The organism is Neomesorhizobium albiziae (assembly GCF_900114255.1).
GTDB lineage: Bacteria > Pseudomonadota > Alphaproteobacteria > Rhizobiales > Rhizobiaceae > Neomesorhizobium > Neomesorhizobium albiziae.
The window spans coordinates 1-85,695 of the sequence record NZ_FOSL01000022.1 but is presented as its reverse complement, the minus strand read 5'-3'; the positions used below and the strand labels follow the sequence as shown (position 1 = coordinate 85,695).

Genomic DNA, 85,695 nt, shown 5'->3' with positions numbered 1-85,695 from the left:
GCCAGATTTCTTTGCGACCAACGATCGCCCGGCCTATGAACGTGAGAGCCTCCTCGCCCATGGCAACGCAGTAGCGCGTTGCCCAACCATCCCCCTCCACGGCTTAGAGAAACCGATCGGCTATGTGCACGACGATCGTGCCGGGACTTTCGCCTCCATCATACTGCACACGCTGACGTTGGAAACGAGGATCGGGCTGGTCGTTCCGGCAAGACAGGCGATATGGCGCCGGTCGCCTGCAGCGTCGGCCACGGCCATGCGGGCCAAATCGATGCGACCCATCCACGTGGTCACGCTCACGGCATAGCTGGCGGCTCGAGCGGTACGCGTTCACCGCGGGCGCGCTTGCGGGTCCAGTCCGAGACCAACGCCGCTTCCTTGGGACCACCGATCGTCGCCTTCGGCTGAGGCGTGCTCGACCCGACGGCGGTCGAAAAGGCCGCGTCGTAAGTCTTTTGGTAGCTCTCGTAGGCAATCTTCAGCGAATTGGGCTGCGTCGTGAGGGGACATGCGCCAGTCGAGGTGAAGGTAACGCCGGCGCCGGCCGTCTGGTTGAAGACGTAGCGCTTCTCGCAGACATCGACCTTTGGCGGCACCTTTGTGATCTCGAAATGATCGTAGCCTTCCTTCAGCATGCTCCAGAACTCGTAGTTCGGGTCGTTGCGATAGCGCGCCATGTTGGCCGCAGTCATGCGGAAGGGAAACGCCTCGATCTGGAATTCCCTCTGGCCGCCGCGAAAGGCGTCGCGCCCGAAGGCGTAGATCTGCTCGATCTGCTTGTCGGTCATCGAATAGCAGCCTGAGGAGGAGCAGGCTCCATGAACCATGAGGTTCGACCCTGTGCGGCCTTGTGCACGGTCGTACGCGTTGGGGTAGCCGATGTTAAACGCCAGATGATAGTTCGACCATTGGTTCATTTGCGCGGGCCGGACCGTATAGAACCCTTCCGGCGCCTGGCGGTCGCCCTCGGTGAATTTCGGCCCAAGCTTGCCCGACCACTTGCAGATGTCATACTCGGTGATGAGGTCGTAGCGCCCGCTTTTCGTCTGCTTCCAGATCTCGAGCTTGCCCTCTTCCTTGAAGATGCGCGCCATGACGGGCGAGGAGCGGGTCATCCCTTTCGTCTTCATCTCGGCGAGGATCTTTTGAGGCAGCGCCTTTTCCGCGTTGGGATTCACCCTGCGCGATGTCATATCCGTGCAGCCGGCCAAGGCAATGGCTGCAACCAACAAGCTGGCACGTGCAACATTGGCTAGCATGGAAATACGCGTCATCTGTTCGTGGCTAAGCCAGTGTCCGTTGATGATGACTGCAGGCTAATTTCGTTAACCTTGAAAATCTGTTACCGCAAGCGGCCAATTCGTCACTCACGTCGTTTCCTTGAATGAAAAGGCACGGGTTCTTGCGGCGAAGCTCACATTTCCGCCGCGGTAGGACCTCGCGGAAATCAACAGCCCGACGGCCTCACTGTAGATAGCGTCGGGAATGTCTGGTGCGCACTCTATGGCGGCAGCAAAGTCGTATGCATTGATCTATTTGCCGACCACTTTCGTTTCAAGCCTCTGCTTTGGCGGACCAGAACTGAACGTTGTATGTTACGACCGGTTGGAACAGCAGCACAACGGAAGCGGCAAGGGAAAAGATCTCGGCGGTGCGGTTTTCATGCGGCCGGTCGACACTCCTGGCCTGCCGGAGCCCGTCATCACGCTTTAGGGTACGAAGTTCATCTCAACAACTCAGTCGAAGCGATGGAGCCTCAGAACAGGAAAATCGTCGTCGATGTCGAAGGGTTTGCACTCATAGACGGGGCATGACTTTCGATCAGCGGACGGAATAAACACAGTTTCCGCCCGCTCGCTCTGCCTGCAAAAGCGATCGTCAAGCACATAGCGGCCGAATAGCTGGAGGGATGGATTGCGCGTCGAACGATAACGCATGATCGCCGCGCCATCTTGACGGATAGTACCCCTGACCTCGTCGCAACTCATGCTGGTCGAATTGTAGCGCGTGATTGCGTGTGCCGGCATTGCCGAGAGAAACACCGTTGCCGCGAGCAGTAATCTCATCATCACCAACCTCCCTTTTCGGACGGCGTGATTAAAAACGAGCGGCGCTGAAAACTGTTTCATGGCCAAACAATTATTCCGCGTTCGTCTCATGTTCGCTGCCGGTCCGGCGAACAGCTTGCTTCGCCAAACAAGCCTACCTGCCTTTGGCCCTCAGATGCGGATCGGCGGGGCCTCTGCGTGGCCTCTGCGTGGCCTCTGGGCGTAGCTCAGTTCCACCCGCGTGCCGCAGACATCGCATCCAAGCCTGTGGATGAGAATGCCCGGAATCGGCTGCGGCAATTCCCGATAAATGCGCCGGCCCGGAAACCCGACGAGCCGAGTAACCGACTCGCCGGGCGTTGCCGCGCCGGCGGGGGGCCTTGGGCTAAAGGCAACGGCAACGGGGCCGAGCTTGCGTCATGCCTGGCGGGTTGCCCATCCGGCCTTTCGCGAAATCTCTTACGCCTTTCAGTCAGGGGCTCGCCAGCGCACGCCGGGCGCTTGGCCGGCATCTATCCTAAGCCGCGACGAACGCGCGCTGGTGAGCCGAGAAGCGCCGGCTATGCCGCCTCTGACGCAGGCAGCGGCACGATCTTGCTGGCGCAGGAGGTCCAGTCGGCAAAGATCAGCCGCGCCTTCTTCAGAGCCTTGCGCCGCCGATAGGCCGCCTCGGTGGCGTGCTTGGTGCCGCTATGGCCGTGAGCCTGCTCGATAATCGCGGCAGCAGGTGACACATGGCGGCCGAGGCTGTCCGCGTCACGCCTTCAGGCGCGGCGCGGACCTGGCGATTGCCACCGCCGGCCGCAATTCGGAGGAAAGAATCTAATTTCTAATGGCCCTCTTTGCTATCGCCAGCGCCGCCACCAGCGGTTCCACCATTCGTACCGCCGCCACCGTTACCGCCGCCATCGCCACCGCCACCGCCACCGCCGTTCGGTTGGCCATCACTGCCGGTTGATGTCGAGACCACCACGCCATTGCTGTGTGTAGTATGCGATGTCGTATCCTTAAGTGTTCCGCTGCCCTTGGAACTTTGGACGTTCAGAGTAGCACCGCCACCCGTCGTCGTGGTCTGCGCCAGCGTTGGGCTGGCGAGGATCATGGTGAAAAGAGCGGTCGAAAGAACGCGTTTTATGTTCGATTACTCCATCGGGTTCCGACAAACCTCGATATCACTCGTCTCTCGAACGGCTTGCTTATGACTGAAGGTGCGCCTGTTAGCGATCCCCCGATGTGAAGCGGTTCACCAATTGACCGATATTTCCTTATGCCGGCTCCTGAGGGCCGACGAGGGTCATTTGCGGCTTCACCCAATGCTTGCCGCACACGCTCCGGGAAAAGCGCCACCGCGCCTTGACCCCTTCGCGGACTTCATAGGCTTGGGGAAACCGCGCTTCTGTTTCCTGAACATTTCGGCGCCGTGACCGGGCAACCGTGCCAGCCGCGACGAATGCGCGGTGGTGGGCTTGCAGGTGGCTTGTCGCCGCCTTCGAATCGAGACATTGCTGAACCCGGTGCGGCGATCCCTTTTGCTTTTGAGGAGGTCGCCATGACGGGCGCATGAAAACTCGCCGACTATCCAGCCCGCAAAATTATCGTCGCATGCGACCGCTGCGGGTGGCGCAAGCAATACGACAAGGCCGGGATGATCATTGCGGGCTGCGCTGACCGTTCGCTGACGCTCCTCCTCGATGCAATCGCTCGAAAGCAAGGCTGCAAGCTCGTCGACGAGCCCGGCCCGCTGGCATTCGACCGTTGCAAGGCGCCCTACGGCGAACTCGCCAATCTGCTGAGGGCGAAACGCCAGTAGATCAGCAATGTGTCGCGTGCAACAATTGGGACATCTCCCGTGGGAGTGACATTTGCGTTGTAAACGCGAGGTTGGCTCAACCCGCCTCTATCCATCCGCTCGTCTATGAGGGTTTCCAGGGTCCATTTCATGATAAGGTCTTTGCTGCACTACCCGAGTGAGGAAGGCCTTTCGAATGATAGCGATACCTCCGCCAAATCCAGTCACCCGCAGGCTTTACGAAGCTATGCAGTCTGCCGAACAGAACAAGAGGCTTGATTTTTCAGGACGGATGTACGGAGCAGTTGCTGATTGGATATGGATTGCTCAAACGCACCCAAGCCCTGAGAACCTCGTACGTTTGCGTCGGGAGCATCTCCCGCCTGATGAGGGGCTAGCTGAAACGTTCGATGTCCTAATACATTCGAGTGACACATACATCTCGATTTATAGGCCGTATTTCAAGAACGGACAACTTAGGCTTGACGTAGAATCAGGCATCGCAATGGGCACCTTTACTGACGATCATTTCTTCAGCACTCTTTACTGGTCACTGGTCAACTCAGAACGTAGGCGGAAATACCCGAATCCGGCGGACGAGCCACCACCACGTCCCTGTTGAACAGCGCAAAGCGAACCGCGGCTTCATGAAGTGCGAGTGATCGAGCAGTTCCTCACCATCGTGCAAGGCGTTGTCGAGGTCCAGTTTTGCGGTGGTCGCTTAGTGCGCCATCGTTACTGGCGTTGATGGTGACCATCAGCATGAACTGACAGGCGATGAGGATTGTCGGTATCGAATACTTGGCGGCGATCGACATGATGACGTTTGTCGCGACGCGCGGCCGGGGCTTCCCAATCGCATGGCTTGGAAGCCGCCTGAAATGCCAGCGATGCGGTAGTGACCGGGTCCGCATTCTCTTGGACTTCCCGGCGCAACCGACATTGAACGCTCAAGCCGCCAGCGATGACTACCGCACCGGCACAATGGAGTAATTCAAGAATGCTGGCCGGGCTGAGGCTGAAAAGAACCTCCCCTAGAGTGTGTTGCTGATGAGCATCGGAACGCTGCACGAACAGCTCGCCTTTATGAGTTGATCTATTCGTTTTCCTGTCACCATCGGGATTGTGCGTCTTGCGGTTTTCCCGGCCCTTGGAGGTTCGCCTCAAGTCGCCAGAGAAATTCGGCGGATCGCTCGACCTCCGGCTAACAATCTGGTTTGATGACTTTAGCATCCTGTGGGGGGAGCAATGGGGACAGGTTTTTGCCTGGCAACGCTTTGCGTGTGCCATTTTTCATTTCGTGCCTTCGCTGAAATACCGCGACTGGTTCCGTCGTTTCGCACCAAGGGACCGGGGTGCGCCAGCCATGGTTGAGACACTGAGGGGCCAGGAAGGCCCGCTACGGCGATTGGATGAATTCACCACCACCGCCCGGCAGCTCATTCGCATCCGGGCAATTCTGTGGCGCGAGGCAGGTCTCGGCAACAGTTGGTGGGTGCCGAAGGAATGGCATCCCAATCCCGCCTGGGTCGCGGTTATCGACCTCTGTCGCATCCAAGGCATGGGCGAGACCAGCCGCAGGGTGGTCAAGCGCTGGCTTGAGGCCAACAAAATGCGCATGGATGGCGCCGGCCAACGATCGCAACGACCAGACATGGAGAGTCGAGATTCCTGAAGTGCGGTACGGCATCCGGACCGCGTCGGCCCCAATCCGGCCACGGTGCTGACCACATCGGCGCCTCACAGCAGCGTCGGTCGAATGCCTGGCCTAGTTTCTTACCTGCGCCTGATGCGCCAGTGCGTTCCAACTGTTGGAAGAAGCAAGATGGCAGTAGATCATCGCCAGCGCACCGGATGTCCTGAGATCCAGAAAGTTACTGTCGCCCAAGGCATTGAGCGCGGATTCGTCCACCACCTGAAAGTCCGACAGGTTGAGCACTTCGCCGCTATCGAGCGTCACCGTGCTGCGCCGTGCGGAGAAAAGACCAAGCGCGTCTATACGTTCGATCATTGCCCGCGTCGCCGCAAACCCGAGCTGGAACTGTTTGCAGAATTCGAGCGCCTTGCGTGTCGCGTCGGCGGGCTCGCTGCCCTTGAACAGCGGCACGGACACGGCCTCGCCGTCGGCCGGCGGTGTCGCCGGGGTCTCGATGAGGCGGTCGCTCCCGCGATCGACGCAGAGTGTCAGCCGACCGGTCTGCTCAGCGTCCTCGGCCATCACGAAGGGGTAGCGGCGGACATAGGCCGGAACGTAGTGCGGCGCGCTCCAGGAGCCGTCCGGCTCGACGAAGAGGTTCTCATCCTGGCGCAACCCGGTGACGACCACCGGCATCTTTTCCGGGCCAATGAAGACGATCGGATAGGAGCGCATCGCTGCCGGCATTTCCGACGCCACGATGGGGATGGCATAGGCGGAAGCGGCGAAGCGAAAGTCGGATTTGAGGACTAGGCTCAGCGTGCCGTGCCGTTTGGGGTTCAGGGCCTCCGGCGCTGTGTAGAAAATTGGCAATTGCGGCGATGGCGCGCCGGCCGTGTCGCCGTTCCTTGCCGTATTTCTGTTATTGTCGGCCATTCTGCCACTTCCATCTGGCGCTTGTTTAGTTTCCGCCGTCTTCCAGAGCACAGCCCGGATATCAGAGCCTGTTCGGTCTTTTCCCGGCCGCCGCTGGCTTAGCCGTCCCAGCACCGCTCCGGAAAGCGCCCGCCGGCGCGCCATTTGTATGGACTACTCGAAAGAATTTGCCGAGTAGTATTGATCCTGGGGGGTGTAGACGACGTTTGGCAGGCGTCGTTCGCCGGTTGTCAACCATCCTGACATCAGCGTCGAGCTTTGATCGACCGCGTAGGTGTCGTCGTACCCGAGCAGGTGACCGAATTCGTGCATCACGACGGTCAGCAGGTCGTACTGGCCGGCCGGCGCCTGCGTGCCGTCGGAGATCAGTCGTGTGTCGCCGACGCGGTTAGCAAACTCGTCGTCGGTGAGCGGCGTTGCATCGACATACCAGCCATGGCCGGCGCCGTCGTCGTTAATCCGGATATGCGAGCCGCCCTCCTGCCCGAGATAGCTGCCGCCGAGGTCGGCGATCTCGAAGGTCGCCGAATTGAGAACCGCGCGCTGCTCGTCGGTCAGGCCAGTGGCCGCCCAGCGATCAATCGCTGCGGCGACGATTGAGTCCAGCGTGTCCCCGGTCAGCACTTCACCCCACAAATCCTCACCTTGCGCTTCCACGCCACCCGGCGCCGCGAGCAGCGGCACCGGAGGTTCTGGCACGTCATTTATGTTGAGGAAGCCCGCTGAGCCGCCAGCGGAATGGTCCGCTGTAAATGTCTCGGCGCCGTTCGTGGCGGGATTTCGCCCAGCCAGATATGCGGCGACGGCGGCATCGTCGGCAGCAGCACCGCCGTAATCCGACAAAAAGTCTCTCGCTCGACGGAAAACATTTCGAGAATTGCCTGTTCGATCGTTGTCGGCGCGACTATGCGGGCGATATCCCTCCGACGCTGACGGGTTGTTCATTCGAGAACTGCGAGTTCTCCTTCTCGGGCAAAGCTGCCTATACGCTCGCCTTTCTGAGCGGCATGCACAGCGGCGGTTTTTCCGCGATCGTCGAGGAGACATTTCAAAAAGTTCGGGACGGCGCATACATTAACGTGCCAGTTCAGAACACAGGTCCACGAGCGACCCTGCCGCCGGCTGATGCACATCCGTTGTCCTTCAGGGTTCCGAGAATCGTCAAGATTCCGAAATGAAAGCCGGTCATCCGGCCGCCGAGCGCAGCCAGCCCGGAATTGTCCGGCGCGCGTGCCCGTCCGTCTTCCACGGTAACGTGTCGCACGAGGACGCGCTTCGTGCCGCCCGTGCGAAGCCGCCTTACCAGTGCCCCCGGCGAGCGGTAGCTGGCCGCAGTCCCGCGAACCGAGCACCAACCTCCCCTGCGCCGCGCCAAGGGCCGCAACTTCGAATACCTCGGAAACATCATCCAGTTGATGTGTGGTGGCGTATGAAGGCCCCGGCAGCACCTAATGCAAGTCGACCGGGTTCCAAATGGGCGTTCCACAAGGGCCAGGCGTGGATCATCCGGGGCCAGATCTCCAGCGTGACTGCCACGTCGTCCGCTCCCGCAACAGCCGCAAAGCGCGTTGCATCGGCAAGCAAGGTCTCGGCTGAGCCAACTTGGATGAGCATCGGCGGCAAACCCTTCAAATCGGCGTAGAGCGGCGAAACACGCGGGTCCTTTCTGTCGATCGTGGTAGGCAGATAGGCGTCGGCAAGTTCGGCCAGATAGGCTTTGCGAATGAGCGGATCGTCCGCCTCCTTGCTATCGAGCGTTGTGCCCGAAAGGGTCAAGTCAGTCCAGGGGGAGACCAGCCAGACACAAGCCGGCAATGCTGCCGCCATACCTCGCAATGCCGTCAGTAGCGCGACCGTGAGCCCGCCACCGGCGCTGTCGCCGCCGACTGCAACATTTGCCGCCACAAAGCCCTGTTTCAACAGGAAGCGCCAGGCGGTGACGGCATCTTCCGACGCTGCCGGAAAAGGGTTCTCAGGCGCCAAACGATAGGCGACGGCGAAAGTTCGCACACCGGCCGCCCGGCCAGCCTCGGTCACCAAACGACGGTGACTGAGTATGGACCCCGAGCAATAGCCACCGCCATGAAAGTACATGAGGACGCGAGACGGGTCGCTTCCGGGAGCGATCGACCACTCGGCTTCCAAACGCCCCTCCAGCACCACCCGCTCAAGCTTGATGTCGTCGGCGACGCGCCAGACCGACCCCACCTCATCAATGCGCTGCCGTCGTGCCTCCCATCCGATGGGACGGGGCTTGGAGCCGAGCAAGGCTCGAATGGCAACGATTTCATGATCATCCATTGCCTTCGACCTCCGCAGCGCGAAATGACAGGCTGATCTCAAGGCGTCCTACCGGAAACGCACACGTTTCTTGCTGCCAGGTCAACTGGGTGGCCGATCAAGCATCCCTCGGCGATCACCCTGCGAGCTTGCAAGCTCTCCAGCCTGACCTTCACATTGTCCGATGGCTCACGATGGAAGCTTGGCATCGGCTACGGATTGAGCTTCGCAATCAGGTTTCTTAGACCGGCGCTGGAAGCTTGAAGCGCGGTTTGGCTTTGCTGGATTTCCATAAGGAACGCCGCCTGCTGATCCGGGCTCAGTCGGCAGTACATGAGCAGGTCACCCGACCAGTACCTGTGGACCTCGTCAGCCAACAACTTGCTTACAATGCCATCGGCATGTGCCCTGACCTCGGCGGACTGCATCGACGTCCTGATGTCTCCTATCTGCGCACTTAGCTTCAGAATCAGAGGTGTAAGCTGAGAGGCCTGCCAACTTGCCAATCTCACCGCTTCGGTTTGTCCCCCGGCCGAACACGGATCGTGCTCAAGTGCATGAAGGATGTCGTGTTTGGCAACAATGACTTGCGCAAGATTCTGATCCATCGCATCGAACGTGTCGGCGAACCTTTTCTTCGTTTCTGGATCGGAAAGGGCGCCGACGATGCCCAGGATTTCATTGAACAGGGCAGTCAGGTCCTGAAAGACACTGGAGTTTTTCTCAACGGCGGTGGATGTCATTGCTTCGGGCCTAGGGGGTTCTGTCCCTTGGGATCGAGCATGCGTAGCCGCAGCAAGGTACATGGCTGCGCAGGTCCAAAGGATCAGTCCTCGCGGACGCATCGCCGCTCCCTCCAGGCCGTCGATGGTCCGCAGGTTAGCAAATCAAGCGACGACGAACTATTGGAAGTTGGTGAGAATGGACGATCGCCGATGGCGACCGCACCAAGTTCGCCCGGTCCTCGACGCTCCGGCAGTTGTTTCACCGCTTCGCAGCCCATGGCACACCTCAGCTTCGGGTTGGAGAGCATGCTGCCGACGGGGCGAATGTATTCGTTCATGTGCCTTGCCTCTGGCGCACGAGGCGATCGCGTGGATGAAAACGAGCGGCGCGTTTGATTGGTCCGGTCCACGACGTCGATGCCGTAGGGTGCGCTTAGCCACTGGCTAAGGTCACTGAAGGACGCCGCGTCCGCGAGTTATATCAAAGCCTAAAAGACGGCGCTGGACAGTTGGACATAGGTGCGTGAGGCTCGCTTCCCCTCATACCAGAAAATTCGCGAACAGGCCCACATCCAGGTCGAGACGCGTTTGTCCGGGAAGCCGCTCAACAACCACCCATCACCAACTTGCTCCCGCCGTTAGGCAATTCGCGTTGCGGTTTGGAATTGGGTGTATCCTGCGACGCTCTGACCGCATCGCTGGGCTTGGTGGCAGTTCAGGCCGCGCGCACCTTCTTGGCTGACCTTGCCCAAGCTGGAATCCACTTGTCATGCGCGGCGAGTAAGTCGTCGACAAGGTTCCAGATCTGGTCGAGGTCAAGCTCGGCAGCGGTGTGCGGATCCATCATTGCGGCGTGGTAGATATGTTCGCGGTTTTCCGTCATCAGAGCGGCGACGGTGAGTTCCTGCACGTTGATGTTGGTGCGGATGAGGGTCGTCAACTGCGGCGGCAGCGCGCCAATATAGGTCGGCTGGATTCCGGACGCATCGACCAGGCACGGCATTTCGGCGGCACAGTTTTCCGGCAGCGAGGTGATGCAGCCATTGTTGCGGACGTTGCCGTAGATGACCGAGGGCTCACCGGTCCACACCGAGTTCATGATCGACGAGGCGTATTCCTTGCTTTCCTGCACTTCGATCGTCTCAGCCTTGCGGTAGCTGTCGGCGATGCTCTTCCAGCGCGCCACCTGCTCGACGCAGCGCTGCGGATATTCGTCGAGCGGAATGCCGAATTTCTCGATCAGGTCGGGGCGGCCCTCCTTGATGAAGTAGGGCGTATATTCGGCGAAATGCTCCGAGCTTTCGGTGACGAAGTAGCCGAGCCGCTTCAGCATTTCGTAACGCACCTTGTTGGGGCAGCGCGGGTTCCAGTGGCTGGGCTTCGGAAAACGCCCTTCGCGATAGCCGCGCAAGAGATCCGGATAGAGGTCGCGGTAGCTGCCATCTGGCTGCCGGTGCTCGAACTTCAGATAGAAGGCCATGTGGTTGATGCCGGCCGCGCGGTAGCGGATCTCATCGACCGGAATGTCGAGGTCGCGCGCCAGTTCATAGGCGGTGCCCTGCACCGAATGGCAAAGGCCCACCTGCTTGATGGCCGGATACTTTTCTGAGATTGCCCAGGTGTTGATGGCCATGGGGTTGACATATTGCAGCAGGATCGCATCAGGGCAAAGCTCCAGCATGTCCTCGCACACCGACCACAGGTGCGGCACGGTGCGCAGGCCGCGCATGATGCCGCCGACGCCGAGCGTATCGGCGATGGTCTGGCGCAGGCCGTATTTTTTCGGCACCTCGAAGTCGGTGACCGTGCAGGGCTCGTATCCGCCGATCTGGAAGGCGACGACAACGAAATCGGCGCCTTCCAGCGCTTTCTTCTGATCGGAATAGGTCTCGACCTTGGCCGACGCGCCGAGCGTCCTGGCCAGCTTGCCTGCGACGATCTCGCTTTCCTCCAACCGCTCAGGGTTTATGTCCATGAGCGCAATCGTGGCGCCCGACAGCGCGGGCCGCTGCAATACATCGCCAATGATGTTCTTCATGAACACAGTCGAACCGGCGCCGACAAATGTGATCTTGGGTTGCTTAGCCATGAGAGAAGCCTTTTTTCCTAGTTATGCTGCGACCTGGAAGGCGGCCCTCACGAGCCGTTGCGTGTATTCGGTTTTGGGTTTCGAAAGGACTTCGCTGACCGGGCCCTGTTCGACGATGTTGCCGTGCTGCATGACCATGACGCGGTGGCACAGCGCTCGCACCACTTTGAGGTCGTGCGAGATGAACAGGTAGCTCAATCCCCTTTCGTCCTGGAGGCGGCGCAGAAGATCGATTATCTGCGCCTGAATGGAGAGATCGAGCGCCGATGTAGGTTCGTCGAGCAGAATGAATTCCGGCTCGAGGGCGATAGCGCGCGCAATTGCAATGCGCTGGCGCTGGCCGCCGGAGAATTCATGCGGAAAGCGCGAAAGGATGTTCTCTGGCATGCCAGCCGAAACCAGTGCCTCCTTGATCCTGTCTTGGCGTTCGCCCTTGGTTGTGCCAAGCCCGTTGACGACGAGACCCTCCCCGATGATCTGGCCAATCGACATTCGCGGATTGAGCGATGAGAAAGGATCTTGGAACACGATCTGCATGCGCGCGCGCAGCGGCCGCATCTCGCTACGGGTCTTGTTCTGGATTGGCTCGCCATCGAAGCTGACTTCGCCTTTCCTGGTGTTGATGAGTCGCAGTAGCGCCTGTCCGAATGTCGTCTTGCCGGAGCCGGATTCGCCCACAAGGCCCAACGTCTCATGCTTGCGCAGATGAATGTCGAGGTCGTTGACCGCGACCAACTCATGCATCTCTGGGTTGAAGAATCCGCCCTTCTTCAGCGTGAAGGAAACGCGCACGCCCCTACCCTCCAGAATGACGGGAGACTTGGCCGGCAGCGGATTGGCGCTGCCGCGCGGTTCGGAAGCGAGCAGCCGCTGGGTGTAGGGGTGCTTAGGCTCCTTGAAGAGCGCCTCGGTCGTGTTGTGCTCGCGCACCACGCCGTGCTGCATGACATAGACGTAGTCGGAGAACTGCCGGACCACGGTGAGGTCATGGGTAATCAAGATCACCGCCATGCCGAGCCGTTGCTGAAGCTCGCGGATGAGGTTCAGGATTTGCGCCTGGACCGTGACGTCCAGCGCAGTGGTCGGCTCGTCTGCGATCAGCACATCAGGGCTGTTGGCCAGCGCCATGGCAATCATCACGCGCTGGCGCTGGCCGCCGGACAGCTGGTGCGGATATTGCCGTAGCCGCGATTCTGGATCTGGAATGTGCACCTGTTTGAGCAGCTCGAGCGCGCGCGCCTCGGCATCGCGGCGCTTCACCCTCTTGTGTGCGCGGATCGCTTCGACAATCTGGCTGCCGACCATGTAGATGGGATTGAGGGAGCTCATTGGCTCTTGGAAGATCATCGATATCCGGTCGCCGCGCAGCGACCGCCGTTCGCGCGTCGAGAATTTCAGCACATCGCGCCCGTTGTAGGCGATGCTCGCCCGATCACTGACGGTGGCGCGTTTGGTCAGCAGCCCCATGATGGTGCGCGCCGTCACCGACTTGCCCGATCCGGACTCACCGACGATGGCGACGGTTTCGCCGCGGTGAAGTTGGAACGACACGCCTTTCACGGCCTCAACAGTGCCATCCTCCACCTTGAAGCTAACCGCCACGTTGCGCGCATCGATCACCGGCCGACCGGGTTTCTGCTTTCGGTCCAGACGTTCGGTGGGTACAATGACATGCTCTTCGGCCATCTCGCCCTCCTCAATACGGATCGATTGCATCGCGCAGGCCGTCGCCCAGCGCGTTGAAGGCGAAAACCGTGACCAAAACCGCGCCGACCGGCGCAAGGATCCACGGATAAGAACCGATGACCGAATAGGTCGCGGTGTCCTGCAGCATCAGCCCCCAGGAGATGAGCGGCGGCTTGACGGCGAAGCCGAGGAAGCCAAGAAAGGACTCCAGCAGGACAACGCTTGGGATTGCCAACGTGACGGCGACGATGACATGGCTCATGACGTTGGGCAGGATGTGCTGGAAGATGATGCGGCGGTCGGTTGCGCCGATAGCAACAGCGGCTCGCACATAATCGATGCGGGCGAGCGCCAGTGTCTTGCCGCGCACTTCGCGCGACAGCTGCGCCCAGCCCAGCGCCGACATCACAAAGATGACGAAGGCGAGAAAGACGTTGGTCGGCGCGGTGACCGGGATGAGCGAGGTTAGCGCCAGATAGAGCGGCAGTTGCGGGAAAGCCAGAATCAGGTCGACAAACCATTGCATCCAGGCGTCGAAGCGGCCGCCAAAATATCCCGACACCATGCCGACTGTCGTTCCAACGACGGTGATGATGGCGACCACGGTCAGAGCGATCATCAACGAGATGCGCGCGCCGTAAAAGATACGCGAGAGAATGTCGCGGCCGAATTTGTCTGTGCCGAGCAGGTGCACCGGGCTGCCATCGACCGCGCCGAAGAAATGTCGATCCGCCGGAATGAATCCAAGCAGGAAGTAGGGCGCGCCCTTGGCGAAGAACCCCAGCCATTGCGGGTTGTCATAATCGGGACCGACAATCGGCTGGAAGGTGATCGGATCGAGTTCCTCGCCCTCGCCCAACTTGTAGGTGCGCGGCGCAAAACTGAAATTGCCTTCCTTGTCGCGGAAGCTGATTGCCTGCGGCGGCGCAAAGGCGATGTCCGTCAACTTGGGATCGACGGGCGACAGGAAGTCGGCAAAGACCGCCATCAGAAGCAGGCCGACAACCAGCACCAGGCCGAGCATGCCCGTCCACGATTTGCGCAGCCGGCGCCACACCAGCGCCGGGTAGCTTTCGCCGTGACCCGTCCTTGGCGGCACGGTCGCGGCCGATTTTGGCTCAAGCGGCGGCGTCAGCGGTTCGTGATGCGTCGGCTCCGACGTCAAGGGGAGTTCTGCGGCAGTGAGGCGCATCTCAGTCTCCTCCCCCGATACGCACGCGCGGATCGACCAGCACAAGCAGCATGTCGGCGATAATGTTGCCGAGGATCAGGGTCGCGGCGAGCACCATCATGAAGGTTGCAGTGACATAAACGTCGCCCACCTGCATGGAGCCGACGATGGCTGGTCCGACGGTGGCGAGGCCGAATATGATGGCGACCTCGATCTCGCCCGTCAGCATGTAAGGCAGGGCGACGCCCTGATACATGATGAGTGGATGCATCGCGTTGGGAACCGCGTGACGCATGATGACTTGGCTTTCGCTGAGCCCCTTGGCGCGGGCGGTTTCGACATATTGGGCATTCAGCGTGTCGAGCAGGTTTCCCCGCATGACCCGCATGTTGTAGGCAAGCCCGCCGAATACGGCGATTGCGATGACTGGCCACACATGGCTGAGCAGGTCGACGAATTTCGCCCACGACCACTGCGCGCCGCCGTAGCGGGAGGAGAAGAAGTTGTTGATGTCGGACACGCTGAAGTGGAAGACCAGGACGTAGACCATGATCAGCGCCATCAGGAAGCGCGGCACGGTCATGCCGAGGAACGCCACGGACGACAACGTCGTGTCGATCCAGGAATACTGTCGCGTGGCCGCAAGGATGCCGAAGCCGATGCCGATGGCCGAGGCTAGGAAGTGGCACACCAGCGCCAGAATCAGTGTGCGCGGCAGGCGCTCGGCCACGACCTCCCCGACCGGCTTGTTGTAGAAAAGGCTGTGGCCGAAATCGCCGCGTGTGACGATGCCGGTTATCCAGTTTGCATATTGCAAGGGCAGCGGCTTATCGAGGCCGTTGGCGACGCGATAAGCTTGTGCTTGTGCTTCGGCCTCCTCGTAGGAAGCGCCGCCCTGGTTGATCGCCTGCGAACGGATGTAGTCGGCGTAGTCACCGGGCGGCGCCTGAATGATGGTGAAGGTGACGAGGCTGAGGACGAACAGCAGCGGGATCGCAGAGGCGACGCGCATGGCGAGGAATTTCAGCATTGCCGTGTGCTCCCAGCTGAACGTTGCTGTCGATGGAGTTTAGACCGGCTCGACCGGCGGTATCTCTCCAACGGCCGCCCTTGCGGGCAGACCGAGGGGAAGGAAACGATACGCCTCAGCTTGCGGGGCCTTCACCCACCCCGGGCTTGCCTGGCAGGGTTTCTTTGAAGAGCTCGAAGTCTGCCCGCTTGTCCTCGGGCACGAAGACGCGTTCACGAATGATGGTGTCTTCCGCCCAGTTGAACATGAAGATCGGCGCGCCCACCGGAATGTTGGCGAAGCGCTTGTTGATGATGAGGGCGCCGGGATATTCGGTCAGGCCAATCGTATCAAGGTTGGTCGTGGCGATCTTCTGATACTGCTTCATCAGCTCCGCCCGTTCGGTGTCGTCGCTGCTGGCAATGAACTTGTTGACCGTTTCGACCAGGTCCTGTTCGAACGGCATCAGGTCCAACTGGCCGCCCTCCGGGGCGCGGTGATGGTCGCTGGTGCGCGGACCGGTCGCGGCGAGCTCGGGCGTATCCTGCACCACCGAAGCACGCTCGGCTTCGTTGCGCATGACCATCCAGTCGTACCGGCCGGCGTACCGGTTGGCATCGAACTGCTTGCCGTCGAGCGCGTTCAGCACCACGCGGATGCCGAGCTTTTCCATCTGGCCTATGACCCCTTCGGCCAGACTCTTGTCGGTGGTGTAGTCCGAGTTGTCGAGCAGCACGACCTCGAGGTCTCGGCCGCCGTGCCTGTCGGCGGGGAAGTTCACGAAGCCATTGCCGTCCGTGTCCTTGAGGCCGACCTTTTCCAGCAACGCCTTGGCGCCGTCGAGGTCGAAAGGATAGTACATCGTCGATGCGCGGTCATAGAAGCTGGTCGCCGACGACAATCCACCTGGGTAAATCGCTGTGAACGGGCCCTTTACAAGCGACTCGCCCAGCGCCTTGCGATCCAGCGCCATAGTCACCGCCTTGCGGAAATCCAGATCGCGGTTCAGCTCGCGCAGCGCCTGTCCACGCTCGTCCGGCTCGCCCCAGCCATTCCCGGAGAAATTGAGGTAGAGGTTGTAGCCGATGACACGCGGGCCAAAGGCAAGGCGCGCCGGCGCGTTCGGATCGGCGGCCCGCTTGAGGGCCTCGACGAAGTTTTCCGGCTGCTCCAGGTTGGAGAAGTCGGCCGAGCCGGCGATCGTCTGCACGTCGCGGTCCGCCCATGTAGACAGCTTGTAATGCAGCTCGTCTAGGTAAGGCAGCTGGTTGCCGGCCTCGTCCACTTTCCAATAATAGGGATTGCGGCGCAGCACGATGATATCGTCGGGGCGGTAGGCGACAGGCACCCAGGCGCCCATGACCGGCATGTTCATGAAGTCGGCAGGCCAGCCGTTCTTGTACTGGTCGTAGGTCATATCCTTATTGTACTTGGGGTGCTTGGTCTTCAGGATATGCGATGGGCCAGGACAGAACGTGCCGTAGGCCATGGCGTAAAGGTGCTGGCGTGGAAAGGACTCGCTGAAGGTCCACTCGATCGTGTACGCGTCGATCGCCTTCAGCGTTGTGCCTGTGCCGAAGGTTTCCGGTGACGCGGCGTTGAGCGGGGTTACGTTCGGATCGAGGACGTTGTCCTGCCAATAGAACATGATATCCTCGGAATCGTAGGGGTCGCCGTCGGACCATTTCGCCCCCTCGATAAGCTTCATCGTCAAAACCTTGCCGTCGTCGGACCATGACCAGCTCTTGGCAAGGTTCGGCAGCGGCTCCATGTCCTGGGCCTCGATTTGGAACAGTGGCGCGGTGCGCGTTAGGCATTCCGACATGCCGATGTCGATGCCGCCCCAGCCTTGGGTTTGGCCGGCCGAATAATTCCAGCCTTCCGGCCGGCCGCCGATGACGTGGCGCATGACATCGCCATAGGTGCCTATGCCGTCGGGCGCATTGCCGGCCTTGAATACCAGCGGCTCCTTAGGCAGGCGCTCCGCCAAAGGCGGCAGCTTGCCCGTCTTAACGAACTTTTCGGTAACCCAGGTCGGCTCCTTGTATTCCGGCAGCGACTTGAACTCTTCGATCGAATCGCGCGGCACATAGGCTGCCTTGCCCTGCGCGGGGAACTCCGGCTGCTGCGGCACCTCCACCGGCTCGGAGGCGACGGCATAGGTCGCAAGGGTCGACACGCCAAGAAGCAAGAACGCAGTCCTGCGCAGGCCAAATTTGATCATCATCGACTTCTCTCCCTTTAAGCGCCAGTGGTTCCTGGCGTTCCTCGATACAGCCGTTCAGCCGGCCTTTGACTTCACGCCCCACGGGCGATCTGCAATGAGCGCCGCCTATTCGGCTGCCTGGACCTTGTCGGCGCGCAACTGTTCAATCGTGCGCACCTGTCGGCGCGCCACCCCCTGCCAGTCGCGGGTCTTCACGGTTGCCTTGGCGAGCCGCTCCCTGGCGTGAGGCACGGCATCGGCATATTGCGGCAGCCATTCGGCCTGGGCGACGACCATCTCGTCGACCATCTGCCACACTTCCTCGGGCGTGCAGATCGCACCTACCAGCGGGTCGTGCAGCACAGCCAGCTTCAGCAGGTCGATGTCTCCCGACACAGCGGCGTGCACCGACATGCGCTGCACATTGATCGATGCCATGCAGGTAGCCGCGCAGGCCTCCGGCAACGTTATCCCAGCGACCATGTTGATGCCGAAGCGGTCGACGAAGCCAGGCGACTCGATGATCGCGTCAGCGGGCAGGTTGACGATGGCACCGTCGTTCCTCACGTTGAAGTGACCACGATAGACGCGGCCGGTCTCAAGCGCCTCCAGAATGTGGCTGGCATGCTCGTTGGACCGCTTTTGCACGTCAATCGGCTTGCCTGCCTGCTCTAGCAGCGCGGGAAACTCCGTTTCGAACCAATTGCGGTTTTCAGTCGAGTAGCGGAGGTAGCCGCCGGTCTCGCCATGGATCCAGTCCGACATGTCGATCCATTTGGTGATCTCGTCGGGCCGCTTGCGATACCAAGGCAGGTATTCCGACAGATGTCCGTTGCTTTCTGTCGAATAGACGCCGAAACGCTTCAGCACATCGATGCGCAGCTTTTCTTGCTGCGAGAAGACGGGATGCGCCTCGAAGGCGGCAACCAGCTCCTGTTTGCCGATCTTGCGGCCGTTCAGCCGCACGTCGACGAACCAGGTCTGGTGGTTGATGCCCGAGCAGATGAAATCGAGCTCGCCTTCCTTTGCGCCGAGGATCTCGCCAATCTGCTCGCCGCCATGTTGCACTCCGTGACAGAGCCCGACGGTATCCACCTTGCCATATTCGATTGCGGCCCACGTGTTCATCGCCATGGGGTTGGCGTAGTTGAGGAACTTCGCGCCCGGCGCTGCGGCCTCGCGGATGTCCTTGCAGAAGTCGAGGATGACCGGAATGTTGCGCTGGCCGTAGAGGATGCCGCCGGCGCAGATTGTGTCGCCCACACATTGATCGACGCCATATTTGAGCGGAATGCGGATGTCGTCGGCATATGCCTCCAACCCACCGACGCGAACGCAGTTCATGATGTAGCGTGCCCCCTCGATCGCCCTGCGGCGGTCGGTGGTCGCAGTCACCCTTGTCGGCAGCTTGTTTGACTCGACGATTTTGTCGAGGATCGCCTTGATCATCTGCAGGTTCTGCTCGCTGATGTCGGTCAGCGCGACTTCGATGTCCTGCAATTCCGGCGCGCACAGAATGTCTGTGAACAGCTTCTTGGTGAAACCGATACTGCCCGCACCGATGATGGCGATCTTCAACTTGCTCATTTTCATCCTCCCGGCAAGCTGCCGGCTTCCAGCCACTAGGTAAAATTGACGCAGAATCGGCGCACGCATGCGCTGATGGGCTTTTTCCTCCCTTTCGAGCGTCACCAACTTTGGGCCGTGCGTATTCTTCTCTTTCATCGGATTATGCGCATAATGCTGGCGGGGGCCTAGAGGTCGATTGTGCTATCGCGGGTAAATTTGTGCTCAGCCACCTGATCGAATCCGGGCCGACGATGAAGAGTGTCTCGCTGCCACGCGGACGCCAGCGCCTGCACACGATGCCGACCAGCACCGGTTATGAGATTCGAACCGACAGCAGCTACAGTTGGGATGGCCGGAAACGTGGCCAGTCCAGCTTCACGGTGCTGCAGCATACCATCGCGGGAGCCGGCAATCTGCGCTACGAAAACCGGACCTATCGTGTGCGTCCCGGCGAGACGTTGCTGCTTGTTATCCCGCACAACCATCGCTACTGGTTGGAGGATGGCGGGCGATGGGAGTTCTTCTGGATATCGATGCATGGCGAGGAGGCGCTGCGAATCCAGCAGGACATTCTGAACGTCACCGGACCTCTCTTCAAATTGAATCCGGAAACCATCGACCGCCTCGCAGACTGCACTCTGCGTCTGATCGAGGGCGGCGCCGATCGTCCCGGCAGCGCCTCTTCGATCGCCTATGAAGCCGCGATGGTGCTCTATGACGATGTCTTCGGCTCGCACCCCGTGGCAAGCAAGGAGAGCCGGGCCATGCAGCATGTGATCGATCACATTGCTGCCAATCTCGACAAACCGCTGCCGGTTGAGGAACTGGCTCAGGTCTCCGGCATGAGCCGAGCCCATTTTTCGCGCGTGTTTGCCGCCAGCGAAGGAATGCCGCCGGCGGAGTTCGTGGTCCAGAAGCGGTTGCTGCGGGCAGTCAAGCTGTTGGCCAAGAACACCGTGCCAGTAAAGGAAATCTCGATCCTGTGCGGCTTTCCAGATCCGAATTATTTCGCCAAGGTGTTCCGCCGGGTCTATGGCGCGAGCCCGACGGAATATCGCACCAGCGGCATGTACTTGAGTGTGTGAGGATGCCGCGATTTTGGAAAGCTACTTCCCCCTGGCTGCGAACGCGGCGTTTCGGACTGGAGCGGCACGTCGAAGGAGCCCGTCGGGTCAGGTTACAAAGCCCTCGGTCCGGGCCAAGCTTGTAGCGCCAGATCGGATTTTCGCTCGTGTGGGGGAACGTCGTGGTGACGAGGTCGCCGTCGCCAATCTCATCGTCGAGCGCACCCATGGATCTCGAGGTACGGAAGGGGCCAACTCGAGACTTTCACAGGTAGGGTCAGCAATGACCGCCTTGGGTCAGATCACGTCGATGCATCCCTCCACCAAGGGCGGGTGACCATGCTGGAAGTCTTGGTTGCGCCATTTGAAGACATCTGAGGCCGGTTTTGTCGACCGTTGCGAAGTCCCAGAATAACGTTAATCAGGATGGACCACCTTTAGCCCCTTCCAACCACTCCAGATCGTTTTTTGAGAGCGAGATGTCGAGCGCCGAAAGACTGTCCCACAATTCGGCGAGCGTGCGCGGGCCAATCAACGGAACGGAGGGAAAGGGCTGCGCCAGGACGTAAGCGAGCGCAATGTGAATCGGGCTCTTGCCCAGACGGTTCGCGAGCTCGATTGCTCGGTCACGGCGTCGGAAATTTCGGTCCGAATACCAGACGCGGACGAGTTCGTCGTCGTCAAGCTTGTTACGTCCGGCGCGATCTGTGAAGAAACCGCGCCCTTGGCTCGACCAAGCGAAATTTGGCATCTGCCGAGCGACAAGCCATGGTTTCCAGTCGTCGCTCGAGGCCGTGACACAGCCGGGCCAGATCGGCGTCAGCATCTCGGCCAGCGAGAAATGGTTGGACAGCGTACCGGGCCTTTGCTTGCCGGTCCTGTCGGCATAGGCGATCGCTTCGTCCATGCGCTCGCGCGTCCAATTGGAGCCGCCGAACGGCCCGCGAATGCGCCCGGCCTTCGCCTCCCGATCCATCGCATCGACGAATTCTCCGACCGGCACGTCGAGATTGTCGCGATGCATGAAATAGACATCGACATGGTCCGTCTGCAGCCGTTCGAGCGACTGCGTCAGTTGCTTGCCGATAACGTCGGGATAGCAGAGCGGCGTGTGAGCGCCCTTGCCGATGATGACCGATTGCTCGCGCACGCCGCGGTTCGCCAGCCATTCACCGAGCAGCGTTTCGGTGTAGCCGCCACCGCCATAGATGTAGGCCGTATCGAACAGGTTGCCGCCGGCCTCGAAGAATGCATCGAGCAGGATTGACCCGGAAGAGAAGGTACGGAAATCTTCGAAGCCAAGGGCGAGCAAGGATACCTCCCGCAGCAGTCCCGGGATCTTGCGCTTGCCGATCGCCGTGCCGCCTCGCCGCAGCGGACGGCCGGAAATCGTGTTCACGCGTTTTGCGGCGTTCTCGATGCCGTATTCGAGACCAACTGCGGCGCGCCATTTGTCGAGCACGCGCAAGGTGCCGAGGCTGTCGGCCCAGTCCATGCCCGGCCACACGAGTTCTTGCCTGCCTGAGAGGATAGCTTCGCCGGCGGCATCGACCTCGAAGGAATAGAGATGGCGTGTTTCGTTCACGCTGATCGTCTCGCACTTCCCGTCGAGATGCATCACGTCGATCTTGCCTGGCCCGACGTCGCGGTTGCCGCCGGCAAACCAGAAGTCTGGCACCTCGATCTGCCCTTTCGTGCCGAGAATGCGCAGAATATTGTCCTGGTTGAGCGAAATGCTGCAAGACACCTCGGCGACAATACCGCCAGCAAACCGCAGCAACGCCGAGGCCCATTCATCGACCCCGGATTGGCCCAGATGCGCGACGCCAAATACCTTGTCTGGCTCGGCGAACGGCTTTCCCACCGCAGCGCCGGCGATCAAGCGGGCCATCGAAACCGGATAGCCGCCGACGTCAAGTATCCCACCGCCGGCCATGTCATTCGCGTAGAGCCGATGCTCCGGCATGAAGCCCGGCATGGCAAAGCCGAAGCTCGACTTGATCATGCGGACTTCGCCGATGACGCCTGATTTGATCAGGTCCGCCAGCTTCAGCGTCTGCGGGTGGAGCCGGTACATGAAGGCTTCGCCGAGGAACGTGCCGGCCTTGCGCGCCGCATGGATCATCGCGTCGGCTTCGAATGCGGTGAGCGCAAGGGGCTTCTCGCAAAGCACATGCTTGCCCGCCTCTGCCGCCTTGATCGCCCACTCGGCATGGCTCGGATGCGGCGTCGAAATGTAGATTGCGTCGATTTCCGGATCGACAAGCAGCGCGTCATATCCATCGAGGATGCGGGCGCCGGCAAAGCTTTCGGCGAGGCAGGGCTTGCCCGGATTGCGCGCGCCAATGGCGGCAAGGATGCCGGTCCGTGATTGGGCAAGCCCGCCAGCAAAGGATTTCGCGATACTGCCAGGCCCGAGGATTCCCCAGCGGATTTTTTTCGACGATGCGTTCATTTCAGGTCTCCTGGAGCCGCTCGGGCATGATGGGAAATGGAGAAATCAGCGAACCCTGGCGCCCGTTTTGTCGAAAAGGAGCGAGCGGTCGGCCCTGAGGGCAACCGTGAGGTGATCGCCGTTCGCGCGCTGCCGTGACGCCTCGCGCTCGATGATCAACTCCTCCCTGCCAGCGTTTGCATAGACATAGCTCACGGAGCCCAGATGTTCGGCAACGTCGGCCTTGATGGTGATGTCGCAGTCGCCCTCACCGGCATTGAAGAAATGCTCCGGCCTGACACCGATGACGACATCGGAACCGACCGCGGGAGCATCGACAGCCGGCTTGCGCAGACGCGCGCCGCGGTGATTGACCAACTCGACGATCGCCGCGCCATTGTTGGTCTCGACGATCCTGCCTGCCATGAAGTTCATCTTCGGCGAACCAACGAAGCCGGCGACGAACCGGTTGGCCGGATCGTCGTAGAGGTCGAGCGGTGCGCCGATCTGTTCGATGTTGCCGGCGTTGAGAACGACGATCCTGTCGGCCAGAGTCATCGCCTCCGTCTGGTCGTGAGTAACGTAGATCATGGTGACGCCGAGCTCTTTATGCAGCCGCGCGAGTTCGACCCGCATCTGCACCCTGAGTTCGGCGTCGAGGTTGCTGAGTGGCTCGTCGAACAGGAACAGTTGAGGCTCGCGCATGATGGCGCGACCAATCGCGACGCGCTGGCGCTGGCCCCCCGAGAGTTGGCGCGGCTTGCGCTTGAGCAGTTCAGAGATGCGCAGCGTGTCGGCCGAGCGTTTGACCCGTCGCGCGACATCGGCCTTGTCATGGCCGGTCATTCTCAACCCGAAGCTCAGATTCTGTTCGACCGTCATGTGCGGATAAAGCGCGTAGGACTGGAACACCATGGCGACGCCGCGATCGGCCGGCTCAATATCGTTCACGATCCTTCCGCCGATCGACACCGTTCCATCAGAGATGGTTTCGAGCCCGGCAATCATTCGCAGCAGTGTCGATTTTCCGCAGCCGGAAGGGCCGACGAACACCACAAACTCTCCGTCGGCGACTTCGAGGTCGGCGCCATGGATGATCTCGTAGACGCCGAAGCGCTTGACGACCTTTTTCAAGGAAATTCCGGCCACGGTCCCTCCCGACTACTTTACCGCGCCGGCGGATATGCCGGCTACGAAATGGCGCTGCAGCGCGACAAAGAGAATTAGCATCGGCGCGGTCAGCATTACTGCGCCCGTCATGATGCCACCCCACGAAACCTTGGTCAGGCCGATCAGGCTGCCGAGTGCCACCGGCGCGGTCATCATTGCTGGCTTGCTGTTGATCAAGAGCGGCCACAGATAGTTGTTCCAACTATGCAGAAAGAGAATGATCGAAAGGGCGGCGATCGCCGGTCGCGCAAGCGGCAGGCCAACGAAAAGGAAGATGCGCCATTCCTTGACGCCCTCCACGCGGGCAGCGTCGAACAACTCGCCCGGCATCATCTGGAACGTCTGGCGCATAAAAAGAACGCCAAGCGAATTGAACAACGGCGGCACGATCAGCGCGAACCATGTGTTGTCGAGACCGAAGTCGCGCGCCACCATGATGAATTGCGGGATGACGACGACGAAATAGGGCAGCGTCAATGTTCCGAGGATGGTCGCAAGCACGACGCCCTTGCCCACGAACCGGTAGCTGGCTAGCGCCCAGCCGGCCATCGACGTCAGTGCGACCGACAGGAGCGTGTAGGCTGCGGCGACCAGGATCGAAATGGTGGTGGCGCGAAGGAAGCCGACATCCCGCTCCAAGACAACGAAATTTTGCACGAACTGGTCGGATGGAGTGAGGACAATCCCGGGGCTGAAGATGCCGTTTTCCGACATGGTCGAAAAGACGAACATCATCCAAAGCGGGAAAAGCCAGATAAGGGCAAGCGGTACCAGCGCCGCGTGAAGCGCAATCTTGCGCCTGAATTCGGCGGAAGACTTGCTTCTCATTCGCGTTCCCTTCCCAGCCAGAGGTTGATGAGAGAAATAACGATGGCAAGCGCCGCAATGGTGTAGGCGATCGCGGAAGCGTAGCCGAAATTGAACGCTCCGAAGGCTTGCCGGTAGAGGAAGAGGCCGAGCGTCTCCGTCGCTTGGCCTGGGCCGCCCCGGTTGGTTATCAGGAACGGTTCGGAGAAAAGCTGCATCGTGCCGATGACGGAGATAACGACGCAAAGCACGATAACCGGCCTTAGCAGCGGCAAGGTGATGAAAAAGAACTGCCGTGTCTTCGATACGCCGTCCAGCGTCGCCGCCTCGTAGACGTCCTCGGGAATCGACTGCAACCCGGCAAGGATTATGATCGCGTTGTACCCCGCCCAGCGCCAGGTGACTGCGATGATGATCACGGCCATCGCGGCGTTCGGACTGGAAAGCCAGGGAATCGCCGGCACGCTGGCGACGGCGAGCATCTTGTTGATGATTCCGAACTCATGATTGAACATCAGGCGAAACACGGCAGCGTAAGCGACCTCGCCGACCACCACAGGCGCGAAGAAAGCGAAGCGAAAGAGGCCTCTTGCCTTGAGCATCGACGAATTCAGAAGCGTTGCGAGCACCGTTGCCAGCGCGATCATGATCGGCACCTGGATGACGAGGATGATAAGCGTGTTCCAGAGTGCGTTTGCGAAGGCTGGATCGACGAGCAGCCGGCCCCAGGTCACTCGGGGATTGAATGTCCAGTTGGCGCTCCGTGTGTTCAGGAACGACAGCCAGAACGAGTTGGCGATCGGCCAGATCCAGAACGCCAGGAAGACAAGCAGGTATGGCGTCAGGAAGGCGTAAGCCGTCTGTGTGCGCAGCCGCATGGTCGAGGTTCCAGGTGCAGTCTGATGATCGGGTGGGCGCTAGGCCCACCCGGTCGTTCCGGTGCAGTTACTCGGCGATCGGCAGGCTGGTCGCGCTCGCGATCTGGCTGGCCGCGTCGTCGAGCGCCGACTTGGCGTCGGGGTAGCCGCCATTGAGATATTTGAGCTGTACGGCGACCATGATCTCGTCCGCATCCGAGAAGAATGGGGTGCCGCGGCTGGGCACGACCTTGGGCAACGTCGACAGAATGTCTACCCACACCTTCTGCCCGCCCCAAAAGGGCTGTTCCTGTGAAACGTACGGATCGTCCAGCGCTGTCAGTAGCGAGGGCACGAGCCCGAACTCCTTTAGCATGGTGACCTGGCCGTCATTGGTTCCAAGCGTATAGTTGAGATAGGCCCAAGCTGCTTCCTTGTGCTGGGATGCCGAGGTGATAGCGAGCGAAGAGCCTCCCAGATTGGCGGCGCGAGGCCCATCCGCGGAAGCGCTGGGCATAAGATAGACGCCCCACTTGCCGGCGAGATCGGGGGACGTGGAGCGGATGGTGCCCTCGTACCAGCCACCATACATTTGCGTGGCCACGGTGCCGGCCGTGTTCGCCTGGATCTTCTCGTCCCAAGTACCGGGGATGAGCTGGCCCGCGTCCTTCAGCGCCTTGACCTTCTCCAGCGCGGTAACGCAACCCGGCTGGTTCACCGTTATCGCCTGAGCATCCTTGCTGTAGTAACCGCAGCCCTGCTCATTGGCGATCATTCGGAAGAATTCGGTGTCGCCGTTCATGTCCGCCTGGGTCATGGTGACGCCCGGATTGGCTTCCATCACCTTCTTGCCGGCGGCGATGAAATCGTCCCAGCTTTTGATCGTCGCTGGATCGACACCTGCCTTTTCGTAGAAATCGCGCCGGTAGAACATGGCGACCGGGCCCGAATCCCACGGCATCGCATAGGCCTTGCCGCCAACTTCAAGTTCCGTGCGCTTGAAGTCGGGGAACTTGGCGGCGATCTCATCCGTGTAACCCAGCGTCTTCAGATCGACGAAGCAATCAGGGAACTGGCTCCAGAAGATTTCGGATTCGTGATTTTCGATCGAAAGAATGTCCGGCAAACCGGCGCCGCCGGCCGCGCATCCTGCCAGCGTCTTGTCGAAGGTTTGCTGATTGCCGAGATCCTCGACCGTTACCTTGACGTCGGGGAATTGCTTGTTGAAGCCCGCAACCGTGGCCTTCAGCGACGAGGCGGCGACGTTCCAGCTCCAGATCGTGATTTCGCCCGATTGCGCAAAGGCCGGGCCGGAGCCCAAGGCAAGCGCAAACGCGGCGCAGGTCAGAATGTTGCGCATTGAAATCCTCCCATTTCATTTGCTCTCTCTGCGAGCGCAACTAAACTAGGCGTCGCGCAAGGTCTGTCCTCGACAAAGGGAATATGGATTTGGCGGAAAGTAAGATGCCCGAGAGGCCGTTTTACCAGCCCGGCGCCAGCAGCGTCGAAGGCCTGCCTCTGATGCTGCAGATGTTCCACAACCATCCGCTGATTATGCTGAAACCGCACTGGCACGCGCAGGTGGAGGTCAATTTCATCGTGCAAGGCACGGTGCACTACCTGATGAATGATCACGAGATTGCGCTTGCTGCAGGCGACATGTGCCTGTTTTGGGGCGGCTTGCCGCATCAAATGGATTATTCATCGGACGATGCCGTCTATGCCGGTGCGCACCTGCCACTGGTGCATTTTTTCCGGCTGCATCTGCCCGTTGATCTTCGGCATCGCCTGATGACAGGAGTGACCCTGGTCACCGGTGCAACCGATCCCTCCGATGTGAACAATTTCGAACGCTGGAACGGCTATGCGCGCTCAGGCGACCCTGCCAAGGCCGAGCACGCTGTCAACGAACTCCTGCTTCGCCTGGAGCGTGTGCGGTTCGAGCCCTACCGCCTCGTACCCGACGCGTCCGCCTATGCTGACGCCGCCAGTCCATTCGATCAGCAATCCTCGCGCAATGTCGGGCATATGTGCGACTTCATCGCGGAGAATTTTCTCTACGAGATTGATTGCGTGGACATCGCGGCGGCAGCCGACATCCATCCCAAATATGCGATGAGCGTCTTCAAGAAATCGACCGGAATGACGCTCAACGAGTATGTCAATCTCTTGCGACTGAGCTATGCGCAGGCGCTGCTGATGAATCACGACGCCAATGTGCTGCGCGTGGCTATGGACAGTGGCTTTGGCTCGCTCAGCGCTTTCAACAAGTCATTTCGTAAGCTGGCCGGCATGTCGCCGTCCGATTTCCGAAAGATTTCGGCAAGAGGCTCGGCCTGACCTTTGCCCTTCCATGACGTCGGCGACAACAGCTACCCTTGATGGGGCAATGTCAACATGTAATCGAACGGTGACACATATGAAAGTTATCGATTGGTGACATTCTGACTCGCATCTCGCCGGAAACAGCGCGCAATAATCTTGAGTTGCTTAAACCCTAAAGACAGTGATGGCAGTAGTCCGAAATACTCGATCTCTCCGACGGGCTTTCAGGGAACGCCGAGGAAGAGAATGCGCGACAATCCACAAGGGGCAACAGCATAGCACGTGGATTTCACTGCTTTGCCCCAACCTAGTGGTCTGATGAGATCGACGTCAGCTTCGCGACAGACATTCGCGACGAACCGACGCATTGCAGGGCAGCCCCACATGCGCGTGACTGAGCTATCTCCAGCCGCACGCGTGTTTTTTCCTCGATTGGCGCTTCTGAGTGAGCCGACGCCATTGCTTGACCAAAACGTCGCTGGTCTATGACGGACCCAAGGGAGGGCAAAGCACGAAGGTGTGAGACTGCGACGCGCACGAATGGAGCAGCAAATTGCGTCAGTCAGCGCGGCGACCAGAGTCGGCAAAGAAATGAAGTCTGCCTGGCTCAACCGCCAAGCCCACGGATGTGTCGGCTGGCGGCGCCTCACCGTCATGCGCGACCAGGAAGACTTGGCCGCTGGGCAACTGCACGTGCAGCAGTGAAGAGGCGCCTGTGTATTCGCTGATCAGTATGCGTGCATCGACAAAACCTGATCCAGGCTCGGTCAATTCGAGGTCTTCAGGCCGCACGCCGACGAGGCTGGCGGTTTTTGGTTGGCCGGGCAGTTTCCCGGCAACCGCTTCGATCGGCAGGATGTTCATCTTGGGGCTGCCGATAAATTGTGCGACGAACAAGTTACCGGGCCTTTCGTAAAGTTGGCGCGGCGTCCCGACCTGCTCGACCTGCCCGTCTCGCAGCACCACGATCTTGTCGGCAAGCGTCATTGCTTCGATCTGGTCGTGCGTGACATAGATCATCGTGTTGCCGAGCCGTTTGTGCAAAGAGGCGATCTCCGAGCGCATATGCACGCGGAGCTCGGCATCAAGGTTCGAGAGCGGTTCGTCGAACAGGAACACATCCGGTTCGCCCACAATGGCGCGCCCGATCGCAACTCGTTGGCGTTGTCCACCCGACAGCTCCCGCGGAAACCGTTGGAGAAGCGCGTCCAGTTTCAACGTGGCCGCCGCTGCTTCCACGCGCTGGCGTCGTTCGTGCGGCGGCACGCCGCGCACCTTCAGTCCGAAACCCATATTGTCTCGTACGGTGAGGTGCGGATAAAGGGCGTAGGACTGGAATACCATCGCCACGCCCCGCTTGGCCGGCTGCACCTCGTTGACAATGCGGTCGCCAATGCGCAGCTCGCCCTCACTGATATCCTCGAGGCCAGCAATCATGCGCAGCAATGTGGACTTGCCGCAGCCCGAAGGCCCGACGAAGACGACAAATTCACCGTCGGCGACCCGCAAGTCGACGCCGCGGATCACGTCGACCTTGCCAAAACGCTTGCGAATGCCGGCTAGGGTCAAACTGGTCATGTGCTTAGCCTTTGACGCCCGACAGGGCGAAGCTTTCGATGATCTGCCGCTGTGCGATCAGATAGACGATCAATATCGGCAGGACGGCCAGCGTTGTTGCGGCAAGCTGCAGGTGCCAGAGCGGCGTGCCATAAGGGTCGGTGAAGTTGGATAGCGCCAGCGGCAACGTGAATTTTTCGAGCGACGAAATGAAGATCAGCGGCTCGAGGAACAGGTTCCACGAGTTGAGGAAGGTTATGATCGCCACAGCGGCCAGGGCCGGCCGGGACATCGGCAAGGCGATGCGCCACCAGACTCCAAAGCGCGAAAGCCCATCCATCTTGCCCGCCTCTTCGAGTTCCCTCGGCAGGGCCAGGAAATACTGGCGCATGAGGAACGTGGCCATGATGCCCTGGGGTCCGAACACAGGCAGCATGATGAGCGGCCAGTGCGTGTCTATCAGCCCCGCCCATTTGATGAGGAAGAAGTTCGGGATCATCGTCACTTCCTCCGGCACCATCAGCGCCGAAACAAGAAACAGGCTGATGAGGCCGGCGCCCGCAAAGCGCAGGCGTGCCAGCGCGTAGCCTGCCAGTGACGAAATGACGAGGGTCAGCGCGGTCACCGTCAGCGCTATGTAAAGCGAGTTGAAATACTGACGGGCGAAGGGCTGGTAGGTGAAGACGTCGACGAAGTTGCGCCATTGCCACTCGCGCGGCACCAGGCTGGGTGAGCCGAAGATCTCGCTGGCGCTCTTGAAACCGGAAGAGATCATCCAGAGGAACGGGAACACAAACGGTATCGCTGCCACGGCCAACGCGAGCGTCCAGCAGACCTGGTTGACGATGCGGAGCTGCTTTTGCGTCAAGCCACCCATCAGGTATCCCTCCGGCGCAGCGCCAGCTGGACGAGGGTCAAAACCATGACAATGACAAACATGATCATGGCGAGTGCGGAGGCGTAGCCCACGTCGAAGAACTCGAAGCCCTGCTTGTAGATGTAGAAGGCGAGCACCAGCGTGCCGTTCTCCGGCCCACCTCCGGTCATCAGATAGATATGGTCGAACACTTTGAACGAGCCGATGGTCGTGATCACCATGATCACTAGTGTCGTCGGTCCGAGCAGCGGCCAGATGACAAGGCGGAAGATCTGCCAGTTCGACGCCCCTTCAAGCCGCGCTGCCGCCTCATAGTCGCGCGGGATTGCTTGAAGCGCGGCAATGTAGAGGATCATGTTGAGCCCGACCATCTTGATGACCCGGGTGACGATAACGGCCGCCATCGCCCAGTCGGGCTCGCGCAGCCAGTTGGGCCCGTTGATGCCGATGTGAGCAAGCATCTGGTTGACGAAGCCTGCTTCGCCCTGCAGCAGGAACTTCCAGACAATCGCCCAGGCGACCGCCGAGGTCACCACCGGCGCGAAGAAGACGGTTCGGAAGAAGACGACGCCTACAAAGCGACGGGAAAGCGAGATCGCGAGCGCCAGCGCCAGGGCCATGTTGAACGGTACCAATCCAAGCGCAAAGATCACCGAATTGCGCACGACCAGCCAGAAGTCCGGATTGCGAAACAGCGCGTCGTCGTAGTTGTCGAGGCCGACGAAAGTGGCCTGCTGGGCGAGCAGGTTCCACTCCGTCATCGAGTACCAGACCACAGCGATCAGTGGCCCGATAAAAAAGATGAGGAAGCCGGCGAGCGTCGGGCCAATGAACAGCCATGCCTCCATCGCCTCGCGCATCTTCAGCGTGAGCCACGGTGTGCTGGCGTCTTGCGTCACGATTCCTGTCGTCGGCTTCGCCGGCAAGGTCTGCTCCTAGAGCAACGGCTGGATTGCTTCGCAAACGGCCTTTAGCGAAGCCTCGACATTGGCATCGGGACGCCACAGCGCATCGACCCGCGGCTTCATGGCCGTCAGGATCTGCGGGCTTTTGTCATGGCTGGGCAGCACCTTCCCCTTGGCGATCGCGTCTGCGACGATCTTCATCTGCTCCGCCGGAATGAGTTTGTTGGAGGTGACGAAGGCATCGCTTTCGAGCACGCTGGTGCGCGCCGGCGGGAAGAACTGCGCCGCGATCGCGACATTTTCGGCATTGGTCATATGCGCAACGAAGTCGGCCGCGAGCTGCTTCTGCTTGCCGGCGGTGAAGACCACGATGCCGGCCTGTCCGATCACTGGAGATTCGCCCCCCGGTCCGGTGGGAAGTGGTGCGATGCCCCATTTGAAACCCGCCTTCTCCATCAACGAGGCGCGCGAGATCTGGTTAATCGTCATTGCCGCGTTGCCCGAGAAATAGTCGCCTTGCTCCCCCGGCGGCACGATCGATTGGTCCTTGAAGACCATGTCATGAAGCTGCTGTACGGCTGCGACAGCTTCAGGCTTGTCAAAGCCGCATTCCTTGTTTGCCCACACATCGCCACCATAGGCGCGGATCGGCGGCATCAGGGCATGCATGATACGCGAATCGTAGCCCTGTCCGTCCTTAAACTCGAAGCCCCACTTGCCGGTTGTCTCCTTGAGCTTCTTTGCTACTTCCTGGAACCTGGCCATGTCCCATTCGCCCTTGGCGGCGAGCGCCAGCGGGTCCTCAAGACCTGCCTTGTCGAACAGATCCTTGTTGTAGAAGATAACGAAGGGCGAGGTTGAGAAGGGTATGCCGTAAACTGTGTCGCTGGCCGTCCACAAACCAAGCGCAGGCTTGGAGAAGTCTGCGAAGTTGTATCCTTGTGCCTGGTTCAGTGTGGGTGCGACATCTTCCAGCACGCCGGCATTGGCGAATGTGGGGGCGGCGTCCTCCATCAGCCAGCCGGCATCCGGCGGGTTACCGCCAGCAAGTTGGAAGGTGAGTTTCTGCGTGTAATCGGCCGGTGGAATAGTCTCGAACTTCACCGATACGTCGGGATGCGACGCCTTGAAGCTCTCTGCAAAACCGTTGAGCATCTTCAGATGCGCTTCATTACCGGTCCAGACTGTGAAACGCAGCTCCTCAGCCGATGTGTGCGACGACATGATTGTCAGCGCGAGCGCCGAGGCTGCCAATGCGATTGTTGCGGTTTTCATTTGCGTTTCCTCCCAATTGGATCAGCTGTTTGAGATGCGCCTGCAAGGGGTCGGGCCTTGGCGGGGCTGTTGTTGACCCGGGGCTGGCGCAGGCCGCGCACGCCGGTTTCGATTGCAAGCACGGCACCGGCCATCGGCTCGACAGCGGGATCGGTCCCGGCGCTCATCGACGTCACATAAATCGTCGAGAGATCGCTGCCTCCAAAGACGGGTTTTGTCGGGCGCGATACCGGCAGCTTGACTGCCGACATCTCGGCACCGTCGGGGTCGAGGCGAACAATGCGTCCACCATCGACGGCGGCGAACCAGTAGCAGCCATCGCTATCGACCGCCGCACCGTCCGGCCGGCCGTGGGATGGCCTGTGGAACAGCCTGCGATTGGCGAGGTCGCCGCGTTCAAGGTCGAAGTCGAAGGCCCAGATCGCGCAAACGTGCGGGTGGCTGTCGGCGAGGTAGAAGGTCCGGCTGTCCGGCGAGATGGCGCAGCCATTCTGCGTCCGCAAGCCATTCACGACGCAGCGGACCTCGGCTTCGTCGAGGCACAAGAGCTCGCCCACCGGCTCGCGCGCCTCGTGCAGGGTGCCCGTCCAGAACCGCCCGCGCGCGTCCACGACGCCATCATTGAAGCGCATCGACGCAGGTTGTTGCCTCCAAATGGCATGCTGCGCGAGCGCGGCGAAGCCAGGCTCGAAGCGAAGCCAGGCGAGGCCAGCAGCCACGATAAGCGCGCCGTCGTCTGCAAGTGCCAGCGCAGCTGGCGGTTGGGGTACTGCGTATGTTTCGGTGTTGTCGTTGAGGGGGTCGGCGCGATGAATTGTCTTGCCGACAGTGTCTACCCACCACAGGCAACGGGCGTCGTCGTCCCACACCGGCCCCTCGCCGACCACGTCGCGACGGTTGCGGAAAATCGTGACGTCGGCGTGCGCCATCACACCGCCTCACCCGGCAATGCGCCGGAGGCATCGCCGATGGTCCAGCCACCATCCACCGGTAGGTTTGTGCCGGTGATGTAAGCTGAGGCATCACTGCACAGGAACAGCACGGCGCCGACCAGATCGTCAGGCCGGCCTGGACGGCCAGCGGGAATTTTCGCCACAACGGCGTTGCGGAACGCCGGCTCTGCATATCGGGCAGCGTTCTTCTCGATTTCGATGGCGCCTGGCGACACGACATTCATGGTTACGCCACGGGCGGCGACGTCGCGGGCGATGGCGCGGATGGCAGTGAACTGCGCCGCCTTCATGGCCGCATAAGCCACCGTTTCTGCACGTGGGCGCGAAGCCATGACGCTGCCGGTGGCCACCACTCTGCCCCAACCCCGCTCGGCCATAGGTGGCACCAGCCGCTGGGCCAGCGTCAGCAGCGACATGAAATTTGCTGAAAAATGCGCACCAATGTCGGCGACAGATACCTCATGCCACGCGGCGCGTCGCTCAATCGCGGCGTTGGCGACAAGAATGTCGATTGGCCCATGCTCGCCAAGCACCGCGTCGGCCAACATCTCTGCGCCGCCTGGCTGGGTAAAATCCGCTTCCAGAATGGGCGTCTGGCTGTCGATAGCGCGTGCAGTCTCGGCAGCCCCAGCCGCATCACCGAAATGATGCAGCACCAGCCGCGCGCCCTGCTCGGCCAGCCCGAGCGCTACAGCGCGGCCGATGCCCGAACTCGCGCCGGTGACCAGTGCGCTGCGGCCAACGAGGGAAAAGCGCTGGCCGCTCACCGGTCCCTGCCCTTCTCGGACTTGAGCTTGCCTGCCACCTCAAGCGAGGCGATGTCGGCTGCTGCATAGTGTTTGATGATGCATTGCTCGGCTAGCGTGCCGTCGCCGGCTTCGATGGCGTCGTAAAGGGCCTGGTGGCGGTCGATCGTGGCCTGCCAATCGGCTCTGGTTCGATTGGCGCGCCGCGAAAACAGCTCGGAAACTTCGCGCTGGACGGAGCGCATACCTTCCATCTGCACGCGGATCATCGAATTGCCAGTCGCCATGGCCAGGCCGACGTGAAACAGGATGTCGGCCTCGGTGAAGGCGGCAGGATCCCCCAGGCCAGAAGACATCTCTTCAAGCGCCCGCTGCATTGCAGCCATGCCGGCCTTGTCGCGCCGCTGGGCGGCAACGCGAGCAATGCCGGTCTCAATGACCCGGCGCATCTCGTTTGCCTCCCGAAGCCGGGTCAGGCTCGAGCGCACCGCGTATCCGTAGATCCTTTCCAGCGACTCTCCGTTCAACGCCTTGGCGCGTGCAACCTTGCCCTGCTGGGTAAGAATGAGACCAGCAGCGCCCAGCTGGCGCAACGCCTCGCGGGCGATCGGCTTCGACACCCCGAACTCTCGGGCGATTTCTCCTTCCGGCGGCAGGGGCTCTCCAGGCGCGATGCGGCCGTCGAACAACGCCGCCGCGATCGAATCCGAGACCGTGTCGGCCAGCCGTGCTGAACTCGCCGGCTTGGCGGAAAAGATCGGCTTTCGGTCAGGCTGTTCTGTCATTGTCGCCCCATGATCGCGCATCGTTAGCACGTAGCCCATCAACTTAGCAACTAAGTTAATCAGTTGCCAAGCAACCTTGTTAGGCGCTACTGATGAGAAATGCGGGGCCAGCCGTGCCAAGACTCGAGGGGAAAGCGGGTGAGCGACAAAAATTCCACCAATGCCGACATCCGTATCACGGACGTCATTGCCCATCCGCTGTCGCAGACCTTGCCGCATCCAACCGTCACGTCGTGGGGCCGCTATACGGATGTCTCAATCTGCCTGGTCGAGGTGCGCACCGATGCCGGCATAACCGGCGTTGGCGAGGCGCTCGCCCGCTTCTCGCCGAAAGCCTATGCCGAGCTGATCGAAACGTCGCTGAAGCCGCGGCTCGTCGGCCACAACCCCACCGACATCACGGCACATTGGCACAGCATGCGCCGCGCCCTTTCGGGCCGTTCGGGCGGCATGCTGTTCGAGGCGATCTCAGGCGTCGACATCGCGCTGTGGGACATTCTGGGAAAGGTCGCGAACCTGCCCATCTATCGGCTTTTGGGCGGCATGGGTCGCGCCGAGGTTCCGGTATACGCGGCTTCGGTCAACTGGGGCGATGACACATTCATGGAGCGCGAGCTCGACCGCTACCTGGAAAAGGGCTTCCCGCGCATCAAGGTGAAGGTCGCAAACCCGATAAAAGATGCATGCCGGCGCATCGCGCATTTGAGAAAGCGCGCCGGCGACGACATCGATCTGTGCGTCGACGCGAACTGGGCCTACACGCTGGAGGAGGCTGTCGAGGTCGGCAGGGCCCTTACCGACAATCGCTATTTCTGGTTCGAAGAGCCGATCCGGCCGGAAGACGAGGCTGGGTACGAGGCGCTGAAACAGCGCTGCGATACTCCACTGGCAGCGGGCGAGAGCAACTACACGCTCGATCAAGCCATGCGGCTCGTAGCCAACCGTACATTGTCCTACCTGCAGCCGGACGTCGCGCGCTCCGGCGGGATCACCGAGACAAAGCGCATGGCCGAGTTTGCCGCCGCGCACGACGTTCAGTATGCGCCCCATATCGGAATGTCGGGCATCATCTGCGAGACGGCAAGCGTCCACCTCGCCGCCGCAATGCCGAACATCAAGGCGATGGAATGCGAGACCGATTCAAGCCCGTTCAAGACGTGGATCACGGGTGCGGCGCCGGGGGCCGATCGGCAGAAGAATGGCATGCTGCCAGTGCCAACAGGCACCGGCCTTGGCATTGAGGTTGATTGGGACGCCGTGAAACGGCTCAGGGCACAGTGAGGGAGATGGCACAGTGACTTTGGAAACGCCAATGATCGACATGGCCGAGGCGCTGCGGCTGGCGATGCAGCGCGCCGACCCCAACCTCAGCCGTTTCGACCCCTTGCCGCGCCTCGTCTCGCTGGACGATTTTTCGCGCGGCCATTGCGGCTGGTCACAGCTTGTCGGCAACTACGAGGACGATCTCGATTCCATGCTGCCTGGTTATGCCCAGCACACCAGCCCCATGCTGTCGACGCTTGGCCACTGGGACGCCGGATCGCATGGCGGCATGGGTTCTTCCTACGCGCTCAAGATCGCGACGCGGCCCAAGGCCGGCGCCCAGAACGTCGCCATCAAGCGCCACACCTTTCGCAAGCGCGGGCCGATCCGTTTCGAAGCCTATTTCACGTTCAAGCCGGAGGCGAACGAGCTCACGCTCAGCGAGACCGACGTACGATCGGTGGGCTTGCTGTTCGACCTGCAGGGCGGTGACAGAGACGGCGACAATGAGCGGGTGATGCCGCATCTGCGTTTCCTCAACGCCGAGCACGGCCTGCACCTTCAGAAATGGCAGTTCAAGACCGAGTCGACGCCGTTCAGGTCACTCGGCCGCTCTGACAAGACGTTCAGCCACTACCATCTTGCGCCGGAGGGCTGGCGCGATCTGCCAGACGGTGTGCAGCGACTTTGCTACAACGAGATTCCGACCAAGGTGAACTGGACATATCTGTGCTTCGACTTCGACCTGGAATCGATGCGGGCAACTGGCTTCCGCTGCAACGACCGCAGTTTCGACATGGCGGGCTTCGATTCTATTCGTATTCCTGCAATGAAGAACCTGTGGTGCATGCTGAACTTCGCGCTGTTCGTCGAGACCGATGCGGACAAACGCGCCTTTCTCTACATTGATTCCGTCTGCATCTCGGGAGACTTCTGATGCTGCCGGAGAACACAACGGCGATTGTCGCACGCAATGAGCGCTGGTCGGGGGCGGCCGCAAGCGAACCGCTTGAGGCCGGCTGGGCGCGAGAAGCTGTGATCTTCGTGCGGGCGCTCAAGACGCCGAAGGGCACGCAGCCCAAGGCTCGCGTCGAGATTTCGCCAGACGGCATGCGCTGGGTGGCTGAAGGGACTGAAGTGTCGATGCCCGCTGAAGAGGGCGGCATCACTGTGTTGCGGGTGAAGCACTTCGGCAACTGGTTGCGCGTTGCCGCCAATTTTACACCCGGCTCCGAGTGCACGGTCCTGGTGACTCTGCATCTGAAAGCTTGAGCAGCGCACTCGGTCCGCGGCCGCGCCAAGGTCGATCCCTCGCTCTCCAAGTTATGGGATTTAGCTTACCTCTTTGGCGGTTTCGAAGAGATTGTCATGCCGGCTGATCGCCTCGATGTTGCAGAGGAATAGATCCCGACCTGCCGGCTGATCGCCTCGATGTTGCAGAGGAATAGATCCCGACCTGCCGGCGGCGAAATGGCAGTGGCAACTTTACGATGCTTCGCCTCCGGCTCCAGGTAGATCCGGAGGCGACCATCTCGAATATTTCAGTCACGATTTCGATCGTGCCGGGGTCCGCTTGGAAGTGGATTTAGCCGGTCCGGCGGGTTTGCTCGCCTTTGTCTGCGTGGTCTTGGCCGCACGGCGCTTGCTCCCAGGTTTCTCCACAGGCGGACTAGTGCCTGTCGCTGGAGCCGCGTCGGCGGATTTCGAATCCTGCTCTGCGTCGACCTCGGTGGAAGCTTGCTCCCAGTGCTTCTTCTCGTGACCGTGAGGTCGGCCTTCGCGCTCCCAAATCTCGTGGGCCCGCTGCCGAACCCGCTCTTCCCTGTCCTCGCTCATCTTTGCCTCCTCTTGGGGTCCAAGACTCAGTACATCTACGCAGACTCAGGGATTGCATTGTATCCTCAGAAGTCGCGGCTTCCAATTGTCCTTAGGACACTTGAAACCTGAAGCAGAATTTCATTTGCTCAATCGCGTTGAACGATGATTGCGCCACAGGATACCGAACAGGGCGACATGAAGGATCCCTGACCGCGCGATCGCGCGGGCAGTTCGCTTCGCCATCGGCAGGCCATGAATCCGAAGCGTTCTGTGCAAAACGATCACATTATCTGCCTTGAGGATGGAAAAAAGTTCAAGTCGCTGAAACGGCACCTAACGACCCATCACGGACTGACACCAGACGCGTATCGCGCCAAGTGGAAACTTTCCTTCGACTACCCGATGGTTGCTCCTGCCTACGCCGCGGCGCGTTCGACACTCGCCAAGAAGATAGGCCTTGGCCGCAAGGCAGAAGCACCGAAGCCAGTTAAGAGCGGACGCAGGAAGGCAGCCTAGCGGGTCAACATCTCAGCGTTAGGAACATCGTGATACCCAAGGTCGCGCCGACGACGAACGGCCACCATCGGCTCCCTATCCAAGGGGGCGTGTTCGGCCCAGGTGAGTGAAGCATTCCATTTGCCATTGGCTGTCGCCTGGGCTTACTCGAACGCCAGGTCAACGCGCCATTTCGATCGCTAGCTCGAACTGGACAAAAATAGCCCCATCGACAGGCAGAAGGATCAGGAGCCACAGGCGTCCCTGCGGGTCTCAAATCTGATCGCGACGGCGGCGGATTTCAGCGGAGATCATCGCCTTATCCTGCAGCAAGGACAGGCGGGACGCGACAGCGAAGGCCTGTTTCCATACCTTAAGCGCCCGTTTGGTGCGGCCATCCAGCCACAGCGCCACGCCGCGCCACAGGCCGTATTGGGCGATGCCGACAGGGAAGGTGCGGCAGAAGCGCTTGAGTTCGTAGAGGCCTTGTGCTTCCCAATGGCCCCACTGGTCGTATTCGCGCGAAAGTCCGGCCTCGCGGCCACGCAGTAGCACCTCGCAAACCTCGATGATGCCAAGCAGCGTGCTGTGCGCAGTCGGTCGGCCCATCCGTTGGAGCAGTTGTAGTGTCTCCACGGCTGCCTGCACACTTTCGGCGTGCGAGCCAACACGGGCGAGTGCTAACGCTAAGGAACCCTTGCAGGAGATATGGGCCGAGATGTCTGCCGACTCTGGCATCGCGGAGGTTATCAGCCGCAAGATGTCGACCGCCTCCCGAGGACTGTCCGTGTAGAGCACACAGGTCGACTTGCAGCGGAGCGCCCAGATTTCGTGCTGGATGTTGCCGCTGTTTTGTGCGCGTGACAACAGCCCCTGTGCAACCGCCTCCAGAGCCGTCCAGTCGCCTCGGTAGAACAGTGACCAGAAGCGAATGACCTGGGCGTTACACCAGCGGAGTTGATCACCAGCGGCTAAGCACAGCGCCTGCGACTGATCGAGCCGTTGATCGACGGCCGCCCAGTCGCAATGGCCGATGCGCCACAGTGCATCGAGCATGCAGACATGAGCGTGGACAGCCGGATCGGCGAGCGTTACCGAGGTCTGCTCGGCCCGTTCAATAAAGTGTTTGCAGAGACGCTTGCGTCCAAGAATACCGAAGCCGCAGCCGAGTTGGGCGGAAGCAACGGCGAGTTCGCCCGAGAAGCCGGCCCGCTCTGCCTGGGTGACTGCCGCCAGCAGATGTATCAACCCGTGGGTGAAGCGAAGTTCGAAATACTCGACTACCACCGCTTGGTTGTGGCAGCGCGCCAATTCCTTGGCCCAGGCGCGATCCGACTCTCCGGACGCTGTCGGTGAGCGCCAAAGCTGCTGCAGCGCTAGCCTCGCGCCACCGCGGATAAGCCGCACAGCTGTGCCCAACCTGGAGTGAGGTACGGAAACACCCGCCAACGAAAGCGCCCGCCGGATCGCGACGCCCTGCGCATGGATGTCGCCGCGGCTATATTGGGCCTCGGCAAGCTGGCGCCGCCAGCGCACCGCCTGCCGTCGGTCGGCAGGGCTGAGTGGTTGCTGCCGCGGTTCGTGGCTGAAACAAATTTCGAGGAAGGTGCCTACCTCGCGGAAGGCACCGACCTTCAGTGCCTTGGTGGCTGCTAGATCTGCATATTTGACCGACTTCTGAACATTTCCTGCGGCTTCGAAATGCTGGACGAGGAACGCGATGTCGGAGTTGCTCAAGGTCGCGCCTACCCCCTCCATCCATCCTGCCAGCGCCTGATGAAGCCTTTGGCGGACATCGCCAGGGATCGAACCATAGACGACGTCGCGAATCTGGTCGTGGCGGAACTCGTAGGAGCGGCCCCCTTCCTGGCAGCGGACAAGGTTAGCCGCCACCAGGAGCTCGAAGGCGGCAGCGAGGACGCCGCGGTCGAATTCTTTCTCGGTTAGCTTGGCGACTGCCTCGTCGCTGAAAGAGCGGCCGACAACCGCAGCCGCCTTCAATACGTCTCGGGCTGCCGGTTCGAGCCGGTCGACGCGCTCGCGGACCACCCGCTCGACGCCCTCGAAATAGCGGAGCCCGTCAAGTGGTCTGATCGGTCGCCAAGCACCTTCACGAATGGCGATGAGACCCTCTCCGCGTAATGTCAGCGAGATCTCCTCAGCAAAGAACGGATTGCCGCTTGCGAGTGTCGAGATGCGATGCGCCAGCTCCTCCTGTGGTGGCGCATCGCCTAAAGTTCGGCCGACCAGTTTGCCGATGGAGCGGTCGTCCAATTCCTCAAGGTCGAGAATGCGGCAAAAGCGGGCGGGATCGTCAACATCGGCGGCGATGGGGTTCATGCGCGCCGATTCCATGCGGTTCCGGAGGCTCCTCAACTCATCCGGCACCTCTTCTGACCGCACACACAGGATCAGCATCACCGACGTGGACGAGCCAAGAACCCACTCGAGCAGACGCCAAGAGGCCGAATCCAGCCACTGACTGTCCTCCAGCACTACGGCTAGCGGGTGCGGCGCCAGCACGTCAATTAGCTCGCCCATCAGTCGCATTGTGGCGTCGGCGCGATGGGCACCATCAAGATGGCGGGTGCCCTCGTTCTGTTCAAGGTCAATGCCCAACAGATCGGCCAGCAGCGGCAGTCGCCCGGTTATCGGTGCATTGCTGTCGAGGCGGCGGGCCAGTGCATCCACGATGATGAAGCCATCGCCATCGGGCGACAAGCCGAGCAGCGATTCCAGCACACGCCGCCAGGCGAGCAGCGACGTGTGGCGGTCATCGCGCTCGGCGCGCGCAACCGACACGGTGATGCCGAACGCACGCAATTCTGCGGTGAAGGCGTTGACCAATGCGGTCTTACCAATGCCGGGCTCGCCGAGAACCGCAACCAGCTGATTCCCGCCAGCGCGCGTCTCCTCGAAGCTGCGCTTCAGGAACTCTAGTTCGTTGTGGCGGCCGATTAGCGCGGCCGGCGGCAATGCCGTAGGGCGAGCCTCCAGTGGCCGGAACACCGGCGCCATGTCGCCGAGGCCCTCCAGTTGGAGGGTGCCGCGCTTCTCGAAGGAGAACGCCATTCGGCTCGCCCGCTCGGTGGGGGCATCGCATAGAACGTCTCCCGAAACTGCCGTCATCAGGCGCGCGGCCCGATTGACCGGCGGTCCGAGCACCATCAGCTGGCGGCGGCGTGCACCGCCGACGACGCGAAACAACGCGTCGCCGGTTGCCACGCCGACCGAGACGGAAAGGCCAAAATCGCGGACAGCAGGGCCGATCGCACGGGCAGCATCGACCGCGCGGTGCGGGTCGTCGCGATGAAACGAGCCACGGGCGCCGAAGGCGGCGATAAACACCAACCCCTTGTCATCAATCAGGAGCTCACCTGGGGGGCCGCCGCGCGCCCGCGATGTCTCCTGCAACGCGGTGCATAGCTCCTGATGCCGCGACAGAGCGAGCGGGTCGTGGTCATCGATCCCGGCAACTCGAGCAAACACAACCGAGACGGGCCTGATCTCGGCTAGAGCATCGAGGCGGGCGTCCAGGCGCTGCGGGCCGTCTGTCTCTGCGGCGAATCCTTCGCCCGCAGCCCATGCCGCTTGCGCGGGCGCCAGCAGCACCTCCTGCAATTGAGGTGGCAGGAAACCGGTCAGCCATTCCGGCTGGGGCATGCCAGAAATTCTATCAAAGTCGGCTCCAGAGGCGCGGGGCACAGCGATCGTGTCGTCGTCGGCCAGCGCCCGTTTCGCACCTTCGGAGAGCACATACTCCCAACGCCGCGCTAGCACCTGCGACTTCGCCGCCTGAATAACAGCGTCGCCACCGGCAAGCAGGTTCCAGACCTGCTGCCCGCCAACTGCTGCGGCCCATAACTGGCCCGCACCTATGCCTATATGCAATGCAGGGCCAGCCTCGCCGGCACTTTCCGGCCCGTCGCTCCGGTTGCGGCAGATTGCTTCGGCGCAATCGGCGGCTTGACGCACCGCCTGCGCCAAGCTCTCGCCGTCGGCGGCCCAGTAGGCCAACAGTTCATCACCCGCCAGGCAGAGAACTTCACCGCCGCGCTCGATAATCTGATCGACGCAGCGTGTATAGGAACGGCCGAGCACGCCGGGAATCCCCTCCAGCCCTCCCTGTCCTCGTCTGGCAAATTGTTCGACCAGTGCAGTGTAACGTGAAATATCGACGAAAATGACAGCGGCAGGGAATTCAACGGCCGCCGGCCGCACACCATGCTGGCCGTGAATGTGTTGCAGCAACTTCAGTGGTAAGAAACTGCCCAAGGCCTGCCGGATATCATTCATTTTTCTCGTTCCGCATTTCGTCTGCGGTAAATTTCTAGAAATCTATGGTTGTGCGATAGTTCACAAATAGATTCCTATACTAATACAGTAAGTTAAATTATCCTGTGACGCTACCATAAGCTCCGGAAGATTTAACTCAGCTCCTGAGGAATGTTGTCAAAGTGCGAGATGATGTTGGGAGACCCGCCTTCAAGCGCGCAGCGAGTTGGCTCTCTTCAAGTCTAACATCGTTGGTTGACGAGCAAGGAACAGACTTTTTCGATGTATTGATCGTCGGCAGCGGTTACGGCGGCGCCGTGGCAGCCGCCGAACTCGGCGGCTGCGTCGATGACAATGGCAAGTTGAGCGTCTGCGTCCTCGAACGGGGTCAGGAATATATGGCCGGTATGTTCCCTTCGCGTATGTCGGAATTGCCGGGTCACGTGCGTTTCGTGACGCCGGGGGCTAAGCGACAGAGCGGCACGCTGGACGGGCTCTACGACCTGCGCTGGAGCGCAGATGCAGTGGCCTTGATGGCGTCAGGCCTTGGCGGAGGCTCGTTGATTAATGCTGGTGTCATGGAAATGCCGATCCGCCCAGTGTTCGCGGAGGCTGGCTGGCCTAAAGGGATCCGTGATGACACTGAGGCGATCTTCTCCCTGTCTCAGCGCGTTAGCGATTATCTCGGAGCTGTGCGCTTCGCCAACGAGATCCCCAAGCAGCTCGACAAGACGAACGCGTTGCGCGAACTCCACTCGCACACATTCAACAAACTTCAGCCAGAGATCGGAGAAAAACTCCGCCCAGCAACCTTCAAAGAGACTCATGTGACGATCGCCGCGAACCCCGGCGACAACCATGCTGGTGTCACGCTCGATCCTTGCTTGTTGTGTGGAGACTGCGCGACCGGCTGCAACCATAACGCCAAAAATTCGCTCGACCTGAACCTGCTTGTCCGGGCAAGCAATGCCGGCGTCAAAATGGTCACCGGTGCGACGGTTTTGCGTATCAAGCCGATCGAACGGGGACAAGGAGGCTGGTTGATCGAGGTCAACCACACAGACGCGCACCTGCGCGATCGCCAGCCCAAACCATTCGTCCTTCGCGCCCGACGGGTTATCCTGGCTGCAGGCACCTTTGGCTCGACCGAGATTCTGAAACGCTCGCATGACGACATAACATTTCCGATCTCTCCGCAGGTAGGGCGCCGCTTCTCAGCCAACGGCGACATGATCGCCGTCGCTTACGGTCTCGGCAAGAACGTAAACGCGGTGGCCGATGAGGCGACAGATCCTCTGGACCCAAACGTTAGCCGCAGCGTCGGCCCTACGATTACCGCCATGATTGACCTGCGCGAGGGCAACCCTGAGACCGATGTCGTTATCCAAGATCTCGCGGTGCCCGGTCCATTGCGCCGACTGTTCGAAGAGAGCACGACGACGTTCGACGCCATCAACAACCTGGTCTCCGGCGATTGGTCGAAGCACCGGCGCGATCGACCACGGCCCGATACCGCTTCGGTCAACCCCGATGCGATCAGAGACTCATTAGTGCTTGCGATGATTGCCCGCGATAGCGCCGACGGTGAACTGGTGATGGCGGATAGAAATCCCCACGATCCCGACAATGCGGACGGCATGTTGACGGTGCGATGGCCAGAACTGCGCTTGGACAGTCGCTTTGCAAAGCAACACGAGATGCTCGCCACGCTGATCAAGCCGACGGGTGGGCGACTGGTCAACAATCTTTTGTGGCGGCCGCTCTCGGAAAAGCTCGAAGGAATCTTCGGCCGTCAGCGCGGGCCGTCGGTGACCGTTCATCCGCTTGGCGGCTGCGCTATGGGCTCCGATTTCCATGCAGGCGTAACGAATCAATGGGGCCAAGTGTTCATCGCCGAAGAGCCGGGCGACCCAACCGTCGATCCCGCCACCTTCGAAGGCCTGGCTGTGCTTGATGGATCGATCATACCCACCTCGCTAGGAATCAATCCGGCGCTCACGATTGCCACGCTCGCTTTGAGAGCGCTCGGCAAGTTGAAGGAGGCCTGGCAACTGACGGGCGGCGGCCTGACCGAAGCCGAAAATGGGAGCGCCGCGAAGTCTGGCCGTCGCCCGGCATTTGTCAGGCCGACCGTCGACACAGAGCCGGTGAAGACGCAAATTGAGCTGACTGAGCAGGTGCGTGGCTGCGTGACGCTCTATGACGGAGCCGGCAACCCGAACACGCATGAAGTCGAGCTGACCTTGACGACCGAGCCGGTGGAGATCGCACGACTGCTCGCGCGCGACACGCCAAAAGGCGGCCGTTGTATGCGTATTGCGCCCGGCCGGGTTGGACAACCAGGCAAGGGACGCTTGCGTATCCTTCGCAAGAGGTGCTCTTTCGACGCCGTCTCGGACGAAGTCGACGAAGCGACGGATGTCGCCATGGTTGCGGAGATTTCCGGCACGCTCAGCCTCTTTGCGCTGGAAGATTCCGGGCCAATTCGGCGTATCACGCGGTCCTTCTGGGCATGGATCAACAATCGCGGGATGCGCGACATTGCCCACAGTGTAATCCGTGCCCGCCAGAGAAGGCTGCGTCTGATGCCACCGCACATGGAAAAGGGGCAACCTTGGTGGCGATACTTTGTCGACATTTTCCTCCTTTTGACGCATTCGGGAGGAATGCGGCTCGTGGAATACGATCTGCGCATCGACAATGCCAAGGTCCTGCACGATGGGGAACTCGACGCGGCCCACTTCAAGGGGCGGGCGATCCGGGGCGTGAAACGGCTGACCTATGCGCGCTTCGCCAGCCCCTGGACGCAGGCTATGGAGATGACGCTGGAGAAATTCCCGGACATGACGACGGGAATTGCGGGCACCCGGCCAAAGCTCACACTGAACAAACGCTACTTGGCAAAGCAGTCGGTCCCGCTGATCCGGGTGGTCGACCAACAGGACGGAATCGCCGCCTGGATCGACCTGTTTTCACTGGCGCTCTACGGGCTGCGGGTTTTGCTCGAGGTCCATTCTCTGAGTTTTCGCAAGCCAGATGCACCGGCCGACCGGGAGCCGCAACGGCTGCCGGGCGCCCTGCCGGGCATCGGCTCGCCCCAAATCGACTGGCTGACTGTCGATGGCAGCGTCGCCTTTCCCGTTCGCATCCGATTGGCTCGCTATGACGGCTCCGGGCGCAAGCCTGGCTGCAACATTCCCCAGCGGCCAGTTCTGTTGATTCATGGTTATAGTGCCAGTGGAACCACCTTCGCCCACCCGGCCGTTCCCGGCAATCTGGTTGAGACGCTCTACAACGCCGGCCGCGATGTCTGGGTGCTGGATCTGCGCACCAGCGCGGGCCTGCCGACCGCCACCGGCGACTGGCCGTTCGAGGTTATGGCCGAGAAGGATATTCCAATCGCCATAGACCGCGTCCTTGAGACTACTAACGCAGGCAGAGTTGACGTGGTTGCCCATTGCATGGGCGCCGCGATGTTCAGCATGGCGATGCTCGGCGTCGACGAACCGGATACCGAGCTACAGCAAGTCCCCAAGGTGCTAGCGCAAGGGAAGCTTCAGAAAAGGTTCCCGTTTGCCGAAAATATGCCAAGGAAGATCGGACGAGTGGTGTTCTCGCAGGTGGGACCTGCGATGCTGATGAGCCCATCGAACATTCTCGCCGCGTATCTGATGCGATATGTTCGTTTCTTCCTATCGCTTGAGAAATACGAGTTCAGCCCGCGCGGTGAATTGCCCCTTACCGATCAATTGCTCGACCGTGGGCTGGCTGCGATGGGGGTAACGCCCGAGGAATTTCGCCGCGAGAATCCACGTTGGCCGCTCGGCAAGGCGACGCCCTGGGTGGGAACGCGGCACCGCATGGATGCTCTTTATGCCAATACCTTTGCGCTTAAAAACGTGTCGGATGAAGTGCTCGACCACCTTGACGACTTCTTTGGCGCGATCAGTGTGCAGACGATTTCGCAGGTCATTCATTTCGTCGGCTACAACACGGTTACCGATCGCGATGGCATCAACCGCTATGTGCTGCCGAGCCGGGTGCAGGAACGACTGCAGTTCCCCATGATGTCAATCCACGGCAAGGAGAACGGGCTGGTCGACCCAGCCACACTCGCTCTGATGCGCAACTTGCTTGCCGCTTCCAACGTTCGTTATCTCAACGGTTTGGCGGAGGCCGTCGAACAGACTCTGCCGCCGGAAGCGATGAAGCAACTGATCGAAACCGCGGCAGGCCCGCATCTCGTGCTCGACCGGGCCTCTTATCTGACCTGGTTGATCGACGGTCACGGTCATCAGGACTGCCTCATCGGCAAGCACGCAGGCAGTATCTGCGACGTCATCGCGCATTACCTTGGACAGCCGGATGCAGAGAAGGTCGAAGAGGTGCAAGCGATGCCCCAGAAGCCCGGAATATCCCGTGTGCTTATGGCCGACTACGCTGTCGATCTGGCGACCGCAAAGGCACCGTTCCCGTTTGTGGCGAGGGCGCCGGCGCTAGGCGTCAGCGTGTCCGTGCGTCGCAACAAGATCCGGATCGCCGCAGCCGACACAAGTGGCAGCGGTGTTCCGCTAGGCGCCTGGATCCTGCCGGTGGAACCACGGAAGGGCCAAGCCGACAAGCTACAGCGACGAATGCCGAAAGGTTCGGAGAGTGCCCAAGCGCTCGAGCCGCTCTATATTGGGCTCGAGATTAAACGGGAGGACCTAAGCCGAGGATCCAAATTTCCCTACACTTTCGAGGCATCGGCCTCGAAATGGCCGCGATCCAAGCAAGTCCTATTGCTCCTGATCTATCACCAAGCTGAGGGCATAGGTGGAACGGCGCGCCATCCAGAACCAGCGTCGGCGGCTCACGCCATTAGCCCGATGCTAGGCGGCGCGCTGCACGCGGAGTGCATCGACAAGGCTCTTCGATGCGATCGGCTGGATCAGTTGCGCGGGGGCCTGATCGATAGCGGGCCTCTCGGCGAACTGCACGACTTGCCGACGCTGCAGAAGGACAGCGCGCAAAAAGTAACCTTCGCGCTCGCCAGTTGCCAATATCCGAGCGACATCCTCAACGCCATGCCGAATGGTGTCGATGCCACACCCGGTCCGGCCGACAGATCGCTGCTGTCACTTGGCGACCGGCTGGGTCTGCGCGATTCCCCTACGCTACTCCTGCTGGCTGGCGATCAGATCTACACGGACGCCACCGCCGGCCTCTTCGACCCGAAAATTCTTGACGAGAAATTCCGTATACCGCACGAAAGGCGTGCTCAGAGCCGCGGCGTCAACAGCGTGCGGCAGAATTTTGGCCTCAGGGTCGAGGCCATGCTCGACGATCATGAGATTAGCGATAACTGGGCGCCGAACGATCCCGATCCGAATGCTGATCCCGACTCGGATGAAATCGCCGAAAGCACCCTTAAGCGGGGGCGCAGAGCGTATTTTCGCTATGAGCGTGGTATCCTCGAGTCCGACAATGTGAGCATTTGGCGCTCGTTCGTCCATGAAGGGTTCCCCTTCTTTCTAAGCGACACACGGACTCGCCGCGGAGGGCGAAATGCGCGCAACTGGCGCCGTGCGCGCATTATGGGTGAGAGACAGTTCCAATCTTTGTGCAGTTGGATGCTTGCACAACCTGCGGATCGACCGAAGTTCGTGCTAACGCCGTCGCTGCTACTACCACGGCGGCTTTGCTCCGTTGAGGATCCAGGACGGGCGCTTCATTCGGACGTCTGGGAGGGATATCCGCGCTCCATGCATAGGCTGCTGAAATTCATCTCCGACGAGAGGATCAGCAATCTGGTCTTCCTGTCAGGCGACGAGCATCTTGGCATGACCGCGGAAATCACATTGACCTCGCCCCAGGGGGATACAGTGACGGTGCATTCGGTGCACAGCGCGGCGCTCTATTCGCCGTTTCCCTTCGCCAATGGCATAACGGCGGACTTTAATGAACCCGACGGCTTCGATTTCCGTGAGGTAGACTGGGGCCCAAAGCCCTATCATTGCGAGGTAACCGCATCGTTCCATCCTGGTGATGGTTTCACCATCGTCACCGCCAGTCAGAGCCCTCAAGGCTGGGAACTGGACGTCTGCTTCCACAACGCCGCTGGCAAAGTCAAACAGAATGGTGTGCGACGGTTTATTCTTTGCAAGCCAGCTACCGAATCCAGCGTCCCATCAGCGGTGTGCGAACCGGCGTCGACGTAATATGATGCCGAGATGCCTGCCTTTGCTCCAGGGATACGTGTCGCACTCACCTGGTGCGGCGGTGGCTGCGGCGCGGAGCTGAATGTGGAGGTGGGTGTGGCGGCGGCGGGTGCGGAGGCGGCGGAGACTGAGCCGCTACGGCCAGGAAAGGCCCCCCTCCCTGCCTTGCCCTTCTTCCCCACCTCGTGATCAGGCCGCTTCGGCGGGCTGCATTTCGTTCCGGCTCCTGATGATTTCCAAAGCCGCCGCCCAAGCCATGCCGCGATCGTTCGCCTTCGGCGATCCAAGATTGAACGCGACTTGTTCGTGCTTGCCATCCGAATCCCTTATTCAGGTGACGGTGTAGCCGCTGCCGAACTTGATTTCGATCTCGCCGTCAGTGATGTCGAGTTCTTTTGCAGCTCCCTTCAGCGCCCCCTCCAACCCAGGAGTCGCATTGCATTTGCAGTCACCAGCACGGTCGCGCCCGTGTCGGCGAGAATGGCCGGCCAGAGGCCCGTGACGCCGATAACCGTCGTCACCAGCAAGACCGCCTTCAGCCCGAGCGCGACAGCGATGTTCTGCTTGATGTTCACCATCACTGCCCGCGACAAAAGGATCATAAGCGAAACGTCCCGGACGCGCCCATGAAGGATTGCCGCATCCGCAGTCTCCAGCGCCACATCGGTGCCGCCACCCATGGCGATGCCGATGTCGGCCGCCGCGAGCGCGGGAGCGTCGTTGATGCCGTCGCCAACTTTGGCCACCTTGAGGCCATCCTTCTGCATCTCGCCGACAATCCGCTGCTTGTCCTGCGGCAGCAGTTCGGCCCGTGCCTCGACACCAAGGCCCGCGGCAATGGCTTCTGACGTCTTGCGGTTGTCCCCGGTAAGCATCACGGTGCGAATGCCCAGGTCCCTAAGGGCCGCCAGCCCCATCTTCGCGTCTTCCCGGGGCTCATCGCGCATCGCGACCATGCCCGCAACGGAATTGGCGGCGAGCACGACTGAGACCGTCTTCCCCTGGCCGTTCAATTCTTCGATGCGGGCAACCTGTTCCGGGGAAAGGGATGCGCGTTCGGCAGCCGCCTTGGCGGAGGCGAGGAACAGCGCCACGCCTCCGACATTGCCTTCGACCCCCTTGCCCGAGACCGCCTTCGCTCCGAACGCCGGAGGTATTGGTGCCTTATCCGTCTTCGCCTTCTCCAGGATGGCGACGGCAAGCGGGTGGCTCGATCCCTGTTCGAGGGCGGCTGCGATCGACAGGACTTCACGCTCGCTCCGCCCGTAGGCGACGACGTCCGTTACGACGGGCTTTCCCTTGGTCAGTGTGCCCGTCTTGTCGAACGCGACGGCTGTGATCTTGCCGAAGCCCTCGAGGACAGCCCCTCCCTTCATCAGCATGCCGCGACGCGCGCCTGCCGAAAGACCTGCTGCCACCGCGGCGGGAGTGGAAATCACCAAAGCGCAGGGACAACCGATCAGCAGGATCGCGAGGCCCTTGTACATCCACTCATTCCATCCGCCACCGAACAGCAGCGGCGGCACCACGGCCACGAGCGCGCCGACGACCAAAACCCCCGGCGTGTAATAGCGGGAGAAGCGGTCGATGAACCGCTCGGTCGGAGCCTTGCTCTCCTGTGCTTCCTCGACCAGCCGCACGACGCGGGCGATCGTGTTGTCCTCGGCCGTTGCCGTCACGCGGATCGTGAGAACGCCATCGGTATTTATCGTTCCCGCGAACACCGCGTCCTTTTCGCCTTTCCGCTTACGGGTGCTTTCACCGGTGACGGGCGCTTCGTCGATCTCGCTCGACCCTTCGACGATCTCGCCGTCTGCAGGGATGCGGTCGCCGGGGCGGACGACGATCACGTCGCCGACCGCAAGGCTTTCTGCCGCCATCTCGACGGTCCGGCCTTCCCGCTCGACCAACGCGGTCTTCGGTACGAGGTCTGCCAATCCCTGGATGCTTGCCCGGGCGCGTCCCGCAGCCACGCCTTCCAGCAGTTCGCCGACGAGGAAGAGGAGCACGACGGTTGCGGCCTCCTCGGCGGCACCGATCAGAACCGCGCCGACGGCCGCGATCGTCATCAGCGTCTCGATGGAGAACGGCGTCCCGGCAAGGGCGGCCGTCACTGCCCGCCGCGCGATCGGAACCAGACCGACCAGCAGTGCCGCGAGAAAAGCCCAGTATTCGGTTGTGGGAACAAGCTTTCCGATCACAAATGCCGCCGCCAGGGCAACACCGGAAGCGATGGTCAACAGCGCTCGTTTCGACTGCCACAGGGTCTCCGTTTGCTCCGCACCATGATCGTGCGGGGACTCCCGGTCGTGCTGCCGCCCGAAATCCGCCTTTTGGCCATCCTCTGCAGGCCTCACTCCATAACCCAGTTTCGATACCTGCCTTACGATCGCTTCGTTCGTTACCCCGCCGCCGTGGGTGACCGTCAATCTGCCATTGGCGACAGAGACCGAGACATCCTCGACGCCGTCGATCCGCCTCACGGCCGTGTCGATCTTGGACGCGCAGGACGCGCAGTCCATTCCGGTGACCCGGTACCGTGTCTGGGTGGCGAGGTCTGCCATGATGTCTTTCCGAAAAGGTTCTTCAATTCCGCCGAGGCTACATGCTCAAGCAGCTAGAGGTTCAAGCGAAAAGATCGCGCCGTTCAAAGCCAACGCCGCACCCCTGACTTGTACTCAACGTACTCGGCACCGAACTTGGCCCGAAGATAGCGTTCCTCCCTGAGGATGACACCGTAATGGATGGCGAGGACCGCGGCCGGAAGCAAAAGGAGCGCGACCGGGCTGCCGGCTGCGACGGCAATCGCGGCGTACACCAGGGCCATGCCCACATACATCGGGTTGCGCGTAAACCGATAGACACCGCCGGTGACGATCGCGGTCGTCTGCTGCCAGGGTTCGGCCCGTGTGCCCGCCCTGCGGAAGAGACCGAGCGCACCGCCAAGAAAGATAAACCCCGCACAAGCCAGGACAACGGCCAGTGCCTGCCTCCCGAAAGCAGGCACGGCAATCGAGGCTCCGGTGACATACCTGTCGGCAAGCACGCCGAGCGCCAGGATTCCCGCGAACACCAGCGGGGGCGGTGCGATGACGCCGGGATTGTCGCGGGATTTGGTAGGGGAAGGGTTCATGCATCACCTGTTGTCTTTGCTTCCCGCACACCTTAATTGCTCTAGCAGCTAGAGATTCAAGAGGAAAAACGGCAATGTATTCGATAGGCGATCTGTCCCGGCGCACGGGCGTGAAAATCCCCACTATCCGCTACTACGAGCAGATGGGTCTGATCGATGTGCCCGAGCGGTCGGAGGGCAACCAGAGGCGCTTCGGGAAGGGCGAATTGGAGCGGCTGGCGTTCATCCGGCATGCCCGCGACCTTGGCCTCACCATCGATTCCATCCGCCAGCTGATCGACCTGAGTGGGCATGCCGACAAGCCCTGCGCCAACGCCGACAGGATCGCTGCGGAGCAGCTTGCGTCGGTACGGGAGCGCATCGTCCGGCTGCAGAAGCTGGAAAAGGAACTGGCGCGCATCGCCACCTGCTGCACGGGCGAAACCGTCGGCGACTGCTACGTCATCCGGGCGCTGTCGGACCATTCCCTGTGCAATCATGAGCACTGAGGCCTTACACAACGCAGACCGTTCCCAAAGCTTTCCGCAGGAGCCACAGACAAATGAACGGAATCCGACTGACCGGCCGCGTCATTGACTGGGACCAGGAAGACTATGACGAGGTGACGATCGAACCCGCGGAAGCCGCTGAATTCGAGAGCAAAGGCTACATGGTAGCAACGATCCAGGGTCACACCTGGGCGTTCCGGAAGCAGCCGCCGAACGACGGCGACATTCAGATCCAGCCTAAGTCTGACATTTTCGGACGCCTTGCTGCGGCCCGCGGGCACACAAACTACGGTTTCAGCGGATATTTCAAAGGCTTCGTCTATCTGGCGGGCAAACGCAGGAAGCTGGTGGACTGGTGGACCTTGTTCCCTGGCAAGGAGCACCAATACGCATCGCAACAGGAGAAATCGAAGACTGAGGCTGCAATCAGGACAATCATTGAAACCCGTGCAGAAACGGAGGTCGTCAAGGTAAAAGGTGGCTATTCGTTTCAAACGGACGGTGGGCAACCCGCCGCCGACAACGCCGATTGAGCCATTAAAGGTCGTCCCTGCGGATGAGCACGAAGCTGCGGCCGTCACCCAGAGGTGATGTTCGCCGCTTCACCGATGCCGAATTCGGCAGGATCTCGTTCCAGTTTCCTGATGCCACCTGCAAGGGCCGTCAGGATACGCACCCGGGTATCGTCTTCGATCTGATCCATGCTTTTGCGGATGGCCTCTTTCCAGGCAGGGCCGCGGTCGTTGGCCTCGATGAATGCATCAGCTAGGTCTGCTGTCTGCCGTTGTTCGATCATTGCTTCCATGATGGTCGCCGCCTGTGCCCTGTCCTTGCGGCTTTTAGCCGTTCCGTCGTTGTCCGTCCGACGTCGACTGGCAACAATCAGTTTGTGGATGGCAAATCGCTCGGCTGACGGGATATTCACGGGGACCCCGGCACCGTGCAGGAGAACGGCGCGGATCGGCTGGTGAACCAGGAAATCGAGAAAGCGCAGCGGTTGCGCCGAAGCTCCGCCAAGCGCAGGCATGGGAGCCGGACGGCCGCCGTATTCGTCTGATCCCGTGTTGGGCGTCAGGAATTCGACCTTGTAGCCTGATCGGGATGTGAACTGCGTTGTGAAACGGCCGTCAGCCTGGTGCGGAATCTCCCGGAATGTCGTGTCGACCGCTTTCAGGGTTTCGAGCACCGGAGGCATCTTGTCGTCGACGGCAACAGAGATCGAATGAAATTGGGCGAAGTCGGCATCGCCCGTCACCATTGATGTGCTGGACAGACGGACACCAAGGACGGCAGGGTAACATTGATATGCGACGGTACCGACCAGAACACCGCGCAGCCTAAAGAATCCGGCTTCGGCCAATGCCTGCACGATGTCACCGGTCTTCCCTTCCGGCCTCGGCAGGTAGGCCTCGCGAACGAGCGTTGAAACCAGTTTTCGTCTCTCACGGATGTCGGCTTTCAAGTCCTTGAAGTTCTCGACCCGCTTCGTGATCTGGGCATCGTCGACGGGGCCGACGTAGGTTCGCTTTTTGCCACCCTCATCATCTGGGAGATCGAAGTACCAATACCTGCGCCCCCTCACCTCTGCTGTGATGAAACGGCCGTTGACATTGAATTCGGATGTGAACGCGGCATCTAGCGACCGCTGCGCGAGTTCGCTGTAGAGCGTCTGGTATGTGTGAGGAATCTTCTGCATGGGCGTTGTTACCGTTTTCGCGGAAGCGGTAATAGCACATTTTCGGAAATGCCGCCAGCGGATTGTTGTTACCGTCATTGCGAAAGCGGTAACAAGAAGGGCGAATGCCAGATAAACCGGCCGTTGACCTATGCAAGTGAGCCAGACAGCCGACACCGAGGAGGCAGGGAGGAATGCCCCCTCGGCACCGGCCTGGCGAATCCCCCTTAAGGTCCGCCGCAGCGTCAACCCTAACGCAACGTCAAGTCGCGACAACCGCGAATGAGATTAATACACAGGAAACGCTGTTGTTTTGGGCGGAGCAATCAGGCTGCCGCGCCCACCTAAAAAGAGCGGCAATCCACTAGGCCTCGATGAGGCGAATGCCCTCGGCCGACGCTTTGGTGCGGACGGAACTTATAGTTCTGCCGAGTATGCGTGCAATTGCGGGCACACGAATGTGTCTGCGTGCGAGAACACGCAACTGGTCCAGATCGCTTTCGGTCCACCGTTGAAATCTGCGCGGTGTCATACTCAAGCCTCCTGCGCGATACAATTCGCGCGGTTCAGAGGCTCAGGCCGGATGAACTGCCTCCGCCAGGAAGGCCCACGTACATCTGAGCGTTGTAGAATTTTGAAATACATTACGCAGCGTGACAACAGCGTGACCGGTCACAACGCCATGATCGGCGCGGGCTTTTGATGTTTATGTGAGGGATGCCACAGAGGCTGTCTGACATGAGGGGCTGTAGTGTTGCGGGTTTGTCGCTTGCTCTGGCGCTGTCTGTCGCGGCGCGTGCGGCCGGGCCGGTCAACGCGGATTATGTCCGCTCGCTCGCAGCGCCGGGTAAGACCGTGCTCGTTGTGGAATATTACGATGGAAAAGGTGGCGTCGCCGAACGCAAGGGTTTTGCGTCGGCCACCGGCTTCAAGGCGATCTCAACGACGGATTTCAAGGTCGACGCTGACGTTACCATCCATCTTTATGGCATCGAAGCTTGTCACGGCGACATGGTCAACCGGCAGGAGGATTTCGCCGGCCCTTGCGATGCGTTCGCCAGACGTGGCCTTGAGACGCGGCTAAAGTCGCCGAAGGTGATCTTTTGCCGTGCGTTCGTCAGCGAGATCCGCGCTCCCGTCCAGGATGCGACCTGCTACGGCTACTATCATTATCCCGGCAGCCTCGATTCCGTTGACATGTTCGAAGAGCAACTCGTTTCGGTCGGAACGCACAGGATCGCCAAGAAACCCGATGGCTCGCCGAGCCGCCCCGATCTTGCCGAAGCTGAAAGAATCGGACGCGGCGGTTTCGGCATGTGGGCCGATCCGCGGATCAAGTCGCAATGAAAGGCCCTGCTCTGTTCGCTGTCGCCGTGGCAACCGCCCTGCCTGCCGCCGCAGCCGCTCCAGTCTTTCTTCCACTTCGGGCGGGCGTGACACTCGAGAGCGGCGACAGCTGGATCGATGCCAACAAGACGTATCGTCTCTACGGTGTTCAGTCCTGCCTGCGTGGAACCCTCTACACGGACAAAGGTGGTCATCGCCGCGATTGCGGCGAAGCCTCCCTCGCGGTGCTGGCCGCCTACATTGCCGACACCCGTCCTGTGTGCGCTCCGGTAGCCGAAACCAACGCTGCCATTCACGTCGCCTGTTACGCCACGGTTGGATCCGATCGTCTCGATCTCGCCAACCTGATGATAATGTCGGGCTTCGCGTTCGCAGCGCTGGGGCGCGACGGCTTGCCTCTTCATCCACCCTACGCGGTGGCCGAACACCGGGCGCGTGAGAGACGTGCCGGTCTTTGGCAGTTCAAAGACGTTCGGCATCCCGCGATCCTGCTCGGACAGGCTGGAGCCGGATTGGACACCGCCCGATGAAACGTTCAGTCGAGGGCAGCCTCATGGTCCTTTTGGTGGTGGCCTTGCCCTCGGCCGGAGCGGCGGCGGATATGATGCAGCAACGCGACTCAAAGGCGACGCCGTCTCCCAGGTCTGATCCAGGTGCTGCCCTGTCGGCGATCTCCGGACACCCATCCGTCATCGACGGCCGCACGCTGTGGTTTTCCGAGCAAGCCAGGTCAGTCAGGCTCGCCGGCATTGACGCTTGCGCGGTGCCGCAATGGTCCTACGACCCGACGCGACACGGCAAAACCACGATGCCGAAGCCTGTGCCTTGCGGTCCATTGGCAAAGGCGTGGCTGAAACGCTCGCTCGGCAACAACCGGGTCACCTGTACGATCAGCGCTTCCGCTGAGGCCAGTGCCCTTGTCGGACGTTGCGTCGCGAAGGGCCGCGATCTCGCGATCGACATGCTGCGCGTCGGCTGGGCGCGGACCACGACGGCTTCCCCTCAGGCGTATTTGGTCTGGCAGGACCGCGCGAAGAGCGCCCGCCACGGCATGTGGGCAACCTATGTGCTCGACATGGACGAGTGGCGCCGCAAAGCGATCGACCGGACATTGTCCAGAAAGCCGATAGCGGACTTCAACCTGCTTGCCGAGCGGGAGAGTGAGATTTCCCCGCCCTTCGCGGATGCCAGGAACAGGCCGAGGCACGTCGATCGATAGGTGTCGAAAGAGCGATTTAAGTGTCTTATTGTGGCTTCTGTCCAATCCCTGGCCGGATCGAAATTTACGCCCTCGAATACGACGCGAATGTCTCCGAAGCCACGTCCGAAAACAGTGAAGCCGAACTCCTGCACCTAAGGTTCGACCAGCTTGCTTGCTATGAAAAGCGTCGTCAGAAGGCGGGCAGCGTCACTTGGTGCGATGAAGCCTGATGACGGTTGACCACCGCGTCCGTTTAACAGACGAGCCCAATCCAAGGAGCAACGACAGACAGTCAATCGATTGAGGTGTGCCGCCCCGCCGCAGTTGAGGAGTGTTGATGTCGGCGAGGCGGCATGCCGTCACTGTTCGGGCGGACGGCACGGCATAGTGGCGCACGCTGGCGCGGTGTTCAAGCGACTAACTTCGCCGCATCCCCTTCGCGAGCGCCCCCGCGTTCAATCGCCTCTGTAGCACTGCGAACAAGGCTGGATATTTGTCGAACCCAAGATAGTAACAGCGAACGAAGTCGACGATCGACTCTCCGTTTGCCCCGCTGGCGTGGTCCGTCGTCGGCGCGCGACTCTTATAAATATTTTGAAAGAATATCTCGATTGAGGTGTGCGCGGATGTCGAAACGAAATTGTCTCAGCGTATCAGTTACCTTTTCGATGTCTCCGGGCTGAACATCGTCTCCGTCCGCGATCAGGAAGGCAATCATGTACTGAAGCTTTTCCCTGGCTTCCTCGCTGCTTCCTGGCACGGCATTGACCAATCGACGCGTCGCGCGCCGTTCCAACAATCGTGCCACGAAAAGCCTGATCTCAAGGCTGCGCGTTGTCAGCCAGCCACCGTTGCGAGCCTGCGAAGCAGCGATCAGGGCCAACGTCTGGCAACGGCGACGCCGATGGGTCGCGATTCTCTTCGGGGTGCTTGACTTGAATTTTAACATGGCGCGTGACTTACAGCGGGAAGGAGAGCGTCCTGCCGTTGTGTTGGCTGGCAATGAGATCGTCGGATCGGACGCGGCTGCCGCTTCATCGAAATATCAACCGCGATATTGGGCATCGGATCCGGTGCTACAGTTGAACGCGGATCGGTCAGGGCTGGCAGCGAAAATCAGGCCCTTGCGCTGGCGATTTTTTCATCGACCCCAGTTGGCATTGCCGCCGGCAGTGTGGGTGTCTACGAAGTCACGCTGACTGAGCGCGGTCCGGCGCAAGAATTTGCAAGTCACGACATTTGCGGATCGTCTTGACGAAATCGCATGCGCTTGCGCCGCGCCGCTGCGCGAAATCCGTATCATCGGCCTTGGTCCTGTTGTTTTGCACAGGGTTTCTAAGTCGACGAAGAACGGGGCGGTATCCCTGAATTTCAGGATTGACGTTGGCAGGAACCGGGACGCTGCAAAGATGTCTCGGCGGCACCGATCGTCACGACCTTGGTTACCGCGCGGCACGCACGGTCTTGAAGACGTCTGTCCACATTCGGTAGCTCGCATCGGTGCCTTCGCTCCAGGCAAGCATTGCGCACCAGGCCGTGACTGTGGGAGCCATCTCGCCAAACCGCTTGTTCATCACCGCAGCCAGCGCCTCTGCCCCCGCCCCGACTGGCATGGCTTTGCCATCCTTCTCAAACGGCGCGGACGCCGAGAGTTCCCTGGCACAACGGTGTGCCTCATCAGTCATCCGTCCGGCAAAATCCTCGCCCGGTGCTTCCAGGCGTGCGCCGTCTTGGGCAGGATGCCTGCGTACCGCGTGTTCGTTGGAAAGAGGCTTGCTCTTCATTTTTTGCCTCCTGATGTGCCGCGTTCAGCAACGGGCATGTCCCTGGTCCCATGATGCTCAGCATCGGATGAAGGCCGGAATCCTTCAGGCGCGTTGTGATGGGTGACCCGTGTCAGGTCCTCCAAGACGGAACGGATGTGCGGCAGGGGAAAATCCGAAGCATCGTGGTTGTCTTCAATTTCCCGCAAGACCACCGAAAGCTTGGCGATCGCACCCGCCATGGTGCTGGCTGGCGTCCTTGCCAACTCATCGAGAAGAAGCTGCTCTTTATCGGCAGCCTGCTGCTCGGCCTCTTTCGTCGCCGAATAGCCAAGGTCGGCATCTTTCGCCCGCCATCGCGCCCAATGCTCGGCTGATGCTTTGGCCGCTTCAGTCCGGCTTATCTCATCGATAGTCGTCGGAGCCGAGACGTCTTCTAAATCCTCCAAGGAAGACACGTCGCGTTCACTGCTGTCCGGCAAAACGATGTTGGCGGAAGGAAAGCCGACGCTGAGGGCGAGCTCGGCTTCGAACTGCTGCTGTCGAAGGCAAAGCACCAAGGTCTGGGCATGGGCTTCTACCCAGGCCTGAGACAGAACAAGAGCGGGATCGGCTACTGTACCCTTCCCGTTCTTTTGCATCCGACCTGAGGTTTGCTCAATCGCAGGCACGACAGTTCCTTGCCTTCCGTCCACACGTGACGAAAGGCAAAGTCGTGGTATTGTCGGAATCAGCCATGATCCGAGCTCCAACCAGCTTGGGTTTGGTCAGGCTAATCAGAGCGTTGCTGCGTTCTGATTAGCCGTTGCACGTGCAAAGCACTTGCTTTGCACGTGCGTATCTATGCACAGCCGCGCGCGAAGTTCAAGCACTGAGTGGAAATGACGAAAAAGCCGTTCACAACCCGCCTCGATCCGGCGATCTTAGCGTTGGCGCAGAAACTTGCGGAAGTTGACCGGCGTTCAATGACGGCAGTGATCGAGGTTGCTCTTATTGAGTATGCGGAGCGCCGCGGCTTGAAGCCGATAAAGATCGAAGAGTGATTAAGTTCCCGTTGCCGAGCAGTGCGCGGTCCTGAGCGCGATCAGCGACATTGCGGCTGGAGATGACGGCAAACCAGTCTGCATGTTCATGCCGTGCTCGGTCTTTCCGATAGTTCCACCCGCCGACGCGGTCTCTCGGATCGAGATGATCCGTAACCTGCACGACGAAGTCGGCTTTCAGGAGGCGAGATGCAGACGTGAAGGTTCGAAACGAGGCGCATTGCTGACCGGCGGCCTTTGGGCCGTGTATGGACGGCTCTCCGTTGGCAAGGGTTATTTGAGCATTTGCGTTGCTGGTTGGTGCGGCCATGTATCCGACCTGTAGGTGCGGCATTTCATGCGCCGCTGGCCATAATGCCATTCGCGCGGCTCAGGTCCCGATCGAAAGCTCGCACTCGAAGTGCACGGCCCAATTGGGTTCTCCCGATCCGGCGGTATCAACCGGCTTTGTGCATTAGCTCCTGTCCGCCCTTTCCAACCTCGTCGGCGATCGCGCGCCTTGTCTCGTTCTATGCGATGATCGGCTCCCTGTAGCGCTCACCGCTGGTCATCAGTGCCCAGACCATCCGGGCGGTCTTGTTGGCGAGTGCAACCGCCGCAACCTTGGTCGTTCGCCGCGCCATCAACTGCACGAGCCATGGCCGCCTGGTCCCGTTCCGCTCTGCATGGCGGATCACCGCCATCGCGCCGACCACAAGCATCTGGCGCAGATAGCGATTGCCGGCTTTGGAGATGCTGCCGAGCTTCTCCTTGCCCCCGCTTGAATTTTGCTTCGGCACGAGTCCAATCCAGGCCGACAGACAGCGCCCCGACTTGAATACGTGCGCATCGGCGACAGTCGCGACGAATGCACTCGCCAGCAGCGGACCCACGCCGGGGATCTCCATCAACCTGCGACCAAGCTCGGTCTCTCGCGCACTCGCCCGGACCCTTCGGTCGTTCTCGAGGATTTGCTCCTTCACGACCCTGAGCTGCGCCTCCAGCATCCGCAGGCAGAGTCGCGCGTCGGCCGGTATCCTCGTGTCATTATCGTCGTTGATGACGACAAGCAGTTGCTCGATTCCGTTCCGCCCGATCGGCGCCACGACCCCGAACTCGGACAGATGGGCCCGTAACGCGTTCGATACCTGCGTGCGCTGGCGGTTGAGCATCAGCCGAACCCGGTGCAACATCATCACGCTCTGCTGCTCGGGCGTCTTCACCGGCACAAAACGCATCGTCGGCCGGGTCACCGCCTCGCAGATGGCCTCTGCATCGGCCGCATCGTTCTTCTGCCGCTTCAAATAGGGCTTCACGTACTGTGCCGGCAGCAGCCGCACGTCATGACCTCGTGTGATCAGTTCTCTCGCCCAATAGTGCGAGGAGCTGCATGCCTCGATCCCCACGAGACATCGGGGCAGCTTCTCGAAGAACCCGAGGACCCGCCCACGGGTCAGCTTCCTTCGGATGACCACCGCGCCCACAGCATCCACGCCGTGCACTTGAAACACTGACTTCGCGATATCCAGACCAATCGTCGTAACGTTCTCCATCTCAGCTCTCCTTCCAACTCTGGCCCCGCGACCATAGCCGCAAGGCGGAGGAGAGCCGTCCACCGCATCAAATGCTGACTGGCAGCTTCGAGGCTCGGATTATCAGAAGCGGACCTTCAGGCCCATGGGAGCATCGACGTGATCTGACCCTTCCCGGACGTTCCTAGGATAGATGACAAAGGCAAGTTCCCGCCCCTTTAACGACGTTGCACGCGCAGGGATTTCACCCGGCTCTATCCCGGATTGCAAAGAAAATTCCTGCCATGACGAGAGTCGCGCCAATCGCTTGGACAAGCGTTATCGTCTCACCAGCGAATGCCCATCCAACCACGAGAGCGACGACCGGCGGAATGTAATAAACCGATGCGGCCTTTAATGCCCCCAGGAGCTGGATGAGCTGGTAATAGATGACGAAGGCGATCCCGGTCCCGGCCAGGCCGAGCCCGAAGACGAGCGCCAGCAGCGCCTCGGGTTCGACAGCCAGCTCACTCCAGTGTCCCGGGGCTGCAAAGGGGGCCAGCAGAACAACTGCGAACAGCATCTGGTAGGTCGCCAGTTTGACCGGACCCAGGCCGAGCGACACCATGAACCGCCGCGCATAGACCAAAGCCAGTGCGTAGCTCACCGATCCGGCTAACATCGCAGCCACCCCGATCAGCGGCGAGCCGCCGCCTGCCATGGCTGCTCCACGGCCGAGCGGCGCAACGAGAAGGACACCTGCAAACCCGATCCCCAAGCCGAGCGCCCTGACCTGGGTCAGGCGCTCGGCGGGAAGCGCGATCGCAACGATCGCTGCTGTCACGAAGGGAATAGCTCCGCTGATGACCCCGGCAACACCGGACGGAAGGTGCGACGTACCAATAACAAAGAAGACATATGGGCCGACATTGGCGAGGAGCGCCATGGCAGCGAAATGATGCGCAAAGCGCCAGTCGGTTCTCGCCAGCGATCTTCGTACGAGGGCAAAGGCAGCGATCGGGAGCGCGCCGAAGATAGTTCGCAGCCACGCCACTTCGAGCGGCGGCACAACGGCGACTGCCATCTTCATGAACAGGAAGTTGGTGCCCCAGATGAAGCCGAGCAGGCCCAGCAACAACCAGGAGACCAGCCAAGGCATTGACGATGCATTGGCATCCTGGCCAGGGCGAACTGACCCACTGCTAGAAGGCATGGCAGTTTTCCTTGCGCTGTCGTGAGCGGACCCATCAGAATGTGCATGCTCGCGATGCTTTGTTAGGGCGGCCTTTTTGATGAAACCTTTCACCGCTCCTTCGGTGCTCGCCTTCGCACGTTGTTCCACGCGAAGGCCGAGCGTCACTTTCTCCTACAGTTCAGCCAGGCCGCCATCCACGACCAGTTCCGAGCCAAGCATGTAGTTTGACGCGTCGCTGGCAAGGAAAAGGACGGCGGCTGCTACTTCCTCGGGGCGACCCAGCCGGCCGAACGGAATCTGCTTCGCAGCCGCGTCAAGGTAGTCCTTGAACTCCGCCTCGGTCTGACCGGGGAACTCCGACTGTCCGACGCCCCTGAGAATGGGTGTATCGATAAGACCGGGGCTCACAGCATTGACGCGGATCCGCCGCGGCCGCAGCTCCGCCGAGAATGTCCGGGCGAAGGAACGAACCGCCGCCTTGGATGCCGAAAGCGCAGCGCGGCCAGGGGCGCCTACCTGGTTGAGCCATGCGGTATTCAGAATGACCGAACCACCCTCACGCATGATCGGCTCCACCGCCTGAAGCGAGAAGAAGACCGACTTGACGTTCGTATCCATGAGGGTATCGAACGCTTCTTCGGTCGCATCTGAAAGTGGGGTTGTGTATGCCACGCCGGCATTGGCGAAGAACACATCCAGGCCGCCGAACGCGTCCTTGATCCGGGCCGCCATATTGCGCAGGCTTTCCGTCGAAAGCGCGTCTACCTGGAGCGTCAGCAGGTCATCACCGATGGCCGCGCGTGCCTTGTCCAGCTTGGGTTGGTTTCTACCGGTAATCGCCACTCGGGCGCCGGCCTCGTACATTAGCTTGGCAGAGGCCAAACCGATTCCCGAAGCGCCACCAGTAATCAGCACCGTCTTGTTCTTGAGCATAGGTCTATTCCTTCACTGTTTTTCAGCATGGAATTTGTTCAAGCGCTGCGGTCACGTCCGCTTCAGACGGTCCACGACATTGATACCGGCAGCCTTGGTTGGTTCGCGCTTGCATCGAGGTTGGTCGGTGTTGGTGGCGATCCCTCTCGGGGCTGGGCTCATGAGATGTCTCGGCCCCCCTGCTGCACATCACCTCTAATTGCCGTTATGGGCGTGGGTCGATTTCGCTGAGGCGGGCACGGTGAATGTATGGGTCACCTCCTGTCCGGGGATGAAGTTGTGATTAGCGTCCACCAACGCGATCTTCACCTTGTGCTCGCCGGGCGGCAGACCGGCTATGTCGACCGTGTTGTTGTCACTCGCATCCGCCCACCACCAGGGCAAGTCGTCGACAATGACGTGCAGATGTCCTATACGTGGAGACACTTGGAGGGCGCCGGCCCCGAACACGGGTACGATGCGCAGGTTCTCCACCCGGTACTGGGCCCAGTAGACGCCTATAGCCAGCCCCTCCGGAAGCGGGGGATCCACAATCAGCTTGGGTGCAGGTTCGTTCTCGATGGCGACGTACGGGGAAGCGCCGCGGATCTCCCTCGCGGTCTGGGCGAAGGCGCTCGTGGCGAGCACGGTGCCAGCCGCGACAGCGGCAAGCGTCTTGATGAGCATGGTCATGTGCATTGTCCTTCTTTGATGAGTGCAGGATTTTGTCAGGCCAGCGGGTCGACGCGCGCCGCCGCCTTAGCTCGGCGACGTAGCCGCTTGACGCTTTCCGGACGACTCTTGGCATGTGTCTTCGAATTGGTCGCGCCTCGCGCGCCACGGCAAGCGGCGTAATTCCTCAGCGAGAGCCGGGACTGCGGACTCTCCATAGCGACGCGCCCAAAGGTTGAGCCGGTCCTCATTGTCCAAAAAGAACTTCCAGTCGCTGATGACCGCTGGTCTCATCAGCAGAAACGGCACGGGCGCAGTGAACGGTCGAAAGCTGGGGTTGTATAGCGCAGACCCCTCGTTGGTTGCGTAGAACCCTCCCAGCACCAGTCCATCTTCTGCATAGGACGGAACTCCAAAATGCTGTAGGACGTCGTCAAAGAGATCCTTTGCTCGATCCGCCGACAAATCGGTGAAAACAACGATGATTGATTTGTAGGTCGCATCGTCGCCATCAACAGGTTGAGCCTCCAGGAACAGTTTCTGGTAGACCCTTATGAGCTGGACAATTTCTAGCACGCTCCGGTCGGCGATCCGCTCAGGAGCGAGCCAAACTGTCTTACGTTTACAGGCCTGAGGCACGAAGGGACACACGGGCCCAGCGCGGCCGAGATCCTTGTGAGGCCTGGCCACGAAGGTCTTGATCCAGTCTGCGACGGCTTGAAGCGCACTTAGATCGCTTTCCCCGAGCTTCTTCGTTCTCCTGACATCCTCAAGGTCCTCGGGGAGGAAAAGTTTGGCGGTCAGCGCTGGCATGGCACCGCCTCCGGCCGAGCCGCCAAGGATTTTTCCCGCGTTCTGGTCGGCGGCTCTTGTGGTAATCAACGAGTCAGCCGCAACACCGGCAGGCGTCTTGTTTTGCGTGGTCATCGCATACTCCTCAGGTTTTGTGTCTAAGGGTCCGACTATTGGAGAGAGCGCGGCGGCAAGCGCCACAGCGCACTCGTCTCAGTTCAGTTCACGTAGCGGCTTGAACGCCGCCCTGAGCTCGCGGGTGAAAATCATCGGCTCCTCCCAGGCGGGGAAGTGGCCGCCCCTTTCGGCGTCATGAAAGTAGATCAAGCTCGGGAAGGCGCGACGCGCCCACGTCTCCGGCGCCCGGAACAGGTCGTCGTCCGGGAAGGTGGTAATCGCCACCGGGATGGTGATCTCATCGGTCTTCTGCGCGGTAGCGCTGATTAGATTCTGGTTGCGGTTCTCCCAGTAGAGCCTTGCCCCGGAGGAGACGGTGTTGGTCAGCCAATGCAGCGAAAAATTGTCGAGCACCTCGTCCGGCGTAGGGCGCTGTTCCGGATCCTTGCCGTAGGTCCATTTCCCGAACCCGCCGTGCACGAGCATCCATCCGGCAAGGCCGGCGGGGGAGTCCGTCAAGCCGTAGCCGACGGCCTGCGGTCGCGCACTCATCATCGTCAGGTAACCCCAGCCCCCGTTCTTAATGAACCCTTGCATGGCATCGAATTCCGCGCGCTCCTTCGGGGTCAGTCCCGCAGGCGCGGGCCCGCCGGTAGCGATCGCCTCGGCAGCGTCGGGTGGAAACACCGCCGGAAGGTTTGTGTGGATGCCGAGCAGTCCTGTCGGCGCCTGCCGCGCCATCGCCTCGACGACACCCGCTCCCCAATCGCCGCCCTGGGCGACGTAGCGCGTATACCCGATCCGCTTCATCAGCACGTTCCAAGCACGGCCGATGCGCTCCACATCCCATCCGGTTTCGGTGGGTCGAGACGAGAAGCCGTAGCCCGGCAAGGAAGGAATCACCACGTCGAAGGCGTCCTCGGCCCGGCCGCCGTGCGCCGTTGGGTCGGTGAGCGGACCGATGATCTTGATCTGCTCGAAGATCGAGCCGGGCCAACCATGCGTGACGATCAGCGGCATGGCGTTGGGGTGGCGCGAGCGTACGTGGATAAAATGGATATCCACGCCGTCGATGGTCGTCTTGAACTGCGGGAAGGCGTTCAATTTCGCCTCGGCCTTGCGCCAATCATACTCCGTCGCCCAATGGCGGACGAGTTCTTGGAGCTTCGCCAACTGAGCGCCCTGCGATTGGTCGACGACCGTTTCCTTGTCAGGCCAACGGGTGGCCGCGAGACGTTGCTTCATGTCGGCGACGTCTGCGTGGGGCACATGGACCCGGAATGGGAGAACTGCTTCGGCTTTGCCGGCGACCGGCGATCCGGACAGCTGTTCGGCATGGGCAAAGACGGCACTCGATGAGAGAGCCGCAAAAGCGGCAGCAAAGATTTCCTTACGCATGGAACTGGTCCTTTGTTTCAAGCGATTCTCGCCCCGCACTTCGATTTTGAAGTCTGAGTGCTGCATGAGATTTGTCGTGTTATCCGCAGATGCCCGACCTTGAAGATGCCTGATGGCGCGGCCGAGCACAGGTACGATGCGTACGTTCTCTACTCGGTGCTGAGCTCAGAGGGCGGCAACGGCCAGCGCCTCGGGAAGCGGGCAGGCGAGGTATCCCGGATGAGGTTATGGGCACGCCCGTCCCCAATTGCGACGCAGGGTGAAGTGCCGCAGATGTACCTCGCGCTGTGGATTGCGGCATGGGCGAAGGCACTCGTGGCCAGCACGGTCCCGACGGCGGCAAACGTCTGCATGAGCATGGTCAATTGCATTGTCTCCCTTCGAGCAGCGTTGGGATTTGTCGGACATTCGGAACCGACGCGAAGAACATAGACCGTTCCCGTCCGGGCGATCAGACGGTAAACTTGGGAGACATCCTTTCACTGGGTGAAAGGCTATGGACCGTCTCGAAGGCATGAACATTCTGCTTGCAGCTGTAGATGCGGGGAGCCTCTCCGCCGCGGGCCGCCAGCTCGGCCTTCCTTTGGCGACCGTCAGCCGACGGGTTTCGGAGTTAGAGGAGCATCTGAAAATCCGGTTACTGCTGCGCGGCGCCCGCAAACTGACGCTGACTGACTCCGGGCGTAGCTACGTCGCATCATGCCGACGGATCTTGGAAGAAATCGCGGAAGCCGAACGCAGTGCCGCGGGCGAGTACCTGACACCCCGGGGGGAGCTCACCATCAGTGTGTCTCAGATTATGGGACGCGTGCATGTCATGCCCGTCGTTGAAGAATTTCTGCGCGCCTATCCGGATATTCGCATGCGCGTGCTGCTGAATGATCGGAGGGTGGATCTGCTAGAGGAGGATGTGGATCTCGCGCTCCGCGTCTACGAACTGGCTGACAGCAGCATGATTGCCGTGCGCGTTGGTTTGTTCCGCCGGGTGCTCTGTGCCAGCCCTGCTTACCTGAAAGCCAGGGGTGTGCCGAAGCACCCCTCTGACCTACAGTCGCATGACTGTGTGGCGTACGACCGCGCGATAATACCCGGTACTGGCGGGTCAAGTTGGGAATTCGGTTCGAAGGATACCCTCGTGATCGTCCCGATCTCCTACAGGCTCCTCGTGAACTCGGTCGAGGCGGCGGCTAGCGCCGCCGTCGCCGGGGCTGGAGTTGCGCGGATGCCGTCATACCTGGCCAGTCACTTTGTAAAGTCGGGCCTTCTCGTCACATTGCTGGAGGAGTATGAACCTCCCCTCCTTCCAGCTAGTCTGATCTATCCTAGCCAACGCAAGGTGCCACTGAAGCTACGCGCCTTCCTGGATTTTGCTCTCCCACGTCTTAGGGAGCGGATTGACGCGCAACCAGCGGCGATACTTCCTCGTCGTTCGAAGTAGAAGACCAGCGCACCTACGAACGACGGCATCAGGCATTGTACAAGACGTCGCACTTAGAGGTGCGAAGGTCGGCAAGTGGGGCGCATTGCTGACCGGCAGCTTCTGGGCCGAAACCGGACCATCAGATTACGGCTGACTGACTATGATAGCGGACGTTGCTGCCGACCGGCTGCGGCGTTCTTTTGTCCACTTTCTGCGGGTTTTCCAAGCATGCAGAAGAGCCAGGCCAGCCCCGCGTCCAGCATTGCGACCTTGGGCGCGACGGCGTTGAGCCGGAAGTCGGGCAGTGGCAGCGGGGCGTCCAGGCTCTGGACCCCGAAGCGGGCCGCATGCATTGCGACGAACCGCTTCGGCAGGGCCGAGATGAGATCGGTCTCGGCGATGACCGCGAGGGCGAACATGAAGTTCGGGACGGTCAGCGCGATCCGCCGCGTGCAGCCCTGCTTCGCAAGATGCTCGTCGACGAATCCGTGGGGATCACCGCTCTCTGAAACCACCAGATGCCGCATCTCGCAGTATCGTTCGATGGTCGGGTCAGCCGCGAAGGGATGTCCTGCCCGCATGGCGATCACGAAGCTCTCCTCGTAGATGAGGCGCTTCTCAAAACGCGGCGGAATGTCATCGGAAGGAACGAGTACGATGTCCATGCCGCGCGCCTCTAGATCGGCGATTGCGGCGAGCCAGACGCGAGACGGGGTGGGCAGAATCTGGCGCACGCCGATGTCGATCCGCGGCGCGATCCTTTCGAGTTCCGCAAGAAGCGGGTGCACAACCACCGCCGACACTCCGTCCGGCGCGCCGATTGTGAACCGGCGGGTGGACGTGGCCGGATCGAACGGCTCGGCGGTGGATACCACGTTCCTTACCCGGACGAGGATGTCGGCGATGGGCTCGGCGAGCTCCATGGCCCGCGTGGTAGGTACGACGCCCTTCGGGGTTCTTAGGAACAGCGGATCATTGAGAAGCTGCCGCAGCCTGCCCAGGCCGTGGCTGACGGCAGATGGGGACAGGTTCAGTCGCATCGCCGCGCGGCCGACATGACGTTCCCCTATCACGGTCTCGAAGAGGACCAGTAGATTCAGGTCAGCGCGCGAGAGGTCAATTTCATTCAGCATATCACTGAAATCATATCACTGGATTCATCGATCTTCAAATGCGATCTAGCCGAGCATGGGCGGCACGCCGCTCCGACGAATGCTACCTGAAGTGGAGAGAGCGAGAATGCCCGTGATGATGATTTCAGACGTCGGACGGTCGCCGAAAGGTTATGACGCCACGCTCGCTTTTGTCGGTGACAAGCTCAGCAGGCGCGCCGGGCTTCGTGCACATGTCGCATCCGGTGGAAGCCGGGTGGCGCGTCGTCGAGGTGTGGCGCTCCCGGGAAGACGCGGCTCGGTTCCTCGCCGCCCATATCGCACCCAACCTGCGGGATGGCATCAGGCCGAAGCTGTCCTTCCAGCCGCTGCACGGCTTTTTTTAAGCCCTGACCGAAATTCGGCGGCTTCGCACCCCTCGAGAACAACAGGAACGAGACCCATGCCAACATCACGACGCTACCTACTCGCTACGGCCGGTGCCGCAGGCCTCACATCGCTTGCCACCAGCGCTTCGGCCGGGGTGCCCAAGGACCCCGCCATGGACCGGACGGTCGCCGAACTCGTCAGGCGGTCCGAAGAAGCAAACGACGCGCTGATGCGGGGCGACGTTGACCGGTACCGGGCCCTGGTTCCGCTCACGGACGACTTCACGCTGATGTCGCCGTTCGGCGGCACGCCCTCGCGCAGCGCAGGCCTGACGGAAGAGGAATGGGCGGCGATAGGGCGGTTCTTCCGGAACGGCATGTTGAAGCAGGAACTGGTCGAGACCTACGGCTCGGCAGACATGATTGTTCTGGTGGTCACAGAACACGCACTACATGTCGAGGTCGGAAGCCTGCCGGCGCAGGACTGGTCGCTGCGCGTCACCCTAGTTTATCGCCGCGAAGGGCCCGATTGGTTGCTGGCGCATCGCCACGCCGACTCCCTCGCCAACGGCGTCACCCTCGAACAAGCAGCCGAGCTCGCCCGGGGTTGACAGCCGCGCAATGGGCCGAGCGCCCCCTGATCGAAGCCCCTTTGGGCGAGGACGCCCTGACACGCGATGTCCGCTTCTGAACCTTAGCGGGAGCCAGCGGATTGTCCGAGATTGGGGGCCAGTCCGTCCACATTACGGCTCAAACGGGCCGCTAGCTGACAGTCCGCTTTCAGCACTCGAAGCCAAAATGGGTTACGCTAGTATTTCGTTAAAATTTAGTCTGATTTTGCCATGTCTTCGGGACTTCGCTGCCGTCTCGAGTCATCCTCTGCCATTGGCCATAATAGTAGCTTCCACTCCCGGGCGGGGATGGCGTTTCGAGCAAGGTGGTGATGTTGTATAGGTCGCAGATTTCACTTCTCCATCAGATCGGCAACGTTGTCAGGCCGCCTTGCAGGCAAAGCTAATGGACAGGGGAACCCATGACCGGCTACGAAAAACCACCGGGTTACGGCGGCCGGCCGATGAAGCCATGGGAGCCGGTTTTGTGGATCGCCGTGTCCATTGCGTTGGCTATCCTCAGCTGCATGTTTTTCGCATGAAAGATATTCGCGCCTTAGCAGATGCAAGCTTCCACTGGTCCCGCTCGATCGCTAAGGTAGGTCTTTCTTCGGTGGCTGCGAGTCCACGCGGCCACGCAACGGTCTGCCGGAGCATGAGATCTGGTCAGGATTCTGTCAGTTCCCTCAACGCGGCCAGCAAACGTCGTTCGTCTGTCGGTTTTACCGACATCGGGAACTCCGGCCAGAACCTCACCGCCGAATTGCTCGGGGCTCCCGTAGGCATTTGCCACGAGGAAGGGCACGCCTTGCGTCTTTAAGATCTCCGCTACCGGGGCGAGACGCCAAAGAAGGCAGCGATCTCACCATCGGTTGCACGGAGGTCACAGAAGCTTGGCAGCCTGCGCGGCGTGTTCAGGTTGGAACTGTGTCAGGCGTCCGCGCAAGCCGCCATCGTGGGAAATATGGTTGCTGGCAGAGGGTGCAATGGTGCTCATGCTAATCCACGGCGACCGAAGGTACGTTGATGAGGCGGCCGGTGCTGCAAAGCGCCTCGTATCGCTACCGTGAGTGGAATCTCTAAAGGCTTGGCGCAACCGTGACCCTCGGCGTTCAGTGGGTGTCCGCTTTCAGGTATTGGCCAAGCTGATCTCAACGTCCGATATGCGGCGCACTGCTGACCGGCGGCTCTGGGCCGGCAGCGGACCGGCAGCTTTTGGCGTCCAAAAGGCAAGAGCAGACGTCCAGGTCACAAGGCGTGATGACTATAGGTGACCCAATCCGGTCATTGGCCCAGTCGGAATTAGATGTCTCAAAAGCATGTCAACTTCGGCCGTTCGACGGACAAGGCCAAGGTGGTTGACAGATTATAGTAACGGCTAATCGCTGCCAAATGACCGAAACAACCGCTGAGTAACGAGCGCAGTTATTGCAACAATCGTAGGCCCAATCAGCGTCAATGACGCCTTTGATTTAACATGATAATACTGCTTAACCCTCCTAGATGAGGCGTTCAGCGTGGCGCGTGATTTCGAGGCACCCTCGCGCCGGCCCATTCGCGGGCCGGTTAGAGTTTTTTGGATATCGCTGCTAGCGATCCTCGCAGCGGTGAGCGCAGGCCTAGCAGAGATCGTCGACCTGGTTCCGCGGGTATTGATCCTGTATCCCTATGACGAAAGGATCCCGGCAACCACCATCGCGGGCGAATCAGCGAGAAATCGGCTGCTGGAGGCAACCGCTGGTAAGATCGAACTGTTCTCCGAGTTTCTCGATCTTTCCAGATTCCCCGAAAACGTCCATGTCGATCGGATGGCGCGGTATCTCGCCGAGAAGTATGTCGATCACCGTCCGGACCTCGTCATCGCACTCGGCGAAGAAGCAACCAGTTTCATCGCGACAAACCGGAAAACGATCGCTCCCCATGCAAAGATTGTGTTTTGCGGTTTCAGTGGCGCAACCGCAGCCTCATTGAATCTGCCCGACGATGTGGTCGGCGCTTTTTCGGAATTCGACATCACGAAAACCTTCGAGATGGCCATCCGACTTCAACCGAACGCCCGCCAGCTTGTCGTGCTTGGCGGTTCTGCAAAATTTGACCAGGCGTGGATCGCCGACGCACGTCAGAACCTGGCCGGTTTGACCGGGAATATTGAGACGACCTACCTGACGGGATTGTCAATTGACGAGTTCATCGAACGTGCCGCTGGTCTATCCGAGGACGTCATTCTCTTAGTGTTGACCGTGTTCGTTGACAGTACCGGCCGCAACTTCATCCCGCAGGACGCGTTTGAAAAGATATCGGTCACGGCCGGCGCCCCGACTTACGGGCCTTATTCAACCTATATCGGCCACGGCGCTGTCGGTGGCAACACCGTCACCTTCGAATCAGTCGGAACGACGGTAGCGAACCTCGCCGTCGATGCGCTCGCAGAGAAGCCAGTTTCCAACGTGGACGTACCGCAGACCTACGTTGCTGATGCGAGACAGTTGCAGCGGTGGGGCTTGGCCGAGGTCGATCTTCCCTCAGGCACAGTAGTGTCTTTCAAGGAGAAGTCCTTGTGGGAAGAATATTGGGCGGAAATCACCACCATCATCGCCTTTGTTGCGGCGCAGAGTTTCGTTATTGCGGCGTTGCTCTTCGAGCGCGGTCGCCGAGCGGCTGTCGAACTGACGGCTCGGGGTCGTCTTCTCGAAGTCATCCATCTCAACCAGTCAGCGACGGCGGGAGCGCTTTCGGCCTCCATCGCCCATGAACTCAACCAGCCGCTTGGCGCGATCCGCAACAATGCCGAGGCGGCTGAGTTTATGCTCAATAGAGACAAACCCGATCTAAAGCTCATAAAGCAGATTCTCGTCGACATACGCGACGATGACAAGCGCGCTGGAGACATCATTCAGCGGCTTCGCGGACTGCTGAAGAAGCGCAGCGAAATCGACTGGCAGGAGTTTGACATCAACGATGTCGTGAAGAGTGCGCTGCAGATTCTGCACAGTGAGGCCGAGCGACGGGGCGTGGCGGTCGACTGTCGTCCGACAGCGCGCCAGCTTCCCGTTCGAGCCGATCGTGTCCATATTCAACAGGTCATCCTCAACATTGCGACGAACGCGATGGACGCCATGCTGGATTCTGCGCCCGCGCAAAGGAGGCTTTTGCTGCTGACAGACCTCACCGAGAGCTCAAAGGCGGCTGTTTCAATCTCCGATACCGGAACGGGTATCCCAGGTGACCAACTCGGGCGCGTGTTCGATACGTTCTTCACGACTAAGTCCAATGGCACCGGTCTGGGTCTGACGATCGCACGCGCCATCGTTGAGACCTACGGCGGCAAGATCTGGGCCGACAATCTACCGCAAGGCGGCGCTGTAGTCAGCTTTGTTCTGCCACTGGTAAAGGTCTAATGGTTCCCGTGTCTCCGATCGTTCACATCGTCGATGACGACAAGTCATTTCGCACGGCCACGGCGCGGTTGGTCGAGGCATCGGGATTCCGATCGATCTGTTATGAATCGGGCGATGATTTCCTAGCACGCCTGCCGGTTCACGAACCTGGTTGCGTCCTGCTTGACTTGCAGATGCCCGGTCTTAGCGGACTAGAATTGCAAGATCGCCTGGCCGAGGCAGCGCCGCAGTTGCCAATAGTCTTCCTGACCGGCCATGGGGACATTGAGATTACCGTGCGGGCCATGAAGGCAGGCGCAGAAGATTTCCTGGAGAAAACGGCTTCGCGAGAGGCTCTGCTGGGCGCCATAGAACGGGCCATGCTGCGCTACCGAGCACGCCTCTCGGACCATGACCGCACCGCGGCCCTCCATAGCCGCGTGGCGAGTTTGACGCCGCGGGAACTCGATGTTTTTGGCCTTATCGTGCGCGGCAGGCGCAACAAAGAGGTCGCGTATGCACTTGGCACATCGGAGAGAACGGTGAAGGCGCACCGGCGCAGCATCATGGAAAAGCTTGGCGTAAATTCGCTGGCTGAGGTGGTCTCGATCGCCGAAAGAACGCACCTGCTCGATGGTGCCAACCCGACACTCAAGTAACCGCTCTGAACGGCTTCCCCAAAGGACAATAGGCAGTGTTCGGAATTCGGCTCACTAATTGGGTCGTGCCTTTAGCCCGATGTACGTCTGGCCGTCATATAGCTTGAGAAAGGCCACAAGGTGGAAAGCCGGCCACAGACTGTTGCCGTCGTGGAAGACGATCCCAGCATGCGCAGGAGCGTCCGACGCCTGCTGAACGCGTACGGCTTTGCTGTAGAGGAATTTCCTTCGGCCGAGGCGTTTCTCGGTCGCGATCCGGACAGTTGCGCGGAATGTGTCGTGCTCGACATCCATCTGCCCGGCATGTCGGGCCTCGAATTGCGAAGCCGGCTGACGGCGGCGGGCTCACCCTTGCCCGTCATCTTCTTCACGGCGATTGACGACGACGCCGTCCGGATTGCGGCACTCCAGTTGGGCTGTGTCGCCTTTTTGCGCAAGCCGTTTCCGGCCGAATTGCTGATCGACGCTATCATCAAAGCATTGTCTGGTGTTCCTAGCCGCTGAGGGTCCTGTGACAATTTACGCCCTTTGTTACCTCCCTTCCCACCAGGTGCCAGCGAAAACAAACGCTGCTTCCCCAAAGGACAATATCGCTTCGGCAAATCTTTCAGTAAACTTGACGTCGGGTAATCCAAAACGCGTCGGTATTGCCCAGATTGGGAGGGTTACTCCCGTCGACGCGAAATTTGCGTGCAAAAGCAGCAAGGAAGGATGACCGCACGAATGCCGGCGCTCGCGCCCGTTCGTCGTGATTTTACGCGTATCGATCCAAGTCATTTGAAGGGAGAACTCCGGTGAAAATGATGCTTAATCGTCAAGTCGCGGCGTTGTTGTGCGGCAGTGCATTCATGGTGCTCGGCGGAAATGCACAAGCGGAGGACCAAGCCAAACCCAACATCCTGTTCATCGTCTCGGACGACACAGGTTATGGCGATCTCGGCCCCTACGGTGGCGGCGAGGGGCGCGGCATGCCAACACCGAGTATCGACAAGCTGGCCGCAGAAGGCATGACGTTCTTCTCTTTCTACGCCCAGCCGAGTTGCACACCCGGCCGCGCCGCCATGCAGACCGGTCGCATCCCGAACCGTAGCGGCATGACCACGGTGGCCTTCCAGGGCCAGGGCGGCGGCTTGCCTGCGGCGGAATGGACGCTTGCGTCAGTGCTGAAGCAGGGCGGCTACAAGACCTACTTCACTGGCAAATGGCATCTGGGCGAAGCCGACTACGCTCTGCCTAACGCCCAGGGCTATGACGTGATGAAGCACGCCGGTCTCTATCATCTCAACGCCTACACCTACGCCGACCCGACCTGGTTCCCGGATATGGATCCGGAACTGCGAAAGATGTTCGAAACGGTCACCAGGGGATCCCTTTCCGGCAATGCCGGCGAGAGCGCAAAGGAAGACTTCAAGATCAACGGCCAGTATGTCGACACCCCTGTGATCGACGGCAAGGAAGGTGTGGTCGGCATCCCGTTCTTTGACGGCTATGTCGAGAAGGCGGCGATCGAGTTCCTCGATGATGCCGCCAAGACACCGGACCAGCCGTTCTTCATCAACGTAAACTTTATGAAGGTTCACCAACCGAACATGCCAGCGCCAGAGTTCGAGCACAAATCCCTATCCAAGTCGAAATATGCGGATTCCGTCGTCGAACTCGACACCCGCATCGGCCGCATCATGGACAAGCTGCGCCAGACTGGCATGGACAAGAACACGCTGGTTTTCTACACGACCGACAACGGCGCGTGGCAGGACGTTTATCCTGACGCTGGCTACACGCCGTTCCGCGGCACCAAGGGTACCGTGCGAGAAGGCGGCAACCGCGTTCCTGCGATCGCAGTATGGCCGGGCAAAACGCCGCCGAACTCGAAGAACCATGAAATCCTCGGCGGCCTCGACCTGATGGCCACCTTTGCTTCGGCCGCCAAGGTACCGTTGCCGGCAAATGATCGTGAGGACAAGCCGATCATCTTCGATAGCATGGATATGACGCCGGTTCTGACCAACACAGGTCCGTCGCCCCGCAAAAGCTGGTTCTACTTCACCGAAAACGAACTTTCACCTGGTGCGGCTCGCGTGGGCAACTACAAGGCGGTCTTCAACCTTCGCGGGGACGATGGTGCCTCGACAGGCGGGCTGGCCGTTGACGCAAACCTCGGCTGGAAGGGCGCAGAGAAATATGTTGCCACTGTACCGCAGGTGTTTGATCTGTGGCAGGATCCGCAGGAGCGCTACGACATATTCATGAACAACTATACTGAGCGTACCTGGACCATGGTCACGATCTCGGACGCCATTAAGAGCCTCATGAAGACGTATGTTCAGTATCCTCCCCGGAAGCTGCAGAGCGAATCCTATACGGGGCCGCTCACGCTTTCGAACTATGAGCGGTTCGAGTGGGTGCGCGCGCAGTTGGAAAAGGGAGGCGTGGACCTGGCATTGCCGACAGGAAACTGATCGATCTCTTGTGGGGGAGCCCGGCTCGACCGGGCCTCTTGCCGTTCCATCACCCATCGAAATTGCGGAGAAATCCCATGTTCGTGCCACGTGATCTTGAGACCGCGCGGGCGGTAGCTTTTCTCGTGACGGTAGCTCTCACGCCGGCGGTCGCCCTTGCCCAGACCGATCCCTTGCCGTCGTGGAACGATACTCAGCCCAAGGCTGCGATCGTTGAGTTCGTCGAGAAGGTGAGCAAGGAAGGTTCCGCAGACTTCGTTCCAGAACCAGAACGCATCGCCGTGTTCGACAATGACGGCACCCTGTGGACCGAGCATCCGATGTATGTCCAGCTCGCCTTCGCGCTCGACAGGGTCAAGGCCGAGGCCGCGAACCATCCCGAATGGGCGACAACCCAGCCATTTCAGGCGGTGCTCGAAGGCGACATGAAGACCCTCGCGGATGCCGGCGAGAAGGGGCTGGTGGAACTCATCATGGCGACCCATGCTGGAATGACCACGGACGAGTTCCAGAAGATAGTTTCCGACTGGATTGCAACCGCGCGCGATCCTCGCTTCAAGCGGCCGTATACAGAACTCGTCTACCAACCGATGCTTGAATTGCTTGCCTATCTGCGCGCCAACGGCTTCAAGACCTTCATCGTCTCGGGCGGCGGCGTCGAGCTCATGCGCCCCTGGGTCGAGCAGATCTATGGCATACCGCCCGAACAGGTCGTGGGCTCATCCATCAACACACAATTCGAGATGCGCGACGGCATACCGACCTTGTTCCGCCTACCGCAAGTCAACTTCATCGACGACAAGGCCGGCAAACCGGTCGGCATTAACGAGCATATCGGCCGCCGTCCGATCGCCGCCTTCGGCAATTCCGATGGCGATCTCGAGATGTTGCAGTGGACGACACTGGCCGACGGCGAGCAGTTCGGTCTAATCGTTCACCATACCGATGCGGAGCGGGAATATGCCTACGACCGGCAGACTGAGTTCGGCCGCCTCGACAAGGCGCTGGATGCTGCCGCTGTAAACCAGTGGACGGTTGTGGACATGAAGACTGACTGGAAGGTCATCTTTCCATCCGACCTGAAATGATCCCGAGTGGCCGCCGTTTGGACCGGGATCGCCTAGCAGTGCGCAAAAATGAGACGTTCGCAATGTGCCGCGCTGCATGACAGCGAATACAGGACCTCGCGGTACCGGCCCCAACGCCAGTCTCCCTAACCAACCATCTCAGCAAAGGGCGGGACAGAGCGGGCGAACCAACTGCAGATTCAAGGGAGGTAGCCATGCTCACTAATGCGTTCTTGAGCTCAAGACGCTAGGGTCGTGTTATGCCTCCTTTCCGTTTGCCGATGCACTTGGGCATGCTTTTTCTCGGCCTTTTTGCGGTGTCAAATCCTGCCGCATCGGGAAGCGAGACACCGGAATTTGTCGGCTCGCAAGTTTGTGGGACATGCCACACCGCCCAAGGGCGAGCGTGGTCGAACTCTCACCACGGCTGGGCGCTGAGAGAACCTACGCCGGAACATGTACTCGGCGATTTCGCCGATGCGACCGTCGAGCACAAAGGGGTGACCTCGCGCTTCTTTCAAAGGGATGGGCACTATTTCATCGAGACGGACGGAGCGGACGGCAAGCTGGCGACCTTCGAGGTCAAATACGTCGTCGGCGTCTCTCCGTTGCAGCAGTATCTCGTCGAGCTTGACCGCGGCCGCCTGCAAGCTCTCGATCTCGCCTGGGACATCGGTAACCAGCGCTGGTTCCACCTCTACCCGAACGACGACGTTTCAGCGGGCAACGGGCTGCATTGGACAGGTTCCTACAAAAATTGGCAGGCGCGCTGCGCCGTATGCCATCAGACCGACTTCCGCAAGAATTATGACCCGGCAACGCATGGCTACCAGAGCCAATGGAGCGAACTCACGGTCGGCTGCGAAGCCTGTCACGGTCCGGGTGCTGCTCACGTCGTGTGGGCCAAGAAGCGAGCGGATTTCGATCCGGCAGGCTTTCAAAATGTTGACAGCCATGGATTGCTTCGCCCCGAAGGAAACGGCAGGCAGACAATCGAGCAGAACATGTGTGGACCCTGTCATTCGCGCCGCGAAGCGATGGGTGCCGACAGCCCGCTGCCCGGAGCCGTCTTCGGCGACCACTACAATCTCATGACCCTTGGAAATATGCTTTATTTTCCCGACGGCCAGCAAAGGGACGAGGTTTATGTGCTGGGCTCGTTCCTGCAGTCCAAGATGCACACCAAGGGGGTTACCTGCACGAACTGCCATGATCCCCATTCGGGCGGACTGGTTGCGGAAGGCAATGCCGTTTGCACACAGTGCCACAACGAGACTGGGCGCGCGGATTTCCTCTCGCTGAAGCCGGCGAACTATGAATCGGCGGCCCATCACCATCATCCGGCGGGCAGCGCAGGCGCCCAATGCGTGAGCTGCCACATGCCCGCGCGCAATTACATGATCGTCGATGGCAGGCGTGACCACTTCTTCCGGGTGCCAAATCCCTTGCTGTCGCAGAAGGCAGGCTCGCCTGACGCCTGCCTTTCGTGCCATGCCAGCGAGACAGCAGCCTGGGCTGCCGGCGAAATCATGCGGTGGGCGCCGAACTGGCTCAATCCGGATTCCACCCTTGCTGAGACATTTGCAGCCGTTTGGCGCAAGGGGCTGAGCCGAGAGGCACTCGATGACCTTTGCGCGATCGCAACGGACACGTCGCGTTCCGCTATTGCGCGTGCCAGCGCGGTGCGCGAGATCGGCGACCAGGCCGACCCGATGACCGCAACGGCTCTTGCCCAACTGCTTGCCGATGACAGCGACATGATCCGTGTGGCGGCCATCCGCCTTTGGCGCTCGGCTCCGGCCGGCGATCGAGCAGATCGGCTTCAACCACTCCTCACCGATCCCGTGGCCGCGGTTCGCGTGGCGGCCGCACTGGAACTGTCGAACATTGCTCCTGACGAACTGCCGGTCGAGCGAAGAGACGCACTGGCAGCGGCGTTGGCCGAGTTGAAGGCATCGATGGGAGCAAGGTCGGACTTCCCCGAGGGCCAAATGGCGATCGGCGGACTGGCAATGGCAACCAGCAACTGGGAGGCAGCGCAGGCAGCATTCGCGGAGGCGACTTTCATGGACCCACAACTCGTCCAGGCCTGGATAACGCGTGCGAAGATAGCCGCCGCTCTTGGCGATGTTGGCGCGGCAATGGCAATCCTTGTCGATGCGCGGGCGAAGAATCCGGGCGAAATCAGCATTTCAACGCAGCTTGGGCAAATACTGATGAGCCAAGGTCGTCCAGATCAGGCAATCCCGGTGCTGAGAGATGTCGTCTCGGCCGATCCTGGCAATCAGGACATGCGCATCACGCTCACCCTGGCTCTGCTGCAAACCGGCGACTTTGCCGCGGCAGGATCTGAAATTACTGTGCTTCGCAAGGCGTCACCGGAAAGGGCAGAAGTGCTTCTGGTGTTGGCGCTTTGGCAGGCTGCGTCCGGCGATCTTGACGGTGCGCGCGAGACAGTGGACGAAATACGGCAGGACCATCCCAATCTTCCACTGCCGCCGCAACTCGATGCGCTTTCCCGATGACGTGAACCAAGCACGGAGCGGAGGCATTGGGAGCTTAGTTCGGTTCGCCTGCTTACCTTGGGTGAAATCGATTTTGATCATCGGGTTCGGTCAGGGCCGTGTACCGTCCGCAACAATATTATCTCGCCTAATCTCCGCCTACAGGAGGCGCTCTCAACTGGACTCACTTCCAAAAACGGCAGCTTTGAACATTGAAGCACGCAACAGTGACAAGGCAATCCGCCCGAATGTCCGAAGGTGACCGGGGGCCGCCTTCGCCAGAGCCATTGGTTAATATCAGGTTTTGGCGCACCTCGACCTCCAGCGTGGTCGCCGGATATGTCTGGTTTCAGGAAGCGGCAAAGCTGATCTCTACGGCCGACATGAGGCGCTTTTCGGACTGGCAGCCGTTGAGCCGGGAGCGGACCGGCAGCTGTTGAGAGACAAGCTTGCGAAAGCGGTCCTCTGGCATGGGACCCATTGGTCTTACAACAAACCGAAGCGTATGACACGCTACGGCACAGAATTGCAAACGCTGACATCAGCCGACAAAACTCTAGACGCGGCGAAAAGCGCATCTATCAATCCAACCCCCGATCCGATGATTCTGACGCTATGATCTGCATTATCGTTGCGCGCATCGCAGTCTGGAGACAGTTGCGACACCAGCTACTCAAAAAGCTCGGGATTGTCGGCTTCGATCCGGGGCAAATCGGACAGTATTCCATTGAGATGGGTGCGCATGGCCGCAACTGCCTTGTCCGGCTCGCGTTGGTCAATCGCTTCGATAATCGCTTGATGCTCACGCATCAGCTTGCCCAAGGAGTCGAGCTTGCGTAACTGTAGATTGCATACGCGATCGATATGTGCCTTGACATCCGCGATCACACTCCAGGCCAAGGTACAGCCGGCGCCAGTCGCGATGGCCAGATGAAACTGCTCATCTTCCTTGCGGAACAAATGGTAGTCCTGCTTCTGCACAGCCTCTTCTTGCCGCCCCAATATGTCGTCGATCGTGGAACGGATCCATGGGTCGAAATTCGCGCAAGCGCGTGCTGCCACTGCCGTTTCGATCGCCTCGCGGACGAAACGCGATTCCATCATTTGGCGCGCCGATATCCGTGAAACAACCGTTCCCCGATTTGGGCGGACGGACACCAGTTTCGATTTGCTCAACGCGATCAGGGCTTCGCGCACAGGCTGGCGGGACACGCCGAGCTTCGTGGCAATCTCCTGCTCGGACAACTTTGCACCGGGCGTCAAGTCAAGCCTGATGATCGCTTCACGCAGGTCTCGTTCGATCTGCACAGCAGTCGATTCGCTGCTCTCGAACTTCAATCGCTCGATATTCATCGCACCTCTATTTCCCGCGCTTGACACTTCCACCATACCACCATACGGTACCATACAATCTGATGCAAACCGTCGCCTAGCATAGCCACAGGCAACGCAAAAGCACTCGAAGAGTCCATGACCATAGCAACTTTCATTCCGCCAAACATCAAGGACCCCCGGCTGGTTGGCCGCTCCTATGACATGGTCATCAACGGTAAACATGAAATAGCCGGCTCCGGGAAGGTTATTGAGCGCATTGCGCCTGGCCATGGCATTGCGGTTGGCGAATGGCCGGACGCATCGGCCGACGATGTCCGTCTTGCCATCTCCGCAGCGCGCGTGGCCTTCGACAAAGGCCCCTGGCCACGGATGTCGGGGGCGGAACGGTCCCGCATCATGTACCGCGTTTCGCAGCTCATTGTCGCCAATGTCGAAGAATTGGCCCTTATCGAGAGCCTTGAAGTGGGAAAACCGATCAGCCAGGCGCGTGGCGAGATCGATTTTTGCGCGGATCTCTGGGCTTATGCGGCCGGTCAGGCGCGAGCCCTGGAAGGCAATAGCCACAACAATATCGGAGAAGACAGACTGGGTCTCGTGTTGCGTGAACCGGTCGGCGTTGTAGGCATCATCACGCCTTGGAACTTCCCATTCATTATTGCGTCTGAACGTGTGCCCTGGTCCATCGGCGCCGGCTGCACAGTGGTCTTGAAACCTTCGGAACTGACCTCGGGCACATCGATCCGAATGGCAGAGTTGGCGCTTGTGGCTGGTGTCCCCCCTGGCGTTTTCAACGTCGTAACAGGCTATGGCGATCCTGCCGGCCAGACGCTTGCTGAAGACCCCGCCGTGGACATGATCGCCTTCACCGGGTCCTCGCGCGTCGGCATTCATCTTGGCGCGATTGCGGCGCGCAGCGTTAAGCGCGTCGGCCTTGAACTTGGCGGCAAAGGTCCACAGATCGTGTTTGCCGATGCCGATCTCGAAGCAGCCGCCGATGGGATCGCCTATGGCGTCTATCACAATGCCGGCCAATGCTGCATTTCAGGCAGCCGACTGCTGGTCGAGGAAAGTGTGCGTGACGAATTGCTGGCACGTGTCCTGGACATTTCAAGGCGCGTTCCTTTCGGCGATCCGCTCAACGAAAAGACACGCATCGGCGCGATGATCTCGAAAGGGCACGCTGAAAAAGTCGACGGCTATGTCAAGGCCGGCAAGGCGGCGGGGGCGGAACTTTTGATCGGCGGCAACCCGGCTGGCAGCGGCGATGGTCACTATTACGAGCCGACTGTTTTCCAGAATGTGCGGCCCGACATGTCGATCGCCAAGGACGAGATCTTCGGGCCGGTCCTGTCTACATTGACATTCCGCAGCGCCGATGAAGCGGTGGCGCTAGCCAACGGTTCCGAATACGGTCTCTCTGCTTCGGTCTGGTCGACCAACCTCGAAAACGCATTGCAGACAATTCGTCGCGTTCGCGCCGGCCGCTGCTGGGTCAACAGCGTCATCGACGGCACTCCGGAGCTCCCAATTGGTGGCTACAAGAAGAGCGGCCTGGGCCGCGAGCTTGGCCGCTACGGCTTCGACGAATATTCGCAGTTCAAAGGCATTCACGTCACGCTTGGTCGGCCGGGGAGATGGTTCACCAGCTGACGCAGAACAATATTCCTGTTCGAGGCGGAGGATCCACGGACAGGAGTAAATAACAACTCAAAGGGAGGAAATCGCATGGGACGTCGTCATTTCAGGAATGCAATCCTCGGCACATTTGCCGCGGCTTTGTTGACCACCGCAGCCTACGCGCAGGACACCGTCAAGGCGACGATGATCATCTACCTCGATCCCAGCGTGCAGTTCTTCAACCCGGTTGTTAGGGGCGCACAGGACGCTGCCGCCCAGTTCGGCGTCGATCTTGACGTCCAATATGCCAACAACGATCCAGTGCGCCAGAACGACCTGATCGAGGCTGCGACGGCGAGCGGCGTGGATGGGATCGCCGTTGCGATTTCGAGTTCCGACGCTTTTGACACCAGCATCTGCAACGCCACCAAAGCTGGCATCGTCGTCATCGGCTTCAACAATGATGATCTGGAAGGCGCGAAGGGAAACTGCCGCCAAGCCTATGTCGGCATGAACGAATTCGCCTCAGGCTACGAACTTGGCCAACGCATGATCGAGAAGTTCGGCCTGAAGGAGGGCGACGTCGTATTCAATCCGCGCGAAATACCGGAAGCCAGTTTCGCGGTGGCGCGGGGGGGCGGCATTGAGAAGGCTATGGGCGAAAAGGGCATTAAGGTCGAGACGGTCAAGTCCGGTCTGGACCTCGCGGAAGCGCAAAATATCATGGCGCAGTTTCTGATCGCCAACAAGAATATCAAGGCCGTGTTCGGCACCGGATCAGTCACCTCGACCGTGGGCGCGGGCGCGATCAAGGATGCCGGCGTCGATATCCCCTTCGGCGGGTTCGATCTGGCGGTGGAAATCGTCAACGCGGTTGAATCGGGAGTAATGTTTGCGACGATGGATCAGCAACCCTATCTCCAGGGCTTCTATCCAATCGCCCAGATCGCGCTGGCCAAGAAATATGGCCTGACACCCACCGACGTCGATACAGGCCAGGGCGCCTTCCTCGACAAGGATCGCATTGGCTCGGTCAAGCCGCTGATCGGTTCCTACCGCTAGTCTCCTTCAGCCGGACCCTTCGGACTGTCTTCGAAGGGTCCTTTCTTGACGGAACCAAGATGTCATCACCACCCAGCTCCGCTGCGGCGGCGTCAGTCGTCGCCCCACACCGCATGCGCAAGCACTCGGCATTCCGGCGCCTGCTCGTCGCACCGGCAGGCGCCATCCTGGTCGCCTTTCTCGCATTGCAGGCGATGTGTATCGCCTATGCGCTGATCAATCCGGATGAATTCCGCTATATCTCTTCACAGAATCTGACGATCCTGATGAAGGCAATCCCGGTGCTCGGCTGCCTGGCTCTTGGCGTCGGCGTCTTAATGATCGCCGGCGAGTTCGACCTGTCGGTTGGATCAGTCTACACGCTGACTGCCATCGTCATGGCAGTGCAAGTTGGCGCGGGCTTGAATCCATTCCTTGCGGCAGCACTGGCAATCCTGATCGGCATCGTGATCGGCGTGCTGCATGGGACAATAACGCTAAAGGCCAGCCTGCCGTCATTCATTGTCACGCTCGGTGGCCTGCTGTTTTGGCGTGGCGCAGTACTGCTCTACAATGGCGCAGTGCAGGTGCGTTTTGATCCCGGCCCGACCTTCCAGGGCCTGTTCGGCGGCACTTTCCTTGGCATTAACGCAGCCTTCTGGTGGTTCATCGCCCTGTCGATTGCATTCTATTGCCTCTTGCATCGCCACCGCTTCGGCAACCACGTCTTTGCCACTGGCGGAAACCAGCCGGCTGCCACTGCCATCGGCATCGACACAGGTCGCGTCAAGATCATTGCCTTCGCCATAGCCGGCGGCATGGCGGCATTTGCCGGAATTCTGGCGACTGTGCGCGTTGGTAGCGTGCAACCTGGACAGGGCGTTGGCATCGAATTGCAAGCGATTGCGGCTTGCGTCATCGGCGGCCTCTCACTAACCGGCGGGCGTGGATCGATCCTCGGCATATTCCTTGGCGCCATGCTGATCCACACGATCACCGATGTGCTGCTGCTGCTGCGCGCTCCAGGCTTCTATCTCGACATGTTCATTGCTGTTTTGATTGTAGGGGCTTCCGCGTTCAACCGCTTTATCGAACGCAAGGGAGCAGGTTGATGACGACGCCGATCTTAGAACTGCACAACATCTCCAAAAGCTTCGGCGCTCTCGATGCCTTGCGCGGCCTGAGCTTCCACATCAACCAAGGCGAAGTGATCGGCTTGCTCGGCGACAATGGCGCCGGCAAGTCGACCGCCGTCAACCTGATCTCCGGCATCCACAAGCCGACTTCGGGGCACCTTAGCGTCGACGGCAAGCAGACGCTCTTTACGTGCCGGATGGACTCCGCCGAGGCTGGTATCGAGACGATCTACCAAAACACGGCGCTGGTGGATTCTCTGTCGATTACCCGCAACATCTTCATGGGGCGTGAGCGCTGCTCGGGCGTCGGCTTCCTCAAGCTGGCCGAGATGCGAGACATCGCCATGGATGTGCTGAAGAGCGCGGTCCACATCTCCGGCATCGATTCGCCTGACATGCTGGTCGGCGAGCTTTCCGGCGGCCAGAAGCAAGCCGTGGCGATTGCAAGAGCGGTCTTTGTTGATTTCCGCCAGGAGCTGACCCTGGATTAGGTAGTTTTTCCATTGAGAAGTGACCCATGTTTGAACCCACCCCTGCTGGCTGATTGCAGGGGAAACTGGAGTGATAGACATGGCGTTACTGAGCGTTATCCGGCGCTGGCGTTTGCGGGACGATCTCTCGATCCGGGAGATCGCACGGCGCACAGGGTTATCGCGGAACACGATCCGCAAATATCTGCGATCCGACGAGATCGAGCCACGTTTCAAAGTTCCGGAGCGGCCGAGCAAGCTCGATGCCTATGCGGAACGGCTGTCGGCCTGGCTAAGAGCCGAGGCGAACAAATCGCGCAAACAGAAGCGAACGATCAAGCAG

Annotated in this window: 74 protein-coding genes and 4 pseudogenes; 35 read left to right on the top strand and 43 right to left on the bottom strand. The window is 60.4% G+C overall.

Going from position 1 to position 85,695, the window contains the following annotated elements:
* A partial coding sequence (locus F3H98_RS32585; RefSeq protein ID WP_425294869.1) for a hypothetical protein occupies positions 1–307 on the top strand: 307 nt, incomplete at its 5' end.
* Here the strand turns inward: F3H98_RS32585 and F3H98_RS24645 are convergent.
* Positions 303–1,259, bottom strand: a pseudogene (locus tag F3H98_RS24645) (L,D-transpeptidase family protein); the annotation flags it as partial. The gene F3H98_RS32585 and the pseudogene F3H98_RS24645 sit on opposite strands and share 5 nt — an antisense overlap.
* Before the next feature lie 159 nt (positions 1,260–1,418).
* Between F3H98_RS24645 and F3H98_RS32580 the strand changes: the two are divergent.
* A pseudogene (locus tag F3H98_RS32580) lies at positions 1,419–1,487 on the top strand (hypothetical protein); the annotation flags it as partial.
* Positions 1,488–1,503: 16 nt separating this feature from the next.
* Positions 1,504–1,713, top strand: coding sequence for a hypothetical protein (locus F3H98_RS31890; RefSeq protein ID WP_244621875.1), 210 nt, complete (start codon positions 1,504–1,506; stop codon positions 1,711–1,713).
* 23 nt (positions 1,714–1,736) lie between these two features.
* Here F3H98_RS31890 and F3H98_RS24635 read toward each other — a convergent pair whose 3' ends face one another.
* Together F3H98_RS24635 and F3H98_RS31275 are read right to left on the bottom strand one after the other, a co-directional pair.
* Positions 1,737–2,129 carry a hypothetical protein gene (locus F3H98_RS24635; RefSeq protein WP_244621874.1) on the bottom strand — a complete coding sequence of 131 codons (393 nt, stop codon included), beginning with the start codon at positions 2,127–2,129 and terminating at the stop codon, positions 1,737–1,739.
* Between the two features lie 479 nt (positions 2,130–2,608).
* Positions 2,609–2,782: a hypothetical protein gene (locus F3H98_RS31275; protein WP_188130548.1), complete on the bottom strand. Its 174-nt coding sequence runs from the start codon at positions 2,780–2,782 to the stop codon at positions 2,609–2,611.
* Positions 2,783–2,880: 98 nt separating this feature from the next.
* Between F3H98_RS31275 and F3H98_RS32325 the strand changes: the two genes are divergently transcribed.
* Positions 2,881–3,006, top strand: coding sequence for a hypothetical protein (locus F3H98_RS32325; protein ID WP_280178025.1), 126 nt, complete (start codon positions 2,881–2,883; stop codon positions 3,004–3,006).
* Between the two features lie 687 nt (positions 3,007–3,693).
* Positions 3,694–3,858, top strand: coding sequence for a hypothetical protein (locus F3H98_RS31270; protein WP_188130547.1), 165 nt, complete (start codon positions 3,694–3,696; stop codon positions 3,856–3,858).
* A gap of 714 nt (positions 3,859–4,572) precedes the next feature.
* Here F3H98_RS31270 and F3H98_RS31265 read toward each other — a convergent pair.
* The gene (locus F3H98_RS31265; RefSeq protein ID WP_188130546.1) at positions 4,573–4,908 is read right to left on the bottom strand and encodes a hypothetical protein; all 336 of its coding nucleotides are present in this window, start codon (positions 4,906–4,908) and stop codon (positions 4,573–4,575) included.
* 61 nt (positions 4,909–4,969) lie between these two features.
* Here F3H98_RS31265 and F3H98_RS24620 point away from each other — a divergent pair, with 61 nt between their 5' ends.
* On the top strand, positions 4,970–5,512 hold the full coding sequence (locus tag F3H98_RS24620) for a hypothetical protein (RefSeq protein WP_149762974.1): 543 nt from the start codon (positions 4,970–4,972) through the stop codon (positions 5,510–5,512).
* A 93-nt stretch (positions 5,513–5,605) separates the two neighbouring features.
* Here F3H98_RS24620 and F3H98_RS24615 read toward each other — a convergent pair whose 3' ends face one another.
* A complete protein-coding gene (locus tag F3H98_RS24615) occupies positions 5,606–6,409 on the bottom strand; it encodes a SapC family protein (RefSeq protein ID WP_149762973.1) in 804 nt (267 codons plus the stop codon).
* Between the two features lie 153 nt (positions 6,410–6,562).
* Positions 6,563–7,093 (bottom strand): hypothetical protein, encoded by a 531-nt coding sequence (locus F3H98_RS24610; RefSeq protein ID WP_149762972.1) that lies wholly within the window; start codon positions 7,091–7,093, stop codon positions 6,563–6,565.
* Between the two features lie 68 nt (positions 7,094–7,161).
* On the opposite strand from F3H98_RS24610, the gene F3H98_RS24605 reads away from it, so the two are divergent.
* A complete protein-coding gene (locus tag F3H98_RS24605; RefSeq protein ID WP_244621873.1) occupies positions 7,162–7,587 on the top strand; it encodes a hypothetical protein in 426 nt (141 codons plus the stop codon).
* Positions 7,588–7,813: 226 nt separating this feature from the next.
* Here F3H98_RS24605 and F3H98_RS24600 read toward each other — a convergent pair whose 3' ends face one another.
* From F3H98_RS24600 to melA (F3H98_RS24560), 9 genes are all read right to left on the bottom strand, one after another.
* The gene (locus F3H98_RS24600) at positions 7,814–8,710 is read right to left on the bottom strand and encodes an alpha/beta hydrolase (RefSeq protein WP_149762971.1); all 897 of its coding nucleotides are present in this window, start codon (positions 8,708–8,710) and stop codon (positions 7,814–7,816) included.
* Between the two features lie 191 nt (positions 8,711–8,901).
* Positions 8,902–9,432: a hypothetical protein gene (locus F3H98_RS24595; protein ID WP_149762970.1), complete on the bottom strand. Its 531-nt coding sequence runs from the start codon at positions 9,430–9,432 to the stop codon at positions 8,902–8,904.
* Between the two features lie 83 nt (positions 9,433–9,515).
* The gene (locus tag F3H98_RS24590; RefSeq protein WP_149762969.1) at positions 9,516–9,752 is read right to left on the bottom strand and encodes a hypothetical protein; all 237 of its coding nucleotides are present in this window, start codon (positions 9,750–9,752) and stop codon (positions 9,516–9,518) included.
* A gap of 377 nt (positions 9,753–10,129) precedes the next feature.
* Positions 10,130–11,503 (bottom strand): alpha-glucosidase/alpha-galactosidase, encoded by a 1,374-nt coding sequence (gene melA, locus F3H98_RS24585; protein WP_149762968.1) that lies wholly within the window; start codon positions 11,501–11,503, stop codon positions 10,130–10,132.
* 21 nt (positions 11,504–11,524) lie between these two features.
* Positions 11,525–13,189, bottom strand: a complete 1,665-nt coding sequence (locus tag F3H98_RS24580) for an ABC transporter ATP-binding protein (protein ID WP_149762967.1) — start codon at positions 13,187–13,189, stop codon at positions 11,525–11,527.
* A 10-nt stretch (positions 13,190–13,199) separates the two neighbouring features.
* Positions 13,200–14,381 carry an ABC transporter permease gene (locus F3H98_RS24575; protein ID WP_149762966.1) on the bottom strand — a complete coding sequence of 394 codons (1,182 nt, stop codon included), beginning with the start codon at positions 14,379–14,381 and terminating at the stop codon, positions 13,200–13,202.
* Between the two features lies 1 nt (position 14,382).
* Complete coding sequence (locus F3H98_RS24570) at positions 14,383–15,390, bottom strand: ABC transporter permease (RefSeq protein WP_149762965.1); 1,008 nt, start codon at positions 15,388–15,390, stop codon at positions 14,383–14,385.
* A gap of 115 nt (positions 15,391–15,505) precedes the next feature.
* Positions 15,506–17,593: an ABC transporter substrate-binding protein gene (locus F3H98_RS24565; RefSeq protein ID WP_149762988.1), complete on the bottom strand. Its 2,088-nt coding sequence runs from the start codon at positions 17,591–17,593 to the stop codon at positions 15,506–15,508.
* A gap of 108 nt (positions 17,594–17,701) precedes the next feature.
* Complete coding sequence (melA, locus tag F3H98_RS24560) at positions 17,702–19,162, bottom strand: alpha-glucosidase/alpha-galactosidase (RefSeq protein WP_149762964.1); 1,461 nt, start codon at positions 19,160–19,162, stop codon at positions 17,702–17,704.
* A gap of 233 nt (positions 19,163–19,395) precedes the next feature.
* On the opposite strand from melA (F3H98_RS24560), the gene F3H98_RS24555 reads away from it, so the two are divergent.
* Entirely contained in the window at positions 19,396–20,229 is an 834-nt protein-coding gene (locus F3H98_RS24555; RefSeq protein ID WP_149762987.1) for an AraC family transcriptional regulator, read from the top strand.
* A 400-nt stretch (positions 20,230–20,629) separates the two neighbouring features.
* Here the strand turns inward: F3H98_RS24555 and F3H98_RS24550 are convergent, their stop codons facing one another.
* The 5 genes from F3H98_RS24550 to F3H98_RS24530 form a co-directional block, all read right to left on the bottom strand.
* On the bottom strand, positions 20,630–22,663 hold the full coding sequence (locus F3H98_RS24550; RefSeq protein ID WP_149762963.1) for an aldo/keto reductase: 2,034 nt from the start codon (positions 22,661–22,663) through the stop codon (positions 20,630–20,632).
* Positions 22,664–22,708: 45 nt separating this feature from the next.
* On the bottom strand, positions 22,709–23,791 hold the full coding sequence (locus tag F3H98_RS24545) for an ABC transporter ATP-binding protein (RefSeq protein ID WP_149762962.1): 1,083 nt from the start codon (positions 23,789–23,791) through the stop codon (positions 22,709–22,711).
* A 12-nt stretch (positions 23,792–23,803) separates the two neighbouring features.
* Positions 23,804–24,640 carry a carbohydrate ABC transporter permease gene (locus F3H98_RS24540; protein WP_149762961.1) on the bottom strand — a complete coding sequence of 279 codons (837 nt, stop codon included), beginning with the start codon at positions 24,638–24,640 and terminating at the stop codon, positions 23,804–23,806.
* A complete protein-coding gene (locus F3H98_RS24535; protein WP_149762960.1) occupies positions 24,637–25,497 on the bottom strand; it encodes a carbohydrate ABC transporter permease in 861 nt (286 codons plus the stop codon). Before F3H98_RS24535 ends, F3H98_RS24540 begins: the two co-directional genes overlap by 4 nt.
* A gap of 67 nt (positions 25,498–25,564) precedes the next feature.
* Positions 25,565–26,836 carry an ABC transporter substrate-binding protein gene (locus tag F3H98_RS24530; RefSeq protein ID WP_149762959.1) on the bottom strand — a complete coding sequence of 424 codons (1,272 nt, stop codon included), beginning with the start codon at positions 26,834–26,836 and terminating at the stop codon, positions 25,565–25,567.
* A gap of 104 nt (positions 26,837–26,940) precedes the next feature.
* On the opposite strand from F3H98_RS24530, the gene F3H98_RS24525 reads away from it, so the two are divergent.
* On the top strand, positions 26,941–27,816 hold the full coding sequence (locus F3H98_RS24525; protein WP_149762958.1) for a helix-turn-helix domain-containing protein: 876 nt from the start codon (positions 26,941–26,943) through the stop codon (positions 27,814–27,816).
* Positions 27,817–28,359: 543 nt separating this feature from the next.
* On the opposite strand, the gene F3H98_RS24520 is transcribed toward F3H98_RS24525, so the two are convergent.
* From F3H98_RS24520 to F3H98_RS24490, 7 genes are all read right to left on the bottom strand, one after another.
* The gene (locus tag F3H98_RS24520; RefSeq protein ID WP_149762957.1) at positions 28,360–29,379 is read right to left on the bottom strand and encodes an ABC transporter ATP-binding protein; all 1,020 of its coding nucleotides are present in this window, start codon (positions 29,377–29,379) and stop codon (positions 28,360–28,362) included.
* A gap of 4 nt (positions 29,380–29,383) precedes the next feature.
* Positions 29,384–30,226, bottom strand: coding sequence for an ABC transporter permease subunit (locus F3H98_RS24515; protein ID WP_149762986.1), 843 nt, complete (start codon positions 30,224–30,226; stop codon positions 29,384–29,386).
* Between the two features lie 8 nt (positions 30,227–30,234).
* Complete coding sequence (locus F3H98_RS24510; RefSeq protein ID WP_149762985.1) at positions 30,235–31,095, bottom strand: ABC transporter permease subunit; 861 nt, start codon at positions 31,093–31,095, stop codon at positions 30,235–30,237.
* Between the two features lie 75 nt (positions 31,096–31,170).
* On the bottom strand, positions 31,171–32,415 hold the full coding sequence (locus tag F3H98_RS24505; protein WP_149762956.1) for an ABC transporter substrate-binding protein: 1,245 nt from the start codon (positions 32,413–32,415) through the stop codon (positions 31,171–31,173).
* Entirely contained in the window at positions 32,412–33,344 is a 933-nt protein-coding gene (locus F3H98_RS24500) for an SMP-30/gluconolactonase/LRE family protein (protein ID WP_149762955.1), read from the bottom strand. Before F3H98_RS24500 ends, F3H98_RS24505 begins: the two co-directional genes overlap by 4 nt.
* Positions 33,344–34,135, bottom strand: a complete 792-nt coding sequence (locus F3H98_RS24495; protein WP_149762954.1) for an SDR family NAD(P)-dependent oxidoreductase — start codon at positions 34,133–34,135, stop codon at positions 33,344–33,346. The genes F3H98_RS24500 and F3H98_RS24495 overlap by 1 nt, the downstream gene beginning before the upstream one ends.
* Positions 34,132–34,899 carry a FadR/GntR family transcriptional regulator gene (locus F3H98_RS24490; protein WP_149762953.1) on the bottom strand — a complete coding sequence of 256 codons (768 nt, stop codon included), beginning with the start codon at positions 34,897–34,899 and terminating at the stop codon, positions 34,132–34,134. Before F3H98_RS24490 ends, F3H98_RS24495 begins: the two co-directional genes overlap by 4 nt.
* 138 nt (positions 34,900–35,037) lie before the next feature.
* On the opposite strand from F3H98_RS24490, the gene F3H98_RS24485 reads away from it, so the two are divergent.
* Genes F3H98_RS24485 through F3H98_RS24475 form a run of 3 tightly spaced genes read left to right on the top strand, consistent with a single transcriptional unit; the run spans position 35,038 to position 37,434 of the window.
* Positions 35,038–36,180: a mandelate racemase/muconate lactonizing enzyme family protein gene (locus F3H98_RS24485; RefSeq protein ID WP_244621870.1), complete on the top strand. Its 1,143-nt coding sequence runs from the start codon at positions 35,038–35,040 to the stop codon at positions 36,178–36,180.
* Positions 36,181–36,232: 52 nt separating this feature from the next.
* A complete protein-coding gene (locus F3H98_RS24480; protein ID WP_149762984.1) occupies positions 36,233–37,099 on the top strand; it encodes a DUF6772 family protein in 867 nt (288 codons plus the stop codon).
* On the top strand, positions 37,099–37,434 hold the full coding sequence (locus F3H98_RS24475; protein ID WP_149762951.1) for a hypothetical protein: 336 nt from the start codon (positions 37,099–37,101) through the stop codon (positions 37,432–37,434). Before F3H98_RS24480 ends, F3H98_RS24475 begins: the two co-directional genes overlap by 1 nt.
* A 273-nt stretch (positions 37,435–37,707) precedes the next feature.
* On the opposite strand, the gene F3H98_RS24470 is transcribed toward F3H98_RS24475, so the two are convergent.
* On the bottom strand, positions 37,708–37,998 hold the full coding sequence (locus tag F3H98_RS24470) for a DUF2934 domain-containing protein (RefSeq protein WP_149762950.1): 291 nt from the start codon (positions 37,996–37,998) through the stop codon (positions 37,708–37,710).
* Positions 37,999–38,229: 231 nt separating this feature from the next.
* Here F3H98_RS24470 and F3H98_RS24465 point away from each other — a divergent pair.
* A pseudogene (locus F3H98_RS24465) lies at positions 38,230–38,496 on the top strand (Ros/MucR family transcriptional regulator); the annotation flags it as partial.
* 252 nt (positions 38,497–38,748) lie between these two features.
* Here the strand turns inward: F3H98_RS24465 and F3H98_RS24460 are convergent.
* Positions 38,749–42,771, bottom strand: a complete 4,023-nt coding sequence (locus tag F3H98_RS24460) for an AAA family ATPase (RefSeq protein WP_149762948.1) — start codon at positions 42,769–42,771, stop codon at positions 38,749–38,751.
* Between the two features lie 230 nt (positions 42,772–43,001).
* Here F3H98_RS24460 and F3H98_RS24455 point away from each other — a divergent pair, with 230 nt between their 5' ends.
* Positions 43,002–48,950: an alpha/beta fold hydrolase gene (locus F3H98_RS24455; RefSeq protein ID WP_149762947.1), complete on the top strand. Its 5,949-nt coding sequence runs from the start codon at positions 43,002–43,004 to the stop codon at positions 48,948–48,950.
* 407 nt (positions 48,951–49,357) lie between these two features.
* On the opposite strand, the gene F3H98_RS24445 is transcribed toward F3H98_RS24455, so the two are convergent.
* Positions 49,358–51,514, bottom strand: coding sequence for a heavy metal translocating P-type ATPase (locus F3H98_RS24445; protein ID WP_149762945.1), 2,157 nt, complete (start codon positions 51,512–51,514; stop codon positions 49,358–49,360).
* 83 nt (positions 51,515–51,597) lie between these two features.
* On the bottom strand, positions 51,598–52,083 hold the full coding sequence (locus F3H98_RS24440) for a methyltransferase family protein (RefSeq protein ID WP_149762944.1): 486 nt from the start codon (positions 52,081–52,083) through the stop codon (positions 51,598–51,600).
* Between the two features lie 74 nt (positions 52,084–52,157).
* On the opposite strand from F3H98_RS24440, the gene F3H98_RS24435 reads away from it, so the two are divergent.
* Both F3H98_RS24435 and F3H98_RS24430 read left to right on the top strand, forming a co-directional pair.
* A complete protein-coding gene (locus tag F3H98_RS24435; RefSeq protein WP_149762943.1) occupies positions 52,158–52,571 on the top strand; it encodes a MerR family transcriptional regulator in 414 nt (137 codons plus the stop codon).
* Between the two features lie 53 nt (positions 52,572–52,624).
* Entirely contained in the window at positions 52,625–53,104 is a 480-nt protein-coding gene (locus tag F3H98_RS24430) for a hypothetical protein (RefSeq protein ID WP_149762942.1), read from the top strand.
* A 44-nt stretch (positions 53,105–53,148) separates the two neighbouring features.
* Here the strand turns inward: F3H98_RS24430 and F3H98_RS24425 are convergent, their stop codons facing one another.
* The gene (locus tag F3H98_RS24425) at positions 53,149–54,267 is read right to left on the bottom strand and encodes a nucleotidyltransferase family protein (RefSeq protein WP_149762941.1); all 1,119 of its coding nucleotides are present in this window, start codon (positions 54,265–54,267) and stop codon (positions 53,149–53,151) included.
* A 717-nt stretch (positions 54,268–54,984) separates the two neighbouring features.
* On the opposite strand from F3H98_RS24425, the gene F3H98_RS24420 reads away from it, so the two are divergent.
* From F3H98_RS24420 to F3H98_RS24410, 3 genes are read left to right on the top strand one after another with little or no spacing between them, the layout of a single operon-like run.
* Entirely contained in the window at positions 54,985–55,593 is a 609-nt protein-coding gene (locus F3H98_RS24420; RefSeq protein ID WP_149762940.1) for a hypothetical protein, read from the top strand.
* Positions 55,590–56,123, top strand: a complete 534-nt coding sequence (locus F3H98_RS24415) for a thermonuclease family protein (RefSeq protein WP_149762939.1) — start codon at positions 55,590–55,592, stop codon at positions 56,121–56,123. Before F3H98_RS24420 ends, F3H98_RS24415 begins: the two co-directional genes overlap by 4 nt.
* Positions 56,120–56,812: a thermonuclease family protein gene (locus F3H98_RS24410; protein ID WP_149762938.1), complete on the top strand. Its 693-nt coding sequence runs from the start codon at positions 56,120–56,122 to the stop codon at positions 56,810–56,812. Before F3H98_RS24415 ends, F3H98_RS24410 begins: the two co-directional genes overlap by 4 nt.
* Positions 56,813–57,377: 565 nt before the next feature.
* Here F3H98_RS24410 and F3H98_RS24405 read toward each other — a convergent pair.
* From F3H98_RS24405 to F3H98_RS24395, 3 genes are all read right to left on the bottom strand, one after another.
* Complete coding sequence (locus tag F3H98_RS24405) at positions 57,378–57,743, bottom strand: hypothetical protein (RefSeq protein WP_149762937.1); 366 nt, start codon at positions 57,741–57,743, stop codon at positions 57,378–57,380.
* A gap of 493 nt (positions 57,744–58,236) precedes the next feature.
* Positions 58,237–58,578 (bottom strand): hypothetical protein, encoded by a 342-nt coding sequence (locus tag F3H98_RS24400; protein WP_149762936.1) that lies wholly within the window; start codon positions 58,576–58,578, stop codon positions 58,237–58,239.
* Positions 58,575–59,228, bottom strand: a complete 654-nt coding sequence (locus tag F3H98_RS24395) for a hypothetical protein (protein ID WP_149762935.1) — start codon at positions 59,226–59,228, stop codon at positions 58,575–58,577. Before F3H98_RS24395 ends, F3H98_RS24400 begins: the two co-directional genes overlap by 4 nt.
* Before the next feature lie 210 nt (positions 59,229–59,438).
* Between F3H98_RS24395 and F3H98_RS24390 the strand changes: the two genes are divergently transcribed.
* A complete protein-coding gene (locus F3H98_RS24390; protein ID WP_149762934.1) occupies positions 59,439–59,600 on the top strand; it encodes a toxin-antitoxin system HicB family antitoxin in 162 nt (53 codons plus the stop codon).
* Between the two features lie 509 nt (positions 59,601–60,109).
* Here F3H98_RS24390 and F3H98_RS24380 read toward each other — a convergent pair.
* The 6 genes from F3H98_RS24380 to F3H98_RS24355 form a co-directional block, all read right to left on the bottom strand.
* Entirely contained in the window at positions 60,110–61,132 is a 1,023-nt protein-coding gene (locus F3H98_RS24380) for an IS110 family RNA-guided transposase (RefSeq protein ID WP_149762933.1), read from the bottom strand.
* Between the two features lie 223 nt (positions 61,133–61,355).
* Positions 61,356–62,450 (bottom strand): DMT family transporter, encoded by a 1,095-nt coding sequence (locus F3H98_RS24375; RefSeq protein ID WP_149762932.1) that lies wholly within the window; start codon positions 62,448–62,450, stop codon positions 61,356–61,358.
* 6 nt (positions 62,451–62,456) lie between these two features.
* The gene (locus F3H98_RS24370; RefSeq protein WP_149762931.1) at positions 62,457–63,218 is read right to left on the bottom strand and encodes an SDR family oxidoreductase; all 762 of its coding nucleotides are present in this window, start codon (positions 63,216–63,218) and stop codon (positions 62,457–62,459) included.
* Positions 63,219–63,413: 195 nt separating this feature from the next.
* Complete coding sequence (locus F3H98_RS24365; protein WP_188130545.1) at positions 63,414–63,890, bottom strand: DUF6130 family protein; 477 nt, start codon at positions 63,888–63,890, stop codon at positions 63,414–63,416.
* 66 nt (positions 63,891–63,956) lie between these two features.
* Complete coding sequence (locus F3H98_RS24360; RefSeq protein WP_149762929.1) at positions 63,957–64,796, bottom strand: DUF6875 domain-containing protein; 840 nt, start codon at positions 64,794–64,796, stop codon at positions 63,957–63,959.
* A gap of 78 nt (positions 64,797–64,874) precedes the next feature.
* The gene (locus F3H98_RS24355; RefSeq protein WP_149762983.1) at positions 64,875–66,176 is read right to left on the bottom strand and encodes an epoxide hydrolase family protein; all 1,302 of its coding nucleotides are present in this window, start codon (positions 66,174–66,176) and stop codon (positions 64,875–64,877) included.
* Positions 66,177–66,672: 496 nt separating this feature from the next.
* On the opposite strand from F3H98_RS24355, the gene F3H98_RS24350 reads away from it, so the two are divergent.
* The gene (locus F3H98_RS24350) at positions 66,673–67,614 is read left to right on the top strand and encodes a LysR family transcriptional regulator (RefSeq protein ID WP_149762928.1); all 942 of its coding nucleotides are present in this window, start codon (positions 66,673–66,675) and stop codon (positions 67,612–67,614) included.
* A 140-nt stretch (positions 67,615–67,754) separates the two neighbouring features.
* Here the strand turns inward: F3H98_RS24350 and F3H98_RS24345 are convergent, their stop codons facing one another.
* Complete coding sequence (locus F3H98_RS24345) at positions 67,755–68,729, bottom strand: LysR family transcriptional regulator (protein ID WP_149762927.1); 975 nt, start codon at positions 68,727–68,729, stop codon at positions 67,755–67,757.
* 152 nt (positions 68,730–68,881) lie between these two features.
* On the opposite strand from F3H98_RS24345, the gene F3H98_RS24340 reads away from it, so the two are divergent.
* The 9 genes from F3H98_RS24340 to F3H98_RS24300 all read left to right on the top strand — a co-directional run bounded on the left by F3H98_RS24340 (position 68,882) and on the right by F3H98_RS24300 (position 79,774).
* The gene (locus F3H98_RS24340; RefSeq protein ID WP_149762926.1) at positions 68,882–69,094 is read left to right on the top strand and encodes a hypothetical protein; all 213 of its coding nucleotides are present in this window, start codon (positions 68,882–68,884) and stop codon (positions 69,092–69,094) included.
* Between the two features lie 56 nt (positions 69,095–69,150).
* Positions 69,151–69,687 carry a YybH family protein gene (locus F3H98_RS24335; protein ID WP_244621868.1) on the top strand — a complete coding sequence of 179 codons (537 nt, stop codon included), beginning with the start codon at positions 69,151–69,153 and terminating at the stop codon, positions 69,685–69,687.
* Positions 69,688–70,093: 406 nt separating this feature from the next.
* On the top strand, positions 70,094–70,507 hold the full coding sequence (locus tag F3H98_RS31260; RefSeq protein ID WP_188130544.1) for a hypothetical protein: 414 nt from the start codon (positions 70,094–70,096) through the stop codon (positions 70,505–70,507).
* Between the two features lie 760 nt (positions 70,508–71,267).
* Positions 71,268–73,085, top strand: coding sequence for a sensor histidine kinase (locus F3H98_RS24325; protein WP_244621877.1), 1,818 nt, complete (start codon positions 71,268–71,270; stop codon positions 73,083–73,085).
* The gene (locus tag F3H98_RS24320) at positions 73,085–73,723 is read left to right on the top strand and encodes a response regulator transcription factor (RefSeq protein WP_149762925.1); all 639 of its coding nucleotides are present in this window, start codon (positions 73,085–73,087) and stop codon (positions 73,721–73,723) included. Before F3H98_RS24325 ends, F3H98_RS24320 begins: the two co-directional genes overlap by 1 nt.
* A gap of 120 nt (positions 73,724–73,843) precedes the next feature.
* A complete protein-coding gene (locus F3H98_RS24315; RefSeq protein ID WP_149762924.1) occupies positions 73,844–74,227 on the top strand; it encodes a response regulator transcription factor in 384 nt (127 codons plus the stop codon).
* A 344-nt stretch (positions 74,228–74,571) separates the two neighbouring features.
* Positions 74,572–76,182 (top strand): arylsulfatase, encoded by a 1,611-nt coding sequence (locus F3H98_RS24310; RefSeq protein ID WP_244621876.1) that lies wholly within the window; start codon positions 74,572–74,574, stop codon positions 76,180–76,182.
* 77 nt (positions 76,183–76,259) lie between these two features.
* Positions 76,260–77,270 (top strand): HAD family hydrolase, encoded by a 1,011-nt coding sequence (locus F3H98_RS24305; protein WP_149762923.1) that lies wholly within the window; start codon positions 76,260–76,262, stop codon positions 77,268–77,270.
* A 479-nt stretch (positions 77,271–77,749) separates the two neighbouring features.
* Complete coding sequence (locus F3H98_RS24300) at positions 77,750–79,774, top strand: tetratricopeptide repeat protein (RefSeq protein WP_188130542.1); 2,025 nt, start codon at positions 77,750–77,752, stop codon at positions 79,772–79,774.
* Between the two features lie 648 nt (positions 79,775–80,422).
* Here F3H98_RS24300 and F3H98_RS24295 read toward each other — a convergent pair.
* Positions 80,423–81,106 carry a GntR family transcriptional regulator gene (locus F3H98_RS24295; protein ID WP_149762921.1) on the bottom strand — a complete coding sequence of 228 codons (684 nt, stop codon included), beginning with the start codon at positions 81,104–81,106 and terminating at the stop codon, positions 80,423–80,425.
* Between the two features lie 117 nt (positions 81,107–81,223).
* Between F3H98_RS24295 and F3H98_RS24290 the strand changes: the two genes are divergently transcribed.
* From F3H98_RS24290 to F3H98_RS24270, 5 genes and pseudogenes are all read left to right on the top strand, one after another.
* Positions 81,224–82,738: an aldehyde dehydrogenase family protein gene (locus tag F3H98_RS24290; RefSeq protein WP_244621867.1), complete on the top strand. Its 1,515-nt coding sequence runs from the start codon at positions 81,224–81,226 to the stop codon at positions 82,736–82,738.
* Positions 82,739–82,813: 75 nt separating this feature from the next.
* Entirely contained in the window at positions 82,814–83,767 is a 954-nt protein-coding gene (locus tag F3H98_RS24285; protein ID WP_149762920.1) for a sugar ABC transporter substrate-binding protein, read from the top strand.
* Between the two features lie 113 nt (positions 83,768–83,880).
* A complete protein-coding gene (locus F3H98_RS24280; protein ID WP_149762978.1) occupies positions 83,881–84,858 on the top strand; it encodes an ABC transporter permease in 978 nt (325 codons plus the stop codon).
* A pseudogene (locus F3H98_RS24275) lies at positions 84,858–85,337 on the top strand (ATP-binding cassette domain-containing protein); the annotation flags it as partial. The gene F3H98_RS24280 and the pseudogene F3H98_RS24275, both read left to right, overlap by 1 nt.
* Before the next feature lie 115 nt (positions 85,338–85,452).
* Positions 85,453–85,695 (top strand): helix-turn-helix domain-containing protein (locus tag F3H98_RS24270; RefSeq protein ID WP_149762977.1); only part of this gene is annotated, 243 nt, incomplete at its 3' end.

What these genes read in the sequence shown, in the direction of transcription:
- F3H98_RS31890 (WP_244621875.1), top strand. Translation starts at nt 1,504, where the DNA reads ATGGCGGCAGCAAAGTCGTATGCATTGATCTATTTGCCGACCACTTTC.
- F3H98_RS24635 (WP_244621874.1), bottom strand. Translation starts at nt 2,129, where the DNA reads ATGAAACAGTTTTCAGCGCCGCTCGTTTTTAATCACGCCGTCCGAAAA.
- F3H98_RS32325 (WP_280178025.1), top strand. Translation starts at nt 2,881, where the DNA reads ATGGCCCTCTTTGCTATCGCCAGCGCCGCCACCAGCGGTTCCACCATT.
- F3H98_RS31270 (WP_188130547.1), top strand. Translation starts at nt 3,694, where the DNA reads ATGATCATTGCGGGCTGCGCTGACCGTTCGCTGACGCTCCTCCTCGAT.
- F3H98_RS24615 (WP_149762973.1), bottom strand. Translation starts at nt 6,409, where the DNA reads ATGGCCGACAATAACAGAAATACGGCAAGGAACGGCGACACGGCCGGC.
- F3H98_RS24605 (WP_244621873.1), top strand. Translation starts at nt 7,162, where the DNA reads ATGTCTCGGCGCCGTTCGTGGCGGGATTTCGCCCAGCCAGATATGCGG.
- F3H98_RS24600 (WP_149762971.1), bottom strand. Translation starts at nt 8,710, where the DNA reads ATGGATGATCATGAAATCGTTGCCATTCGAGCCTTGCTCGGCTCCAAG.
- F3H98_RS24595 (WP_149762970.1), bottom strand. Translation starts at nt 9,432, where the DNA reads ATGACATCCACCGCCGTTGAGAAAAACTCCAGTGTCTTTCAGGACCTG.
- F3H98_RS24590 (WP_149762969.1), bottom strand. Translation starts at nt 9,752, where the DNA reads ATGAACGAATACATTCGCCCCGTCGGCAGCATGCTCTCCAACCCGAAG.
- melA (WP_149762968.1), bottom strand. Translation starts at nt 11,503, where the DNA reads ATGGCTAAGCAACCCAAGATCACATTTGTCGGCGCCGGTTCGACTGTG.
- F3H98_RS24580 (WP_149762967.1), bottom strand. Translation starts at nt 13,189, where the DNA reads ATGGCCGAAGAGCATGTCATTGTACCCACCGAACGTCTGGACCGAAAG.
- F3H98_RS24575 (WP_149762966.1), bottom strand. Translation starts at nt 14,381, where the DNA reads ATGCGCCTCACTGCCGCAGAACTCCCCTTGACGTCGGAGCCGACGCAT.
- F3H98_RS24570 (WP_149762965.1), bottom strand. Translation starts at nt 15,390, where the DNA reads ATGCTGAAATTCCTCGCCATGCGCGTCGCCTCTGCGATCCCGCTGCTG.
- F3H98_RS24565 (WP_149762988.1), bottom strand. Translation starts at nt 17,593, where the DNA reads ATGATCAAATTTGGCCTGCGCAGGACTGCGTTCTTGCTTCTTGGCGTG.
- melA (WP_149762964.1), bottom strand. Translation starts at nt 19,162, where the DNA reads ATGAGCAAGTTGAAGATCGCCATCATCGGTGCGGGCAGTATCGGTTTC.
- F3H98_RS24555 (WP_149762987.1), top strand. Translation starts at nt 19,396, where the DNA reads ATGAAGAGTGTCTCGCTGCCACGCGGACGCCAGCGCCTGCACACGATG.
- F3H98_RS24550 (WP_149762963.1), bottom strand. Translation starts at nt 22,663, where the DNA reads ATGAACGCATCGTCGAAAAAAATCCGCTGGGGAATCCTCGGGCCTGGC.
- F3H98_RS24540 (WP_149762961.1), bottom strand. Translation starts at nt 24,640, where the DNA reads ATGAGAAGCAAGTCTTCCGCCGAATTCAGGCGCAAGATTGCGCTTCAC.
- F3H98_RS24535 (WP_149762960.1), bottom strand. Translation starts at nt 25,497, where the DNA reads ATGCGGCTGCGCACACAGACGGCTTACGCCTTCCTGACGCCATACCTG.
- F3H98_RS24530 (WP_149762959.1), bottom strand. Translation starts at nt 26,836, where the DNA reads ATGCGCAACATTCTGACCTGCGCCGCGTTTGCGCTTGCCTTGGGCTCC.
- F3H98_RS24525 (WP_149762958.1), top strand. Translation starts at nt 26,941, where the DNA reads ATGCCCGAGAGGCCGTTTTACCAGCCCGGCGCCAGCAGCGTCGAAGGC.
- F3H98_RS24520 (WP_149762957.1), bottom strand. Translation starts at nt 29,379, where the DNA reads ATGACCAGTTTGACCCTAGCCGGCATTCGCAAGCGTTTTGGCAAGGTC.
- F3H98_RS24510 (WP_149762985.1), bottom strand. Translation starts at nt 31,095, where the DNA reads ATGCGCGAGGCGATGGAGGCATGGCTGTTCATTGGCCCGACGCTCGCC.
- F3H98_RS24505 (WP_149762956.1), bottom strand. Translation starts at nt 32,415, where the DNA reads ATGAAAACCGCAACAATCGCATTGGCAGCCTCGGCGCTCGCGCTGACA.
- F3H98_RS24500 (WP_149762955.1), bottom strand. Translation starts at nt 33,344, where the DNA reads ATGGCGCACGCCGACGTCACGATTTTCCGCAACCGTCGCGACGTGGTC.
- F3H98_RS24490 (WP_149762953.1), bottom strand. Translation starts at nt 34,899, where the DNA reads ATGACAGAACAGCCTGACCGAAAGCCGATCTTTTCCGCCAAGCCGGCG.
- F3H98_RS24475 (WP_149762951.1), top strand. Translation starts at nt 37,099, where the DNA reads ATGCTGCCGGAGAACACAACGGCGATTGTCGCACGCAATGAGCGCTGG.
- F3H98_RS24470 (WP_149762950.1), bottom strand. Translation starts at nt 37,998, where the DNA reads ATGAGCGAGGACAGGGAAGAGCGGGTTCGGCAGCGGGCCCACGAGATT.
- F3H98_RS24460 (WP_149762948.1), bottom strand. Translation starts at nt 42,771, where the DNA reads ATGAATGATATCCGGCAGGCCTTGGGCAGTTTCTTACCACTGAAGTTG.
- F3H98_RS24445 (WP_149762945.1), bottom strand. Translation starts at nt 51,514, where the DNA reads ATGGCAGACCTCGCCACCCAGACACGGTACCGGGTCACCGGAATGGAC.
- F3H98_RS24440 (WP_149762944.1), bottom strand. Translation starts at nt 52,083, where the DNA reads ATGAACCCTTCCCCTACCAAATCCCGCGACAATCCCGGCGTCATCGCA.
- F3H98_RS24435 (WP_149762943.1), top strand. Translation starts at nt 52,158, where the DNA reads ATGTATTCGATAGGCGATCTGTCCCGGCGCACGGGCGTGAAAATCCCC.
- F3H98_RS24430 (WP_149762942.1), top strand. Translation starts at nt 52,625, where the DNA reads ATGAACGGAATCCGACTGACCGGCCGCGTCATTGACTGGGACCAGGAA.
- F3H98_RS24425 (WP_149762941.1), bottom strand. Translation starts at nt 54,267, where the DNA reads ATGCAGAAGATTCCTCACACATACCAGACGCTCTACAGCGAACTCGCG.
- F3H98_RS24420 (WP_149762940.1), top strand. Translation starts at nt 54,985, where the DNA reads ATGAGGGGCTGTAGTGTTGCGGGTTTGTCGCTTGCTCTGGCGCTGTCT.
- F3H98_RS24415 (WP_149762939.1), top strand. Translation starts at nt 55,590, where the DNA reads ATGAAAGGCCCTGCTCTGTTCGCTGTCGCCGTGGCAACCGCCCTGCCT.
- F3H98_RS24410 (WP_149762938.1), top strand. Translation starts at nt 56,120, where the DNA reads ATGAAACGTTCAGTCGAGGGCAGCCTCATGGTCCTTTTGGTGGTGGCC.
- F3H98_RS24405 (WP_149762937.1), bottom strand. Translation starts at nt 57,743, where the DNA reads ATGTTAAAATTCAAGTCAAGCACCCCGAAGAGAATCGCGACCCATCGG.
- F3H98_RS24400 (WP_149762936.1), bottom strand. Translation starts at nt 58,578, where the DNA reads ATGAAGAGCAAGCCTCTTTCCAACGAACACGCGGTACGCAGGCATCCT.
- F3H98_RS24390 (WP_149762934.1), top strand. Translation starts at nt 59,439, where the DNA reads ATGACGAAAAAGCCGTTCACAACCCGCCTCGATCCGGCGATCTTAGCG.
- F3H98_RS24380 (WP_149762933.1), bottom strand. Translation starts at nt 61,132, where the DNA reads ATGGAGAACGTTACGACGATTGGTCTGGATATCGCGAAGTCAGTGTTT.
- F3H98_RS24370 (WP_149762931.1), bottom strand. Translation starts at nt 63,218, where the DNA reads ATGCTCAAGAACAAGACGGTGCTGATTACTGGTGGCGCTTCGGGAATC.
- F3H98_RS24365 (WP_188130545.1), bottom strand. Translation starts at nt 63,890, where the DNA reads ATGACCATGCTCATCAAGACGCTTGCCGCTGTCGCGGCTGGCACCGTG.
- F3H98_RS24360 (WP_149762929.1), bottom strand. Translation starts at nt 64,796, where the DNA reads ATGACCACGCAAAACAAGACGCCTGCCGGTGTTGCGGCTGACTCGTTG.
- F3H98_RS24355 (WP_149762983.1), bottom strand. Translation starts at nt 66,176, where the DNA reads ATGCGTAAGGAAATCTTTGCTGCCGCTTTTGCGGCTCTCTCATCGAGT.
- F3H98_RS24350 (WP_149762928.1), top strand. Translation starts at nt 66,673, where the DNA reads ATGGACCGTCTCGAAGGCATGAACATTCTGCTTGCAGCTGTAGATGCG.
- F3H98_RS24345 (WP_149762927.1), bottom strand. Translation starts at nt 68,729, where the DNA reads ATGCTGAATGAAATTGACCTCTCGCGCGCTGACCTGAATCTACTGGTC.
- F3H98_RS24340 (WP_149762926.1), top strand. Translation starts at nt 68,882, where the DNA reads ATGACGCCACGCTCGCTTTTGTCGGTGACAAGCTCAGCAGGCGCGCCG.
- F3H98_RS24335 (WP_244621868.1), top strand. Translation starts at nt 69,151, where the DNA reads ATGCCAACATCACGACGCTACCTACTCGCTACGGCCGGTGCCGCAGGC.
- F3H98_RS31260 (WP_188130544.1), top strand. Translation starts at nt 70,094, where the DNA reads ATGGACAGGGGAACCCATGACCGGCTACGAAAAACCACCGGGTTACGG.
- F3H98_RS24320 (WP_149762925.1), top strand. Translation starts at nt 73,085, where the DNA reads ATGGTTCCCGTGTCTCCGATCGTTCACATCGTCGATGACGACAAGTCA.
- F3H98_RS24310 (WP_244621876.1), top strand. Translation starts at nt 74,572, where the DNA reads ATGGTGCTCGGCGGAAATGCACAAGCGGAGGACCAAGCCAAACCCAAC.
- F3H98_RS24305 (WP_149762923.1), top strand. Translation starts at nt 76,260, where the DNA reads ATGTTCGTGCCACGTGATCTTGAGACCGCGCGGGCGGTAGCTTTTCTC.
- F3H98_RS24295 (WP_149762921.1), bottom strand. Translation starts at nt 81,106, where the DNA reads ATGAATATCGAGCGATTGAAGTTCGAGAGCAGCGAATCGACTGCTGTG.
- F3H98_RS24290 (WP_244621867.1), top strand. Translation starts at nt 81,224, where the DNA reads ATGACCATAGCAACTTTCATTCCGCCAAACATCAAGGACCCCCGGCTG.
- F3H98_RS24285 (WP_149762920.1), top strand. Translation starts at nt 82,814, where the DNA reads ATGGGACGTCGTCATTTCAGGAATGCAATCCTCGGCACATTTGCCGCG.
- F3H98_RS24280 (WP_149762978.1), top strand. Translation starts at nt 83,881, where the DNA reads ATGCGCAAGCACTCGGCATTCCGGCGCCTGCTCGTCGCACCGGCAGGC.